The sequence below is a fragment of the Bacillus sp. D48C genome (assembly GCF_053345735.1).
Genome location: NZ_JBKFAQ010000001.1, coordinates 189,780 through 305,122 on the forward strand (window position 1 = coordinate 189,780; position 115,343 = coordinate 305,122).

Annotated in this window: 118 protein-coding genes, 6 pseudogenes and 3 other annotated features (1 of these 127 only partly in view); of the genes and pseudogenes, 90 read left to right on the forward strand and 34 right to left on the reverse strand. The window is 36.4% G+C overall.

The window, feature by feature from the left end:
* The 8 genes and pseudogenes from ACLBXA_RS01075 to ACLBXA_RS01110 all read left to right on the forward strand — a co-directional run.
* On the forward strand, positions 1-1,694 hold a 1,694-nt coding region (locus tag ACLBXA_RS01075; protein WP_044784098.1), incomplete at its 5' end, for a DNA translocase FtsK.
* A 61-nt stretch (positions 1,695-1,755) separates the two neighbouring features.
* A complete protein-coding gene (locus ACLBXA_RS01080; RefSeq protein WP_000658372.1) occupies positions 1,756-2,874 on the forward strand; it encodes a nicotinate phosphoribosyltransferase in 1,119 nt (372 codons plus the stop codon).
* A gap of 252 nt (positions 2,875-3,126) precedes the next feature.
* A complete protein-coding gene (gene murC, locus ACLBXA_RS01085) occupies positions 3,127-4,437 on the forward strand; it encodes a UDP-N-acetylmuramate--L-alanine ligase (protein ID WP_000219469.1) in 1,311 nt (436 codons plus the stop codon).
* Positions 4,438-4,608: 171 nt separating this feature from the next.
* A complete protein-coding gene (locus ACLBXA_RS01090; protein WP_447617082.1) occupies positions 4,609-5,022 on the forward strand; it encodes a MerR family transcriptional regulator in 414 nt (137 codons plus the stop codon).
* Positions 5,012-5,917, forward strand: coding sequence for a DMT family transporter (locus tag ACLBXA_RS01095; RefSeq protein WP_000792471.1), 906 nt, complete (start codon positions 5,012-5,014; stop codon positions 5,915-5,917). Before ACLBXA_RS01090 ends, ACLBXA_RS01095 begins: the two co-directional genes overlap by 11 nt.
* 57 nt (positions 5,918-5,974) lie before the next feature.
* Positions 5,975-6,523 (forward strand): annotated as a pseudogene (locus ACLBXA_RS01100) (GNAT family N-acetyltransferase).
* Positions 6,520-7,023 (forward strand): GNAT family N-acetyltransferase, encoded by a 504-nt coding sequence (locus tag ACLBXA_RS01105; RefSeq protein ID WP_303465501.1) that lies wholly within the window; start codon positions 6,520-6,522, stop codon positions 7,021-7,023. The pseudogene ACLBXA_RS01100 and the gene ACLBXA_RS01105 overlap by 4 nt, the downstream one beginning before the upstream one ends.
* A 64-nt stretch (positions 7,024-7,087) precedes the next feature.
* Positions 7,088-7,492 (forward strand): PH domain-containing protein, encoded by a 405-nt coding sequence (locus ACLBXA_RS01110; RefSeq protein WP_001010623.1) that lies wholly within the window; start codon positions 7,088-7,090, stop codon positions 7,490-7,492.
* Positions 7,493-7,528: 36 nt separating this feature from the next.
* On the opposite strand, the gene ACLBXA_RS01115 is transcribed toward ACLBXA_RS01110, so the two are convergent.
* Entirely contained in the window at positions 7,529-8,644 is a 1,116-nt protein-coding gene (locus ACLBXA_RS01115; RefSeq protein WP_000654720.1) for an aminopeptidase, read from the reverse strand.
* Between the two features lie 187 nt (positions 8,645-8,831).
* Between ACLBXA_RS01115 and ACLBXA_RS01120 the strand changes: the two genes are divergently transcribed.
* The 5 genes and pseudogenes from ACLBXA_RS01120 (at position 8,832) to ccpA (ending at position 13,153) form a co-directional block, all read left to right on the forward strand.
* Positions 8,832-9,344, forward strand: coding sequence for a DUF948 domain-containing protein (locus ACLBXA_RS01120; protein WP_001197721.1), 513 nt, complete (start codon positions 8,832-8,834; stop codon positions 9,342-9,344).
* Entirely contained in the window at positions 9,344-9,670 is a 327-nt protein-coding gene (gene ytxJ / locus ACLBXA_RS01125) for a bacillithiol system redox-active protein YtxJ (RefSeq protein WP_001057469.1), read from the forward strand. Before ACLBXA_RS01120 ends, ytxJ begins: the two co-directional genes overlap by 1 nt.
* A gap of 117 nt (positions 9,671-9,787) precedes the next feature.
* On the forward strand, positions 9,788-10,810 hold the full coding sequence (locus ACLBXA_RS01130) for a CamS family sex pheromone protein (protein WP_000738027.1): 1,023 nt from the start codon (positions 9,788-9,790) through the stop codon (positions 10,808-10,810).
* 164 nt (positions 10,811-10,974) lie between these two features.
* A pseudogene (aroA, locus tag ACLBXA_RS01135) lies at positions 10,975-11,672 on the forward strand (chorismate mutase).
* 482 nt (positions 11,673-12,154) lie between these two features.
* Positions 12,155-13,153, forward strand: a complete 999-nt coding sequence (ccpA, locus tag ACLBXA_RS01140; RefSeq protein ID WP_001103303.1) for a catabolite control protein A — start codon at positions 12,155-12,157, stop codon at positions 13,151-13,153.
* 34 nt (positions 13,154-13,187) lie between these two features.
* Here the strand turns inward: ccpA and ACLBXA_RS01145 are convergent, their stop codons facing one another.
* From ACLBXA_RS01145 to dhp61, 3 genes and pseudogenes are all read right to left on the reverse strand, one after another.
* A complete protein-coding gene (locus ACLBXA_RS01145; RefSeq protein WP_003309991.1) occupies positions 13,188-13,550 on the reverse strand; it encodes a DUF4288 domain-containing protein in 363 nt (120 codons plus the stop codon).
* Position 13,551: 1 nt separating this feature from the next.
* Positions 13,552-13,788 (reverse strand): DUF3949 domain-containing protein, encoded by a 237-nt coding sequence (locus ACLBXA_RS01150; protein WP_000637885.1) that lies wholly within the window; start codon positions 13,786-13,788, stop codon positions 13,552-13,554.
* 81 nt (positions 13,789-13,869) lie between these two features.
* Positions 13,870-14,166, reverse strand: a pseudogene (gene dhp61, locus ACLBXA_RS01155) (protein Dhp61).
* A 149-nt stretch (positions 14,167-14,315) separates the two neighbouring features.
* Between dhp61 and ACLBXA_RS01160 the strand changes: the two are divergent.
* On the forward strand, positions 14,316-14,588 hold the full coding sequence (locus ACLBXA_RS01160) for a DUF3917 domain-containing protein (RefSeq protein WP_000636586.1): 273 nt from the start codon (positions 14,316-14,318) through the stop codon (positions 14,586-14,588).
* A 48-nt stretch (positions 14,589-14,636) separates the two neighbouring features.
* On the opposite strand, the gene mscL is transcribed toward ACLBXA_RS01160, so the two are convergent.
* The 3 genes from mscL to ACLBXA_RS01175 form a co-directional block, all read right to left on the reverse strand.
* The gene (gene mscL, locus ACLBXA_RS01165) at positions 14,637-15,035 is read right to left on the reverse strand and encodes a large conductance mechanosensitive channel protein MscL (RefSeq protein WP_079246033.1); all 399 of its coding nucleotides are present in this window, start codon (positions 15,033-15,035) and stop codon (positions 14,637-14,639) included.
* Between the two features lie 128 nt (positions 15,036-15,163).
* On the reverse strand, positions 15,164-16,090 hold the full coding sequence (locus ACLBXA_RS01170) for a Gfo/Idh/MocA family protein (protein ID WP_001039702.1): 927 nt from the start codon (positions 16,088-16,090) through the stop codon (positions 15,164-15,166).
* 79 nt (positions 16,091-16,169) lie between these two features.
* Positions 16,170-16,850 carry an ankyrin repeat domain-containing protein gene (locus ACLBXA_RS01175; protein ID WP_000474099.1) on the reverse strand — a complete coding sequence of 227 codons (681 nt, stop codon included), beginning with the start codon at positions 16,848-16,850 and terminating at the stop codon, positions 16,170-16,172.
* A gap of 149 nt (positions 16,851-16,999) precedes the next feature.
* Here ACLBXA_RS01175 and ACLBXA_RS01180 point away from each other — a divergent pair, with 149 nt between their 5' ends.
* The 3 genes from ACLBXA_RS01180 (at position 17,000) to ACLBXA_RS01190 (ending at position 19,553) form a co-directional block, all read left to right on the forward strand.
* Positions 17,000-18,454: a HAMP domain-containing sensor histidine kinase gene (locus ACLBXA_RS01180; protein ID WP_000023861.1), complete on the forward strand. Its 1,455-nt coding sequence runs from the start codon at positions 17,000-17,002 to the stop codon at positions 18,452-18,454.
* Position 18,455: 1 nt separating this feature from the next.
* The gene (locus ACLBXA_RS01185) at positions 18,456-19,145 is read left to right on the forward strand and encodes a response regulator transcription factor (protein WP_003280338.1); all 690 of its coding nucleotides are present in this window, start codon (positions 18,456-18,458) and stop codon (positions 19,143-19,145) included.
* A 120-nt stretch (positions 19,146-19,265) separates the two neighbouring features.
* A complete protein-coding gene (locus tag ACLBXA_RS01190; protein WP_000502925.1) occupies positions 19,266-19,553 on the forward strand; it encodes a hypothetical protein in 288 nt (95 codons plus the stop codon).
* A 66-nt stretch (positions 19,554-19,619) separates the two neighbouring features.
* On the opposite strand, the gene ACLBXA_RS01195 is transcribed toward ACLBXA_RS01190, so the two are convergent.
* The 4 genes from ACLBXA_RS01195 to acuA all read right to left on the reverse strand — a co-directional run bounded on the left by ACLBXA_RS01195 (position 19,620) and on the right by acuA (position 23,074).
* On the reverse strand, positions 19,620-20,495 hold the full coding sequence (locus tag ACLBXA_RS01195; RefSeq protein WP_003280339.1) for an alpha/beta fold hydrolase: 876 nt from the start codon (positions 20,493-20,495) through the stop codon (positions 19,620-19,622).
* Between the two features lie 121 nt (positions 20,496-20,616).
* The gene (gene acuC, locus ACLBXA_RS01200) at positions 20,617-21,783 is read right to left on the reverse strand and encodes an acetoin utilization protein AcuC (protein ID WP_000092825.1); all 1,167 of its coding nucleotides are present in this window, start codon (positions 21,781-21,783) and stop codon (positions 20,617-20,619) included.
* Complete coding sequence (locus ACLBXA_RS01205) at positions 21,780-22,424, reverse strand: acetoin utilization AcuB family protein (protein ID WP_000634583.1); 645 nt, start codon at positions 22,422-22,424, stop codon at positions 21,780-21,782. Before ACLBXA_RS01205 ends, acuC begins: the two co-directional genes overlap by 4 nt.
* Positions 22,425-22,441: 17 nt before the next feature.
* Positions 22,442-23,074 carry an acetoin utilization protein acetyltransferase AcuA gene (acuA, locus tag ACLBXA_RS01210; RefSeq protein ID WP_000581392.1) on the reverse strand — a complete coding sequence of 211 codons (633 nt, stop codon included), beginning with the start codon at positions 23,072-23,074 and terminating at the stop codon, positions 22,442-22,444.
* A gap of 176 nt (positions 23,075-23,250) precedes the next feature.
* Here acuA and acsA point away from each other — a divergent pair, with 176 nt between their 5' ends.
* The 4 genes from acsA (at position 23,251) to ACLBXA_RS01230 (ending at position 27,598) form a co-directional block, all read left to right on the forward strand.
* Positions 23,251-24,969: an acetate--CoA ligase gene (gene acsA, locus ACLBXA_RS01215; protein ID WP_447617083.1), complete on the forward strand. Its 1,719-nt coding sequence runs from the start codon at positions 23,251-23,253 to the stop codon at positions 24,967-24,969.
* 80 nt (positions 24,970-25,049) lie between these two features.
* The gene (locus ACLBXA_RS01220; RefSeq protein ID WP_044783750.1) at positions 25,050-25,610 is read left to right on the forward strand and encodes a maltose acetyltransferase domain-containing protein; all 561 of its coding nucleotides are present in this window, start codon (positions 25,050-25,052) and stop codon (positions 25,608-25,610) included.
* Positions 25,611-25,786: 176 nt separating this feature from the next.
* Positions 25,787-26,014 (forward strand) — a binding site (T-box leader).
* A 70-nt stretch (positions 26,015-26,084) separates the two neighbouring features.
* The gene (tyrS, locus tag ACLBXA_RS01225) at positions 26,085-27,341 is read left to right on the forward strand and encodes a tyrosine--tRNA ligase (protein WP_000512092.1); all 1,257 of its coding nucleotides are present in this window, start codon (positions 26,085-26,087) and stop codon (positions 27,339-27,341) included.
* Positions 27,342-27,469: 128 nt separating this feature from the next.
* The gene (locus ACLBXA_RS01230; protein WP_000050940.1) at positions 27,470-27,598 is read left to right on the forward strand and encodes a hypothetical protein; all 129 of its coding nucleotides are present in this window, start codon (positions 27,470-27,472) and stop codon (positions 27,596-27,598) included.
* A 65-nt stretch (positions 27,599-27,663) separates the two neighbouring features.
* On the opposite strand, the gene ACLBXA_RS01235 is transcribed toward ACLBXA_RS01230, so the two are convergent.
* The 4 genes from ACLBXA_RS01235 to rpsD all read right to left on the reverse strand — a co-directional run bounded on the left by ACLBXA_RS01235 (position 27,664) and on the right by rpsD (position 31,719).
* Entirely contained in the window at positions 27,664-28,128 is a 465-nt protein-coding gene (locus ACLBXA_RS01235; protein ID WP_000312818.1) for a hypothetical protein, read from the reverse strand.
* A 563-nt stretch (positions 28,129-28,691) separates the two neighbouring features.
* The gene (locus ACLBXA_RS01240; RefSeq protein WP_000172895.1) at positions 28,692-28,910 is read right to left on the reverse strand and encodes a bacteriocin immunity protein; all 219 of its coding nucleotides are present in this window, start codon (positions 28,908-28,910) and stop codon (positions 28,692-28,694) included.
* A 22-nt stretch (positions 28,911-28,932) separates the two neighbouring features.
* Positions 28,933-30,618, reverse strand: coding sequence for a T7SS effector LXG polymorphic toxin (locus ACLBXA_RS01245; protein ID WP_000056154.1), 1,686 nt, complete (start codon positions 30,616-30,618; stop codon positions 28,933-28,935).
* A 498-nt stretch (positions 30,619-31,116) separates the two neighbouring features.
* Positions 31,117-31,719 (reverse strand): 30S ribosomal protein S4, encoded by a 603-nt coding sequence (rpsD, locus tag ACLBXA_RS01250; protein WP_000135320.1) that lies wholly within the window; start codon positions 31,717-31,719, stop codon positions 31,117-31,119.
* A gap of 398 nt (positions 31,720-32,117) precedes the next feature.
* Here rpsD and megL point away from each other — a divergent pair, with 398 nt between their 5' ends.
* Entirely contained in the window at positions 32,118-33,293 is a 1,176-nt protein-coding gene (gene megL / locus ACLBXA_RS01255) for a methionine gamma-lyase (RefSeq protein ID WP_000726567.1), read from the forward strand.
* 62 nt (positions 33,294-33,355) lie between these two features.
* Here megL and ACLBXA_RS01260 read toward each other — a convergent pair whose 3' ends face one another.
* Positions 33,356-33,835, reverse strand: a complete 480-nt coding sequence (locus ACLBXA_RS01260; RefSeq protein WP_000494339.1) for a GAF domain-containing protein — start codon at positions 33,833-33,835, stop codon at positions 33,356-33,358.
* 147 nt (positions 33,836-33,982) lie between these two features.
* Between ACLBXA_RS01260 and refZ the strand changes: the two genes are divergently transcribed.
* Complete coding sequence (gene refZ / locus ACLBXA_RS01265) at positions 33,983-34,621, forward strand: forespore capture DNA-binding protein RefZ (protein WP_000814913.1); 639 nt, start codon at positions 33,983-33,985, stop codon at positions 34,619-34,621.
* Between the two features lie 11 nt (positions 34,622-34,632).
* On the opposite strand, the gene ACLBXA_RS01270 is transcribed toward refZ, so the two are convergent.
* A complete protein-coding gene (locus tag ACLBXA_RS01270) occupies positions 34,633-35,577 on the reverse strand; it encodes a DMT family transporter (protein WP_001036055.1) in 945 nt (314 codons plus the stop codon).
* 124 nt (positions 35,578-35,701) lie between these two features.
* Here ACLBXA_RS01270 and ACLBXA_RS01275 point away from each other — a divergent pair, with 124 nt between their 5' ends.
* From ACLBXA_RS01275 to ACLBXA_RS01310, 8 genes are all read left to right on the forward strand, one after another.
* Positions 35,702-36,541 (forward strand): LysR family transcriptional regulator, encoded by an 840-nt coding sequence (locus tag ACLBXA_RS01275; protein ID WP_000362525.1) that lies wholly within the window; start codon positions 35,702-35,704, stop codon positions 36,539-36,541.
* A gap of 210 nt (positions 36,542-36,751) precedes the next feature.
* Positions 36,752-38,464, forward strand: coding sequence for a septation ring formation regulator EzrA (gene ezrA / locus ACLBXA_RS01280; protein ID WP_000377314.1), 1,713 nt, complete (start codon positions 36,752-36,754; stop codon positions 38,462-38,464).
* 229 nt (positions 38,465-38,693) lie between these two features.
* Entirely contained in the window at positions 38,694-39,836 is a 1,143-nt protein-coding gene (locus ACLBXA_RS01285; protein WP_447617084.1) for a cysteine desulfurase family protein, read from the forward strand.
* A gap of 6 nt (positions 39,837-39,842) precedes the next feature.
* A complete protein-coding gene (gene thiI / locus ACLBXA_RS01290; protein WP_000989272.1) occupies positions 39,843-41,057 on the forward strand; it encodes a tRNA uracil 4-sulfurtransferase ThiI in 1,215 nt (404 codons plus the stop codon).
* A gap of 80 nt (positions 41,058-41,137) precedes the next feature.
* Positions 41,138-41,335: an alpha/beta-type small acid-soluble spore protein gene (locus tag ACLBXA_RS01295; protein WP_000091640.1), complete on the forward strand. Its 198-nt coding sequence runs from the start codon at positions 41,138-41,140 to the stop codon at positions 41,333-41,335.
* A 173-nt stretch (positions 41,336-41,508) separates the two neighbouring features.
* The gene (mbcS, locus tag ACLBXA_RS01300; protein ID WP_000817728.1) at positions 41,509-43,095 is read left to right on the forward strand and encodes an acyl-CoA synthetase MbcS; all 1,587 of its coding nucleotides are present in this window, start codon (positions 41,509-41,511) and stop codon (positions 43,093-43,095) included.
* 102 nt (positions 43,096-43,197) lie between these two features.
* On the forward strand, positions 43,198-43,629 hold the full coding sequence (locus ACLBXA_RS01305) for a VOC family protein (protein WP_447617085.1): 432 nt from the start codon (positions 43,198-43,200) through the stop codon (positions 43,627-43,629).
* A 69-nt stretch (positions 43,630-43,698) separates the two neighbouring features.
* Positions 43,699-45,267: an amidohydrolase gene (locus ACLBXA_RS01310; RefSeq protein WP_001207088.1), complete on the forward strand. Its 1,569-nt coding sequence runs from the start codon at positions 43,699-43,701 to the stop codon at positions 45,265-45,267.
* A 117-nt stretch (positions 45,268-45,384) separates the two neighbouring features.
* Here ACLBXA_RS01310 and ACLBXA_RS01315 read toward each other — a convergent pair whose 3' ends face one another.
* The gene (locus tag ACLBXA_RS01315) at positions 45,385-46,188 is read right to left on the reverse strand and encodes an NAD kinase (protein ID WP_000785183.1); all 804 of its coding nucleotides are present in this window, start codon (positions 46,186-46,188) and stop codon (positions 45,385-45,387) included.
* 205 nt (positions 46,189-46,393) lie between these two features.
* Between ACLBXA_RS01315 and ACLBXA_RS01320 the strand changes: the two genes are divergently transcribed.
* The 5 genes from ACLBXA_RS01320 to ackA all read left to right on the forward strand — a co-directional run bounded on the left by ACLBXA_RS01320 (position 46,394) and on the right by ackA (position 50,754).
* Positions 46,394-47,032, forward strand: a complete 639-nt coding sequence (locus ACLBXA_RS01320; protein WP_000620652.1) for a DUF2953 domain-containing protein — start codon at positions 46,394-46,396, stop codon at positions 47,030-47,032.
* Positions 47,033-47,044: 12 nt separating this feature from the next.
* On the forward strand, positions 47,045-47,440 hold the full coding sequence (gene ytfJ / locus ACLBXA_RS01325; protein ID WP_447617086.1) for a GerW family sporulation protein: 396 nt from the start codon (positions 47,045-47,047) through the stop codon (positions 47,438-47,440).
* Between the two features lie 134 nt (positions 47,441-47,574).
* On the forward strand, positions 47,575-48,075 hold the full coding sequence (gene tpx, locus ACLBXA_RS01330; protein ID WP_000024531.1) for a thiol peroxidase: 501 nt from the start codon (positions 47,575-47,577) through the stop codon (positions 48,073-48,075).
* A 199-nt stretch (positions 48,076-48,274) separates the two neighbouring features.
* Positions 48,275-49,261: a class I SAM-dependent methyltransferase gene (locus ACLBXA_RS01335; protein WP_000084365.1), complete on the forward strand. Its 987-nt coding sequence runs from the start codon at positions 48,275-48,277 to the stop codon at positions 49,259-49,261.
* Between the two features lie 299 nt (positions 49,262-49,560).
* Positions 49,561-50,754: an acetate kinase gene (gene ackA, locus ACLBXA_RS01340; protein ID WP_000034583.1), complete on the forward strand. Its 1,194-nt coding sequence runs from the start codon at positions 49,561-49,563 to the stop codon at positions 50,752-50,754.
* Between the two features lie 23 nt (positions 50,755-50,777).
* Here ackA and ACLBXA_RS01345 read toward each other — a convergent pair whose 3' ends face one another.
* On the reverse strand, positions 50,778-51,212 hold the full coding sequence (locus tag ACLBXA_RS01345) for an NUDIX hydrolase (RefSeq protein ID WP_079246009.1): 435 nt from the start codon (positions 51,210-51,212) through the stop codon (positions 50,778-50,780).
* A gap of 71 nt (positions 51,213-51,283) precedes the next feature.
* Positions 51,284-51,919: pseudogene (locus tag ACLBXA_RS01350) on the reverse strand (DUF1796 family putative cysteine peptidase).
* 137 nt (positions 51,920-52,056) lie between these two features.
* On the opposite strand from ACLBXA_RS01350, the gene ACLBXA_RS01355 reads away from it, so the two are divergent.
* Complete coding sequence (locus tag ACLBXA_RS01355) at positions 52,057-52,890, forward strand: EcsC family protein (protein ID WP_001256853.1); 834 nt, start codon at positions 52,057-52,059, stop codon at positions 52,888-52,890.
* A gap of 31 nt (positions 52,891-52,921) precedes the next feature.
* Here the strand turns inward: ACLBXA_RS01355 and ACLBXA_RS01360 are convergent, their stop codons facing one another.
* Positions 52,922-53,584 (reverse strand): YitT family protein, encoded by a 663-nt coding sequence (locus ACLBXA_RS01360; RefSeq protein WP_001244514.1) that lies wholly within the window; start codon positions 53,582-53,584, stop codon positions 52,922-52,924.
* 854 nt (positions 53,585-54,438) lie between these two features.
* Between ACLBXA_RS01360 and ACLBXA_RS01365 the strand changes: the two genes are divergently transcribed.
* On the forward strand, positions 54,439-54,633 hold the full coding sequence (locus ACLBXA_RS01365; RefSeq protein ID WP_000910278.1) for a hypothetical protein: 195 nt from the start codon (positions 54,439-54,441) through the stop codon (positions 54,631-54,633).
* Positions 54,634-54,661: 28 nt separating this feature from the next.
* Here ACLBXA_RS01365 and ACLBXA_RS01370 read toward each other — a convergent pair whose 3' ends face one another.
* Positions 54,662-54,979, reverse strand: coding sequence for a hypothetical protein (locus tag ACLBXA_RS01370; RefSeq protein ID WP_000417222.1), 318 nt, complete (start codon positions 54,977-54,979; stop codon positions 54,662-54,664).
* A 166-nt stretch (positions 54,980-55,145) separates the two neighbouring features.
* Between ACLBXA_RS01370 and ACLBXA_RS01375 the strand changes: the two genes are divergently transcribed.
* The 3 genes from ACLBXA_RS01375 to ACLBXA_RS01385 all read left to right on the forward strand — a co-directional run bounded on the left by ACLBXA_RS01375 (position 55,146) and on the right by ACLBXA_RS01385 (position 58,188).
* Positions 55,146-56,351, forward strand: coding sequence for an argininosuccinate synthase (locus ACLBXA_RS01375; protein WP_000412339.1), 1,206 nt, complete (start codon positions 55,146-55,148; stop codon positions 56,349-56,351).
* Positions 56,348-57,736: an argininosuccinate lyase gene (argH, locus tag ACLBXA_RS01380; protein ID WP_079246008.1), complete on the forward strand. Its 1,389-nt coding sequence runs from the start codon at positions 56,348-56,350 to the stop codon at positions 57,734-57,736. The genes ACLBXA_RS01375 and argH overlap by 4 nt, the downstream gene beginning before the upstream one ends.
* 98 nt (positions 57,737-57,834) lie before the next feature.
* Positions 57,835-58,188 carry a DUF3139 domain-containing protein gene (locus ACLBXA_RS01385; RefSeq protein ID WP_079246007.1) on the forward strand — a complete coding sequence of 118 codons (354 nt, stop codon included), beginning with the start codon at positions 57,835-57,837 and terminating at the stop codon, positions 58,186-58,188.
* Positions 58,189-58,232: 44 nt separating this feature from the next.
* On the opposite strand, the gene ACLBXA_RS01390 is transcribed toward ACLBXA_RS01385, so the two are convergent.
* Positions 58,233-58,412: a hypothetical protein gene (locus ACLBXA_RS01390; protein WP_000342753.1), complete on the reverse strand. Its 180-nt coding sequence runs from the start codon at positions 58,410-58,412 to the stop codon at positions 58,233-58,235.
* 244 nt (positions 58,413-58,656) lie between these two features.
* Between ACLBXA_RS01390 and ACLBXA_RS01395 the strand changes: the two are divergent.
* Positions 58,657-59,355, forward strand: a pseudogene (locus ACLBXA_RS01395) (hypothetical protein).
* Positions 59,356-59,396: 41 nt separating this feature from the next.
* Here ACLBXA_RS01395 and ACLBXA_RS01400 read toward each other — a convergent pair.
* Positions 59,397-59,855: a universal stress protein gene (locus ACLBXA_RS01400; protein ID WP_001066672.1), complete on the reverse strand. Its 459-nt coding sequence runs from the start codon at positions 59,853-59,855 to the stop codon at positions 59,397-59,399.
* Positions 59,856-60,002: 147 nt separating this feature from the next.
* Here ACLBXA_RS01400 and ACLBXA_RS01405 point away from each other — a divergent pair, with 147 nt between their 5' ends.
* The 8 genes and pseudogenes from ACLBXA_RS01405 (at position 60,003) to ACLBXA_RS01440 (ending at position 65,011) form a co-directional block, all read left to right on the forward strand.
* Complete coding sequence (locus tag ACLBXA_RS01405; protein WP_033668923.1) at positions 60,003-60,794, forward strand: SDR family oxidoreductase; 792 nt, start codon at positions 60,003-60,005, stop codon at positions 60,792-60,794.
* A 213-nt stretch (positions 60,795-61,007) separates the two neighbouring features.
* Positions 61,008-62,141, forward strand: coding sequence for an alanine dehydrogenase (gene ald, locus ACLBXA_RS01410; protein ID WP_001219402.1), 1,134 nt, complete (start codon positions 61,008-61,010; stop codon positions 62,139-62,141).
* 248 nt (positions 62,142-62,389) lie between these two features.
* Positions 62,390-62,812, forward strand: a complete 423-nt coding sequence (locus ACLBXA_RS01415) for a hypothetical protein (protein ID WP_000534961.1) — start codon at positions 62,390-62,392, stop codon at positions 62,810-62,812.
* Positions 62,813-62,856: 44 nt separating this feature from the next.
* Entirely contained in the window at positions 62,857-63,189 is a 333-nt protein-coding gene (locus ACLBXA_RS01420; protein ID WP_000450936.1) for a cupin domain-containing protein, read from the forward strand.
* Positions 63,186-63,974 carry a GNAT family N-acetyltransferase gene (locus ACLBXA_RS01425; RefSeq protein ID WP_000736719.1) on the forward strand — a complete coding sequence of 263 codons (789 nt, stop codon included), beginning with the start codon at positions 63,186-63,188 and terminating at the stop codon, positions 63,972-63,974. Before ACLBXA_RS01420 ends, ACLBXA_RS01425 begins: the two co-directional genes overlap by 4 nt.
* A 2-nt stretch (positions 63,975-63,976) precedes the next feature.
* Positions 63,977-64,321, forward strand: a complete 345-nt coding sequence (locus ACLBXA_RS01430) for a DUF6176 family protein (RefSeq protein ID WP_001100212.1) — start codon at positions 63,977-63,979, stop codon at positions 64,319-64,321.
* Positions 64,322-64,600: 279 nt separating this feature from the next.
* Positions 64,601-64,741: pseudogene (locus ACLBXA_RS01435) on the forward strand (anti sigma factor C-terminal domain-containing protein); the annotation flags it as partial.
* Positions 64,742-64,804: 63 nt separating this feature from the next.
* A complete protein-coding gene (locus ACLBXA_RS01440) occupies positions 64,805-65,011 on the forward strand; it encodes a hypothetical protein (protein ID WP_001248905.1) in 207 nt (68 codons plus the stop codon).
* 13 nt (positions 65,012-65,024) lie between these two features.
* Here ACLBXA_RS01440 and ACLBXA_RS01445 read toward each other — a convergent pair whose 3' ends face one another.
* The gene (locus tag ACLBXA_RS01445) at positions 65,025-65,852 is read right to left on the reverse strand and encodes a DUF2785 domain-containing protein (RefSeq protein ID WP_000941472.1); all 828 of its coding nucleotides are present in this window, start codon (positions 65,850-65,852) and stop codon (positions 65,025-65,027) included.
* Positions 65,853-66,042: 190 nt separating this feature from the next.
* Between ACLBXA_RS01445 and ACLBXA_RS01450 the strand changes: the two genes are divergently transcribed.
* Positions 66,043-66,417, forward strand: a complete 375-nt coding sequence (locus ACLBXA_RS01450; protein WP_000816728.1) for a hypothetical protein — start codon at positions 66,043-66,045, stop codon at positions 66,415-66,417.
* A gap of 20 nt (positions 66,418-66,437) precedes the next feature.
* On the forward strand, positions 66,438-66,794 hold the full coding sequence (locus ACLBXA_RS01455; RefSeq protein ID WP_001079383.1) for a DUF3221 domain-containing protein: 357 nt from the start codon (positions 66,438-66,440) through the stop codon (positions 66,792-66,794).
* A 30-nt stretch (positions 66,795-66,824) separates the two neighbouring features.
* Here the strand turns inward: ACLBXA_RS01455 and pepQ are convergent, their stop codons facing one another.
* Positions 66,825-67,922, reverse strand: a complete 1,098-nt coding sequence (gene pepQ / locus ACLBXA_RS01460; RefSeq protein ID WP_000994039.1) for a Xaa-Pro dipeptidase — start codon at positions 67,920-67,922, stop codon at positions 66,825-66,827.
* Between the two features lie 149 nt (positions 67,923-68,071).
* Between pepQ and ACLBXA_RS01465 the strand changes: the two genes are divergently transcribed.
* Entirely contained in the window at positions 68,072-68,755 is a 684-nt protein-coding gene (locus ACLBXA_RS01465; protein WP_000868923.1) for a metal-dependent hydrolase, read from the forward strand.
* Between the two features lie 40 nt (positions 68,756-68,795).
* Here ACLBXA_RS01465 and ACLBXA_RS01470 read toward each other — a convergent pair whose 3' ends face one another.
* Complete coding sequence (locus ACLBXA_RS01470) at positions 68,796-68,957, reverse strand: hypothetical protein (protein ID WP_000976014.1); 162 nt, start codon at positions 68,955-68,957, stop codon at positions 68,796-68,798.
* 244 nt (positions 68,958-69,201) lie between these two features.
* Between ACLBXA_RS01470 and ACLBXA_RS01475 the strand changes: the two genes are divergently transcribed.
* Positions 69,202-70,515 carry a CBS domain-containing protein gene (locus ACLBXA_RS01475; RefSeq protein ID WP_000201579.1) on the forward strand — a complete coding sequence of 438 codons (1,314 nt, stop codon included), beginning with the start codon at positions 69,202-69,204 and terminating at the stop codon, positions 70,513-70,515.
* 210 nt (positions 70,516-70,725) lie between these two features.
* A complete protein-coding gene (locus ACLBXA_RS01480) occupies positions 70,726-70,989 on the forward strand; it encodes a DUF3949 domain-containing protein (RefSeq protein ID WP_000093045.1) in 264 nt (87 codons plus the stop codon).
* An 8-nt stretch (positions 70,990-70,997) separates the two neighbouring features.
* Here ACLBXA_RS01480 and ACLBXA_RS01485 read toward each other — a convergent pair whose 3' ends face one another.
* A complete protein-coding gene (locus ACLBXA_RS01485; protein WP_001144782.1) occupies positions 70,998-71,303 on the reverse strand; it encodes a YtpI family protein in 306 nt (101 codons plus the stop codon).
* A gap of 159 nt (positions 71,304-71,462) precedes the next feature.
* On the opposite strand from ACLBXA_RS01485, the gene ACLBXA_RS01490 reads away from it, so the two are divergent.
* Positions 71,463-72,395, forward strand: a complete 933-nt coding sequence (locus ACLBXA_RS01490) for a DHH family phosphoesterase (protein WP_000545134.1) — start codon at positions 71,463-71,465, stop codon at positions 72,393-72,395.
* Positions 72,396-72,446: 51 nt separating this feature from the next.
* On the opposite strand, the gene ytrI is transcribed toward ACLBXA_RS01490, so the two are convergent.
* Together ytrI and ACLBXA_RS01500 are read right to left on the reverse strand one after the other, a co-directional pair.
* Positions 72,447-72,950: a sporulation membrane protein YtrI gene (gene ytrI, locus ACLBXA_RS01495; protein WP_001265736.1), complete on the reverse strand. Its 504-nt coding sequence runs from the start codon at positions 72,948-72,950 to the stop codon at positions 72,447-72,449.
* Positions 72,947-73,360 (reverse strand): YtrH family sporulation protein, encoded by a 414-nt coding sequence (locus ACLBXA_RS01500; protein ID WP_002005839.1) that lies wholly within the window; start codon positions 73,358-73,360, stop codon positions 72,947-72,949. The genes ytrI and ACLBXA_RS01500 overlap by 4 nt, the downstream gene beginning before the upstream one ends.
* A 42-nt stretch (positions 73,361-73,402) precedes the next feature.
* Between ACLBXA_RS01500 and dnaE the strand changes: the two genes are divergently transcribed.
* The 8 genes from dnaE to ACLBXA_RS01540 all read left to right on the forward strand — a co-directional run bounded on the left by dnaE (position 73,403) and on the right by ACLBXA_RS01540 (position 84,231).
* Complete coding sequence (gene dnaE / locus ACLBXA_RS01505) at positions 73,403-76,729, forward strand: DNA polymerase III subunit alpha (RefSeq protein ID WP_000673723.1); 3,327 nt, start codon at positions 73,403-73,405, stop codon at positions 76,727-76,729.
* Positions 76,730-76,862: 133 nt separating this feature from the next.
* Entirely contained in the window at positions 76,863-78,071 is a 1,209-nt protein-coding gene (locus ACLBXA_RS01510; RefSeq protein WP_161635086.1) for an NAD(P)-dependent malic enzyme, read from the forward strand.
* 14 nt (positions 78,072-78,085) lie between these two features.
* Positions 78,086-78,730 (forward strand): FadR/GntR family transcriptional regulator, encoded by a 645-nt coding sequence (locus tag ACLBXA_RS01515; protein WP_000204446.1) that lies wholly within the window; start codon positions 78,086-78,088, stop codon positions 78,728-78,730.
* A gap of 185 nt (positions 78,731-78,915) precedes the next feature.
* Positions 78,916-79,785 (forward strand): acetyl-CoA carboxylase, carboxyltransferase subunit beta, encoded by an 870-nt coding sequence (gene accD / locus ACLBXA_RS01520; protein WP_000942858.1) that lies wholly within the window; start codon positions 78,916-78,918, stop codon positions 79,783-79,785.
* Positions 79,773-80,747, forward strand: a complete 975-nt coding sequence (accA, locus tag ACLBXA_RS01525; RefSeq protein WP_000818789.1) for an acetyl-CoA carboxylase carboxyl transferase subunit alpha — start codon at positions 79,773-79,775, stop codon at positions 80,745-80,747. The genes accD and accA overlap by 13 nt, the downstream gene beginning before the upstream one ends.
* Positions 80,748-80,875: 128 nt before the next feature.
* Complete coding sequence (gene pfkA, locus ACLBXA_RS01530; RefSeq protein WP_000821157.1) at positions 80,876-81,835, forward strand: 6-phosphofructokinase; 960 nt, start codon at positions 80,876-80,878, stop codon at positions 81,833-81,835.
* Between the two features lie 53 nt (positions 81,836-81,888).
* Positions 81,889-83,646: a pyruvate kinase gene (gene pyk / locus ACLBXA_RS01535; protein WP_001232667.1), complete on the forward strand. Its 1,758-nt coding sequence runs from the start codon at positions 81,889-81,891 to the stop codon at positions 83,644-83,646.
* 195 nt (positions 83,647-83,841) lie between these two features.
* Complete coding sequence (locus ACLBXA_RS01540) at positions 83,842-84,231, forward strand: FxsA family protein (protein WP_000871633.1); 390 nt, start codon at positions 83,842-83,844, stop codon at positions 84,229-84,231.
* Between the two features lie 590 nt (positions 84,232-84,821).
* On the opposite strand, the gene ytvI is transcribed toward ACLBXA_RS01540, so the two are convergent.
* Positions 84,822-85,940, reverse strand: coding sequence for a sporulation integral membrane protein YtvI (gene ytvI, locus ACLBXA_RS01545; protein ID WP_001081375.1), 1,119 nt, complete (start codon positions 85,938-85,940; stop codon positions 84,822-84,824).
* 497 nt (positions 85,941-86,437) lie between these two features.
* Between ytvI and ACLBXA_RS01550 the strand changes: the two genes are divergently transcribed.
* The 5 genes from ACLBXA_RS01550 to ACLBXA_RS01570 all read left to right on the forward strand — a co-directional run bounded on the left by ACLBXA_RS01550 (position 86,438) and on the right by ACLBXA_RS01570 (position 91,535).
* On the forward strand, positions 86,438-86,899 hold the full coding sequence (locus ACLBXA_RS01550) for a DUF441 domain-containing protein (RefSeq protein WP_000625507.1): 462 nt from the start codon (positions 86,438-86,440) through the stop codon (positions 86,897-86,899).
* 387 nt (positions 86,900-87,286) lie between these two features.
* Positions 87,287-88,435 (forward strand): citrate synthase, encoded by a 1,149-nt coding sequence (gene citZ, locus ACLBXA_RS01555; protein ID WP_000503651.1) that lies wholly within the window; start codon positions 87,287-87,289, stop codon positions 88,433-88,435.
* Between the two features lie 160 nt (positions 88,436-88,595).
* Positions 88,596-89,888 carry an NADP-dependent isocitrate dehydrogenase gene (gene icd / locus ACLBXA_RS01560; protein WP_000206893.1) on the forward strand — a complete coding sequence of 431 codons (1,293 nt, stop codon included), beginning with the start codon at positions 88,596-88,598 and terminating at the stop codon, positions 89,886-89,888.
* 19 nt (positions 89,889-89,907) lie between these two features.
* Positions 89,908-90,846: a malate dehydrogenase gene (gene mdh / locus ACLBXA_RS01565; RefSeq protein WP_000153232.1), complete on the forward strand. Its 939-nt coding sequence runs from the start codon at positions 89,908-89,910 to the stop codon at positions 90,844-90,846.
* A 215-nt stretch (positions 90,847-91,061) separates the two neighbouring features.
* Positions 91,062-91,535 carry a MaoC family dehydratase gene (locus tag ACLBXA_RS01570; protein WP_000914181.1) on the forward strand — a complete coding sequence of 158 codons (474 nt, stop codon included), beginning with the start codon at positions 91,062-91,064 and terminating at the stop codon, positions 91,533-91,535.
* Between the two features lie 56 nt (positions 91,536-91,591).
* Here the strand turns inward: ACLBXA_RS01570 and ACLBXA_RS01575 are convergent, their stop codons facing one another.
* A complete protein-coding gene (locus ACLBXA_RS01575; protein ID WP_001237011.1) occupies positions 91,592-91,723 on the reverse strand; it encodes a hypothetical protein in 132 nt (43 codons plus the stop codon).
* Between the two features lie 90 nt (positions 91,724-91,813).
* Between ACLBXA_RS01575 and ACLBXA_RS01580 the strand changes: the two genes are divergently transcribed.
* The 12 genes from ACLBXA_RS01580 to dnaI all read left to right on the forward strand — a co-directional run bounded on the left by ACLBXA_RS01580 (position 91,814) and on the right by dnaI (position 105,146).
* On the forward strand, positions 91,814-91,993 hold the full coding sequence (locus ACLBXA_RS01580; protein WP_001267361.1) for a hypothetical protein: 180 nt from the start codon (positions 91,814-91,816) through the stop codon (positions 91,991-91,993).
* Positions 91,994-92,361: 368 nt separating this feature from the next.
* Entirely contained in the window at positions 92,362-93,081 is a 720-nt protein-coding gene (phoP, locus tag ACLBXA_RS01585; RefSeq protein ID WP_001065220.1) for a two-component system response regulator PhoP, read from the forward strand.
* Positions 93,074-94,837, forward strand: a complete 1,764-nt coding sequence (gene phoR, locus ACLBXA_RS01590) for a sensory box histidine kinase PhoR (protein WP_001032097.1) — start codon at positions 93,074-93,076, stop codon at positions 94,835-94,837. Before phoP ends, phoR begins: the two co-directional genes overlap by 8 nt.
* A gap of 285 nt (positions 94,838-95,122) precedes the next feature.
* Positions 95,123-97,756 (forward strand): DNA polymerase I, encoded by a 2,634-nt coding sequence (polA, locus tag ACLBXA_RS01595; RefSeq protein ID WP_000412808.1) that lies wholly within the window; start codon positions 95,123-95,125, stop codon positions 97,754-97,756.
* Between the two features lie 12 nt (positions 97,757-97,768).
* Entirely contained in the window at positions 97,769-98,599 is an 831-nt protein-coding gene (gene mutM / locus ACLBXA_RS01600; RefSeq protein WP_001114475.1) for a DNA-formamidopyrimidine glycosylase, read from the forward strand.
* 72 nt (positions 98,600-98,671) lie between these two features.
* Positions 98,672-99,304: a sporulation membrane protein YtaF gene (gene ytaF / locus ACLBXA_RS01605; protein WP_000281729.1), complete on the forward strand. Its 633-nt coding sequence runs from the start codon at positions 98,672-98,674 to the stop codon at positions 99,302-99,304.
* Positions 99,305-99,355: 51 nt separating this feature from the next.
* Entirely contained in the window at positions 99,356-99,958 is a 603-nt protein-coding gene (coaE, locus tag ACLBXA_RS01610) for a dephospho-CoA kinase (protein ID WP_000219323.1), read from the forward strand.
* Between the two features lie 109 nt (positions 99,959-100,067).
* Complete coding sequence (locus ACLBXA_RS01615; protein ID WP_000198979.1) at positions 100,068-101,096, forward strand: glyceraldehyde-3-phosphate dehydrogenase; 1,029 nt, start codon at positions 100,068-100,070, stop codon at positions 101,094-101,096.
* Between the two features lie 387 nt (positions 101,097-101,483).
* Entirely contained in the window at positions 101,484-101,867 is a 384-nt protein-coding gene (speD, locus tag ACLBXA_RS01620; RefSeq protein ID WP_002003660.1) for an adenosylmethionine decarboxylase, read from the forward strand.
* 283 nt (positions 101,868-102,150) lie between these two features.
* On the forward strand, positions 102,151-102,612 hold the full coding sequence (gene nrdR / locus ACLBXA_RS01625) for a transcriptional regulator NrdR (protein ID WP_001203687.1): 462 nt from the start codon (positions 102,151-102,153) through the stop codon (positions 102,610-102,612).
* Between the two features lie 152 nt (positions 102,613-102,764).
* Positions 102,765-104,174, forward strand: coding sequence for a replication initiation and membrane attachment family protein (locus ACLBXA_RS01630; RefSeq protein WP_000415033.1), 1,410 nt, complete (start codon positions 102,765-102,767; stop codon positions 104,172-104,174).
* A 33-nt stretch (positions 104,175-104,207) separates the two neighbouring features.
* Positions 104,208-105,146, forward strand: a complete 939-nt coding sequence (gene dnaI / locus ACLBXA_RS01635) for a primosomal protein DnaI (RefSeq protein WP_000400117.1) — start codon at positions 104,208-104,210, stop codon at positions 105,144-105,146.
* Positions 105,147-105,177: 31 nt separating this feature from the next.
* Here dnaI and ACLBXA_RS01640 read toward each other — a convergent pair whose 3' ends face one another.
* Positions 105,178-105,375, reverse strand: a complete 198-nt coding sequence (locus tag ACLBXA_RS01640) for a DUF4177 domain-containing protein (RefSeq protein WP_000464454.1) — start codon at positions 105,373-105,375, stop codon at positions 105,178-105,180.
* A gap of 235 nt (positions 105,376-105,610) precedes the next feature.
* Between ACLBXA_RS01640 and ytxC the strand changes: the two genes are divergently transcribed.
* The 7 genes from ytxC (at position 105,611) to ACLBXA_RS01675 (ending at position 112,330) form a co-directional block, all read left to right on the forward strand.
* Positions 105,611-106,492: a putative sporulation protein YtxC gene (ytxC, locus tag ACLBXA_RS01645; protein WP_000569624.1), complete on the forward strand. Its 882-nt coding sequence runs from the start codon at positions 105,611-105,613 to the stop codon at positions 106,490-106,492.
* A gap of 31 nt (positions 106,493-106,523) precedes the next feature.
* Positions 106,524-106,752, forward strand: a binding site (T-box leader).
* Positions 106,753-106,799: 47 nt separating this feature from the next.
* Positions 106,800-108,737, forward strand: coding sequence for a threonine--tRNA ligase (thrS, locus tag ACLBXA_RS01650; RefSeq protein ID WP_000786077.1), 1,938 nt, complete (start codon positions 106,800-106,802; stop codon positions 108,735-108,737).
* A gap of 210 nt (positions 108,738-108,947) precedes the next feature.
* Positions 108,948-109,068 (forward strand) — a sequence feature (ribosomal protein L20 leader region).
* Positions 109,069-109,130: 62 nt separating this feature from the next.
* The gene (gene infC, locus ACLBXA_RS01655) at positions 109,131-109,634 is read left to right on the forward strand and encodes a translation initiation factor IF-3 (RefSeq protein ID WP_000973215.1); all 504 of its coding nucleotides are present in this window, start codon (positions 109,131-109,133) and stop codon (positions 109,632-109,634) included.
* Positions 109,635-109,655: 21 nt separating this feature from the next.
* Entirely contained in the window at positions 109,656-109,856 is a 201-nt protein-coding gene (rpmI, locus tag ACLBXA_RS01660) for a 50S ribosomal protein L35 (RefSeq protein WP_001125945.1), read from the forward strand.
* Positions 109,857-109,893: 37 nt separating this feature from the next.
* Positions 109,894-110,250: a 50S ribosomal protein L20 gene (gene rplT / locus ACLBXA_RS01665; RefSeq protein WP_001138362.1), complete on the forward strand. Its 357-nt coding sequence runs from the start codon at positions 109,894-109,896 to the stop codon at positions 110,248-110,250.
* 432 nt (positions 110,251-110,682) lie between these two features.
* Positions 110,683-111,174 (forward strand): dUTP diphosphatase, encoded by a 492-nt coding sequence (locus ACLBXA_RS01670; protein ID WP_000365052.1) that lies wholly within the window; start codon positions 110,683-110,685, stop codon positions 111,172-111,174.
* 70 nt (positions 111,175-111,244) lie between these two features.
* Positions 111,245-112,330 carry a M42 family metallopeptidase gene (locus ACLBXA_RS01675; protein WP_000163554.1) on the forward strand — a complete coding sequence of 362 codons (1,086 nt, stop codon included), beginning with the start codon at positions 111,245-111,247 and terminating at the stop codon, positions 112,328-112,330.
* A gap of 40 nt (positions 112,331-112,370) precedes the next feature.
* Here the strand turns inward: ACLBXA_RS01675 and ACLBXA_RS01680 are convergent, their stop codons facing one another.
* Positions 112,371-112,988 carry a TetR/AcrR family transcriptional regulator gene (locus tag ACLBXA_RS01680; RefSeq protein ID WP_000023661.1) on the reverse strand — a complete coding sequence of 206 codons (618 nt, stop codon included), beginning with the start codon at positions 112,986-112,988 and terminating at the stop codon, positions 112,371-112,373.
* Between the two features lie 296 nt (positions 112,989-113,284).
* Here ACLBXA_RS01680 and ACLBXA_RS01685 point away from each other — a divergent pair, with 296 nt between their 5' ends.
* Both ACLBXA_RS01685 and ACLBXA_RS01690 read left to right on the forward strand, forming a co-directional pair.
* Positions 113,285-113,938 (forward strand): HlyD family secretion protein, encoded by a 654-nt coding sequence (locus tag ACLBXA_RS01685; RefSeq protein ID WP_001071417.1) that lies wholly within the window; start codon positions 113,285-113,287, stop codon positions 113,936-113,938.
* Positions 113,939-113,950: 12 nt separating this feature from the next.
* Positions 113,951-115,343: the 5' portion of a DHA2 family efflux MFS transporter permease subunit gene (locus ACLBXA_RS01690; protein WP_000094778.1), read on the forward strand. 407 nt of this gene lie beyond the right edge of the window; 1,393 of the gene's 1,800 nt are visible here — the first part of the coding sequence; it begins with the start codon at positions 113,951-113,953; the stop codon falls past the right edge of the window.

The window sequence follows — 115,343 nt, forward strand, 5'->3', positions numbered from 1 at the left end:
CAGAACCACAAGTGGAAGAACAACCAATGCAGCAGGTGGTAGTAGAATCACAAGTGGAAGAACAACCAATGCAGCAGGTGGTAGTAGAATCACAAGTGGAAGAACAATCAGTGCAGCAAGTAGTAGCAGAGCCACAAATGGAAGAACGCCCAGTGCAGCAAGTAGTGGAAGAGCAAGTACAAAAGCCAATTTCAAGTACGGAAGTACAAGAGAAAGCATATGTTGTAAATCAAAGAGAGAACGATATGCGAAATGTATTGCACACACCACCGACATACACTGTTCCGCCATTAGCGCTGTTGTCGATTCCGCAGCAATCAGCGCTAGATAATACAGAATGGTTAGATGAGCAAAAAGAATTATTAGATACAACGTTTAATAATTTTCATGTTGGAGCACATGTTATTAATGTATCGCAAGGGCCAGCAGTAACTCGTTTTGAAGTGCAACCAGACCCAGGCGTGAAAGTAAATAAAATTACCAATTTAAGTGATGATATTAAGTTAAGTTTAGCTGCGAAAGATATTCGTATTGAAGCGCCGATTCCAGGGAAGAGTGCGATTGGAATTGAGGTTCCAAATAAAGAAAGTAAGCCAGTATTTCTTCGTGAAATTTTAAGAAGTCCTGTATTCACAAAGAGTGAATCACCGCTTACTGTTGCGCTTGGACTTGATATTTCAGGTGATCCAATTGTAACAGATATTCGAAAAATGCCGCACGGACTTATTGCGGGTGCAACGGGTTCAGGTAAAAGTGTGTGTATTAACGCGATTTTAACGAGTATTTTATATAAAGCGAAACCGCATGAAGTGAAGTTAATGTTAATTGATCCGAAGATGGTTGAGCTTGCACCATACAATTCTGTTCCACATCTTGTAGCACCTGTTATTACGGATGTAAAAGCAGCGACAGCGGCTTTAAAGTGGGCAGTCGAAGAGATGGAACGCCGTTATGAATTGTTTGCGCACGCTGGTGCTCGTGATTTAACTCGTTACAATACGATTGTAAGTGAGCGAGAAATTCCAGGAGAAACATTACCTTATATCGTTATTGTCATTGACGAGTTAGCCGACTTAATGATGGTAGCACCTGGTGATGTTGAGGAAGCGATTTGTCGTATTGCGCAAAAAGCACGTGCTTGTGGTATTCATTTATTAGTAGCGACGCAGCGTCCATCTGTAGATGTTATTACAGGTTTAATTAAGTCAAACATTCCAACGCGTATTGCGTTTACTGTATCATCTCAAGTTGATTCGCGTACGATTATTGATATTGGAGGCGCGGAGAAATTACTTGGCCGTGGTGATATGTTATTTTTAGGGAACGGTACATCTAAGCCAGTTCGTGTACAAGGTGTATATGTATCGGATGATGAGATTGAAAAGACAGTTGATCATGTGAGAAAGCAAATGAAGCCGAATTACTTATTTAAGCAAGAGGATTTATTAGCGAAAACAGAACAGGCTGAGTCGGAAGACGAATTGTTCTTTGAAGCATGTCAATTTGTTGTAGAACAAGGGGGAGCGTCCACATCTTCTGTACAGCGAAAATTCCGCATCGGTTATAATCGCGCGGCACGTCTCATTGAGGAGATGCAATCGCAAGGAATTATTTCTGAAGCAAGAGGGACGAAGCCAAGAGATGTCCTTATTTCTGAGGATGAATTCGCTGCTATGCAGGAAACGAATGTATAGTCCACGGTTTTGCTGTATACTAATAGAAAATGTTGGATAGTAAAGTAGGGAGTAAAGCGACATGAAAGAAATTGAATTAAAATTAAAAGGTGAAATAAATCGACTAACAAATAAAACATTTAAATTTGACGAACGAGTTGGAGAAGGTTGGTTCTCCGCGGTTTACTTTTTAAAAACTAGAGAAATTATTGAAGAATTTCGCCCGAAAAGTGTTGTAACGATGCAATTTTTCCAAAAAGAAAATGCAGTTCTTTGCGGAACAGATGAAGTAATTGCATTGCTACAAACATTCGCTAAAAATCCTGAGGAACTTGAAATTAACTCTTTAAAAGATGGCGATAAAATTAGTCCATTTGAAACAGTGTTAACAATTCATGGTCCTTATGAGAATTTCGGATTTTTAGAAGGTGTTATTGATGGGATTTTAGCTCGTCGTACATCGGTTGCAACAAACGTATATAATGTTGTCCAAGCTGCGCGTAGTGTAGATAAAGAAAAACCAGTTATTTTCATGGGAGATCGTGACGATCATTATACACAACAAGCTGGTGACGGTTATGCAGCATACATCGGAGGTATGAGCGCACAAGCGACGCATGCAATGAATGAATGGTGGGGCAGAAGTGGTATGGGAACAATGCCTCACGCATTAATTCAAATGTTTAATGGTGATGTTGTAGAAGCGGCAAAAGCATATCATAAGAAATTTCCAGAAGATGAATTAGTTGTACTAATTGATTACAATAATGATGTTATTACAGATGCACTTCGTGTAGCGCGTGAATTTGGATCAACATTAAAAGGTGTGCGTGTAGATACGTCTCGCACAATGATTGATCAATACTTTATTCGCCACCCAGAAGTACTTGGAACATTTGATCCACGTGGTGTAAATCCATCTCTTGTATTTGCACTTCGCAAGGCGCTTGATGAAGAAGGATTCCAGCATGTAGACATCGTTGTAACTGGTGGATTTGATGAAAAGCGTATTCGTGAATTTGAAGCTCAAAAGGTACCTGTTGACATATATGGGGTAGGGAGTAGCTTGTTAAAAATGAATATTGGTTTTACTGGTGATAATGTAGAATTAAATGGGAAACCAGAAGCAAAAGCTGGTCGTAAATATCGTCCAAACCCACGTTTAGAGCGTGTTCAATTAGAAAAAAGAGAAGATATGTAAAAGAGAGAAAAACTGATAGGTGATTGACCCTATCAGTTTTTCTGTTATCATAGTATAGCGGCTTCTTTTTTGCTATAATGGACTTGTTATGGACATATAAAGAAGTACGTACGAGTTTATCCTGATAAGTGAAGGGAAAGAATAACCTCACTACATCAAAAATGTATGATGATTACCAAAATAAGAAAAGATTCATATACTGTCTTATAGATAGGCCGTTGTATTAGTTCGAAATGTTGGAGGTTCTTTAAGATGACAGTTTACCATTTTGTAGGAATTAAAGGAACAGGAATGAGTTCATTAGCGCAAATTCTTCATGATATGAAGCATACTGTTCAAGGGTCTGATTATGAAAAGCGTTTCTTTACACAAACAGCGTTAGAAAAGCGTAGTATCTCGATCCTTCCTTTTGATAAGAATAATGTAGAAGAAGGACAAGTGATTATTGCAGGAAATGCATTTCCTGATACGCATGAAGAAATCGTAGCAGCAAAAGAATTAAACATCCCAGTACATCGTTACCATCACTTCTTAGGTGACCTTATGAGCCAATACACAAGTGTTGCTGTAACTGGTGCACACGGAAAGACATCAACAACAGGTTTGTTAGCCCATGTAATGCAAGGTGCACATCCTACATCTTACCTTATTGGAGATGGAACAGGGCATGGGGTAGAAAATAGTAAGTATTTTGTATTTGAAGCTTGTGAGTATCGTCGTCATTTCTTGTCTTACAATCCAGACTATGCAATTATGACGAATATTGATTTTGATCATCCAGATTATTTTGCAGACATCAATGATGTATTCAGTGCATTCCAAGAGATGGCATTGCAAGTGAAAAAAGGCATTATTGCATGTGGAGATGATGAAGAACTTCAAAAAATTCAAGCGAAAGTACCTGTTATTTTCTATGGATTTGGAGAAGATAATGATTTCCAAGCACGTAACATCCAAAAGAGAACAGATGGCACGATATTCGATGTATTCGTTCGTAATACGTACTATGACACGTTCAAAATTACAGGATACGGCAATCACAGCGTATTAAATGCGTTAGCAGTAATCGCACTTTGCCATTATGAAAACGTTGATGTAGAAGCAGTAAAACATCAATTAACAACTTTTGAAGGCGTAAAACGTCGCTTTAATGAAAAGCCGATGGGAGAGCAAGTTATTATCGATGACTACGCACACCATCCGACAGAAATTAATGCAACGATTGAAGCAGCTCGTCAAAAACATCCAGAGCGTGAAGTTGTCGCTGTATTCCAGCCGCATACATTCTCACGTACAGAAAAGTTCTTAGATGAGTTCGCTGAAAGCTTAAGCAAAGCTGATCAAGTATACTTATGTGATATTTTCGGATCAGCACGCGAAAACAAAGGTGAATTAACAATTGAAGATCTGCAAAAGCGTATTGATGGTGCAGAACTAATTACAGATACAACAACGGATGTATTAAAGAAACATAAAAACGGCGTTCTAATTTTCATGGGCGCAGGTGACATCCAAAAATTCGAAGCAGCTTACGTAAAAGAAGTTCAAGTTGCAGAGAAATAATAGAAAAGACGCATAGCTGTGGCTGTGCGTCTTTTTTTGTTGTGTTCAACTTTTATCCCGCATTAACGTGCAATAAGACCCCCACTGATTAAAGTTTCACTTTATTTATGTATTGACCTAGAGCTAACTCTAGGTTGTAAGATGAAAGTGTAAAAACAAGGGGGAGAGAACATGTATAAAATCGGCGAAGTAGCAGAATTAACAGGGATGAGCATTCACACTTTGCGCTACTATGAGAAATTAGGTTTATTACCACCACCAACGCGAAATAGCGGTATTCGTCAATATACAGAAGGCGATGTACGTTTATTAAAATTTTTATATTCATTAAAACAAACTGGGATGTCATTAGAAGAGATAGCTGAGTTTGCAAGTGATGGGTGCATTATAGAGGAAATTAGGCAGAAGAAAGAGGAAGTACCAGCGAAAGTAAAAAAGAGAATTTCCATTTTAACAACTCACTTGGAGCGATTAAAAGAACAGCAGGAACAATTGCAAAAAGTTGTTCAGCTAACGGAGGAGAAGTTAGAAATTTATTATGGTTTTCTAGAAGAAAAAGACTTGGAGGCCGGCAATAAAAAATAAAGTATATACGCAGTTATTAGGTTTTGCGATATTTACTGGTGGGACATTTAATGCTTCGAAATATGCGGTGCAGTATTTCGAAGCAATTCATATAGCAGCATGGCGTTTTGGGATTGCTGCATTTGTGATGTTATGTTTGTTAAAAATACGAAAAGATTTTGATTTGGAAGTATGGATGCAGAATAGGACCTATTATCTTTTGCTAGGTATTGTTGGTGTATTCGGCTTTAACTTCTTTTTCTTTTTAGGAATGAAATATACAGAAGCTGTTAATGGTGCACTTATTATGGCGACAAATCCTCTCGTTACGACGCTGTTAGCAAGTGTCATTTTACGAGAGAAAATTGTGAAGCGTCAAGCAATTGGAATGTTACTTGCACTAATTGGCGTTGTTTTTGTACTTACACAAGGTTCGTTTACAATACTACAACATTTATCATTTTCAAAAGGGGATTTTTATATTTTATTAGGGAATATTTGCTGGGCGTTATACGGCGTGCTAGGCAGAAGGTTTATTAAAACTGGTAATCCAATACAAACGACGACATATACGATGACTATTGGTGCACTTGCCTTTATTATCATATCTTCTACACAAAAAAGTATAGTACCAGTTTTAGAAATTCCTTGGTTGGCATGGGGAGCGATTCTCTTTATGGCAATTGGAATGAGTGTGCTTGGTTACTTATGGTGGAATAATGGAATTGCTCAAATTGGGGCAGCAAGGACATCTTTATTTTTTAATCTAGTGCCTGTTGTTACAATACTTATTTCTTTTATTGAAGGAGTCAATATAACATCTGCACAATCTGTAGGAATGATATTAGTTATTACGGGAATATTGTATTCTTCTGGTTTTATACAAAGAAAATCAAAAGAAAGTGTTAATATTTAACTTTTTATATCTAAAAATGTTAGAATAATAAGAAAAATAAAAAGGGGACTAAAAAACATGTTCACACTTCGAGTAGATGACGAAATTGAACTACAATTACTAGAAAAACATCATAAAGAAGAATTATATCAATTAATAGACCAAAACCGTAATCATTTACGAAAATGGCTTCCTTGGGTAGATGGGACATAATCTGCTGATGCTTATGATGAGATTTTTCCGATGTGGTTAAAGAAATTTGCAGAGGGAGACGGTTTTGAAAGTGGTATACGTTACAAAGGAAAGCTTGTTGGGATGGTAGGTATTCATCCAGTGAGCTGGGGGAAGAGAGCGGCGAGTCTTGGGTATTACCTTGCAGAAGATGCTGGAGGAAAAGGCGTTATGACACGTAGCGTAAAGGCTGTGCTTCACTATGCATTTGAGAATTTAAAATTAAATAAAATGGAAATTAGATGCGGTGTTGAAAATGTGAAAAGCCGCGCTATTCCAGAGCGTTTAGGGTTTAAATTAGATGGTATTTTAAGAGATGAAGAATGGTTATATGATCATTTTCATGATATCGCTGTATATAGTTTATTAGCTTCAGAATGGAAAGATATTCGATGAACGAGAAGATTCGTATTATTCCGTATGAAAGTACGTTTCAAGAGGAAGTAGTAGATCTTATCGTTCATATTCAGCAAAAAGAGTATAATGTTCCCATTACGAAAGAAGAGCAACCTGATTTACTTGAAATAGAAACATTCTATCAAAAGGATCACGGAAACTTTTGGGTAGCACTTTATGATGGGAAAGTAGTTGGAACAGTAGCTTTATTAGATATTGAGAATCATCAAGTAGCGCTAAGAAAAATGTTCGTACAAAAAGAGTTTCGTGGAAAAGAATGTGGCGCGTCATATATGTTGCTTCAAACAGCAATTTCATGGGCTGAGGATAAAAAGTTGAAAAATATTTATTTAGGAACAACAGTAAAATTTTTAGCGGCACATCGCTTTTATGAAAAGAATGGTTTTCAAAGTGTGAGTATAGATGAGTTGCCGAAAAACTTTCCAGTGTTACAGGTAGATAAGAAATTTTATAGGTACATTGTGAAAAAGGTCATCTAGAAATGGCCTTTTTCTATGAACCAAAATGGAAATAGTGGTATAATTTGGATTAGGGGGTGTAGGTATGAACTTTCCAATTCAAAGAAGTAAGTCAGTAGTCATTTTCGTTTGTCTTACGTTAGCTTTTATGTGTATATATCCAATTGTCATGCTTTTCACTAATAAAGCGCATTGGATGTCAGTGTTGATTGGGATGGGTTTATGCTTCATTGTAAATGTACCACTCGTTTGGGAAGTATTTATTAAAAAACATAAAGTAGAAAATGGCGTATTAAAGTACGGTATTCTAAATGATGATGTTGTATTAAAAGATATAAGAGTTGTTCGTCAAGTTGGAAAGTATCTTGAAATTACGACGAATGCATATAAAGTACATATGGTTGCGATGCCGCAAGATATGAATGAATTTTTGGCGCTTATCGAGAAAGAAAATCCACATGTGAAAATAGAAATGGTAGGGAAGAAATAAAAAAACGCTCGGAGAAAATTCCGAGCGTTTTTATTATTATTTTAAGTTCTCTGGATTTAAAGCTTCTAATTCAGGTACAACGAAGCGTCCGTCTTTACGGATTAGTACGTCGTCGAAGTAAATTTCACCGCCGCCGTATTCAGGGCGTTGGATGCATACTAAGTCCCAATGGATGTTCGAGTTGTTACCGTTCCATGCATCGTCGTAAGCTTGTCCAGGAGTGAAGTGGAAGCTGCCATCGATTTTTTCATCGAATAGGATGTCTCCCATTGGATGTAAGATGTATGGGTTTACGCCGATTGCGAACTCACCAACGTAGCGTGCGCCTTCGTCTGTATCGAAGATTTTGTTAATGCGTTCTGAATCGTTTGCAGTTGCTTCAACGATTTGACCGTTCTCGAACTTAAGTTGTACATTTTCAAATGTATAACCGTTGTAAGGAGATGGTGTGTTGTAAGAAACTGTACCGTTAACAGAATCACGAACTGGTGCAGAGTATACTTCACCGTCTGGAATATTTAAATGACCTGAGCATTTAATAGCTGGAATGTCTTTAATAGAGAATGTTAAGTCAGTTCCAGGACCAGTTAAACGAACTTTATCTGTTTTATTCATTAATGTAACAAGGCTATCCATCGCCTTATCCATTTTACCGTAGTCTAAGTTACAAACTTCGAAGTAGAAGTCTTCGAAAGCTTCTGTGCTCATTTTAGCAAGCTGTGCCATAGAAGCATTTGGGTAGCGAAGAACAACCCAACGTGTTTTTGGAACGCGAATATCTCTATGAACTTTTTTCCCAACTGTTTGGCCATGAACTTTCATGCGCTCACTTGGAACGTCAGCCTGTTCATTAATATTATCGCCAGAGCGAAGACCGATATAAGCGTCCATGTCTTTCATTACGCTTGCTTCATATGCAGCGATTTGTTCGAAATGTTCTTCAGTAGCACCCATTAATAAAGAGCGATCTACTTGATGATCTTTTAAAGAGACGAATGGGAAACCACCAGCTGCATATGCTTCTTTTACAAGTGCAGTTACAAGTTCTTTTTGTAAGCCAAAGTTTTCAATTAATACTTTTTCGCCTTTTTGTAAGCAAATAGAGTAGTTAATTAAATTGTATGCTAACTTTTCAATACGTGGATCTTTCATATGTAAAGCCTCCCTACTAATTATGTATCCTCTCCTATTGTAACCTACTTAGTGGAATTTGTTGAATGATTTATGTTACAGTTAACGAATAAGTATGAAAATTCTAATGATGAGATAGGGATTAGAATGAAACGGAAAATGATTGTATAATAGGGGAAAGTATGAAAAAGATAAAGGAAGTGATGAAATGCAAGTTCTTTTATATGTAAGTGCGGCTATTATCGCGGTTGCTTTCGCAGTATTAGTTGTGTATGTATGCAGAACGTTGTTATCGGTTCAGAAGACGTTAGAAAACGTTGCAAGCACGTTAGAAGGTTTAGAAAAACAAATGCAAGGAATTAGCGTAGAGACAGAGCAATTATTACATAAAACGAATGCGTTAGCTGATGATATTCAACAGAAGTCACAGTCATTAAATAAAGTGGTAGCGGGTGTAGATGGGATTGGAACGACAATCCAATCTTTAAATACGAAGCTTCGTAATGTATCAGACTCTGTAACGGACGAAATTGAAAATAACGCTGATAAAGTAGCGCAAGTTGTACAGTGGAGCAGTGCGGCGATTGAAGTATACAATCATTACCGTGCGTCGAGACAAGAGAAGAAGGTTGAAAAAGAAGAGCGTAAATTAGAAAGAATTGAGAAAAACGCTGAAAAGAAAGAGAAGCGCTCTAGATTTCGTATGAGAGGTGAATCGTGATGAATATGACAAAGCTTGAAACAATTGAAGAGCTTGAAGTCTTAGTAGAAAAGAATGAGCCGTATGTTCTTTTTAAACATAGTACGACATGCCCGATTAGTCACGGTGCATACACAGAATTTCAAGCGTATTGCAGTGAAGAAAGAGAAGTGCCAGCGTATTACTTATACGTACAAGATGCGAGAGATGTGTCAAATCGTGTTGCAGAACAATACAGTATTAGACATGAATCACCGCAAGTGTTATACATAAAAGATGGGATGGTAGTATGGAATACATCTCATTGGAATATTAAAAAAGATGCTTTAGAAGAGAATATAAAGTAAAAAGAAGCAAGCTAAAGGTGCTTGCTTCTTTTTTTTGTTTTTGTTGAAATATATTTAGTGGTACACTATTAATAGTTCAAACTAAATAACTAGATTGTTGAAAGTAGGTTTTAAGTAATGAAGAAAATGGCATTATCCTTCGCAGTCGTAAGTTTATTACTGGGAGCTTGTAGTAACAATAGTAATACGATTAGTAAGAAGGATGAAGTTATACAAAAAGATACAAAAGAAAAAAGTATGATTCCGAGAACTGCTGTTTCTAAAGATTATTATAGAACTGTTATTCCTTTAAAAGAACAAAAGGTTATTAATACAGCTAATATAAAAACAAATTCTAAATTAGATTTAGCAGAGTATGAAAATGGTTTAATAAATATTGCAACGCAGCAATTTGATACAGAGAGTCACGTACTGCAATTAAATCAGTATATTCCAGAGAAACTAGTTGATGAACTAGTTGCGAAAGTAGAAGCGCCAGTTTTGACGAATATTATAGAACAAGACTATTTTGGAAAACAGAATTCAAATGAATTAAGTTTATCTGGTGTTATGATTGGCTTAGCTATGTCTTCAAGTGTATCGAATGAAGAAGCTATGTCTAAAGGGTCTGAAGTTGCTAAACAACTTATTGAAGCTATTAACAAAAATGATAAATATAACAAATCTCCAATTACGTTTGCTATCTTTAAGCAAGAAAGTACAAGTTCTTTAAAAAATGGTACGTATATTGCTAGTGCTACTGTTCAAAAGAATGATATGAACCTTGGAAATTGGAGTACAATTGATGAAAAGTCGTATTCATATCCTTCTGATGAATTTACACAAGCACATGGAGAAGATAATACAAAAATAAATAACTTTGCTAAGGAAATAAAAGGTTTTTCTAATGGAGATTTTATTCCAGTCAATGCAAAAGTTTCTTATAAGAAAGATCAAATGGATACATTAAATATGAATATTGTTATTAAATATAACGGTAAAACAGAATTAATGGCTCTTACCCAATTGGCTGCTCAAGGTATGTTAGACAAATTGCCTAAAGATGCGAAAGTACAATTACAGATCAAGTCCGAGAGTAAAATTGAGGCCGTTATTATAAAAGAGAAAAACAGTGATAAACCGTTTGTTTCCTTCTTGTAAAAAAGACAGTATGTAAACTGTCTTTTTTTATTTTAAATGAAAATATAAAAGGTTTTTTGATGGTAATTCATTGCTGTATATCGTGTGACAATCGTATATGTATCAACTATAATAAGTTATCTTAAAAAAGTAATATATAGGGATTTGAAAGAGATGGCTTTCTTATGGCATCACAACAATTAGGTCGTTTACGTTCTGAAATTGATCAACTTAATTTACAAATATTAGAGTTACTAAACGAAAGAGGTCGTCTCGTACAAGAAGTTGGTAATTTAAAAGAAGTATAAGGTGTGAAACGTTTTGATCCTGTACGTGAAAGTAATATACTGGATTTAATTGCAGAGAATAATAATGGTCCATTTGAAACTTCGACTTTATAACATATTTTCAAACAAATTTTTCAAGTTGGTTTAAAGTTACAAGAAGAGGATCATCGTAAAGCACTACTTGTTTCTTGTAAGAAAAAAACAGAAGATACGATTGTTGAAATTAATGGTGAAAAAATTGGTAACGGAAATTAGTATTTTATTATGGGACCGTGTGCAGTGGAAAGTTATGAACAAGTACGTCAAGTTGCTGAAGCAATGAAAGAGCAACGCGTAATACGCTTGATATTTCCGCTGTACCGATTTTAAAGAAAGAGACACATTTACCTGTCGTTTTTGATGTAACGCATTCTACAGAGAGACGTGACCTTCTCTTACTAACTGCAAAAGCAGCGATGGCAATTGGTGCAAACGCAATTATGGCTGAAGTACATCCAAATCCAGCTGTAGCTTTATCAGATGCGGCGCAGCAAATGAATATCCCGCAGTTCAATGATTTTATGAATGAATTAAAATCATTTGGAAGTAAATTATAAAAACTTTTAATGAGCTGTTCCAAAAAGGCATTTTGGGACAGCTGTATAGCGACTGTCATTGTCGATTTTTGTTGGGAAGTTGGTATATTAAAAAAATCGCTGATATAATTAGAGTTGTGGTCGATATATTTGGGAAATCGCCGATATATTTCGAGTTACGGTTCATATATTCGAAAAATCGCCGATATAAATTTCATTTACTATCGTACTGCTTAAAATAAGATTTCTACTTAGGAAATATCTATTTTTTTACAAAAAATGCCCTTTTTTCATAAAAAATACGAAAATACGAGAAAAGAAGCGAATTTTTTCGAAACTTTTGCGGGAAAATATTGTATGAGCCTGCGTTTATATCGTATCATTAGTAAAAGGAAGAACTCGGGACGATTGGTGGCATCTGCAAATAGAGTTGATGTCTTTTTTTCATTCAAGTAACCGATACATAAAAATAGATAACAAAAATAGAAGGAGTGTGCGATGAGATGAACGTAACAATCTATGATGTAGCGCGCGAAGCGAACGTTTCAATGGCTACCGTATCACGCGTTGTGAACGGTAACCCAAATGTAAAGCCTACAACAAGAAAGAAAGTATTAGAAGCAATTGATCGTTTAGGATACCGTCCAAATGCGGTAGCACGTGGACTAGCAAGTAAGAAGACAACTACGGTAGGTGTTATTATTCCTGATATCTCAAATACGTTTTATGCAGAACTTGCACGTGGAATTGAAGATATCGCAACAATGTACAAATATAACATCATTTTAAGTAACTCTGATCAAAACAAAGAGAAAGAGTTCCATCTATTAAATACGATGCTTGGAAAACAAGTGGACGGAATTGTTTTCATGGGTGAAGATATTACAGACATTCACATTGAAGAATTTAAAAAATCTCCAGTACCAATTGTATTAGCAGCGTCATTTGATGAGCAAAATGAAACGCCATCAGTAAATATTGATTATACACAAGCAGCTTACGATGCAATGAAGCACTTTATCGAGCAAGGACATAAGCGTATCGGTTTCGTCTCTGGTCCATTCATTGATAAAGCGGGAAGCGCGAAGAAGTTACAAGGTTATAAAAAAGCTTTAGAAGAAGAAGGTATTTCATATGATGAAAATCTTGTAATCGATGGAGATTACACATATGACTCAGGTATCGAAGCATTCGAAAAGCTTTGGAGCAATGATGAAAAGCCAACAGCAATCTTCGTGTCTTCTGATGAAATGGCACTAGGTGTAATCCATGCAGCACAAGATGCTGGATTAAACGTACCAACTGACGTAGAAGTACTTGGTTTCGATAATACACGCCTTGCATTAATGGTTCGTCCGCAGCTTTCAACAGTTGTACAACCGATGTATGATATCGGTGCAGTAGCAATGCGTCTATTAACAAAGTATATGAACAAAGAAAAAGTGGAAGATCACACTGTTATCTTACCTCACCGTATCCAATTTAGAGATTCAACGAAATAAGTATAAAAAAGCTCACAGCGATTGCTGTGAGCTTTTATTCATATTCAGGATAATATTTTTCAATTACTGTATCTACAGTTTCATTTTTCTTAACGTGTAAAAATTTTGCGTACAATTCTTTTCCAGTTTCAAATGGCGTATCGTCTAATTCAAATACATGTAACACTTTTCGGAACGTCCATGTGATTTGCTCATCATACATATTATCGTATGTGTGCTCCGATTGTATAGCTATCTTTTCACCTAGTTCATGAGCTTCTTCTAAACTGTTTGCTTTAACAAGAATAATACTTTCTTCAAAAAGTGTATCGTGATTCTCTTCATAATGCTCATCCATTTTCATAGGATGAGGCTCACCAGAATGAACAGACTCAAACAATAATTTTACAGCGTACATATTATGCTGCATGTTTCACCTTATAAATAATACTTGCGACAAGCGAAGCAGGTATTGTAAATACGTTACTTTGATAATGGTAATGCACTTGGGATTCTTCATAAGACATGTTGTCATATAGTTCGTTTTGTGAGACACTCATTTTTTTCTGTTTTTCTTTGAGTATTTTAATGTAGTTGTACTGTATTGGGACGAGAATGATGAAATAAGCTAATACGATTAGTGAAATCCAAATCATTATGAACACTCCCTTACAAAGAATATTTGTATATGGTAATTATATCAATTTATATGAGGGATATCCATATTTTTCTAGTGGTCAATTTCTTTTCCAAAATGCAAAAAGTTCTTCAGCGCTTCGTAAATTATGTTCAAGGCATGTTTGTGCAGTGCGTTTAAAATTTTGTATTAAATGCTCTAGCCTAGAAGAATCATAGTGCTTTGCTTTTCCATCTACAATCGTTTTATCTTTTTTTTAAGTTAAGTGATATTTTTAGCAAAGTTACATTTGTTTCTATTTGTACAACTTCCATGTAAAAAAAATTTTGTCTAAGTCGATTGTAATATAATCAAATCGCTCTACTTGTTTAAAATATCCTACAATATCATCTTCCAATTGAAATCCTCCCTAGTATATAGCTTACCTGGAAGAGTTCTCTATAGATTGTATGATTCCTTGTTATATGTCACATAAGTGTAAAAATAACTATTATAGGGCAATGTCATGTATAATAGAAAGAAAAGGCTTGTGAGGGGGGAAAAGAGATGATCGTTCTTTGGATAATTACGCTTTGTATGACTGCTATTTTTGCATATATGACGTTAAAACAAAATGGTTTAAAGCGATTTGTTCCAGGAAGTATTCTTGCAGGAATTGCCCTTATCACGTATGTAATTTCTATTTTTATTGAAAGTGTATCAGTAGATATGAGCAAAAGTTTAATGTTTATTGGTATTACACTATTTGCAGGTAGCATTATGGTACTTATGGTTGCTGGTATTATTTTATTTATTCATATGAATTCGGAAACGTTATAGCATATAGAAAAGGCATGTCCCGAGGGACATGCCTTTTTATCCGTTCAATTATGCTCTATCTTTAGAAGAATTTTGTTGTTTTAATAAGTCGCGAATTTCCCCAAGAAGAACTTCTTCTTTTGTTGGTTCTGGAATTTTTTCCTCTTTTTCGTCTTCTTTTTTAGATGTTAGTTTGTTGAAAACTTTAATAAACATAAAGATAGAAGCTGCGATAATTAAGAAATCAAAAATTGTTTGGATGAAGTTACCATACATAACAGCTGATTTACCGTATCCAAAGTGCAAATCTGTAAAGTTAACGCCACCTAATACCATACCAAGTAATGGTGTAATAATGTCTTTTACTAAAGAACTAACGATTTTACCGAATGCAGCACCGATTACAACCCCGACAGCTAAATCAACGACATTCCCTTTGAAAGCGAACTTTTTAAACTCGTTCCACATGTGTCAATCCCATCCTTTCCACGATTCATTATGAAATTTATAATTCCTATCAACATATTTTATAGAAATTTACGAGAGAAATAAAGGGGAAATGGGAATGAAAGTAAATTCTGAAAAATGTATCCGTTTTAATTTTTGTTTACATCATCTAGTAAAGATTGTAGCATTTGCTGCGTTTTTAATCCTTCTAATCCATCTACAACAGGCTTTGTATCTCCGTGTACACATTCAATAAAATGATGAACAGCATCTTCAAAACCACGTTGTTTTAACGTCGTATCCCATGATGGAGAACCGCTTTGTGAAACTGAGTTTTCCTGTTCAATTTCAAATGTATTCATATTTTTTACGCGAATGATTTTCCCTGGCGTTACAAGTTCAATTTGTTCTAAATTTGTACCGGCATGGCGATGCATTGCAGTAGAAAGTAACAGTCCACTTGGAGTTGTATATGTATGATGTCCGTAAAGAAGTTCATTCTTTTCATTGATTTGCATCATATTGTGAACGACGTTAAGGTCATCATTAGCGAACCAGCGAGCAGTATCTACAATGTGTAAATAATCATCTAACATAGTGAAGTCGTACGTATATGGCCCGACTTTATTTGTGCGATGCTTTTCAATTCGAATCCATGAAATATCATGAGCCTGTTCTTTGGCAGCAACATACATAGGAACGAATCTGCGATTAAATCCGACCATTAACTTTCGGTTATACTTCTCGCTCAACTCGACTAGTTGCTCAGCTTGTTCCACAGTAGCTGCTAACGGCTTATCAACATAAACGTCGATTCCTTTTTTCAAAAGCTCAGAAACGATTTCATAATGCGATGCAGTTGAACTATGAACGAAGATTGCATCACATTCCGAAGCTAACGTTTCAATAGAATGAAAGTCTTGAATTCGGTATTGCTGGCAAACTTGTTTTCTTTTCTCTGCGTTAGGTGTAAACGCCCCGACAAAGTTCCAATCTGTTTCTTTTGTAAGTGTTGGAAGATAGGCCTTTTGCGCAATGCTACCAAGTCCAATCATCCCAATTTTAGGTTTATTCATATGTATTCCCACCCTATTAATATTGATGTAACGGCTTAAATGTAGCATAGGATGGGGGAGGAAGGCAAAGATAAGCTTTTTACTTATTTCCTTCTAACAAAATTTTCTCTATCTCTGCAAAATTATGAGCGCGAGCATGCTCTAACGGGGTAACACCATCATTATCTGGAATATTTACATCTGCACCGTGCTCAATAAGAAGGCGAATGACTTGTTGCTGTGTTTCGTTTCCGTTACTTAGTACGATAGCTTCCATTAAAGCTGTCCATCCTAGGTTATTTACATGATTTACATCAATATTTGTTCGAGTGAGGAGTTCTTTTATAACGTCAATATAGCCATGTTCTGAGGCTGGGATAAGAGCTGTTCCGCCGTAACGATTTGTAATCGTAGGATCTGCACCAGCATTAATTGTTAGCTTTAAAATGTCTAAGTAACCTTCCGCACCGGCGTATAGAAAGGGATTGTTTTTCATGTCATCTTGGATATTTACGTCAGCACCAGCTTCGATAAGTGCTTTTGCGGTTTTTACATCATTTTTGTATGTAGCAATCATAAGAGGGGTACGTCCTTGATTATCCGTCGCATTTATATTTGCACCTTGTTTTAGTAAAGATATAACAGTATTCGTTTCATTTTTTTCAGTAGCTGCTAGTAGTGCAGTCTCCATGTTTGTCATCTCCTTTTTGACTTCTTGTTCTTGCGAGCATCCTTGTAAAAAAATTACGCAACATATTATACTGAATGTTTTTTTGAACATGGAATTTCAACCTCCTAATTTCAACTGTAAAATAGGAACATTAAATTTTTATAAACTGACGCTAAAATTACTATAAAATCGCTTGAGTATTTGAACATATATTTTTATGCTTATGAATATGAAGGATGGGTAAAGTGAGGATGTAACATATGTCTATTAAAACAAGGTTTTTATTTTCTTATATTGCTGTAATTCTCGTTTCTATTACGCTCATATTAGTCGCGGGATTTTTAATTGTTTTTTCAATAACAGGTGATTTGGAAGCAGTGAAAAATTTCTATAAAAGTTCTTACATTCAAAAGCCGCTTACACCAGAAGAAGAAAATGCCTATCTTGAATTAAAATTAGCGGCAAAGCAACATCAATCTCAATTATTAGATAAATCGTTCGTTTCATCAATTGAAAAAGAAGGTGTGAAAATAATTGTAAGAAAGGGAGAAAACATTTCTTATGCTAATAAGGGATTTGAAAGTTCGACTTTAACAGAAGCCCTTCCGAAATTTGAAGCGGCAAATATTAATAGTCGTGGTACAACGGAACTAGGCGAGACATTTTATCGATATGTAAAGTTTGATTTTTATTTTCCAGAGAAAGAAGAAGGGAGTATATTTGTACTAAAAAAGCAAAGTTCATTTGTAGATCTTACACAAAAATTATTTCCAATCTTATTCGTATCGCTTTTACTATTAGCCATTTTACTCATTGGTTTATTAAGTTATCTTGTTTCAAGAAGTGTAATAAAACCAATTTTTGTATTGAAAGGTGCAACGGAGAAAATTAAAGAAGGAAATTTAGATTTTCAAATGCCAGTTACATCGCACGATGAAATAGGTCAATTAAATCAAGGATTTGAGGAAATGAGGAAGAAGTTAAAGGAATCGATTGAAGTACAAACGCAGTATGAAGAAAATCGAAAAGAACTTATTTCAAACATATCGCATGATTTAAAAACACCGATTACATCTATTATCGGATATGTAGAAGGAATAAAGGACGGGGTAGCAAATACGCCAGAAAAAATGGATAAGTATTTAACGACAATTCATACGAAGGCAAAACATATGGACACACTCATTGATGAACTCTTTTTGTTTTCGAAGCTCGATTTAAATCGAGTTCCATTCCAATTTGAGACAGTTGAATTAAATACGTTTATGCAAGAATTAATAGAAGAGATGCAGATGGATTTAAGTGAAGAAGGTATAGAAATTAACTTACAATTACATTCATCGCCATTATATGTAACGGCTGATTGCGAAAAGATAAATAGAGTTATATCAAATTTAATTCATAATAGTGTGAAGTACATGGATAAAGAAGAGAAGAAAATTACCGTAACAGTATCGAGTGATAACAATAAAGTTATTGTGAAGGTGATAGACAATGGATCAGGTATAGAATCTGATACGCTACCGTATATCTTTGAACGTTTTTATCGTGCAGAACAATCGCGAAATTCTAGCACAGGTGGAAGTGGACTTGGTTTAGCAATAGCGAAGCAAATTGTTGAAGAACATGGCGGGGAAATTTGGGCGGAAAGCGAGCTTGGTAAAGGCACAAGCATTTTCTTCTCATTGGAAAAAGTAGAGGAATGTGGTGAGTAAATTGAAAAGAATTTTACTAATAGAAGATGAAGTAAGTATTGCAGAATTACAGCGAGATTATTTAGAAATTAATGATTTCCAAGTTGATGTAGAGCATTCAGGAGAAACAGGTTTACAAATAGCCCTGCAAGAAGACTATGATTTAATTATTTTAGATATTATGCTTCCGAAAATGAACGGATTCGAAATTTGTAAACAAATACGTGCTGTAAAAGATATTCCGATTCTACTTGTTTCAGCAAAAAAAGAAGATATAGATAAAATTCGCGGGCTCGGATTAGGAGCGGATGATTATATAACGAAACCGTTTAGCCCAAGCGAATTAGTCGCAAGAGTAAAAGCGCATATTGCTCGTTATGAAAGATTATCAGGAAATGTAAGTAAGCAACGTGATACGCTATACATTCACGGAATTTCTATCGATCAACGAGCGAGGAAAGTTTTTATAAACAATGAAGAAGTGGCATTTACAACGAAGGAATTTGATTTATTAACATTCTTTGTCACACATCCAAACCAAGTATTAAATAAAGAACAGTTATTTGAACGCATTTGGGGATTAGATTCCGCTGGTGATTTAGCCACTGTTGTCGTCCACATTAGAAAGCTACGTGAAAAAATTGAAAGAGATCCTGCCCACCCGCAATATATTGAAACAGTATGGGGAGCTGGTTATCGTTTTAATGTGTAGGGAACCTGTCAAAGTTTTGGCAGGGTTTTTTGTATGTGATCAAAAGGGGGTAATAGGTAATTTATGTTAAAATATAAAGAGAGATAAAACATAGGAGAGTGTGAGAGGGCGTGCTACATTTTGGGGGATACATTAAAAGATAATAAATCAAACAAGGTTTTAAAGATTGGAACTAATATTGTACTTATCTTATTAATTATTGGTGCAATACAAATGTTTTATGATGAAGATTCTAAGAATGATCATTTGGGTTGGTTATTTATGATGGTCTTTTTTGCAATTAAAATAATTTCTAGTTTTATGATAAGTTTAAAAGAAGGAGATAAAAAGTCAGTATTTATTGATTTAGGTTTAATGATTTTTTCTGTTCTTCTTTTGGTTGTTACTAGTGTGAAATATTTCTTTTGAAAAACCTCATAGTCTTATAGAGGCTGTGAGGTTTTTGTTGGAAAATTAACTTGCGACCTTAATATGCTATTTTAGAGTTCCTTGTTGCAATGATTTATAAAATATTTGAGTAGTAGAAGTAAACTGAGCAGCTTCTTCTAAAAAAGGATAATGGTTGCTCTCCTCAAATGTCACAAAAGTAGAATCGCATATACCCTCATGTATCTCGATGGAATATTGAATAGGACACTGCACATCGTGTCTTCCACACATAATTAGTGTTTTTGTTTTTATAGAAGGTAAATACTCCCTTAAATCAAATGAAGGATATTCATTGGCGAAAGCATTCATCCGGCTAACGGACATTGTTTTTTTGATTGGTTTACAAAAATAAGAGTTGTAGTTTTCTGGTTTATACAATGATAATTTTGTTCTCTTAGTAGATAGTTCTTTCCGTTCTTCACTTGTAAGGTGAGGGCTTTTTAAGTTTTCGATGAGCTCTTGCATATAATGAAACTGTGAATGTTCTGGATGATAAATACAAAATGGTGTTTCGGTATAGTTACTTGCTGCAGCGCCTGCTACGACTAATGATTGTAAGGAATTTGGATATGTAATCGCATATAAAAGTCCAAGCATACCACCTGTTGAATGACCAGTGAAATGCCATGTTGGGAGTTGTAAAGCTTCTCGTATTGCTTCTAAATCGTGAACCGTTTCAATCATACTTAATTCGTTTTCTGACTGGGTGGTTACAGAGCTACCAGTATCTCGTAAATTAATGAGAAATACACGATGCGTAGCAGTGAAAACATCTGCAAAGTAATCACCAGTTTCATTAAATTGTGAATAGTGATGTGTAATACAAAGCGGTTCGCCATTTCCTTTTGTAAAGAGTTCAAATGTGCCGCGTTTTGTGGGGATCATTTGTTGTGTCCACATAATATCACGTCCTTTTTTCATAAAAGTTGGACCGGTTAATTATTAAATAAAATATATCGGCGCAACTCGAAACATATCGACTTACCGACAGTAGTCGACAATAAATAAAAGGAGGCTATTCAAAAACGAGCCTCCTTTTCGTTTAGTACAAAGATTTTGTCATATTATTCCGAATGATTTCAAGGGATTTCGCTACAGTTAATGCATTCTTTTCTTCAATTTCTGGTTTACGGGGGATAGGTTTATACATGTTGTCTGGATCTTCCCATGTGAGGGGAAGTTCTGTTTCGGCTTGTCCTTTCCAAGCGTCAATCCATTCTGGAGGGAGATAACCCGAGATGTTTTGGATGTTGTTCATTTCGAGCCAAATAAGTGCCCAAGCTCTTGGTACGACGCGCCAATGGTCATAGCCACCGCCGCCGACAGCGATCCAGCGACCGTCGCAATATTCATTAGCAATTTCACGAGCGAGCTTCGGTATTTCGCGGTAAATATTCATGGTTGCACAAAGGTGTGTAAGTGGGTCGTAGTAATGTGCGTCGGCACCATTTTGCGTTAAAATAATATCCGGTTTAAAGTACGCTGCAACTTCTTTTACAACTGTTCGATATGATTTTAGAAAGGATTCATCTTCTGTAAAAGCATCCAGTGGAACGTTAAAAGAATAACTATAACCATTACCTTGTCCACGTTCGTTTACAGCGCCAGTTCCAGGGAATAAATAGCGACCAGTTTCATGTAATGAAATGGTGCATACGTTAGGATCATCATAAAACGACCATTGCACGCCATCACCGTGATGAGCGTCTGTATCAATATATAAGACGCGTAAACCGTATTTCTTCTGAATATACTTCATTGCGATGGAGCTATCGTTATAAATACAAAAACCAGATGCCTTGCCACGGAAGCCGTGATGTAAGCCTCCACCTAAGTTAAGTGCGTGTTTTACTTTTCCGGAAAGAACAGCATCGACAGCTGTTAACGTACCGCCAACGAGCAATGCGCTTGCTTCGTGCATATTTGGGAACATCGGTGTATCTTCTGTTCCTAGTCCATATGTCATCGCAATTGATTTTTCTAACTTTCCTTCTCCAGCACGTTTTACCGCATTTATGTACTCCTCTGTATGAACGTAGGCAATCTCTTCATCTGTAGCCATCCGTGGTGAGATGATTTGAGAGGGAGAGATGAAACCACCCTTTTGTAATAAATCATACGTAAGTGTGACGCGCAGTTGGTTAAAAGGATGATCAGGGCTAAATGAATAGCCCCGAAAGTCATCCGAATAAATAAACGCGCTACTCATGCTTGCATCCCCATGATGTTCGGCCATAATACGCGATAGCCTTCTGCTTCAAGTGCATCAATCACTTTTAGAGGATTCATCGTTTGAATGCGGAAAACAAGTACTTTATCATTCTCATCTTTTGCTGGGTAGACGAGAACGCTCACGATATTTATTTGTAAATCACTAAAAATAGCAACGACTTTTCCAAGAATACCAGGTTCATTTTTTACTTGAATTTCAATTTGTGAACTCGGTTGATGTGCTCCTGTTAATTTTACTAACGTGTGCAGTACTGTAGATTCTGAGATTATTCCAACTAACTTCCCAGCTTTTGTAACAGGAAGACAGCCAATTTTATTTTCAAAAAATAAAGTAGCAATTTCCTCAACGAAATCGAGAGGGTGGCAAGTCATTACAGGATGTTTCATAATAAGTTCAAGCGGTTGCTGTAGCATATCGAGTGAAACTTGTTCATCTAGAATAGACGGACTTGCATCTCTTACATCCCGATCAGAAATAATGCCTACGACGTGATTATTTTGATCGACAATTGGAATGTGCCGAATTCCTTTCGTGCGAATCGTTCGGATTGCTGTTTCGATTGTATCGTTTGGATGTAGTGTAACTACATTTTGATTCATAATTTCTTCTACAATCATTCCAGTTGCCCCCTTTATTAATACATAAAACGATTGTGAAAACGTAGACGATCAAAAGCTTGAATAGAATCCGTATCAACGCGTTTACCGATGCGGACCATTAAACAGTTGGCGGGATGTGAACAAATTTCAGGATCGTCTGTAGCCATCCATTGTAACCCGCCGGCATTCATCATCTTTTCCATTACTTTTCGGTATTCCCAAACATTTAATCCTGTTTGTTTCAAATCCCAGTGCCAATAATATTCAGTCGTCAATATAATGTAATCTTCCATATAATCGTCCATCATAGAAACCTCTAGTAAGTTCTTTCCGACAGAACTCCCGCGGAAGGCTGGAACTACTTCAATTGCCCCAAGCTCAATTAAGTTTTCTATTTTTCCTTCTGACCATCGTTCAAGTGGATCAGGATATAAATATGTAACATATCCAACAATCATCTGGTCATGTCTAGCAATAATGAGTCGAGCTTCTGGTAATTTAGAAATTTCGACAATTGCTTTATATTGCTGTTCAGCAGGACGAAATGCAACTAAATCTGGATGAAATTCATACATTTCAAGATTATGTGTAGAGACAGGACCTTCAATAATTAAAGTGCCTTTCGCTGTTTTTAAGTTTCTAGCATTGTATATTTTTTTATGAATCAATGTATTGCTCACCACCTTGAGGGTTTGTGAATCTATTAATATCGTACTTTATAATATATGCGATGTGAATCGAATTTTGTCATTAAAAATTTGTCTAAAAATCAACAAATATACTGAAAATTTTAAATAATATCATTATAATAGATAATAGAATACATAGGAGGGGGATGTAAAGTATGAAAGTAGAAACGCTTCCTGTCATTAAAGGAGAAAATAATTTGCCGAATTATGATGAGGCATACGCGAATTTTAACTGGGAAGAGGTTAATAAAAACTTTACTTGGAATGAAACAGGCCGAGTAAATATGGCGTATGAGGCAATTGATAAGCATGCGAAATCCGATCGAAAGAATAAAGTAGCTCTTTATTATCAAGATGGATCGCGAAAAGAGAAATATACATTTAAGGAAATGAAGGATTTTTCTAATAAAGCAGGAAATGTCCTGAAAAATTATGGCGATGTAGAAAAAGGCGATCGCGTTTTTATTTTTATGCCACGTTCTCCAGAATTATATTTCGCACTTTTAGGTGCAGTGAAATTAGGAGCAATTGTTGGACCGTTATTTGAAGCATTTATGGAAGGTGCGGTTCGCGATCGTTTAGAAGATAGTGAAGCGAAGGTGTTAATTACAACGCCTGAGTTATTAGAGCGTGTACCATTAAATGATTTACCTGCTTTAAAAACAGTTTTTCTTGTTGGAGATAATGTAGAAGAAGGCGGTAAAGCGGTAGCGTTCAATCCTTTATTTGAACAAGCTTCAAAAGAATTACATATTGAATGGTTAGGCCGTGAAGATGGTTTAATTCTTCACTATACGTCTGGTTCTACTGGTAAGCCAAAAGGTGTGCTTCATGCGCAAAATGCAATGGTTCAGCACTATCAAACGGCGAAATGGGTATTAGATTTAAGAGAAGACGATGTATATTGGTGCACAGCTGATCCAGGCTGGGTAACGGGAACTGCTTACGGTATTTTCGCACCGTGGTTAGTTGGAGCGTCAAATGTTATTTTAGGTGGGCGATTTAGTCCGGAAGCTTGGTATGAAGCACTGCAAGATTACGGTGTAACAGTTTGGTATAGTGCACCGACAGCGTTCCGTATGTTAATGGGAGCTGGACAAGACGCAATTAAAAAATATGACTTATCACAAGTTCGTCACGTATTAAGCGTTGGTGAGCCGTTAAATCCAGAAGTAATTCGCTGGGGTATGAATGCATTTGGACTTCGTATTCATGATACGTGGTGGATGACAGAAACAGGTGGACAAGTTATTTGTAACTACCCTTGTATGGAAATCCGTCCAGGTTCAATGGGTAAACCCATTCCAGGTGTAAAAGCAGCGATTGTTGATAATGAAGGAAATGAAGTTCCTCCATACACAATGGGTAACTTAGCAATTGCGAAAGGTTGGCCATCTATGATGCGCGGGATCTGGAATAACCAGCAAAAGTATGAATCTTATTTCATGCCGGGAGATTGGTACGTATCAGGTGACTCTGCCTATATGGATGAAGATGGATACTTCTGGTTCCAAGGACGTATTGACGATGTAATTATGACGTCAGGTGAGCGCGTTGGTCCGTTTGAAGTAGAAAGTAAATTAATCGAGCATGCTGCTGTTGCAGAAGCAGGTGTAATTGGTATTCCTGATCCAGTGCGTGGCGAAATTATTAAAGCATTTATCGCACTTCGAGCAGGATACGAACCATCTGATGAATTAAAAGAAGAAATTCGTCAATTTGTAAAGAAAGGCCTAGCAGCTCATGCAGCGCCACGACAAATTGAATTTAGAGATAAATTACCGAAAACGAGAAGTGGTAAAATTATGCGCCGCGTATTAAAAGCGTGGGAGCTGAATTTACCAACAGGTGACTTATCAACGATGGAAGATTAAGAGAGGAAGGTCTGAACGAAAAAATGTTCAGGCCTTTTTTTATGTTATTATTAACTTATATATAAGTTAACGGGGGTAGTATGATGAAAACAGAAAAAGAAAAGATGATACTAGGAGAAATGTATATACCGGCTGATCCAGTTTTAGTACAAGAAAGAGAGCAAGCACGTATATTAACGAGAAAATTAAATGATACGCCAGAAGAGCAATTGAAAGAGCGTAGCGAAATCATAAAAGAATTATTCGGAACGACAGGAGATAATATTCATCTTGAATCTTCTTTTAGATGTGATTACGGCTATAACATTCATGTCGGTGAAAATTTTTACGCGAACTTTGACTGTACGATTTTAGACGTATGCCCGGTAACGATCGGAGTGAATTGTATGTTAGCTCCAGGTGTTCACATTTATACAGCAACGCACCCACTCAATCCAATTGAGCGTATAAGCGGATCAGAATACGGAAAACCAGTTACAATTGGCGATAACGTATGGATTGGCGGAAGAGCAATTATTAATCCAGGTGTAACAATTGGAGACAATGCGGTGATCGCATCTGGTGCTGTCGTAACGAAAGATGTGCCTAATAATGTAGTAGTTGGCGGGAATCCTGCAAAGATTATAAAAAAACTAAAATAATATTTGAACGAAGTGCCTTCCTCGTCTGTATACATTTATGAAAGAATAGATGAGGGAGGCTTTTTTATGTCTAATAAATTACTTCTTGCGACGTTGTAAAGGATTGACAAGAAGAGAAACCGGACCTCTATTTGACACGCCTATATAAATGATGGTATAAAGAAAAGTATATGAATAATTGAGCGTGGAAAGGGAGAAGTAGTGATCATTTCCCTGTTTTAGAGAGCTGATGGCCGGTGAAAATCAGCACATAGATGATCGCGAATTACGCCCCTAGAGCATCTTTTTTCGATTGAATTGTATTCAAAAGGGAAAAGACGGTGCTAAGCCGTTATGTAAATAAGGTGGTAGGCTTTTTTGCCTGCAACTAGGGTGGTAACGCGATAATCAAAATCGTCCCTTATTTGAAGGGGCGATTTTTTTATGTTTTCAACCTTCACGCCAGTAATGAACTTAAAGGAGAGTATGTAGGATATGGGTATTTTACAAGATCTTGAATTTCGCGGTCTAATTAATCAGCAAACAGATGCTGAGGGCCTTGAGCAATTATTAGAAAAAGAAAGCGTTAAATTATACTGTGGTTTCGACCCGACAGCGGATAGTTTACATATTGGTCATATGTTACCAGTATTAATGTTACGTCGTTTCCAATTAGCTGGCCACCAACCAATCGCACTTGTTGGCGGTGGTACTGGTATGATCGGTGACCCGAGTGGTAAAAAAGCAGAACGTACATTAAATACGAAAGATACAGTTGCTTACTACACAGAAAGCATTAAAAACCAACTTTCAAACTTCTTAGAGTTTGAAAACGTGGACAACCCAGCAACGATGGCTAACAACTATGACTGGCTTGGTAGCTTAGATGTAATTTCATTCTTACGCGATATCGGTAAAAACTTCGGTTTAAACTATATGTTAGCAAAAGATACAGTAGCATCTCGTTTAGAAACTGGTATTTCATTCACTGAGTTCAGTTACATGATTTTACAATCATACGACTTCTTAAACTTATACCAACAACATAATTGCCGTCTGCAAATCGGTGGTAGTGACCAATGGGGTAACATTACAGCTGGTCTTGAATTAATTCGTAAATCAGAGGAAGATGCGAAAGCATTCGGTTTAACAATTCCACTTGTTACAAAATCTGACGGTACGAAGTTTGGTAAAACAGAAGGCGGCGCAATTTGGTTAGACCCAGAGAAAACAACTCCTTACGAGTTCTACCAATTCTGGATTAACACAGATGACCGCGACGTTGTTAAATACTTAAAATACTTCACATTCTTATCTCATGAAGAAATTCTTGAGCTTGAAAAGCAAGTAGCTGAAGCACCAGAAAAACGTGCAGCACAAAAAGCATTAGGTTCTGAAATGACAAAACTTGTTCACGGCGAAGAAGCATTAGAGCAAGCGATTAAAATTTCAGCTGCACTATTCAGCGGTTCTGTAGCAGAACTAACTGCAAGCGAAATTGAACAAGGATTCAAAGACGTACCATCTGTAGAACGTACTGCAGAAGATACAGTATTAATCGACTTACTTGTAGAAAGCAAAATCTCTCCATCAAAACGTCAAGCACGTGAAGATGTAACGAACGGCGCAATCTACGTAAACGGTGAGCGTACACAAGCGTTAGACTACGTTGTAACAGAAAACGACCGCATCGAAGGTAAATTTACAATCATTCGCCGCGGTAAAAAGAAATATTTCTTAATTCGTTACTAATAAATAAAAAGCTTTGGGGAAATTCCTCAAAGCTTTTTTTGTTTTAATCTCCTTTTCGAGTTCATACGGAAATCACATGTAAGCGGTATGATAAACGTATAACAATTAGAAAGGAGTGGTAAAACGAAATGTCACTAGAAGCGTTGATTATTTTTTCTTTGCTAAACGCGGGTCAACTTGCAGAGAATTCGAAGGTTGATATACATAAAGAGCAGAAAGATGCTTATGTATATGTTCAAAAAGAGGAAAATAAATAACTTTAATATATATAAATAAAAGCTACTCGAAGTAACTGTTTTGGTGTCTTCGGTAGCTTTTTGAATTATGAATAAATAGGAATTAATTCTCGCTTAAAATCTTCGTACATTTCAAAGGCAATTTTCATGATTTCTTTGAGTTCATCGTAACTGTGGAAGCATACTGCCGGCAACCTTTCAGAACCATTGGATAATACTTTTACAAACATATCCCATGAATTCCCAACTCTAACTTCACCATTATACCTTGCAGACCAAATGAACTCAACAAGCCCATATTTTAAGCTGATATTGAATCTGAAAGTATAGAAATCCTTGTTCTTTACTTCACCAACAATAAAAAAGTTTTCCTTTTTCATAAAACGAGCTTTATAGCCAAGAGACTCAAATACTGCAATTACTTTTTCGTTTTCATAGTTTTCAAATGTGTTTTCTCTATCTGGAAATTGTTTTGATAATGCTTTATATCTCTGAATAAAATCAATTTTCTCAAGTACCTCTTTAATTTCGGGTTCTAAATCATACGCCATCAATTATTCCTCCCTAAATCTAATATCAATATCATATTTTTCTTTTGCTAGCTTGATATATTCATCTATTTTTTTGAATTTTTTATTAGATGTTGGAATCTCTAAAATATGTCTTCCTTCTAGTAACTTTCCCTCCCCTTACAAGAAAATAATACCAATTTAAGGAATGGGTTGTAAATTGAATATTCTAATAATTCTACGGTTAAAGAGATACTAGTTCATTAAGTTTTTTTAATCTTATTCAGATGCTCGGGTGATGAAGAGGTTTTTAAGATTGAATGTAAATAGAAAAAGGGAAGGTATAGAGAATGTACACATAAATACGTTGTAAAAATCATGTTAACAAAAAGAAAGTACAGCAAAGAAAAATGAGTTATGGGGTAGAATGTAGTGTTTTTAAGTGTTAGAAGAAGGTAAACTGGCTAAATTCAGAAATGATAATTCTAATGTTGTATTAGCATTGAAAAGAAATACTAACATTAGAACAAATAGGACAGTATAAAATGAATTAGATAATGAAGAAAGCCGCTCGTTTTTTCGGGGCGGCTTATTCTTTACATGTTTTAGTTTTCTTCTTCTTTGTAATTTAATGCAATCTCTACTATTTCTTCCGGTGTTAAATCCCTAAAATCCCAAAAGATTATATCACTTGGAGCGGGATGAGGTACACCGCTATTATTAAATTGGTTTACGTATTCATTAAGTTCTTCTTCAGGTAATTTAGGATTACAAATCTTTGTTACAAGTTCAATAAGTTCTTCTTTTGTCATTTTGAGTGTCATACTAACCATCCTTTCATAATCATTAACCTTTTTTACCGAAATGATATGAACGATCTAAAACATTTTGATGCATTTTAGGAGAAACAATTATTAAGTTATCGAGATTGTACACATCTCCACCCTGGTGAATTGGTTGTTTATGGTGCAAAATATATTGATTGTGCTGACCATACTTCTCAGATAATGGAGCGAATGGAGCTTTACCCTCTTTCATAAGGTTTATATTTCTTTGGTTAAATTCTGTCGCATAGTCTGAATCAGCAACTGTTTTCCAAAACTCTTTTCTAAAATCATCAAAGGAGTTGAAATTTTTTCCAATTAGCTTATTTCGAATTTCTTGTGGAATAACACCAATTGAACCTTTATTATACATTAGTTTCTTTTGAGTCCCTAAACTTCGTTCAAGATTAAAACTTGAAGTTACTGTTCCTGGAGAATTTCTTTTTTGTGCACTTGAAATCGTAGTCTTTGCAAAATTATAGTAGGCTTGATTCAATTCGCTTTGAGGTATCTTGGTTATGATAGTTCCACCAGAGAAAGCATAAGAAACATCTTTCTTAAAAGATTGTAAAATCTCAGATGCGTGCTTCATTTCTTTTATTAGTGTTACTCCTTTTGTTAATGTACTTGCTCCACTTGATGCTTTTACTCCTTTTATAACAAGTCCTGCTCTACCTAATCCCTTGTCGGCGATTAGACCAATACCTATTTGGGTTAATGCATAAGTAATCCATTGCGTACGGCTCTCTGCATCTCCATTTATCATATCTCGTTTCACGGTACTTGAAAATGTATGCCACATATTTTTCGCCGTTTCATCCAAATGTAAAATCGCATATGTAACATTAATAAAAGTTTCTATATCCATATTCCTTATATTCATATTACTTAAAGTTTCCATGGACTTGATTGCATCTTCAACAGATTTCCCTGTTCCGATTACAGTACCATTCCATATCTTTTTTACTGTTTCGAACATTTCAACTACACTGTCTACCTTATCGCCCCAAGCTTTTTTAATCGCAGATGTTTCTTCTAGCCTACCGCACATTTCTCCATCTTTAATTAAATGATCAGCTTTTCGTTTTTTTTCTTCTGTAATTGCTTGAATAGGACCCGTCCACTCCATATTCAACCCTTGCGTACTAAATGTACCACTTGCAGGACTAAAACCTTTTCCACTTTGAACTTCCGCCAAACCTGTCGCAATGCTAGCGGCTAGTTGGAGTGCAGTATCATAATTATTACTAGAAGTATAATTAAATTCATATAGATGTTCTAATTTTTCTTGCAGTTTTTGCCTCATGACAGTAAAAAGATTTACCATAGCGTCCATACCTGGGATCGGCATAGTTTGGTTGAGCGCTTCTGTACTTGCTATCATTCGATCGATTTCTCGAATTTGTTCTAATATCTCCTGTTCGATAACATCTGTAGAAGCTACCTGTGATTGAAAGTCTCTTGGAAAAGCATCATTTTGACGGATTAATTCTTCGCATAAGTAAATGATTCCTTGTGCTAACGGACGAAAGGTTTGTAAGAAATATGCTTTTGCACTGCTATATGTTTGTCCTTGTAGAACAGTATCCAATGCAAAAGCATTAATAGAATGAATAATTTGTTCCATTCCTTGAATAGTAGCGTTACAGAAAGCGTTCATACTTTCTGTTTGAGCTTTTACTTGACCGAGATACATATTTAAAGACATGAACTTTCCCTCCCCTTACAAGAAAAATAATACCAATTTAAGGAAGTGATTGTAAATGTAATATTCTAATTATTTAGCGAAAAAGGTACTCTTTCATTAAGTTTTATAATCTCATTCGGATGATCTGGTAATGAAGAGGTTTTTTAGTTGAATGTAAATAGAAAAAGGGAAGGTATAGATTATGTACAAATAAATACGTTGTAAAAATAATGTTAAGAAAAGGAGAGTACAGCAAAGAAAAATGAGTTATGGGATAGAATGTAGTGTTTTTAAGTGTTAGAAGAAGGGGGAGGTTTTTATTAATGTGGATAAAAAATGAATGGAATTCTAGAGAGGGGGTTAAGTTTTATTAACTATAGACTTGCAGTTCTTTTTTATTTTGTTACATTGGTCTGTTTCTATGCATATAATCGGGTTATATTCAATAAAAAAAGCCCAGGCTCCTTGATAAACAAGGTTCCTAAGGCTTTTAATACTACTCTTTGCAGAGTACCGAGATTAACGAGAGTAGAACTCTACGATTAATGCTTCGTTGATTTCAGCTGGTAACTCAGCACGCTCAGCGTGACGAGTGTAAGTAGCTTCTAATTTGTCAGCATCGAAAGTTAAGTATTCTGGTACGAAGTTGTTAACTTCGATCGCTTCTTTAACAACAACAAGGCTGTTAGATTTTTCGCGAACGCTGATAGTTTGGTTAGGTTTTACACGGTAAGATGGGATATCTACGCGAGCGCCATCAACCATGATGTGACCGTGGTTTACTAATTGGCGAGCTGCACGACGAGTGCGAGCTAAGCCCATACGGTAAACTAAGTTGTCAAGACGAGCTTCAAGAAGGATCATGAAGTTTTCGCCGTGCTTACCAGGCATTTTACCTGCTTGGTCAAATGTGCGACGGAATTGACGCTCAGTCATGCCGTACATGTGACGAAGTTTTTGTTTCTCTTGTAATTGTAAACCGTATTCTGAAAGTTTCTTACGTTGGTTAGGACCGTGAGGACCTGGTGCGTAAGGGCGTTTTTCTAATTCTTTTCCTGTGCCGCTTAGAGAGATTCCAAGACGACGAGACAGTTTCCAAGCTGGACCTGTATAACGAGCCATAGTTGACTCCTCCTTTAAAAATGTTTTTATTTACGTAAAATAAAAACAGACGTAATCGATATTTACGGGCATTTTGTTTTCATGTACCTTCGCTCCAGCAGCAGGGAGTTACGAGATACACCTCCGTAGAGGAACAAAATACAAACGATAAACTCAAATTACAAGGCTGCCTTTTTATTTTACACAAACGCTATTATATCTTTTACCCAGAGTTTCGTCAAGCGAGTACGTTTTTGTTTTATGCATATAAATTTTGGAAATTAATATAAGAAGGAATTTAAAACAATATAAAAGAAGAGATAGAAACACAAATAAAACGCTTACATAAAATGTAGTAAAAACGTTCATCAGTTTTTATTGGTGAATATGCGGGATAAAAACATAAAGGGGATGTTTTTATGAAAAAGAAGCATATGGAGACAGCGTTAATTCATCACGGTTATACACCTGAGGAACATAAAGGAAGTTTAACACCACCTTTATTTCAAACTTCTACATTTACATTTGAGACTGCGCAGCAAGGAGAGGCGAGTTTTGCGGGAGTGGATCCATCTTATATTTACTCACGGCTTGGAAATCCAACTGTGAAATTATTTGAAGAACGTATGGCGGTGTTAGAAGGAGGAGAAGAGGCACTTGCCTTCGGATCTGGTATGGCAGCTATTTCAGCAACTTTAATTGGTTTTTTAAAGGCTGGAGATCATATTATTTGTTCAAACGGATTATATGGGTGTACGTACGGTTTTTTAGAAGTGTTAGAAGAAAAATTTATGATTACGCATTCGTTTTGTGACATGGAGACAGAGGCTAATATTGAAAATAAAATTCGTTCGAATACAAAGCTTATTTTCGTTGAAACACCGATTAATCCAACAATGAAATTAATCGATTTAAAACAAGTGATTCAGGTTGCGAAGCAAAATGGCTTACTTGTCATTGTTGATAATACGTTTTGTTCGCCTTATTTACAAAGACCGCTTGAGCTTGGCTGTGACGCTGTTGTGCATAGTGCGACAAAATATATTGGTGGCCATGGTGACGTTGTAGCGGGTGTAACGATTTGTAAAACGAAAGCGTTAGCTGAAAAGATTCGCCCGATGCGAAAAGATATCGGCGGTATTATGGCGCCGTTTGATGCGTGGTTATTATTACGCGGGTTAAAGACGTTAGCAGTAAGAATGGATCGTCATTGTGATAATGCAGAAAAAATTGTATCGTTCTTAAGAAAACATGATGTGGTAGAAGATGTTTGGTATCCAGAAGGGGAGTTAGCATCTCGTCAAATGAAACGCGGGGGCGGTGTTATTTCTTTTTCAGTAAAAGGCGGAAAAGAAGAGACGCAAGCGTTTATTAATGATCTTCACTTTATTACAATTGCGGTAAGTTTAGGCGATACAGAAACATTAATTCAGCATCCAGCAACGATGACGCACGCTGCGATTCCGGCTGAACTAAGAAAAGAAATGGGCATTTTCGATAATTTAATACGCTTATCGGTCGGTTTAGAATCGTGGGAGGATATCGTTTCTGATTTAGAGCAGGCATTAAAGAAAATATCTACTGTTAATCAATAAAAAAAGAGTGAGCTATCGGTTTTGTACAGGACGTACTAAGTCGATAACTCGCTCTTTTCTTTTTACATATGTTTTAGGAGTGTCTCCACAAACTTTTCTAAATAGTGCTGATCTACTTCATCAAAACGATTTTTTTCAGGACTATCAATGTCAAGTACACCAATGACAGCTCCTTCTTTCACAATCGGTACAACGATTTCCGAATTAGAAGCACTATCGCAAGCGATGTGACCTGGGAATTGGTGAACGTCCGCTACAAGCTGAGTTGTTTTCGTTTCAGCTGCTACGCCGCAAACGCCTCGTCCAAATGGAATGCGTACGCAAGCAGGCATTCCTTGGAACGGTCCAAGGACAAGCTGATTTCCTTCTGTTACATAAAAGCCAACCCAATTAACGCGATCTAAAAATTGGTTTAATAATGCGGACGCATTTGATAAGTTTGCGACTACGTTTGATTCGCCAGTTAATAACGCATCCAGTTGTTTAATTACTGTCTCATATTGCTGCACGCGAGATCCTGCATAACTTTCTTTAGTAAACATGGAAACAGCTCCTTTTTTATCGAGATGTGTAAAATATTAGCAAAATACGATGTATTTCACATGACTTTGTCGATAGAAAATTAAAGGAATTTGTCTTAAAAGTCAAGAAATTTAAACTATAGCTGTTCATTGAGAGGAAGTGAGCGCATGAAGCAGACGAAACAAAAAGTAATTGATGCGGCAATATCGTTGTTTAATACGAAAGGTTATGATGGAACGTCGGTGCGAGACATTGCAAAGCGAGCGGATGTGAATGTAGCGAATATTTCATATTATTTTGCTGGGAAGCAAGGTTTATTAGAACAGCTTATTACTGATTTTTTAGAAGGGTATATTCATGTGATTGAAATTTCGTTTGAACAGAGAGAGTATTTGTCGGCTAAAGATGTGATGGTGCAAATGGTGCGTGGGATGTTACGATATCAATTTGAAAATAGAGAACTAACACGTTTCTTCTACCGAGAGCTTTCGCTTGATACGACATTAATTCGTGAAGTGATGACCGTTTATTTTTCTAAAGAAAGATATTATATAGAGCAAATTATTAGGCAAGGACAAATAAAACAAGAATTTCAGAAAGTATCATTTACAATGTTTATGACGCAATTAAAAGGCATGATAAATATGCCGTTTTTATATCCACAATATATATCAGAAGTACTGCATTCTTTCCCGTCTGAGACATTTTTCATAGAAATGTACACGAAAGAGATTGAGCAATGGATGGAACAAGCATTATGTAAAGCGAATATGTACCATGAATGGCCAAGAGCTGTTCATATGTGAAGAATCCCCACCTAACGAACTGAGGTGGGGAGTTTTATGTTTATTTTTCTTTGCCATAAATTGTTACATAATAGCGCGATAATTGTTAACGTTGCTCCAGCGATTTCAATTTTATCGACTGTATAACCTCGAAAGATAGAACCTATCAGTGCAAGAATAGGAACTAAATTCATAAATAATATGCCGTTAATAGATGAAATATAGCGATTTCCCATATTCCAGCAAAATACAGCGATAACTCCTGCGATAATCGACATATAAAAGAGCTCAAAACGAACGCTCACAACTTTACGCAGTGACGGCATAGTAACTATATTTGTGTACGTTAAGAAAGTAACAATAACGATGAGTGAAATGGAGCCAAATAAACAAGTTAATGTCGTGTACCTAAGTGGTGACCAGGATTGAAAACGAGCACCTCCGTTTGTATAAATGACCCAGCAAGTAACGCCGCATAGCATTAATATGTTTGTCGATAAGTGGCTTGCAGCTCCAAATAATAAGTGAATATTTCCTTTTGAAATGACAAGCATCACACCAAGTAATGCAACGAACATACAAAGAAATGTGTAGTTTTGTGGGCGACGATTTTTCGTTACCCATTGCAGTGATAAGGCGATCAGTGGCATAAGAGACTGAATCATAGCTGCATGAATTGCTCCGGAAGGTCCAGCAAGTTGTTGTCCGTAGAAAACGAGAAAACCATATCCTGCGAAACCGACTGTCCCGTAAAAGAACAGAGAAAGTGTTCTTTTTTCTAAGCGGAGTGAAGTCTTCCCTTCAGTAATTAATAGCAAAATAAGAAAAATAATAGCTGCTGATCCATAGCGAATCGTTGTGAAGAAGAACGGATCGATAAATTGCAGAGCATTTGCCATTACAGGAAACATAAATCCCCAGGCAGTGACGGCGAGTAAGCATAGAAAGGATCCGAGTAGCATTTGTTTTTTGTTCAAGAGTATCTTTCCCCTTTGCATTTCGTTATAGTAAGTTGATGAAATAAGTATAAAGAGTAATTGTTTATAGGAGGAAATATCGATTTCTTATAACGGTTATAACTTTTTGTTAGAGGTGTGTACGATGGATTTGGAGGCAGTACGATCGTTTATCGAAGTGAAGCATACGCGAAGTTTATCAAAGGCAAGTAAAATTTTACATATATCTCAACCAGCGCTTAGTAAGCAAATTCAAAAGTTAGAAGCGGATTTAGAGGTTACTTTACTTAAGCGTTCTGCGCAAGGAGTGGAGTTAACGGAGGCAGGAGAGTTATTTATAAAAAGAATGCTACCGATTTTGGAACAAATAAATGAAGTGAAAACAGAAATGAGGGGGTATCAAGAGAACCGAAAGTTTTCAATTGGTATACTACCGAGTTTAGCAGAGCATTACATATTAGAGTGTAAAGATGTATTAGGTGATGAGTTCGAAGTAGAGTGGCAAATCGGACATACGGAAGTATTAAGAGATTTATTTAAAGCGCGGGAGATCGACGCGATGTTCATCGATTCAGTAGTAGAAGGTGCTACGTATATAAAAGAAGTGCAACAAGAGAAAATTGTTTGTGTCATTTCAAATAATCATCCGTATAAAGAGAAGAAAGTCATTCAAATAGAAGAGCTGCAAAATGAAAAATTAATTGTATATCCAGAAATATGCGATGTAAGGAAAATGATTATGAACATGTTTCATGAGATAGGTGTAAAACCAACTATAGCTGTGGAAACATCTTACGCAGAACCGATGCTTGCAATGGTAAAAGCTGGCCTTGGCATTACTTTACTTCCAGAAAGGGCAGTAGAGCAGTCTGTAAGGCAGGGAAATGTACATGGAATTTCTGTTGAACCACCACTCATGCGGAAAATTTATTTCGTATCTCATACGAAAGATTGTTTGTTATTACAATCATTTGAGGATAGGTAGTGAGGTAGGCGGAATATTGAGAAAGATTACAATCGCATTGAAAGAAACATGAAATTTTAAAAAAAACTAGGTCAAAAACAAGCCATTACATGGTATGATTAGTACATTGTTAGTTGTTAAATATAGGGGAATTCCCTTTTTATACATAATGCCTTCCATTTCATAAACGGAACGGACAAAAAAAGAGATATAACTAGGAGGCTTTTTTGCATGGATTCTATCCTGACGATCGTTATCATTGTAGTAAGCTCTATTCTAGTGCTGCTCATGATAGAGCTTGTGATAAGAAATCGTTCATATAAAGATATTGAAGCACTGGAGCAGTGGAAACAAGAGATAAAAGATAAACCTGTGGCAGATGAACTAAAACGGGTAAAAGATTTAAACATGACGGGTCAAACAGAAGAACTGTTTGGTAAATGGCGTGAAGAATGGGATGAAATTGTATCAACAACCCTTCCGAAAGCTGACAAAGATTTAGCGCAAGCGCGAAAATTCGCCTCGCAATTCTCCTTCCGAAAAGCAAAGCATGCGATGAACGAATCCATAAGTGGTTTAGATGACGCTGATAATCGTATTACAGGTGTTTTAAATGAATTACAGCAATTGTTAGAAAGCCATGAGAAAAATAGCTCGGAAATTGAAGGGTTACGTGATACATATCGTAGTATGAAAAAGAGTGTTCTTGCTCATAGACATATGTATGGGGCAGCAGAGCAGAAAATCGAAGAGATGCTAGACGCTGAATCTAATAAATTTAAAAGTTTTGAAGAAGCAACAGATAATGGTGACTACTTAAAAGCGAGAGAAATTGTTATTAGTTTAGAAGAAGGTTTAGCTGGTTTAGAAATCATTATTCACCAAATTCCAGATTTATTAGTAGAGTGTCAAGCGACGCTACCAGTTCAACTGGAAGATTTATTACAGGGTCATAATGATATGGTAAGACAAGGTTATGTATTAGAGTATTTGGAAGTCCCTAAAGAAGTTCGTGATATGACGACACAACTAAACACATGTTTAATGGATATACAGGAGCTTCATATAACAGAAGCGGCTGAAAAAGTGGAAGACTTAAAAACTCGTTTAGATGGTTTCTATGATCAACTTGAGCAAGAGGTGCATGCGAGACATTATGTGGAGCAAAAAACACTTTCTGTTTATGAAGACTTAGAAGAAATACGTATCGAAACGATTGAAACGAAAACAGAAACACAACTTGTGAAACAAAGCTATCAATTGCAAGATAAGGATATTGAATCTCAAAAAGTAATTGAAAAGCAAATGCACATTTTAACGAAACGTTTTGAAATGCTACAATTACGCGTTGCTGAACAAGATATTGCCTTCTCTATTATTCGTGAGGAACTAGAAGAGGTTTATGAGCAATGTGAAACGTTAAAAATACTTCATGCAGAATATAAAGAGATGCTGCAAACGATGCGTAAAGAAGAATTTGAAGCGCGTGAGAAGTTACAAGAAATGCGAAATACTATTTTCGAAACGAAACGCTTTATGCAAAAGTCGAATTTGCCAGGTCTTCCAGAGAGTATTATGGAAGATTTAAAAAGAGGGCAAATGGCAATGCAAGCTGTATATGAACAATTAGAAGTGAAGCCGTTAAATATGAACGCTGTAAATAGCAGTTTAGAAGAAGCATACACAACTGTGAACGGTGTAGCTGAAATGACAGAAGAGTTAATTGGACAAGCGTATTTAGTTGAAAAATTAATTCAATACGGTAACCGTTACCGCAGTCATGATGAAAGCCTTGCAGAAAGCTTAAATTATGCGGAGAAATTATTCCGTGAATATCAATACGATGCAGCTTTAGAACAAGCAGCTTCTGTACTAGAGCAACTTGAACCTGGTGTTGTTCAAAAAATAGCTGAATATGTAGACAATGAACAAACCCTTTCATAAAGGGTTTGTTTTTTTGTGTAATTTTGCAGGCGATGTTGCTATAATGAATAGCGGAATACAGTAAGGTTATTCGTTTCAAAATAAAGTGAAACTGTAATCAGTGGGGGGATCTCACTAATTATTATTATTCACTAATCGGGATAAAACGGAACCTTTGCGTAGTCTTAGCGTAATGACACGTATTTATGATATGATTATATGATGTGATAGCGCTGAAAGGGGAAGAACGATGATCTATTTTGATAATAGTGCGACGACGAAGCCATATCCAGAAGCTCTTCAATCGTACGTGACGGTTGCTGGGAAATATTTTGGTAATCCTTCTTCTATTCATTCGCTTGGAGGAGAGGCAGAGCGTCTATTAACACAATCAAGAACGATTGCAGCGCAGCTTCTTCACGTTAAACCTTCTGAAATTATTTTCACATCAGGTGGAACGGAAGGAAACAACCTTGCGATTAAAGGGATAGCAATGAGGAATCGTTCGCGCGGTAAACATATCATTACAACAAATATTGAACACGCGTCTGTGTTTGAGGCATATAAGCAATTAGAAGAACTCGGATTTGATGTAACATATTTACCGGTTAACGAGCACGGTGTTGTATCGGTAGAGGATGTAAAACGAGCAATTCGTGAAGACACGATTCTTGTATCAATTATTCATGTGAACAACGAAACTGGAGCAATTCAGCCCGTTGCTGAAATTGGAACTTTATTATCGAATCATCCGAAAATAAGATTCCATGTAGATCATGTACAAGGGATAGGAAAAGTACCGCTTGATTTATATGCTTCTCATATTGATCTTTGCTCAATATCTGGACATAAATTCCACAGTGTAAAAGGAACGGGTCTTCTTTATATACGTGATGGCGTAAGATTAGATCCGATTTTATCAGGTGGTCAACAAGAGCTTAAGTATCGCTCTGGTACAGAGAATTTACCTGGCATTGTAGCGATGGTGAAAGCACTTCGCATGACAATGGAACAAGTGAAAGAAAAGGTAGCTCATTTGCAAGGTTTACAAGCGGAGCTTGTCAGCTTCTTTAAAGAGATGGAAGATGTGACGATTAATACATCGCTTGCATATGCAGCACCGCACATTTTAAATGTATCATTTGTTGGTTTAAAACCAGAAGTAGTCGTTCATGCTTTAGAAGAACACGGTGTATATGTGTCAACGAAATCAGCTTGTTCTTCAAAAGCAAATGAAGTAAGCAGAGTGTTAGTGTCGATGGGAGTGCCGCATGCAGCAGCTGCAAGCGCTATTCGTATTAGTTTGGCACCAGATAACAAGATGGAAGAAGTAAAACAATTTGAAGGTATTGTAAAAGAGACAATGCCAAAATTATATGAAGTGATGAGGTAAAGAAATATGATGACATATGAATATATTTTAGTGCGTTACGGAGAAATGACGACAAAAGGTAAGAACCGTTCTAAATTTGTAAGCACATTAAAAGATAACGTGAAGTTCAAACTGAAAAAGTTCCCAAACATTAAAATTGATGCAACGCATGACCGTATGTACATCCAGTTAAACGGTGAAGATCATGAGGCAATCTCTGAAAGATTGAAAGACGTATTTGGTATTCATAAGTTTAACTTAGCGATGAAAGTACCATCAGAATTAGAAGACATTAAAAAAGGTGCATTAGCAGCTTTCTTACAAGTAAAAGATGATGTGAAAACATTTAAAATTACAGTGCATCGTTCTGATAAGCGCTTCCCAATGAAGACGATGGAGTTACTTCCAGAAATCGGTGGGCACATTTTAGAAAATACAGAGGATATAACAGTAGATGTTCATAATCCAGATGTGAATGTACGTATAGAAATTCGCAGTGGTTATAGTTATATTATGTGTGGTGAGCACATGGGAGCTGGCGGTTTACCAGTTGGCGTTGGTGGAAAAGTAATGGTACTTCTTTCTGGTGGTATTGATAGCCCGGTAGCAGCGTACTTAACGATGAAACGCGGCGTATCTGTGGAAGCAGTTCACTTCCATAGCCCACCTTTCACAAGTGAGCGTGCAAAACAAAAAGTAATCGATTTAGCACAAGGGTTAACGAAATACTGTAAACGTGTAACGCTGCACCTTGTTCCGTTTACAGAAGTGCAAAAAACGATTAATAAAGAAATCCCATCTAGCTATTCAATGACGGTTATGCGCCGTATGATGATGCGTATTACAGAGCAGATTGCTGAGGAGCGTAACGCACTTGCAATTACGACTGGTGAAAGTCTTGGACAAGTAGCAAGCCAAACATTAGATAGCATGCATACGATTAACGAAGTAACAAACTACCCAGTTATTCGTCCGCTTATTACGATGGATAAATTAGAAATTATTAAAATTGCTGAAGAAATCGGCACGTATGATATTTCAATTCGTCCATACGAAGATTGCTGTACAGTATTCACACCAGCTAGCCCGGCGACGAAGCCGAAGCGTGAAAAAGCAAATCGATTTGAAGCGAAATACGATTTCACACCGTTAATCGAAGAAGCTGTAGCGAACAAAGAAACAATGGTATTACAAACGGTTGAAGTAGTGGCGGAAGAAGAAAAATTTGAAGAACTTTTCTAAAACCATAAATTACCATATCTAAAACGTGTATGAAGTCATGTTGTTTATCACACTCTATACTCACAAGGAGGTGATACAACATGTCACGTAGCACAAATAAATTAGCGGTTCCTGGTGCTGAATCAGCATTAGACCAAATGAAATACGAAATCGCTCAAGAGTTTGGTGTTCAACTTGGAGCTGATGCAACAGCTCGCGCTAACGGTTCTGTTGGTGGTGAAATCACTAAACGTCTAGTTTCACTAGCTGAGCAACAATTAGGCGGTTACCAAAAATAATCCCATATGATGGCTTAGAAAGAGCGGGTTCTCTCGCTCTTTCTTTTTGTTGTTCATATTAGTATAAATTCATTTCGACAAAAGCATAAAAAAATTGTCAAAAGAAGAGGGTTCAAAATTTACTGAAAATTCTTTATTATATAAGGGAGGCATAAAGAAAAAGGAGGATGTTTATGAAGAGAGAGGAATTGTTGGCACCACCATCTTATAATTTAGTTTCAGAAATAGAGAAATATACAGACGATAAAGAGAAGCTTGCTTTAATTTGGCAAGATGATAAAGGGAATAGACGAGAAGTTACATATTTTGAATTAATGCAAGGTGCAAATAAAATTGGAAACGCTTTTATAAAAAGTGGCTTACAAAAAGGGGACAAGCTCCTTATTATGATGCCGCGTTTAATTGAAGCGTACATGACGTATATCGCTGCGATTAAAGCAGGATTTGTCGTAATTCCAAGTTCGGAAATGTTGCGTAAAAAAGATATCGAATATCGAATTGGACATGGCGAAGTAAAAGCGATAGTAAGCTATGAGCCGTACATTGGACAGTTTGATGATATAGAAGCAATGGAATCTCTTCAAAAATTCGTCCTGAGCGAGCAGTCAGTAGACGGATGGATCAATTTAAAAACAGCATTAGAAACAGAAAGTGACATGTTAGAAATGGCGAAAACAGATAAAGAAGATATGGTCTTTTTATCTTACACGTCAGGGACGACAGGAAACCCGAAAGGTGTCGTTCATACTCACGCGTGGGCATACGCTCATTTACGTACAAGCGCCCCGAATTGGCTCGGAATTGAAGAGAATGATGTTGTATGGGCAACGGCTAGTCCAGGGTGGCAAAAGTGGATTTGGAGCCCGTTTTTAGCAACTCTCGGTTCAGGGGCAACAGGATTTGTGTACAACGGCAAGTTTGAACCGAAAACGTATTTAAATTTATTAGACGATAATAAGGTGAATGTGCTTTGTTGTACACCGACTGAGTATAGATTAATGGCAAAGGTAGAAGATTTAAGCCAGTACAATTTAGAGGCGTTACATAGCGCTGTATCCGCAGGTGAGCCGTTAAATAGAGAAGTTATTGGAACGTTCCAAAAGCACTTTGATATTACAGTAAGAGACGGCTATGGGCAAACGGAAAATACACTACTTGTTGGTGTAATGAAAGGGATGGATATTAGACCAGGATCAATGGGGAAACCAACGCCAGGTAACCACGTCGATATCGTAAATGAGGAAGGTATTCCAGTTAAAGTAGGCGAAGTTGGTGATATTGCAGTTCACATTGAAACGCCGGCACTCTTTAAACAATATTATAAAGACGATGAGCGTACAGCGATGCAATTCCGCGGTGATTATTATATTACAGGTGATAAAGCGAAGAAAGATGAAGATGGCTACTTCTGGTTTGAAGGGCGTGGTGATGATATCATTATTAGCTCTGGTTATACAATCGGGCCGTTTGAAGTAGAGGATGCGCTTGTAAAACATCCTTACGTAAGAGAATGTGCGGTTGTCGCAAGTCCTGATGAAATTCGCGGAAGTGTCGTGAAGGCATTTATCGTATTAAGAGAGAATATAGAAAAGAACGAAGAAACATTAATTCCAACACTCCAACAACACGTCAAAGAACTCACTGCACCATATAAATACCCTCGCAAAATTGAATTTGTAGATGAACTACCAAAAACGATTTCTGGAAAAATTCGCCGTATTGAACTTAGAAAACAAGAGATGGAGATTCCGTCAAAATAATTTTGAAAACAGTGAAGTAAATAGTTGAATGAAATGCAAAACAATGATAATATAAAAACGAACACAAGTTCGATTTTATAAACTTAAAAAAGAGGTGTCCGTATGATTTTAGGTATTAATCCGTACTTAGTTTTAGATGGTAGTGGGCAAGAAGCTGTACAGTTTTATAAAGAGGTTTTAGATGCAAAAGTAGAAGTCATGCAAACTTTTGGTGACATGCCTGAAAATCCAGAATACCCGATTCCAGCTGAAGCGAAAAAGCGCGTTTTACACGCTACTTTAAAAGTTGGTAATACGGATCTTATGATTTCTGATACATTCCCAGGTCAAGGGCATGCAATCGGATCTCAAGTAACAATCGCAATTCAAATTAGTAATGCAGAAAAAGCAAAAGAAGTATTCGATAAGTTACAAGAAGGTGGAGAGGTTATCATGCCACTTCAAGAAACATTCTGGAGCCCAGCATACGGACAAGTAAAAGATAAATTTAATATTGAATGGCAAGTTACAACGTCTACTACTGAACAAAAGTAATTTTTAGAAAAGCACCATGTTTTGAAATGGTGCTTTTTTTTATACAATAAAATAAAGGAGATGGGATATATGAGAGAAATTTGGTATGGCGGCACCATTTACACAATGCGAGAAAAGAATGAAAAAGTAGAAGCTATTTATGTTGAAAATGGCATAATCGTTGATGCTGGGAGTAAGGAAGAATTAGAAAGTAGATATTCAAACGTTAAGTTGCAGGACCTAAAAGGAAAAACAATGATTCCGGGTCTCGTTGATAGCCATATGCATCTTATTGGGCATGGGGAGAGATTACTCCGTCTAGATTTATCAAATTGTACATCTTATGGTGAAGTGCTTACTCTTGTTCAGAAGCGAGTGGAAGAAGCACCAAAGGGATCTTGGGTTATTGGAGAAGGGTGGAATGAAAATAACTTTACAGATACGAAAGATGTTCATGCGCGTGATTTAGATGAAATTTCGAAAGAACATCCCATTTTATTAAAGCGAGTTTGTCGTCACGTTACATGGGTGAATTCATACATATTGCAAGAAGCGAACATAACAGAAGCGACGCAAAATCCAAAAGGCGGGAAAATTGGCAGGGATTCATCAAATAAGTTAACAGGACTTTTATATGAACAAGGGCAAGAATTAATTAAACACGTTCAGCCAGAAATTGATGAAGCTTATTTACAAAGAGCTCTGCAAACAGCGATTAAAGATTGTTGGCAATATGGACTTGTTGGCGGGCATACGGAAGATTTAAATTACTATGGTGGCTTTAGAAAAACGCATAATGCGTTTTCTCACGTTATAAAAGAAATGCCATTTAAAGCACATTTGCTCGTTCATCATGAAGTAGCACAAGAACGAAAAGAATATGAAAATGAACATTATATTGAATTTGGGGCAATGAAAATTTTTTCTGACGGTTCTTTTGGCGGAAGAACAGCATTATTAAGTGAACCGTATGAAGATGCGAAGGAAACGAATGGGGTTGCAATTTTCTCACGTGAAGAACTTGCAGAATTAGTGAAGAAAGCACGAGACTTACATATGCCAGTTGCGATTCATACTATCGGTGACTTATCGCTTGAATATGTCATTAATGCACTCGAATTATATCCACCAGCAAAAGGGTTACGTGACCGTATTATTCATTGTCAGCTTGCTCGTGAAGAGTTGATTGAAAGAATGAAAAACTTGTCGGCTATTATCGATATACAGCCGGTCTTTCTTTCCTCAGATTTCCCGTCAGTCATTGAAAAACTAGGCGAGCGTCGTCTTCGTTATGCATACGCTTGGAAGACGTTACTGGAAGCAGGATTACGCTGCAACGGTGGGTCTGACGCACCAATTGAACAAGTGAATCCATTTTTAGGCATATATAGCGCTGTTACACGTAGAAGTTTTATTGACGATGTATGCTATATGCCTGAGGAAAGATTAACGGTATATGAGGCTGTTTCTCTATTTACAACAGGAAGTGCCTATGCAATCGGAAAAGAAGCGAAGCGAGGGCAAATTATAAAAGGATATGAAGCAGACTTTACGATATTAGACCGTAATATTTTTGAAATTGAGGCAGAAGAAATGAAAGAAGTACAAGCAGAAATGACCGTAATAGATGGCCAAGTTGTCTATAGAAAAGGTATGTAAAAATATATGAGCGATTATTGAAATATATCGACTTACCGACAAAAATAGCAACTAATAGTTAGAGAAATAAACAACCGCAGAATTATGGAATTCCATAATTCTGCGGTTATTTTAATTCTATAAAAACGTTCTTTGTACTTTTTCCCAGAAAGAGTTGTTTTTTAATTTAACTGTTTTAATTTGTTTATCGCTTAAGCGTACAACAGCTTTTTCCACTTGTTTAATGCTAAGCGCTTCGTTATCCATGCCGATAACAGGATAATCGTTACCGTCTGGTCTTAGTTTTAAAGTTAATGTACGTTCGTGATTTAAAATGAACGGTGAACCGAGCGTACGGTAAGTGTTGTTGTTTAAAGATGCTAGTTCGCTTACTTGGAAACATGGAATAAGTGGGTCAACAACTGCACCATGCAATGATTTATTGTAAGCTGTACTTCCTGTTGGGGTAGAAACTACTAAACCGTCCCCTCTAAATGTTTCGAAGTATAAATCATCAACGTGAACATCTACAACGAATGTTTTAATAATGCTAGAACGTAATGAGAACTCATTTAAACAATAGAAAGATGTACCATGATCTACATCTACCTGAATTGTTGGATATTTGCGCACTTCAATTTCATTTTTTGTAATTTCTTGAAGGGCTGTATCAATGTGATCAATGTGAAAATCGCAGTAGAACGAAGTTTCATCTTTCGTAGAAATCCCTGCGTATAAGCAATCTTCTCTAAAACCAGTTTTACGAACGGCTTGTAAGAAGGTTGCATCATCTCCAACACTGACGATAGCGTTTGCATTTTTTGGATGATCTAATATGGTAAATCCATTCTCTTCTAAAATACGATAGATTGGTTTCATTTTTTCAACGAGCGTTGCTTTGTCATCACCATAAAAGAAAAATAAATTGCGACGATCTGCCATTATGTATCCCTCCACTGCAGTTAAATTTTCTGTTTTTCGTGCTGCATATCATTAGAGTCCGTTCCCTGATGATATGTTCAAATAATATATTTCGATATAAATTGTCAAAATACCTTTTTATTTTTAGAAAAATTTTTATATTCAATCTTATAAAACTCTGTTTAACGATGAATAAACTTGTCGATAATGGGTATGGAGTGAAAGGATGATACGTATGAAGTGGCTCGTAATTGGAATAATAATTCTTCTCCTTTTTATTTTGCTTATACTATTGTCGAAAATATCGCTTAAGGTGACATTTTTATATTCAGAAATGGAAAAGCAATGTTTATTTCAAGTGAAAATATGGATGATTCGATATACATTTGATGTGTTGGAAAGAATTGAAAAACAGCAGAAAAAGACAGGACAGAAAATCGAAAAAGCTGAAGAGGACGGCGGACTAGATAATAAAATTATGGCGCAACTTGACAGTATTGGGGAACTGATAAAAAGGCTTCAAAAAGTTCATACTATCGTTAAAGATTTTCTCAAACGAGTGAAAATCAATGGTTGGAAATGGCATACGCAAATTGGAGCAGGCGACGCAGCTAGTACTGGAATTGTCACTGGATATGCATGGGGGACAAAAGGTATGGCTGCTGGAGTTGTCGGACAATATATGCATATTGTCGATGTACCAGAATTTGAAATTACTCCTGTTTTTCAAGGGAAGGGATTTGCATCAAGATGCGAGTTAACAGCATCTTTTCGTATATTCCGCACTATAAAAACAGCGATGAAATTGCTCATATTTATGAGGCAGCAAAAATCTGGTATGACAGAAAAATCTGTTCAAGCATAGGGGGGATATAGAATGGACCATCCAATTCAAGGTTTAATGACAACAGCAATGCAGCATTTAAAACAAATGACTGATGTAAATACAATTGTTGGTGACCCAATTAAAGCGGCAGATGGAAGTGTAATTCTTACTGTTTCGAAAGTAAGTTTCGGATTTGCTGCTGGTGGAAGTGAATTTGGTAGAGTAGAACATTCAGGCCGTCATCCATTTGGCGGGGGAAGTGGTGGAGGAGTTTCTATTAATCCTGTTGCCTTTCTTGTTATAAATGGAGATGGTGTGAAAGTATTGCACTTAGATAAACAAACACACGTCATCGATAAAATAATTGAATTAGCGCCACAAGCTGTTGATAAAATGAAAGAAATGATGGATAAACGAAAAGAAGATGATCCTGAATTTCAAATTTAACGAATAAAGAAGCTAATCAATAGGTTAGCTTCTTTTATTTTTTTGTAAATAAAGCGATTTTATTTGCATTATCGATAGGGACAAACTATCATTTACATTGTACATATTTTGTTTAAATAAGGGAGGATTTTCAAGTGGCAAACGTAACTTTTAAAGGTAATCCAATGACTTTAGTTGGAACAGAAGTTAAAGTTGGCGATCAAGCGCCAAACTTCCAAGTATTAGCAAACGACTTATCTCCAGTAAGTTTAGAAACATACAAAGGCGAAGTAAAATTAATTAGTGTTGTACCTTCAATCGACACAGGTGTGTGTGATGCACAAACACGTCGTTTTAACCAAGATGCAGCAGGTATTGAAAACGCGAGAGTATTAACAATTAGCGCTGATTTACCATTCGCTCAAAAACGCTGGTGTGCAGCAAACGGTTTAGAAAATGTTGTAACACTTTCTGACCACCGTGACCTTTCATTCGGTGAAGCTTACGGCTTAGTAATGAAAGAACTTCGTTTACTTGCTCGTGCAGTATTCGTAGTAGATAGCAATGACAAAGTAGTTTACGTAGAATACGTAGGCGAAGGTACAAGCCATCCAAACTATGAAGCAGCATTAGAAGCAGCTAAATCTGCAAAGTAATGTGAAGGAAATGACCTCTTATAAAGAGGTCGTTTTTTCTCATATATCGCTACGTAACGGTGCCGATATATGAGAAAAAACGTTATATCATATATAACTTGAGAGGGAGCTCTTTACAGGAGGTCGCTTTTTCTTTTTGGAAAAAATCACTTTGTGGTATGATATAAGTTATGTGTAAAAGAGAGAAGGAGGAATGTACGTGAGTCAGACAGTGGAAACATTATTTTCTATTTTTGATTCTTCTGCGGTAGTTTTACGTAAAGAATTAGATGTGACATATTTAGAGGCGCTTGTAGAAACAGGTGATAACTTGTTTGAGGGAGCGATTTTACAAGAGGAATTATCCGAATCAGCAATTGAAAGGCTGAATCGTGAATATAGTACGTTTAATGAAGAAACATATAAAGGTGAAGAAATTCGTAAAGCATTTCAGTTAGCCATCTTAAAAGGAATGAAAGAAGGCGTACAAGCGAATCATGAAATGACGCCTGATGCAGTTGGGATGTTCATGAGTTACTTATTCCATAAATTTATGCAAGGTCAAAACGAAATTACAGTTTTAGATCCTGCAATTGGAACAGGAAATTTAATGACTACAGTGTTTAATAGCGCCAAAGAAGGACTAACAATGAGTGGATTTGGTGTAGAAGTGGATGAAGTGCTAATTAAACTTGCTTTAGTAAATGCAAATTTACAGAAGCATGCAATCGAATTCTTCCATCAAGATGGACTAGCACCACTTTATATCGATCCAGTTGATGCAGTCGTTTCAGACTTACCGATTGGTTACTATCCAAACGAAATCGGTGCCAGTGAATATAAATTAAAAGCAGATGAAGGAATGTCGTATGCTCATCACTTATTTATTGAACAAAGTGTGAAACATACGAAAGAGGGCGGGTACTTATTCTTCTTAGTACCAAACTTCATTTTTGAAAGTGATCAGGCACCAAAATTACATGCATTTATTAAAGAAACATGCTTTATTCAAGGGTTATTACAGCTTCCTGTTTCCATGTTTAAAAACGAGAAAAATGCAAAAAGTATATTTGTTCTCCAAAAGAAAGGCTCTAATGTAACAATGCCAAAACAGGCGTTATTAGTGGAGTTGCCTAAATTCTCTAACATGAAGGCGATGGAGAACATTATGGATCAATTAAATACTTGGTTTGCAACACATAAATAAAGCTGGGTATATGTAACAGAGTTAGTGATTCATGTAGTACAGTTTTATATAATATGTCATATTTTTAAATATATACTAGATTTAACTGAATTTTTTTGAAATCTGTAATATATATTTTTTCTTGGTGTTACAATTTTTTCACTTGAAATATATGTCGGACGATGTTTAAATTAAAATCGTGAGTATAAAATTTGCTAATGATGAAACGTTTTCATATTTAGTAAATTTGATTAGATAAAATCGAGCGGTTTGTGGAAACATCCACACAACTACCAAGAGAAAAAGGGGCGAAAGACTAGATGTCAAAAATCATCGCGATTAACGCAGGAAGCTCTTCCTTAAAATTCCAATTATTTGAAATGCCAAGTGAAACAGTATTAACAAAAGGTTTAGTAGAACGTATCGGTTTAGAAGATAGTATCTTCACTATTACTGTAGATGGCGAAAAACAAAAAGAAATTACAAACATCCCAGATCACGCAGTAGCAGTTAATATGCTTCTTAAAAAATTAACTGAAAACGGAATCGTTAAATCTCTAGATGAGATTGGCGGTATCGGTCACCGTGTTGTTCACGGCGGCGAAAAATTTGCTGACTCTGTTTTAATTACTGATGAAGTATTAGCTGATATCGAAGAATTAAGCGATTTAGCACCACTTCATAACCCAGCAAACGTTGTTGGTATTAAAGCATTCCGAGAAGTATTACCAAACGTACCAGCAGTAGCAGTATTCGATACAGCATTCCACCAAACAATGCCGGAATCTGCATTCCTATACAGCTTACCATATGAGTACTATGAAAAATTCGGCATCCGTAAATACGGTTTCCACGGAACTTCTCATAAATATGTAACTGAGCGTGCGGCTGAATTATTAGGTCGTCCAATTGAAAGCTTAAGCTTACTTTCTTGTCACTTAGGTAACGGTGCAAGTATCGCAGCAGTAGAAGGCGGTAAATCTATCGATACTTCTATGGGCTTCACTCCACTTGCTGGTGTAACAATGGGTACACGTTCTGGTAACCTTGACCCTGCGTTAATTCCATACATCATGGAAAAAACAGGCCAAACAGTAGAAGAAGTAGTTAACGTATTAAACAAGAAGAGTGGTATGTTAGGTCTTACTGGTTACTCTAGTGACCTACGTGACATCATTGCGAAAGAAGAAGAAGGCGACCACCGTGCGAAAGTAGCACTTGATGTATTCGTAAGCCGTATCCACAAATACATCGGTTCTTACACAGCTCGTATGAAAGGTGTAGACGCAATCATCTTTACAGCTGGTGTAGGTGAAAACAGTGCGATTATTCGTGAGCGCGTATTAGAAGGCCTTGAGTACATGGGCGTATACTTCGATGTAAAACGTAATAACGTATTCGGTGAAGAAGCATTCATCAGCTTCCCACACTCTCCAGTAAAAATTATCGTAATTCCAACTGACGAAGAAGTTATGATTGCTCGTGACGTACTACGTCTTGGAGATATTGGTTAATATATAAAAAGAAAGACGAGATCCTATAGGATTTCGTCTTTTTTCTTTTGGATGTATTTTAAAACACCATCCGGATATAATATTTTTTCTTTCTGAATGAATGCCTTAATAGGAATCCATTTCGCATATGTTACTGCTTGCTTATCTTGTATATTTAATATTTCCATTTCATATAGTGAGGTGTCTAATAAACGCAAAGAATATAGTTGAATGATTTCATGACCAATGCCCCCATCTAGATGAAAGACATTTTCTAAGCAACCTAAATAATTGGTGATTTCTATCTCCGTATGAAGCTCTTCTTTAAACTCCCGAATAACAGTATGTGCTGATTTTTCACCAAGTTCAATGGAACCGCCAAGAGGACGATAATATGTTTCGCCTTCTGTATAATATTCTTGTACGAGAAGGCGATCTTGATGTACAGCAAGACCGAAAGCTTTTGCACGTGGATACATAATAGAATCACTCCTTATTTGTTTTGTATAAGGAAGATTATAATGTATGGTGTGATAAAAGTATTCTGTATTTAAGTGTGCGGTCTAACTGTAATTCCATCAAATAAGTCTTTCCAAAATGCTTCATTGTATTGGTATACATCCATAATCGGGCATTTCATAACGCAAGTATGTTGTAATCCCCAATCTTCTTGAGTGATAGTTGGTATATCGGCAGGAATTAGTAACAGGACAGAGAATGTATGTGTAATTATTTGAGATGAAATTTGTTCTAGGGAACATGCTTCTTCGTATGTTCCTCCAGTTCGAATAAATAATATGGATTCTGCCGTTTCAATTGTAGTTAGAAAACGATTAGTTCGATGTTCGTAGTTTAACTTAATTTCTGTATAAGAAGGCCAAGTAGTTGGTGTGTTTACATCTGTTTTAAAGTCATGACAGGAGTCAATTTCATAAAGGTTGCCCCTTCATCTTAATTTTGCATCATCATCCCAAAATGAGATGAAGGATAAATTTTCTTAATTTAAAAAGCGGTCAAATCGATTTTGGAATAATAAATTTACTTTCGCTAATGAAGGACTTAGCATAAAATCAATAACGCCAAAAAATGGTGATAATTCTAATTGATATAATGCCCAAGTAGGCCAGCAGTTTTTTCCTAAGCTGAATTCTGCGTTATAATTTTGTTTTAGATTGGATAGATTCATGTGAAGCATCTCATCCTTTTTGCTATTATTTTATGTCACTCATAAAGGGTATATAAAAAGAGATATACAAGCATATTTGTAAAGAATAAGCAGAAATATGTTACAATAGAAAAAAATCGAACGAGGTGGTTGTTACGATGCGATCGAAGCGAGAACAAGCCATTTTAGACAATATAAAAGAATGGGAAGCGCAATTAGTTGAGCAAGAAGCGACCGATTTTCAAAAAGTGTTTGATAAATGGTTACATACTACAGTTGCGAAATTACCTGAGAAAAAGCGAAAAGAATTCTTCACGAAAGCAGATGGATGGCTCTTTCATTTGCATGCATTTATTCAAAGTTCACAAGCACAGTTAGATGCACGTAATCGGATTTTAGGAACATCGAGATTATTTGATGAATCGATTGAACAGCTTGAAGATTTGAAAGCATTATCTATTGATCAGTTAACATACATAGCAGAGCAGCAAACAGCACGTCATCGTCTATATTCGTTTGTGCAAGGCGGGGCGACAGGTGCTGGAGGTTTATTATTATTAACGGCAGATTTTCCGGTTATGATCGCGTTAAATGTGAAGGCAGTCCAACTTATTGCAACATCATTTGGGCATGATGTGAACAAGCCTTATGAAATGATGCTTGCGTTAAAGGTGTTTCATGCGTCATTACTACCAGGAAGACTTCAGCAATACGCATGGTACAATTTATTGCAAGAGCTGGAGCAAGAAGATTCGTTCTTTTATGAAGGAGACGAAGCAGTGTTGCAAACAGCTTCTACTGAAGTTGTGTTAAAACAAATTTTGAAGACATTTTCGATTTATGCTCTTCGTCGTAAATTATTCCAAGGTATTCCGGTAATTGGAATGGCAATTGGATCTACAGTGAACTATCGTTTAACAAGAAACGTTACTGAATTTGCAAATAGATTTTATCAAGTGCGCCATATAGTCGAGAAAGAAAAAAGAGCATAAAAAAAGCGAGAGGCCGAAGCCTTTCGCTTTTTTAATTTGTTGCATGTTTTTTGGACATTGGAACAGATACTGGCTGCTTTTCTGCTGTTTTTTCTGTTTTTGGATAATAAATTAAATCCAATGTTTTTGCCTGTACGGCAATCGAAAGAATAGTAAAAGCAATTTCTGTCCAATTTAAATAATATAATGAAAGCGCAAGAACAATCGCGTCAAAGACGAAGAAAATTTGCCCAATTGTAAAACGAGTTCGTTTACTTAATACAATTGTTAAAATATCGTCTCCACCGGTTGCACCGCCAAATCGCAATATAAAACCGAGTCCAATACCAGCTAACGCACCGCCAACTATTGCAGCTATAAATAAATTATTTGATAAATCTACCGTAAATGGAGAATAATTTTCCATTAAGGAATAAAATAATCCGAATGAAATAGAACCTAAGAATGAATAGCCAACCATTTTTCTACCCAAAAATGAAGCACACAGTAAAATAATTGGGATATCCATTAATACAGTTGAAATAGATGGTGAAATATCATAAAAGTTTTGAATGAATAGTGCAATTCCTACAAAGCCACCTTCTGTTAAGTGGTTTTGGAAGTGAATGTGATATAGCGCTGCTGCTAAAATAAATGAACCGATTAAAACCATAAAAATTTCTTTAATAATTTGCCGACTTTGGATGTTCCTCATCGTTATTCCTTCTTTCCGTAGTTAGTAGTCCTTTTTGTGTTGTAAACTAACTACGAGCTCACATGTAGCTTTCAGTTAGTTTACGAAAAAACTAACTACGCTATATGTCGCTGAAGAAATAACGAATAATCCTCTCGTCCATCAATTCTCCCTACCTTCGTTTTAGTTTAAGTCTTAAAACGACTAAACAAAACGTGGAGTAGGATTCGTCATTTAGCAATCCTGCTCTTCTTTGTTTTGTTTAGTTAGTAACAATTAAGTCCTAAACAAAACGCTATGTGTAAGAAGAGTCTTTTTTTTGCCAAATTATCCTTCGGGCAATCATAATTTCCCCACTCTCGTATTTTTTTCGCTAGACTAAAGTATCTGAGCTGAAAAATACGCTACGTGTATGATTCGTCAATACGATGCCACATGCTCCTTCGAGCGATCATGATATCAAAATCCCTTCCTTCAAGATTTATACTATTATATCATACTTTTAAAAAATGTATGCGGATGGAAACCGACAATAAACGGAGGGAATCTACAAAAAATGTTATGTTTAAATATTTTTGTAGCAAAGCCTAAGTTATTTCAGAGGATTGGACAGTTTGTAACGGTTTGTCCAATAAGCAAGAAAAAAAGGGTTTTATTCCGTTGTGTTCTTTTCATCACTTTTATCTTTAAAAAACGCATCCCAACTAATTACACTTAAAAAAGTTAAAGCGATAATAACGAAAGCACGCATAAGCTTTAGACCTCCTTTTGTACATAGTATATGAATCATTCGATTCGAAATGTGTCATTTTTTTACAACTCTTAACTATTATGAGAGTATATTAATATAGATAGATGAAGGGGAGAGTGAAGATATGCTAAAAGACATGTTCAAAAGAAAAGAATTAATATGCGTTTCATGTCAGAAAAAAATTCAATATGAAGAAGAACTTGTTGCTTTTGTAAAGTTGCCGAAAGAAAGAAGTATATTAGTTGGTCCATTTGATGTGTGTTTGGCGAAAACAGCACAAGAGATATATTGTAAATCATGTTACGACAAAAAAGCATGACCCAAAGTAATTGAGGGGCATGCTTTTTTCATTGGTGTGCTTTCCCCTCAGATACATTTTGAGTGAGTCGATACCAAAGCCAAAGGTCATTAATGATGGAAGCAAGATCGGCAATTTCTGAATTTAGTTTACAAGAAACTTCGAAGTCTTCTTCGTTATTTAAATGATGTTGTTTTGTATTAATATAGTGCTCAAGTTCTTTTATACGATCAGGAATTTTCCCGCGAATTTGTTCCCATTTTAGTAAAATAGCATGCTGCATTTTTTCGGGGATATCTTCCCAATCTTCTTGTAAATGCGGAATTTCAATTCCTAGATGATTATCGTATAAGAAATACTTTTCCATAAGTTCACCCCCGTTTTCCTGCTTATATTGTACAGAAAAACAGAAAAAAGTTCGACGAAATTGTTTGAAAAAATTTGAAAATGACTCTTGATACATTTTGTAAAAGGTGTTAAAGTTTGAATTATTATAAAAGAAAATGAATATTTATTCTTTAGGGGGATGCAAAATGGAGAAGAAAAAAGTTGTATTAGCATATTCCGGAGGTCTTGATACTTCCGTTGCAATTAAATGGTTACAAGAGAAGAATTATGATGTTATCGCACTTTGTTTAGATTTAGGGGAAGGAAAAGACTTAGGGTTTGTGAAAGAAAAGGCACTTTCAGTTGGTGCAATTAAATCATATATGGTGGATGTCCAAGAAGAATTTGCGAATGAATATGCATTGATGGCGATGCAAGCACACACATTATACGAAGGGAAATACCCTCTTGTCTCTGCATTATCTCGTCCGCTTATTGCGAAGAAATTAGTAGAAATCGCAGAACAAGAAGGTGCAACTGCAGTTGCACATGGATGTACAGGAAAGGGAAATGACCAAGTTCGTTTTGAAGTTTCTATCCAAGCATTAAATCCTTACTTAGAAGTGATTGCGCCTGTACGTGAATGGAAGTGGTCACGTGAAGAAGAAATTGCATATGCAAAAGAAAACGATGTACCAATTCCGATTCATTTAGATAGCCCGTTTTCAATCGATCAAAACTTATGGGGACGCAGCAACGAATGTGGAATTTTAGAAGATCCATGGGCAGCACCACCAGAAGAGGCATATGAGATGACATTAGCATTAGAAGATACACCGAATAAACCAGAGTTTGTAGAAATCGGATTTGAAGCAGGTGTACCGACGACTTTGAATGGTACTGCATATTCACTTGCAGAATTAATTAAAACGTTAAATGCACTTGCTGGAAAACATGGCGTTGGACGTATCGATCACGTAGAAAATCGTCTTGTCGGTATTAAATCTCGTGAAGTATACGAATGCCCAGCAGCAATGACGTTAATCACTGCACATAAAGAGTTGGAAGATTTAACACACGTAAAAGAAGTAGCACATTTTAAACCAGTGATTGAACAGAAAATAACAGAACTTATTTATAACGGTTTATGGTTCTCTCCTTTAAAACAAGCGCTTCATGCATTTTTACAAGAAACGCAAAAGAATGTAACAGGTACAGTGCGTGTAAAATTATTTAAAGGTCATGCGATTGTAGAAGGACGTAAATCTGAATACTCTTTATACGATGAAAAATTAGCAACATATACTGCTCAAGATGAATTTAATCATGATGCAGCAGTTGGATTTATTTCATTATTTGGTTTACCGACGAAAGTATACAGCCAAGTGAATCAAAAGAAGGTGGAAGCGTGAGCAAACTTTGGGGCGGACGTTTTACGGAAGAAGCGGAAGCGTGGGTTGAAGAGTTTGGAGCATCCATCTCCTTCGATCAACAATTAGTAAATCAAGATATAAAAGGGAGTATTGCACACGTAACGATGCTAGCAAAGCAAGGCATCGTTACGAAAGAAGAGGCAGAGAAAATAAAGATAGGTCTTCAATATTTATTAGAAGAAGCGAAACAAAATAAATTACATTTTTCGATTGAAGCTGAAGATATTCATTTAAATATTGAAAAGATGTTAATTGAAAAAATCGGTGAAGTAGGAGGGAAACTTCATACAGGCCGAAGTCGTAACGATCAAGTGGCGACAGATATGCATTTGTATTTAAAAGAAAAGGTAGAACATATTATAAAAGCTACAAAACAATTGCAAACTGTTCTTGTTCACCAAGCAGAAAATAATATTGAAACCATTATGCCGGGCTATACGCATTTGCAGCGTGCTCAGCCGATTTCATTTGCTCATCATATTCTCGCTTATTTTTGGATGTTAGAGCGTGATGTGAATCGTTATGAAGATTCGTTAAAGCGTATTAACATTTCGCCGTTAGGGGCAGGAGCGCTAGCTGGGACGACATTCCCGATCGACCGAGAATATAGTGCGGAACTTCTTGGGTTTAATGGAATCTATGAAAATAGTTTAGATGCAGTAAGTGATCGTGATTTCATACTGGAGTTTTTAAGTAATTCATCTATGCTCATGATGCACTTATCACGTTTTTGTGAGGAACTTATTTTATGGAGTAGCCAAGAGTTTCAATTTATTGAAATGAGCGATCAATATGCGACAGGTAGCAGCATTATGCCGCAAAAGAAAAATCCGGATATGGCGGAACTAATCCGTGGTAAAACAGGCAGAGTATACGGTAATTTATTCAGTTTACTTACAGTAATGAAAGGATTACCACTCGCTTACAATAAAGACTTACAAGAAGATAAAGAAGGAATGTTTGATACAGTCAAAACAGTAGAAGGATGCCTTCATATTATGGCGGGCATGCTTGAAACGATGACTGTAAACAAAGAAAAAATGGGGCAAGCTGTGACGCAAGATTTCTCCAACGCAACAGAAATTGCCGACTACTTAGCAAACAAAGGACTACCATTCCGTCAAGCTCATGAAATTGTTGGGAAGTTAGTGCTACATTGCACACAAAAAGGAATTTATTTATTAGATGTCCCGCTTGAAACATATCAAGAAATGAGCTCTTTATTTGAAGAAGATTTGTATGAAGTTCTTTCACCATATGCGGCTGTAAAGCGTCGTAATAGTGCTGGTGGGACAGGGTTTGAACAAATCAAAAACGCTTTGGAGAAGGCGAAGGGGTTAACGAAAGAATTTATTAAGAATTGAGTTGGGAAGTACGCCAGTCTAGTAAAGTCTGGCGTACTTTATTTTTTACTAGCATTTAAGTTACAATGTAGTAAAAAATAACAATTTAGGGGAAGTCTATGAAAAAAATAGTGTTTATCATTGTACTGGTAATTAGTTTAATTGCAAATGCTAAAGTGTTTCTTTTGGACAAATATATGTATGTTGGTGAAAAAGAAAAGCGAGAAGAAGCGATTATCGCAACGATGTGGCATTTGCAAGATAAAGGATATAAAGAAAGTGATATTTTATATATAAAACCGGCCTTTTATAGCAAAATGGATTCATATGGTATGAATGTACAGTTTAAAGATGAACCAAATGAATCATATACATATAGAGTTTTAAAAGATACGAAAACAAATAAACTAACTGTACACCAAGATAGCAATGAGCCTGGTGGTATGGGCGGGAAACATCAAGAGCTTAAATAAAGAAAGAAAACGACTGATGGCATTCGCCTGCAGTCGTTTTTCTTTTAATCATACTTATGTCGATCTTCCGTAATTCGAATATACTCAATATCCATCAAATCACGAAGCAATGCACCATTACTTAGTTCAACGCCATGTTTCTCTTTAAAATGAGTGCGAATCTTATCTAGCATTTCAATTTCTTTTCCGTTCACGTCTAAAATAATGCGTTCAGAATCATCCATATAGCATCCTCCTTTTTTACACATATATATTTTGTCCGTCTATTTCTAAAAAATGTATGTTAACGTAATGTTAGGAAATAAGAAAGGGATGAAAAATGAGACGTATTTATCCCGCATTAACGGGCAGTAAGACCCCCACCTCAAAATTTAGCGAGAGCAAAGAAGTTAGGTGGGGATCAACTGCCCGTAAAAGCCCGATTGGTTCAACTAATAATCAGTGGGGGATGAACAAAACCCCCCACTGATTAAAGTTTCACTTTATTTTATAGGGCTAATTTTGTACACGTTAATTGTATTGTATGTTGCATTCCCAAACGTATTTTCATTTGGAAATGTAGAAACAGTACACGTTGCGATATTTATTTTTTCTCTATTTCTAGTAGATTGCTGTATTTCAATATGGCTTTCGAAAAGAAAACATGTACAAGATAAAAAAGAAATGGAACGGAAAAAGAGAAAACGTTCATTTTGGATGATGACGTACTGTTTGTCTTTAGTGCTTACTGCTGCTTTTTTTAGTGAGCATATTCCATTAGAAAGATTAAATATTGGATTTGGAGCGTTCGTATGCGCATACTATTTTTTTATGCACTTTCTTCCTTATATGAAAGAAAAGCGAGGAGAAGAGGAAAATCCGCTTGTAGAAGAAGCGAGAGAACAAGAGCATAAGAGAATAGAAGGGGATATAAAGAAACTTGGAGAACAAAAATGGTATTTAAAATCAAAAATCATATATGTTCTTTGCTTCATTACGCCGCCAATTGGCTATTTGTACGTCTTCTTACTTCGTAAAAAAATGACAGAAGATGCAAAGTAAGCATACTTAACGGTTGCGACGATTATGATGGCATTATGGTCTTTGAAGTTTCTTCCTCCCTATGTATTAGCAATTACTGTTGTTATTGTGGCTTGTCTTGTATTTATAGTGAAATATGTGAAATGAAAAACACCAAGCCCATGTGGACTTGGTGTTTTATCTATAAATTAAAGATCACCTTGCTCCTCATCACCACGAACAACAAGGACATCGCATTTCGCATAGCGAATAATATGTTCAGAGACGCTACCGATTAGGAAGCGTTCAACAGCATTTAAACCAGTCGCACCACACATAATTAAATCTACTTTATGGTTTGGAGCGATTTCTTTTGAAATTTTAGATTTAGGGTTACCAAATTCTAATACAGTTTCAATTTTTTCAAGACCAGCTTCAAGCGCAGTTTTTTTGTAGTCTTCTAATAAGTCTTCTGCAAATAGATTTGCACGTTCAGCAATTGCACGGCTATAAGCCTCTACTGCTGAGTACGCTTTTACATCAACGATATGAGCGATTGTTAATGTTGCATTGTTGCGCTTTGCGACTTGAATTGCTTTTTTAAAGGCTTTTTCTGCTTCTTTAGAACCATCCACCGCGATTAAAATATTTGTATATGTATTATTCATAGTAAATTCCTCCCAATCTGTTTTATAACTGTTTACAACTTAATTATAAAACAAATTTTGGTAACGTGCTTGCCAGAAACGTTACAGAATTTTGAAAACTCTGTTTCAATTCATTTTAGTTGTAATTGGAGCGAGAACTTGTTACATATGAAGTATAGCAATTTAAAAGGAGGCATGTTTGTGAGACACGCGCTCATTACAGCCGGTACGAAAGGTTTAGGAAAGCAAGTAACAGAAAAGTTATTGGCTAAAGGATATTCAGTAACAGTAACGTATCATAGCGATATCACGGCTATGGAAAAGTTGAAAGAAACATATAAAAATATGGAAGAGCGTCTACAATTCGTGCAAGCGGATGTCACGAAAAAGGAAGATTTACATAAAATGGTAGAAGAAGCGATAAGCCGTTTTGGCAAAATTGATTTCTTAATTAATAATGCTGGTCCATATGTATTTGAACGAAAAAAGTTAGTTGATTATGAAGAAGATGAATGGAATGAAATGATTCAGGGAAATTTAACAGCGGTATTTCATTTATTAAAACTTGTCGTTCCGGTCATGAGAAAACAGAGCTTTGGCCGTATTATTAATTACGGATTTCAAGGGGCGGATAGTGCACCGGGATGGATTTATCGTTCAGCTTTTGCAGCGGCCAAAGTAGGACTTGTTTCATTAACGAAAACAGTTGCTTATGAAGAAGCGGAGTATGGTATTACTGCGAACATGGTATGTCCTGGTGATATTATAGGCGATATGAAAGAGGCAACTATTCAAGAAGCACGTCAGCTGAAAGAGCATAACACACCGATTGGTAGATCTGGAACAGGTGAAGATATTGCAAGAACCATTTCGTTTTTATGTGAGGACGATTCCGATATGATTACCGGTACAATTATTGAAGTGACTGGTGCAGTGGATGTTATTCATAGACATCGATAGAATAAAATAAGATGAAGTTTCAAATAATTGGACAGTTTATCCATTGTGCTGAGAGGTGCGGATAATACTGTCTTTTAATATAAAATTAAATCTATCGGAAAACTTGTATTATTTTTTGTCAAATATTGAGATATTATGTTAAAATATAAGAGCGTAGAAAGCGCTTTAAAAAATGATTCAGGGGTCATTTCATAACTCAAGGGGGAACTAATCATGCGTATCGGTATTCCAACAGAAATTAAAAACAATGAAAACCGTGTGGCAATGACGCCAGCGGGAGCAGTACATTTAGTACAAAATGGTCATGAAGTTTTTGTTCAAAAAGGAGCAGGTTTAGGATCTGGTTTTACGGATGAAGAATACGTACAAGCTGGTGCGAAACTTGTAGAAACTGCTGAAGAAGCATGGAATCAAGATATGGTTATGAAGGTAAAAGAGCCAGTAGCAAGTGAATACGGCTATTTCCGTGAAGGTTTAATTTTATTCACATACTTACACTTAGCTCCAGAACCAGAATTAACGAAAGCATTAATCGATAACAAAGTTGCATCAATCGCATACGAAACAGTACAATTAGACAATCGTTCTTTACCATTACTTGCACCTATGAGTGAAGTAGCTGGTCGTATGTCCGCACAAATCGGTGCACAATTCCTTGAGAAAAACAAAGGCGGTAAAGGTATTTTACTTGCAGGCGTTCCAGGGGTAAAACGCGGCAAAGTAACAATCATCGGCGGTGGTCAAGCTGGTACAAACGCAGCTAAGATTGCAGTAGGTTTAGGTGCGGATGTAACAATCATCGACTTAAGTGCAGAACGTCTTCGTCAACTAGATGACATTTTCGGTAACCAAGTAAAAACGTTAATGTCTAATCCATACAACATTGCAGAAGCTGTAAAAGAATCTGACCTTGTGATTGGTGCGGTATTAATTCCAGGTGCAAAAGCGCCAAAACTTGTAACAGAAGAAATGATTCAATCAATGGAACCAGGTTCTGTCGTTGTAGATATCGCGATTGACCAAGGTGGTATTTTCGAAACAACTGATCGTATTACAACTCACGACAACCCAACTTACGAAAAACATGGCGTTGTTCATTATGCAGTTGCTAATATGCCAGGTGCGGTTCCACGTACGTCAACTCTTGCATTAACAAACGTTACAGTACCATATGCAGTACAAATTGCGAACAAAGGCTATAAAGATGCTTGCCTAGGCAACACTGCACTATTAAAAGGTATTAACACATTAGATGGTTATGTAACATTCGAAGCAGTTGCAGAAGCTCATGGCTTACAATACGCTGATGCGAAAGAGCTACTTGAAAAAGCTCCTGCTTTATCATAATAGAAATACATTTGAGACCTTCCTTTTCGTGAGGAGGGTCTTTTTTATATGGGGAAATAACATGTGAATAATTGTTATTTATCCCGCATTAACGGGCAGTAAGACCCCCCACCCAAAAATTCAGCGGAAGCAAAGAAGTTAGGTGGGGGATGAATAAAACCCCCACTGATCAAAGTTTCACTTTATTGGTGTAAATCGATTTTTATTATGATAATTTAGAATTGTATAATAAAAAAAGAGGGAATTCTATGGGGAGCAAAAAGAGAAAGCGAAAGCAAGCTAAAAGACAAAAGTACATAAAGAAAAAACAGGAGCAGAACATACCTTTTTCACAAAAAGTAGTCATTACGATAGAGAAATCATTTCGGTATATTTGTATGGCTCTGTATGTAATTTTGTGTATGTATTCATTTGGAGTGTTTTACAGTTTTGAGATAAATCCTAATATTATTGAGAGTATTTTAGTATTTATCCTTGTTGCAATAGAATTAGTCTTATTCGTTATATTTTTTGATACAGTATGGCCTAGTCATGAAAGTAAAAAAGATAGAAAAAGAAGTAAAAAATCTTCATACGCTTCAAGCTCATCAAGTGGATTCGGTGACTACAGTAGCAGTGATTGTAGTAGCTCAAGTGATGGTGGAGGAGATTGCGGAGGGGGTGGAGATTAAGTTAATTTTTCAGAAGAACGACTAATGAAAGGATGAGACGAAAGATGGAAACTGTGAACTTAATAGAATTAACAAAGGACATTCAAGATCAACATAAAAACTTCGTCGTTTCAAATATAAACAGTCATTGCTTACGAATCGCTGTATTTACTGGTGAATATGATTGGCACTATCATTCTAATTCGGATGAATTATTTATTGTGCTAGAGGGAGAATTACTTATTGATTTTGAAAATGGAGAAACAGCGGTTTTAAAGCCAAATGATTCTATTTTAATTCCAGCATGTACGATTCATAGAACGAGAGCATTAAAGAGAACGGTAAATCTTTGTTTTGAACATATAGAGGCTGATACGATTAAGGTGGAGCAATTATGAAAAAATTATCTGTAGCTGAGTATGGAAAAGTTCTTCCGGTTTTAGAAGGTAATACAAGAACGACGACGTTTGCTTATGCCGTATGTGATCGAATGATAGATGGTGAGGTTTTTGTAAACGGGCAATTAACAGCAGGATTAATTATTACAGCTAACGGTATCTATTATTTATTTGGTGATACGGATGATCACAAGTATAACGAAGATTTATTTTCGTATATCAAAAAGGCTATTGAAAAAACAGAGAAGAGATTTACACTGTTCACTTCGAGCGAAGAATGGGAAATGATGATAGAAGAGCGTTTTAGTAATGTACTTCGGAACATCCCGCGAATGAAATTTCAAAGCGTAACCTTTGAAGAGAAACAACGAGATTTTAACAAAAATACATATGAAGTGAAGCGTATTGATATAAGAGATATAGAGCGAAGCAGTGAATTTAAAGAGGAGTACTACAAAGAGTATTGGGGATCAAAAGAAACGTTTTTGAACAGTGGTTTTGGATTTTGTATAGAACAAGATGGGATAATTGTAGCTGAATGTGTCTCAATATTTAACGGGAATGGTTTTGCTGAAATAGATATTGCAACACATGAAGCGCATCAAGGGAAAGGATTAGCTCAAGCTGTTGCGACAAGGTTCATTGAACATTGCATGCAAAATGATATTATACCGAGTTGGGATTGTTATGTAGACAATATTCCTTCGGTAAAATTAGCTAGTAAATTAAATTTTTATCATCCAATAGAATATAGTTTGTTTGTACGTAAGAAAACGGGGGAATAAAAATGAATGTAGAATTAACGAGATTTAAAGTTAAGCCTGGTAAGAGTCATCGAGTAGATGAATGGATGCAGCTTCTTAATGATAATATGAAAGAAGTACTTTTGACATTAAATGACGAAAAGATGTACGTTGAGACAATTTTCCGGGAAATAAGAGATGGAGAAGAGTACTTATATTGGTATTCTGTGCAAGGAAAAGGTGGGACTCATGTCGAAAATTCTCATCATGAAATTGATAAAAAGCACTTAGCATTTTGGTATGAATGTATCGATGAAGAAGCACCGTCTATTGATATGAAAACAGAAGTTGTTATGATTCAAGATGTTGTGAAGGAAGCGATGAAATAATAGAATAGTATTTCAGAGAGAAGCGCATCAAAATGGATGTGCTTTTTATTATGAAACAATTTATAAAAGCTGCATTTGGATATCTTTAAGTGAAAATAAAGAGGGATATCGAGAATATTTTAGGATAAACTATAAAGTGAAACTTTAATCAGTGGGGGTCATCCCCCACTGATTATCAGCCCTCACCAATCGGGCTTTTACGGGCAGTCCGCCCCCCACCTAATTTCTTTGCTTCCGCTGAATTTTGATGTGAGGTCTTACTGCCCGTTAATGCGGGATAAAGAAATAAAAAACACCAAACCAAAAGACTTACCAATATACGGTATAGTCGTAACAGGAAAAACAGAGGATTTACAAAGTTTACAAGGGTCACCGTATATTAAGGCTGCTGTAAGAGGTGTAACAGTTGAGAAATATTGATTACAAGTAATTAATGTGAATAATCAGAAAATTTATGTTATAATATGGGAAAAGGAGGTTTATATGAGGCAAATACATGGAGCAATTTATATTTACATAACAATGTTTTTCGTGGCGATATCCTATGGATTGGGGCACGTGTATTCGCATCCTATACTAACTTTTTTAAGTGGAGCATGTATGGCGTTTGCGCTTCTTGTCCACCTTTTCTCAGTTTGGATCGTGAAATTTCAATTAAATATTAGTGAAATAGAAGAAGGCACTTTTTGAGTGGCCTTCTTTTTTAATAATATTTTGGAAGCTCTTGTAGCAATTTTTCAATTTCGTATTCAGTTTCTTTACATATAGACATTGTACGTAATCTGAAAAATAAGCTACGTAAGAAAGATTTTGTATTTCCATATAGAAACTCGTACGATTCAATAGGTAGTACTTGTTTTTGGACCGGTAATTGAGCTGCTAAGTCACGAAGGGCTAATATGAGTATTTCTTCTTTTAGGTCATTTTGCAGCATTGCGACAATCGGATAAACGAGACGCTCGTCTTCTTCATATTTGTAGTAGATAGAATGGACAAAAACTTTGTTTAACAAAGTTTTTAATATCTCTTCGTAATGTAAAGTTTCTAGTTTAGGATTATGAACAAGCGCCTCAAATGTATCGGAAGCATGAGCGATACTATGTGCCCAGCCGTGGTCTGGAACATATCCGCGGAAATCATGTTCATTGTTCATATATAGAATTAATTGATCTTTTACATTTGAAATATCAGTTTGTGATAAGAAATTATGATTTGTATCTGCATCTATAATGAGCGCAATTAATAAGGTGGTAAATGCGCGAGTAAATACAGCATCTTCGTCATCTGAATGAATTTTATACAATAAATATTTTTCACCGATGCTTTCTAATAATAGTTTCTGTAATTGTGTGTGTGAAAGGTAGCGATTTTTGATGAGATGATAAAAAGTAGAGTAGATGAGTTTGTCCCTTAAATAGCTATCAGTATCGCCAATATGTTCAAGCATATTAGAACTTAAAGAATCAATGTTAAGTGTGTTATCCAGTATGTAATTATTATTACGAATTTCTTCTAATTGTTGTTGTAACATATAAATCCTCCTATTTTAGAAAATTCTGTATTTAAATAGTATAATAAAAGGAAGGAATAGGCAATGAAGTGAAACTTTAATCAGTGGGGGATTCCCCACCTAACTTCTTTGCTTTCACGGAATTTTGATGTGGGGATCTTACTGTCCGTTAATACGGGATAAATAAGTGTTTTTGAATGGAGGGGGCATTATGAAGAGAGCATTATTCTTTTTCATTAGTATTTTCTTTTTAGGGAGTTGTTCGATTTGGTATGTTACTTTTTCTAGCGAGAGCAAAAGTTGGACGGGACAATATAAGGGCCATATTAAGGACGACAGTGAAGATGGAGTGTTTACGTTTCAGTACAAAGGCGGAGATGGGAATACAGAATTTAAAAATTTAGAGATTGCTATTAATGGAGCCTTTAGCACAATGACACAAACGTCAGAAAATCATAAAGGAGCAAAGATTGAAATGAAATTATCTTGTGTAAGTTGTGCGCCTTTATCTAAAGATGAACCGATAGAGGTTTTGATTAAATGGGATGATAAGTATGAGGAGAAGATGGTGTTAAATTTGAAATAGCCTAGAGTAAGGAGTTAAAAATGAATAGGCATATGAAAAAATTAATGTTTATAAGTGTATTTCTAATCATATTATCAGCGTGCACTACAAAACAAGTAGAGGTAAAAAAAGTACCTAAAGAAGGGTATATCATATTAAGAAATGACACGGTGTTTTTTGCCGATGATAAAACGTTTGAAACAAAAGTAGAGTTGCAACATTATATAGAACAACAAATGAATAAAGAGCATCCATCACATATAGTCTTGAGCTTTAAGGACAAAGACGCATATAAACAGTTAAAAACAGGGGATAAAATAAAAGTATGGTTTTCTCAAATACTTGAAAGTTATCCAGCAAAAATGATTGTAGAGAAATTTGAAATAGTAGAGAAATAGAAAAAGGCAGCAACCAAGCTGCCTTTTTTGTTATTTTACAAATTGTAATTCTTTCGGGAACTTCGTTAAAATTTCTGATCCGTCTTTTGTGATGTAAATATCATCTTCAATACGAACGCCACCTACGTTTGGTACGTAAATACCTGGCTCGATTGTGAAGACCATACCTTCTTTTAATGGAGACTCGTTGCCAGCTTTTACATCTGGATATTCGTGTACGCTAATTCCAAGTCCGTGACCAAGGCGGTGCGGGAAGAAGTCACCGTAACCTGCATCTGCGATAACAGAACGAGCAGCGTTGTCGATTGCGCCAAGTGTAACACCTGGTTTACATGCTTCAACTGCTTGTAGTTGTCCAGCAAGTACAGTGTTGTAAATGCGAGTTTGTTCTTCAGAAATCTCGCCGAATGTTACTGTACGTGTAATATCAGAGCAATAACCTTCAATGATTACACCTAAATCAAATAGTACGAAATCACCGCGCTTCATTTTGTTTGCGCCAGGAATACCGTGTGGAAGAGCAGAGTTTGCACCCGCTAATACCATCGTATCAAATGACATTTTATGTATGCCTTTTGTTTTTAATTCGTGTTCAATAATTGCTAATACTTCTAGCTCGCTACGGTTTTCTTTAATTGCATTTACACCAACTTCAACAGCGTAGTCCGCCATTTTAGCTGCTTCGCGTAAAATAGAAAGTTCTTTTTCATCTTTAATTAAACGAAGTTCGCGAACTTTTTCCTCAGCTGATTTGAAAGCTGCATTTGGGAATAATTTCGTTAATTCTTCGTAGCGCTCTACGTTTAAATGTTCTTTTTCAATTGCAACTGCATTTGCATTGATGCCGCGGTCTTTAATTGCTTTTGCAATCATATCCCATGGTCTGTCAGTATCAGTAAATCCGATAATTTCATGTGCCCAGCCAGCGTTACGTGCTTGACCTTCTTCCATTTTAGGACAAATTAAAATAGGTTCTTTTTCTTGGAATACAAACATACCAAGTAATCTTTCATGCGGTTCACAGTGGAAGTTCGTCATGTAGAAGACGTTCGGTGTAGAAGTTAAGAACGCAGCTTCTACGTTTTTTTCTTTTAGCCATTGCATTAAATTTTCTAATCTAGCATTCATCGATTGGCACCCCCGAGATATTTAATTACAAATATAACTTTAACTCGGAAGAAAGCGTTATGACAAGTAAATAGATGTTAGAAAAGACAGGGAATAGAGAAATCATGTAGAATAAAAAGTGAGAATGTGAATAGGGGAGGAATGTAATAATGAAAGTATCTTATCATGGACATTCAGTTGTGAAAATTGAGGCGAATGGAAAAGTTATTTTAATTGACCCGTTTTTAACAGGTAATCCGAAAACAGATTTAAAAGCTGAAGATGTAAAAGTGGATGCAATCCTTTTATCGCATGGACACGGTGATCATGTTGGAGATACAGTAGAACTTGCGAAGAAAAATAATGCAGTTGTTGTAGCGCCATTTGAACTAGCAACATTTTTAAGTTGGCAAGGTGTAAATACACATCCGATGCATATTGGTGGTTCACATGAATTTGACTTTGGAAAAGTGAAGTTTACACAAGCATTCCACGGCTCTAGTTATATTGATGAAGCAAATAAGACGATTACATATACAGGTATGCCAGCAGGTATTTTATTTACAGCAGAAGAGAAAACAGTGTACCACGCAGGAGATACTGCACTATTCTCTGATATGAAGTTAATTGGGGAATTAAATAAAGTTGATCTAGCATTTTTACCAATTGGTGATAATTTCACAATGGGACCAGAAGATGCTGTACTAGCGGCAAAATGGATTAATTCGAAAACTGTTGTACCGATGCATTACAATACGTTCCCAGTTATTGAACAAGATCCATATCAATTTGTAGAAAAGCTACAAAATTGTACAGGGAAAGTATTAGAAGCTGGAGAAAGTATTACACTATAGAAAAGAAACCCTTCATTTGAAAAGAAAAGTGAAGGGTTTTTTACGTGTGTAGGACAGCTTTTAATGCTTGTATTTGTTTTGGTGATTCTTTTCTTTTTGTACGTGGTTGTTCAGGTGTTTCATTCAATTCCATTGCAACTTTTTTCCCATCTACGAAAGCTAAAAATATAGCACCTACAACCTCTAAAAATTTTTTCATCATGTGTACGCTCCTTTGTTTTATTTCTTGTCTTCATTGTATAGGGAATCAAGTGGGCGAACTATCGAATGAGATGACAATAGCATTACATTGTTGTAATAGAATGACTGGTGGAATGTAAGGGTCATTTTGTTATAAAAAAAATAGTACAGGTATGCAAAGAGAGAGTGTAACAGTTTTGAAAATATAGTATACTGAAAGTACAACACATGAAGAATTTAGGGAAAAGAAAGTATGGTGAAACCATTTGGCTACCAAGCATAACCAAATTTTAGAACATATTAATAGCCTGCCAGTAGGCCATAAAATTTCTGTAAGACAAATTGCGAAAGATTTGAGTGTAAGTGAAGGGACAGCTTACCGTGCAATTAAAGATGCAGAAAATAAAGGATATGTTAGTACAATTGAACGTGTCGGAACAATTCGAATTGAACAAAAGAAGAAAGAAAATATCGAAAAACTGACATATGCAGAAGTCGTTAACATTGTCGACGGTCAAGTACTTGGAGGCAGAGAAGGACTACATAAAACATTAAATAAATTTGTAATCGGAGCTATGAAATTAGAAGCGATGATGCGCTATACAGAAGCTGGGAATTTACTCATTATTGGTAACCGTACGAATGCACATCAATTAGCGCTAGAAACTGGAGCCGCTGTATTAATTACGGGTGGATTTGATACGGAAGATCATGTGAAGAAATTAGCAGACGAATTAAAGCTGCCGATTATTTCAAGTAGCTACGATACATTTACGGTCGCAACGTTAATTAACCGTGCGATTTATGATCAACTGATTAAGAAAGAAATTGTACTTGTTGAGGATATTTTAACACCAATTGAAGAAACGTTATATTTAAAGCCACATGATACAGTACAGCAATGGCATGCATATAACGAAGAGACAATGCACGGAAGATATCCAATTGTCGATGAAAATAAAAAAGTGCTAGGAATCGTAACTTCAAAAGACATGATCGGTGTAGCGAAAGAAACACCAATTGATAAAGTAATGACAAAACACCCAATTACAGTGAATGGTAAAATGTCTGTCGCAGCTGCGGCACGTATGATGGTGTGGGAAGGAATTGAATTACTTCCTGTCGTTGAGGAAGGAAATAAACTGCAAGGTATCATTAGCCGTCAAGATGTACTTCAGGCACTGCAAATGATTCAACGTCAGCCACAAGTTGGAGAAACAATTGATGATATCGTAACGAATCAATTTATGACGCCAAAAGAAGCGAAAAATGAGCATCTATATCAATTTTCGGTGACGCCGCAAATGACGAATTCAATCGGAACGTTATCGTACGGTGTATTTGCAACAATTGTGACAGAAGCGACAAATCGCGTCATTCGTGCGCAAAAGAAAAGCGATTTAATTGTTGAAAACTTAACAATTTATTTCGTGAAGCCGGTTCAAATTGATAATGTTGTATCCGTTCATCCGAAAGTATTAGAAATCGGGCGTAAATTTGGTAAGGTCGATGTAGAGGTGCATCATGAAGGTAATGTCGTTGGAAAAGCATTACTTATGGTTCAGTTAATTGATAAATAAAAAGATGGAACAAATCGTTTTGATTTGTTCCATTTTTTTTTGTTGTTTTAAATTTGAAAGACATGATTTTAGATGAGAGTTTTAGTGAAATATGTATGGGATGGAGTGGAAAAGTAACACGATAAAAGACAGAATAGTAATTTAATTTTGGTATATATTGTGTTATGATTATATTGTAAGAAAATGGATTTCTGGAAGGTGGTATACATTATGTCGTCAGCCGTACTCTTTTTTGGTAGTATCGCACTATTTTACTTTCTTGTAATGATACCGATCCAATATTTATATTTACAAGGTTTACATGAAAAAAAGGAAAAGACAGGATTATCTCAGCGAGAGCTATATGAAAAAATGTCTTTTGGAGAAGAACAATTACATTTTCACGTACAAGGTAACCCATTTAATATACCATCTGCGTTTGTTGCATATATGATTTTGAAAGTTAAGGGTCGTAAAAAAGCATCACAATATTGATGCTTTTTTTATGTTGCTTCATAGACTTCGGCTTCTTTAACTGCTAATGGTAAGAAGTGTTTGTATTGGCGAAACCCATTAAATACACTTGCACTACCAAATAGAACGAATAAAATACCAACGATAATACGAGCGGTTGAAAGTTCTAAAAAGAATTGGTTTACCCCGAAAAATAAAACGAATGAACCGAGTGCCATTGCGGATTTTCCTGAGAGCCAACCTTTTTCCATTGGGCGGTTTGTACGAAAGTATTTTGTTTTGTAAAAGAGGTACAACATAAATGAGACGATAATACAGAAGACTAATACTGGCATAATGAACACTCCCATCGCTTTGTGAAAAATAATAGAAAAGAAAAAGAAATATCTAAACTTTCTAACTTCTATTATAAAGCAATTGTTCGCATGTATGAAATACTTTCCGTTATAATGGAGGATAAAGCGAAGAAGTTGATTAAAAAGGAGATTATACATATGCATGAGCAAATTTTAGGAGCAATTAAAGAGTTTGATACAATTATTATTCATCGCCACGTGCGTCCGGACCCAGATGCATTAGGTTCACAGGGTGGCCTTGGTACAATTCTACAAGAATCGTTTCCAGAGAAAAATATTTATACGGTTGGGTACAATGAACCGTCGTTAGCGTACTTAAGAGTAATGGATGATATTGAAGATAGTGTATACGAAAATGCGCTTGTTATCGTTTGTGATACTGCGAATCAAGAACGTGTTGACGATCAACGCTATACAAAAGGGAAGATGTTAATTAAAATTGATCATCATCCAAATGAAGATCCATATGGAGATATTACGTGGGTAGATACGGCAGCGAGTTCTACAAGTGAAATGATTTATGAGTTTTACACGTATGGAAAAGATAAAGGATTAAAAATAACAAAAGAAGCAGCTCGCCTTATTTTAGCTGGAATTGTTGGGGACACAGGTCGTTTCTTATTCCCGAATACAACAGCAAAAACACTTCGTTACGTAAGTGAGCTTGTTGATATGGGTGTGAAATTCACAGATTTATACAATGAAATGTATAAGACAAAAGAAAAAATTGCTCGTTTAAACGGTTATATTTTACAAAACTTTACGATGGTAGAAGAAGGAGCAGCTTACATTAAATTAACGAAAGAAGTATTAGAAGAGTTTGATGTACTTTCTTCTGAAGCATCTGGTGTTGTTGGAGCACTTGGCAATATTGATGGATTAAAGGCGTGGGTTCTATTTTTAGAGGAAGACGACGTAATTCGTGTTCGTCTTCGTTCAAAAGGACCAGTTATAAACAAATTAGCAATGCAATATAACGGCGGAGGACACCCGATGGCTTCTGGTGCGAAGGCATCTTCTTGGGAAGAAGCGGATCGTCTTTTTGCTGATTTACGTGAGATTTGTAAATAAGAGAGTATATGTTAGAACGAAAAGAAGGAGCGGCGCTAAAGCCCTCCTTCTTTATTTTTCTTTCTCTATAGTAATGCTAATTTCAAGCACTGTATCAAAAGATATTGTATCGACTTTAAAACGGTATAGCCGATCGTAATGTTTGTACGTCTTGTTTTCGATTACCTTTTTGAGTAGGTCTTTATTTTTTGCGATACTTTGAATGTTTTTCGTTAAAAGATGCTGGAGATCATTATGGATAGATGTAGTCATATTTTCGAGTGTAAGATTGTCTAAATCGTATTTTTCTCGATTGATAAGTTTTATTTTAATCTCTTGAATGGTTAAGAGCCGTTTATTTTCAGTGTTCAATTTTTCTTGATCTTCGAGAAGGACGTGGAGTTTTGCTTCTTGTTTTTCTATAATTTCTCTTTGTTCTGCTATTTTACTAGCTTGTTCTTCTTGAAAAACACCGTATATGTACAAAAAAATAAACCAGCTCAACACGCCTCCAACAGCAGCACCAGCTAATACTAAGTACCATCTTTTTGCTGTATTGGCACTTGGTACTCTCATACATGTTCCTGCGTTAGCCATTTAATAATAATGAGACCTGTTTGCATACCACCAGTTGCGAAAAAAATAAGGAGAATTTGTTTTACGATATCTTTCATATCTCCGCCAAAGAAACTTCTTTCAAAGCTATAAAAGGTATCGAATGTTCCGCCGATTGCTGCAACGAGTGCCCAAATTCTTAAATTTTGGGCGAATTGATTAATGTAAGTTAGAGCTGGTTTTCCGATAAGAAACGCACCAAATCCACCAATTAATGAACCGCCAAGTATAACCCCAAAGGCAATAAAATAACTAATAATAAGCAGAGAGAAAAAAGTATGTTCTCTTACATCCATCGTCATTCCCCTTTCTTCTTCATATATATGGACAAAGTATAAGAAGTATGTTTTGATTTCCGCTTTCCTCATCACCTATAATAAAAGTAGTCAAATAGGTAAAGAGAGGGTACAACAGTGAAGTTTGTGCATTTACAATGTCAAACCGTTTTTAGTTTATTAAAAAGTGCTTGTAAAATTGATGAGCTTGTAGTCAGGGCGAAAGAACTTGGTTTCTCATCGCTGGCTATTACGGATGAAAATGTTATGTATGGCGTTATTCCGTTTTATAAAGCATGTAAGAAACATGGTATACAGCCTGTTATTGGATTAACCGCTTCTATTTTTAGTGAAGAAGAAGAAAGGTCTTATCCGCTTGTATTACTTGCTGAGAATGAAATAGGCTACCAAAATTTATTAAAGATTTCTAGCAGTATTATGACAAAGTCCAAAGAAGGTATCCCTAAGAAGTGGCTTGCGCATTATGCGAAAGGATTAATTGCTATTTCACCAGGTAAAGATGGCGAAATTGAGCAATTATTACTAGAAGACAATGAGAGTCAGGCTGAAGAAGTAGCTCGAACATATCAAAATATGTTCGGCCATTTTTATATGAGTTTGCAGCATCATGCAATTCAAGATGAGTTGCTTTTACAAGAGAAGCTACCTGAATTTATTAGTAGGGTTAATATTCCAGTCGTTGCAACAAACGATGTGCGTTATATCAATCAAAGTGACGCACTTGTTCACGAATGTTTACTATCTGTTGAAAGTGGAACGAAAATGACTGATCCAGATAGGCCGAGGCTGAAAACAGATCAATATTATTTAAAATCATCGGATGAAATGGAAGCACTATTTTCCCATGCGCCGGAAGCAATCCAAAATACAATAAAAATTGCAGAGCGTTGCCAAGTAGAAATACCGTTCCATGTAAATCAACTTCCGAAGTTTCCTGTTCCGTCTAACGAAACGAGTGATATATACTTGCGTCGTGTTTGTGAAGAAGGTTTGCGGAAACGATATGGTGCGCCGAAAGAAGTGCATATAAAGCGTTTAAATCATGAATTAAATGTTATTTCTCGTATGGGATTTAGTGATTATTTCCTCATCGTATGGGATTTTATGAAGTATGCACATGAAAATCATATTTTAACAGGACCAGGTCGTGGATCGGCAGCTGGTTCACTCGTCTCATACGTATTAGAAATTACAGATATTGATCCGATTGAATACGATCTATTATTTGAAAGGTTTTTAAATCCTGAACGTGTGACGCTTCCCGATATTGATATTGATTTTCCAGACATAAGACGTGATGAGATGATTCGCTATGTGAAAGATAAATACGGTCAGCTTCGTGTTGCGCAAATTGTAACGTTTGGTACGCTTGCAGCAAAAGCAGCAATTAGAGACATTGCCCGCGTAATGGGGCTTCCGCCACGAGATATTGATATATTTTCAAAACTTATCCCATCAAAGCTCGGTATAACGTTAAAAGATGCATATGAAGAATCACAATCACTTCGTGAGTTTATACAAGGGAATCTTCTGCATGAGCGTGTGTTTGAAATCGCAAAACGTGTAGAAGGTTTACCACGTCATACGTCTATTCATGCGGCTGGCGTTATTATGAGTCAAGAACCGTTAACAGGCAGTGTAGCAATTCAAGAAGGACATAACGATGTTTATGTTACGCAATATCCAGCTGATGCGCTAGAAGAACTTGGGTTGCTTAAGATGGACTTTTTAGGGTTACGTAATTTAACGTTACTTGAAAATATTATAAAATTTATCGCGAACAAAACAGGGAAAGAAATCGATATAAGAAACTTACCTCTTCAAGATGAAAAGACGTTCCAATTATTAGGGAGAGGGGATACAACAGGTGTATTCCAGCTTGAGTCAGGTGGTATGCGAAATGTACTTCGCGGGTTAAAACCGAATGAGTTTGAAGATATCGTAGCTGTTAACTCGTTATACAGACCGGGGCCGATGGAACAGATACCAACCTTTATTGAATCGAAACATGGAAAAAGAAAAATTGAATATTTACATCCGGATTTAAAGCCAATTTTAGAAAGAACATACGGCGTCATTGTATACCAAGAACAAATTATGCAAATTGCATCGAAGTTAGCAGGGTTTTCGCTCGGAGAAGCAGATTTACTGCGCCGTGCAGTGAGTAAAAAAAATCGTGATATTTTAGATCAGGAACGTAAGCATTTTGTTCAAGGGTGTTTGCAAAATGGTTATGATGAGACGTCTGCTGAGAAAATTTATGATTTAATTGTAAGATTTGCGAATTACGGTTTTAACCGAAGTCACGCTGTAGCTTACAGTATGATCGGATATCAGCTTGCCTATTTGAAAGCGAACTATACGCTGGAATTTATGACGGCATTATTATCAAGTGCAATTGGAAATGAAGATAAAATTGTACAGTATATACGAGAAACGAAGCGGAAAGGCTTTCACGTTTTGCCGCCGTCTCTTCAGAGAAGTGGTTACAACTTCCAAATAGAAGGGAATGCGATACGTTACAGTTTACTTTCGATCCGAAATATTGGAATGGCTACAGTGACGGCATTATTAGAAGAACGAAAGAAAAAAATGTTCGAAGATTTGTTTGAATTTTGTCTCCGTATGCCGTCAAAGTTTGTGACGGAGCGCAATTTAGAAGCTTTCGTCTGGTCCGGATGTTTTGATGATTTTGGTGTTTCGAGAACGAATTTATGGAAAAGTATTAAAGGGGCATTAGAGTACGCGAATCTCGCACGTGATTTAGGAGATGCTGTTCCAAAATCAAAATACGTACAAGGAGAAGAGCTATCTTTTATTGAACAACTAAATAAAGAGAAGGAAGCACTTGGCTTTTATTTATCAAGTTATCCGACAGCGCAGTATGTAAAGTTAGCAAAAGAATTAGAAATTCCATCTCTCGCTCAGGCGATGCGACACAAGAAAAAAGTACAAAGAGCTATTGTGTATATAACAAGTGTGAGAGTGATTCGTACGAAAAAGTTTCAAAAGATGGCATTTATTACATTCTGTGATCAAAATGATGAAATGGAAGCAGTCCTCTTCCCGGAAACGTATATACATTTCTCGGACAAGTTACAAGAAGGAGCAATTGTTTTAGTTGACGGTACGATTGAGCTAAGAAATCATAAGCTGCAATGGATTGTAAATGGTCTATATCCGCTAGAGGAAATGGATGTTTATGAAGAAAAGAAAGACGCATCTGTTTACGTGAAATTGCCGTCTCAGTATGAGAAAAAGCTTTTAAATCAGGTTACGAAAATATTGTTCGACTATTCAGGTTTTGCGAAAGTACTAATTTATTATGAAAAGGAACATAAAATGGTACAATTATCTCGGAGTTTATCGATTCATCCAAGTGAAGAATGTTTAGGAGCACTTCGTGAAATTGTCGGGGAAGAAAATGTAGTTGTGAAAATATAATGGACAATTTCCCTACACTTCGATTATTATAGTAGTAGTGTTCGTGGTCAGACCACTTGGAGAAATTGATATCAGCAAGAATAATTTGAGGAGAGTGGATAGTTTGTCAACACTTCGTGAAGAAGCACTTCACATGCATAAAGTGCATCAAGGAAAATTAGAAACTGTATCAAAAGTAAAAGTAGAAAATGCAAAAGATTTAAGTCTTGCATATTCTCCAGGGGTTGCAGAACCTTGTAAAGAAATTTATGACGATAAAAGTAAGGTATATGAATATACGATGAAGGGAAATATGGTAGCAGTTGTGACAGACGGAACAGCTGTACTTGGTCTTGGTAACATTGGACCTGAAGCATCTCTTCCAGTAATGGAAGGTAAAGCTGTATTATTCAAGAGCTTTGCTGGTGTAGATGCATTCCCGATTGCCTTAAATACAAACGATGTAGATAAAATTGTTGAAACTGTAAAATTAATGGAGCCAACTTTTGGCGGCGTTAACTTAGAAGATATCGCAGCACCAAACTGCTTCATTATTGAAGAGCGTTTGAAAAAAGAAACAAATATTCCTATCTTCCATGATGATCAACACGGAACAGCTATCGTAACAGTAGCAGGTCTTGTAAATGCACTGAAATTAGTTGGAAAGAAAATGTCTGACATTAAAGTTGTCGCAAATGGCGCAGGTGCAGCAGGTATTGCAATTATTAAACTTTTATATCGCTATGGTGTACGCGACATTATTATGTGTGACCGTAAAGGGGCAATCTATGATGGTCGTCCTACAGGTATGAATCCGGTGAAGGATGAAGTTGCAAAATATACAAATAAGAATCGTATAGAAGGTTCTTTAGCTGATGTTGTACATGGTGCGGACGTATTCATTGGTGTATCTGCAGAAGGTGCATTAACAGAAGAGATGGTTCGTACAATGAATGACGATGCGATTATTTTTGCAATGGCGAATCCGGTTCCAGAAATTATGCCAGAATTGGCAAAAGCAGCGGGCGCAGCTGTTGTTGGAACAGGTCGTTCTGACTTCCCGAACCAAGTAAATAATGTACTGGCGTTCCCTGGTATTTTCCGCGGTGCACTTGACGTACATGCGACACAAATTAACGAAGAAATGAAGATGGCAGCTGTACAGGCTATTGCTGAGCTTGTAGCAGAAGATGAGTTGAATGCAGACTATATCATTCCGGCACCATTTGACGCGCGTGTAGCGCCTCAAGTAGCGGCTTACGTTGCAAAAGCAGCAATGGAAACAGGAGTAGCTCGCCGTCAAGTAGATCCAAATGAGATCGCTGAAAAAACAAAACAATTAGCGCTGATTGGTAAAGAATAAGCGAGGAATTTCCATTGACATCATCAAATACAAAAGTATATCTCGAAATTGTAAAAAAAATCCGTTCCATTATGGAAGAGGATGGATTGGTAGCGGGGGATCGTTTGCCGTCTGAGCGTGAGTTAAGTTCACGCTTAAACGTAGGACGTTCCTCTGTAAGAGAAGCATTGCGTGCTTTAGAACTGGTAGGATTGATTGAAACGAGACGTGGTGAAGGGACATTTATTCGAAACTTTTATGATAACGGCCTTGTACAATTAATTGCTCCGTTCTTACTGCAAGATGAGAAAACAATTCGTGATTTATTACAAACGAAACGATTGCTTGAGAAAGATATGATTCGAATTGTATGTAATTTACCGAAAGAAACGTTTTCTAAAGTACTAAGTAGATTACACCAAGTACTTGAAGGAAATGAAAACTCAATCCCAACGCTTCATCAAACGTTCTTTAAAACACTTATTGAACAAGTCGATAATTATTTACTATATCGCATTTGGATGATCGTAAATGATTACGTAGCAACTCTTTCTTGTAAAGTTTCAAGAAATTCTATCGATATGTATAGAAAGCTTTATGCTACTTTGGAAGAAAAACAAGAAAATGATGCACTAAAAATTTACGATGAATTAGTAGAGAATATACAGTTTCACTCGTAATGTATAAAATTTGTCGAAATGACCATGACACGTTATGACAAACATTCTACCGCTTAGCGGTTAAAGTTAAACGTAAAGAGTGAGGTTATTAGACAGATTGAGAAGATAAGGCTAACATCAAACTTTGGTGTTAGCCCCATTTTCTTCTTACGCTAACCTTAGCTCTCAACGAAGGGGGTCAAATTGTGCTAAGAGATTTATTCGTGAAAAAGAAAAAGTACGCTGCAATACCTTCAGAACAAGTACGAAAAGATGTACCAGATGGCGTTATGACAAAATGTCCGGAATGTAAAAAAATCATGTATACGAAAGAACTTCTAAAAAATTTAAAAGTATGTGTGAATTGTGGATATCATCATCCTATGAATGCATGGGAACGTCTTGATAGTATATTGGACGAAGGGTCATTCCGTGAGTATGACAAAGAAATGGTTTCATTAAATCCACTCGAGTTTCCAGGTTATGAAGAGAAACTAGAGAGCGATCGTAAGAAGACTGAATTAAACGAAGCGGTTGTAACTGGTGAAGGAACAATTGATGACATGCTTGTTGTTGTTGCAGTAATGGATTCTCGTTTTCGAATGGGGAGCATGGGCTCTGTGGTAGGAGAAAAAATCGCCCGTGCGGTTGAAAAGGCGTACGACTTACAAGTTCCATTTATTATCTTTACTGCTTCGGGTGGTGCCCGTATGCAAGAAGGGATATTAAGTTTAATGCAAATGGCAAAAACAAGCGTAGCTTTGAAAAAGCATAGTAATGCAGGAGGATTATTTATTTCTGTTATGACTCACCCAACGACGGGCGGGGTTTCAGCGAGTTTCGCTTCACTTGGTGATTATAATCTTGCAGAACCAGGTGCACTTATCGGATTTGCTGGTAGACGTGTAATTGAACAAACGGTGCGTGAGAAACTACCGGAAGATTTCCAAACGGCAGAATTCTTACTAGATCATGGTCAATTAGATGCGGTGGTGCATCGTGATGATATGAGAGAATCGCTTCGCAAGATTTTAGAAGTTCATCAAGGAGGGGGAATGGCTGTATGGCAGAGCTAGAATTTGAAAAACCAGTTGTTGAGCTAAGAAATAAGATTCGTGAACTGAAAGACTATACGAAAAACAGCCAGATGGACTTCAGTGAGGAGATTCGTATTTTGGAAGACAAGCTAGAAAATTTAGAGGAAGATATATACGGTAATCTGAAAGTATGGGACCGTGTTCAAATTGCTCGTCATGCAGAACGACCGACAACGCTCGATTATATTGAGCACTTATTTACTGATTTTTTCGAATGTCATGGAGATCGTCTATTTGGCGATGATGCAGCGATTGTCGGCGGCATTGCGAAATATAAAGGGATGCCTGTAACTGTAATTGGGCATCAGCGCGGAAAAGATACGAAAGAAAATATTCGCCGTAACTTTGGAATGCCTCATCCAGAAGGATATCGAAAAGCATTACGCTTAATGAAGCAGGCGGAAAAGTTCAATCGTCCTATTATTTGTTTCATTGATACGAAAGGGGCTTATCCTGGTAAAGCTGCTGAAGAACGTGGTCAAAGTGAAGCTATCGCCCGCAATTTATTTGAAATGGCAGGTTTAACTGTACCTGTTATTTGTATCGTTATCGGTGAAGGTGGTAGTGGCGGTGCGCTAGGCCTTGGAGTGGGAGATTACATTCATATGCTAGAAAATTCCACTTATTCTGTTATTACACCAGAGGGTGCAGCGGCAATTCTTTGGAAAGATGCAGGAAAAGCAAAGGAAGCTGCAGAGGCAATGAAAATTACAGCAGCAGATTTGAAAGAATTAGGTGTAATTGATGAAATTATTCCAGAGGCAAAAGGTGGAGCTCACCGTAATCTTTCGAAACAGTCAGAAAATATAGATTTAATGATTAGAAAAACTTTTGAACAATTAAACGGAATTTCGAAAGATGAATTAATCGAAAAACGTTATGAAAAATATATGAAAATTGGGCAAGTTTCGTTTTCAAACGCTTCCATTGGGATAAAATAAGAAAAGCGTGCGTTCCTCTTCGCGAATGCACGTTTTTATTATGAAAAGACACATCTTCTCCATTGTGTTTTTATATTTTTTCGTGTTATTTTATTATAAGGCAAATAATCTTTATGAGGTGAGTACAAATGAAACGTATTGGTGTATTAACAAGTGGTGGAGATTCACCTGGTATGAATGCTGCCATTCGTGCAGTTGTTCGTAAAGCGATTTTCCATGATATTGAAGTATATGGTATTTACCATGGATACGCTGGATTAATTTCTGGTCACATTGAAAAATTAGAACTTGGTTCTGTTGGCGATATTATCCACCGCGGTGGTACGAAATTATATACAGCAAGATGTCCTGAGTTTAAAGACCCAGAAGTACGACTAAAAGGTATCGAGCAATTAAAGAAACATGGTATCGAAGGACTTGTTGTTATTGGTGGAGATGGTTCTTACCAAGGCGCTAAAAAATTAACTGAACAAGGATTCCCGTGTGTTGGTGTACCAGGTACAATCGACAATGATATCCCTGGAACAGACTTCACAATTGGTTTCGATACAGCTTTAAACACTGTTATTGATGCAATTGATAAAATCCGTGACACAGCTACATCTCATGAACGTACATATGTTATCGAAGTAATGGGACGTCACGCTGGTGATATCGCATTATGGGCTGGTTTAGCTGATGGTGCAGAAACAATCTTAATTCCAGAAGAAGAGTATGACATGGATGATGTTATCGCTCGTCTGAAGCGTGGTAGTGAACGTGGTAAAAAACACAGTATTATCGTTGTAGCTGAAGGTGTTGGAAGTGCAATTGACATCGGTAAGCACATTGAAGAAGCAACAAACTTTGATACTCGTGTAACTGTATTAGGTCACGTACAACGTGGTGGATCACCAAGTGCACAAGACCGTGTATTAGCAAGTCGTCTTGGCGCAAGAGCAGTTGAATTATTAATTGCTGGTAAAGGTGGACGTTGTGTAGGTATTCAAGATAACAAACTTGTTGATCATGATATTATCGAAGCGTTAGCTCAAAAGCATACAATCGATAAAGATATGTATCAATTATCTAAAGAATTATCCATCTAATTGACGTAATGTCAGATATTTGGGAACGGTTTCATAATTTTCGGAGGTGCAATATGCGTAAAACTAAAATTGTATGTACTATAGGTCCTGCTAGTGAAAGTATTGAAAAATTAGAGCAATTAATCGAAGCAGGTATGAACGTTGCTCGTTTAAACTTCTCTCATGGTAGCCATGAAGAGCACGGAGCTCGTATTAAAAACATTCGTGAAGCTTCAAAGAAAACTGGTAAAACAGTTGGTATCTTACTTGATACAAAAGGTCCAGAAATCCGTACTCACGACTTCGTAGACGGACAAGCTGAGCTTGTAACAGGTGCAGAAGTAGTTCTTTCTACTGAGCAAGTATTAGGTACTGCAGAGAAGTTCTCTGTATCTTATGCTGGTCTTTATGACGATGTAGACCCAGGTTCTCGCATTCTAATCGATGACGGTCTTATCGAACTAGAAGTAATCGAAAAAGCTGATGGAAACATCCGTACAAAAGTTCTTAACAGCGGAACTGTAAAAAATAAAAAAGGTGTTAACGTACCAAACGTAAGCATTAAGCTTCCTGGTATCACTGAAAAAGACGTAAAAGATATCATCTTCGGTATCGAGCAAAAAGTTGATTTCATCGCAGCTTCATTCGTACGTAAAGCGTCTGACGTATTAGAAATCCGTGAATTATTAGAAGAGCATGGTGCTCAATACATCCAAATCGTACCGAAAATCGAAAACCAAGAAGGTATCGACAACATCGATTCAATCTTAGAAGTTTCTGACGGTTTAATGGTAGCTCGTGGTGATATGGGTGTAGAAATTCCACCAGAAGAAGTACCATTAGTACAAAAACGTCTAATCAAAAAATGTAACGTGTTAGGTAAACCAGTTATTACTGCGACACAAATGTTAGACTCTATGCAACGTAACCCACGTCCAACTCGTGCGGAAGCAAGTGACGTAGCTAACGCAATCTTCGATGGTACAGATGCAATCATGCTTTCAGGTGAAACAGCTGCTGGTCAATATCCGGTAGAAGCAGTAACAATGATGGCTAACATTGCAGTACGTGTTGAAAAATCATTACAATACGAAGATATGTTCAAAAAACGTATTAAAGAGTTCACTCCAACAATTACAGATGCAATTAGCCAATCTGTTGCGCATACAGCACTTGCTCTTGATGTAGCTGCAATCGTAGCTCCAACAGAAAGTGGACATACTGCGAAAATGATCTCTAAATACCGTCCAAAATCTCCAATTGTAGCTGTAACATCTGACGAGCAAGTAGGACGTCGTCTTGCGCTTGTTTGGGGTGTACAAGCGTTTATGGCTGAGAAGCGCGCAGCTTCAACTGACGAAATGTTAGATACAGCAATTCAAACAGGTATGGATGCAGGTCTAATCGGACTTGGAGATACTGTAGTAATTACTGCTGGTGTTCCAGTTGCTGAAACTGGAACAACAAACTTAATGAAAATCCACGTTGTTGGTGAAGAAGTTGCTAAAGGACAAGGAATCGGTCGTAAAGCTGCAAAAGGTAAAGTAGTTGTAGCAAAAACAGCTGCTGAAGCTGTAGCGAACGTAAACGAAGGTGATATCCTTGTTACAACAAGTACTGATAAAGATATGATTCCTGCAATCGAAAAAGCTGCTGCTTTAGTTGTAGAAGAAGGTGGCTTAACAAGCCATGCGGCTGTTGTAGGCGTATCAATCGGTATTCCTGTTATCGTTGGTGTAAACGGCGTAACAGCAACTTTAAAAAATGGCCAAGAAGTAACAGTTGATGCAGCACGCGGAATTGTTTATAATGGACATGCGGAAGTGCTATAAGTAATACGGAGAGAAGGATCGGAGTCCTTCTCTTTTTTTTACACAAAAACGAGATAGAATTAGTTTAAAGCGCCTAGAATTGCTTTTAAAAGCGGTTTGTTATGAGTTTTAGTATGAAAGGGTATCTATATTTCGTATGATGTATATAGGCGTTGTGAGGGTGTTAAAAGTGAGTTGTGAGAGGGGTGTAGAACTATGAAGTGGTTACTATTCTTGTTTATTTTAATACCGGCGATTGAGATTACGGTCTTAATTGGATCAAGTCATGTAATAGGTTTATGGTCTACGTTCGCTATGATTGTATTTACAGGTGTTGTAGGTGTGTATTTGGCGAAAAGACAAGGATTTAAAGTGCTTGGAGAGATTCAATCTAAGTTGAATAGAGGGGAAATGCCAGGTGAGACAGTACTAGATGGTATTTTTGTATTTGTAGGAGGTATTCTCTTGGTGCTTCCTGGGTATGTGACAGATGTGCTAGGGTTTATCTGCGTGATCCCTATTACGAGAGCTTTATTGAAGCCGCTTGTTATGAAGTGGATGGAATGGAAATTTAGAAAGAACTCTACTATTATCATTCAGAAGTAGCACTTAGATTATAACGATCTAAGTGCTATTTTTTTGTCTTGTAAGAGGAGAGGGGTTTTCTGATTGAGGCTTCGCTTTACTGCGCTATTTGTGGGGGATTTCTATCTCAAAGTTGGGTTGCTCGTAAGTGTCTGATGTGGGGGCGAATGATGAGTGGGGATGAACAAAACGTCCACTTATTATATTTGCTATATAATTTTCGTTTGAACTCTTGTTGTGCTTCGATTAAACGTGTAATTTTTAAATGCTATTAATTTGGATGAATAAGATGGAGAGAAATGCAGCTAAATTAAAGTTTTGCTTTCATATAAAAGGTGGGGATTGTTAGTTGAAGCCTTATTCTATGTAGTTTTGTATATTTATTCATTTACATAAAAAGTAATAAATGTAAGTAATAAATATATATAAAATAGAATAAAAATGTATTTTTGATTAGAAAATGTGTTTTTTATGCAAAAAAACAAGAGGATTATCCTTTTTCTGGGTAATGCTCTTGTTACATGTGAGTAGTGTGAAAAAATAAGTGAAAGGAATAATCAGTGGGAAATTCCCACTGATTACAGCTTGTTTTTTATATGAATTAGAAACTTTTATTTTGAAGGTGAACCTTTAATATATTTCCACAAGTCATGGAAGACATTAGCTTTGTGTAATGTATTAAGTAGTACTAAGGTGACTGGACCGATGATTAATCCTAAAAAGCCAAAAAGCTTAAAGCCGACAAATAGAGCGACGAGTGTTGCTAATGGATCGAGACCGATGTTAGATGAAAGTACTTTCGGTTCCATAATTTGTCTTTGGACAATCACGACGATGTATAAAATGAGAAGACCAATGGCGAATGCGGTATCGCCAGTGAAAAATACGTATATAACCCATGGAACGAAGACTGCGCCTGTTCCTAAATATGGTAGTAAATCTACAACTCCTGTAATAATCGCAATAGTAATGGCGTATGGTACGCGTAATATTAAAAGTCCGATCAGTACAATGACGGTTGTCATAGATACGAGTGTAAGTTGTGCTTTCACAAAACCAAATAAAGCTTTTTTTAAGTCGACAAAAATAGTTTTTCCGTAGCCATGTACACGATTTGGTAGTAATTTTCTTGTTTTTTGAGCAAGACGGTGCCAATCGTAACTAATGAAGAAAGTAGCTAATAAAATGAATACAAGGACAGTTAACGTTGTTGGCAGTGCACTAATGAAATTTGTTAATCCGCTTATAATGGCGGTTAAAAGTTCTTTCATTTGTGTTGTTGCTTCTGTTCCTAAGTTTTGAATGTTTTGTGTAATTGTATAGCGCTGTGGTTCTCCAAGATGATTAAATTTAGAGATTAAATCATCGTAGAGAGGCATAATATGATTAAGTGCAAATTGCTGAGCGAATGTAACGATATCCGGAAACTTTACTGTAACAAGTTGGAGTAAGTATGTTGTGGCAGATATTGCTTCAGTCACAAGATATGTAACAAGTCCAACGATAGCTCCAAATACGAGAATTAAGCTAACGAGTACTGCTAGTGCGCGAGGAAATTGTAGTTTTTGATTAAGGAAATTGACGACAGGATTAATCAAATAAGCAAATGCAAAAGCGATAATAAAAGGATAGATAAGCCCTGACATGTATAGTAATACATAGAACCCAGCTATCGTTGCTACAATGACAAATATGAGTCGCAATATCATATATAGTAAGTTTCGGTTCAAAGATGTATACCTCCCATTCCGATTTGGATTATCCTAATTCGTTCAACTTATAACTAGCGTGCTCTGCTGATTAAAGTCTTACTTTAGCGGCAGTAAATCTCCCGCCAAAGCCCAATTGATGAAGGCCAATAATCAGTGGAAGATGCCCAACTGATTAAAGTGTTACTTTATGTTATAGTGGAATGATGGATTTAGCCTGCTTTTTTCGGTATATGAATGGCTGTGAAAGCCTATTCGTGATGCTACTACTATATGGTAAAAACTTCATTTTCTCTTCTTTTTATTTTACCTGTTTCTTATTAGAAAAGAAAGAAGAGACGACTGTTTTCAAAAATGTATACATGCTTAAATTTTTTTGGTGAAAGTCTCTTTTTAGAATGTATAAAAAATTGAAGGTGTTATCGATAAATAGGCATCTGTATAGCATGTATAACGATAGGTTTAAAGGTATTTTTGTTTGGAAATGAGTTCATTATTTTCAGAAAGGAAGTGTAAACATGATTAGTCAGTCAACGTTATTTTTATTCATACTACTTATTATAGGACTTATTGCTAAAAACCAATCGCTTACTGTAGCTATTGGGGTGTTATTTCTATTAAAATTTACGTTTTTAGGAGATAAGGTCTTTCCTTATTTACAAACGAAAGGAATTAACCTAGGTGTAACGGTCATTACAATAGCGGTGCTAGTACCGATTGCGACGGGGGAAATAGGTTTTAAACAACTTGGAGAAGCGGCGAAATCGTATTATGCGTGGATTGCTTTAGCTTCAGGTGTAGCAGTCGCTTTGTTAGCGAAAGGCGGCGTGCAATTGTTGACAACGGATCCTCATATTACAACTGCGCTTGTTTTTGGGACAATTATAGCGGTTGCGTTATTTAATGGGGTTGCTGTTGGTCCGTTAATTGGGGCTGGAATTGCCTATGCGGTTATGAGTATTATACAAATGTTTAAATAAGGAATTTTATAGTAATATAAAATTTTTGAATTCTTTCTGTTCACAAAAGTCAGATAATTGTTTATAATAGGATTAGAAACTTTGAAAAGTTACATAACAGCAGAGACTTTACACCAGATAAAATAAAAACAACATAAAACAATTTTATAATGATATTGTTTTATGTTGTTTTTATCATAAAACTCTTCGGAATGTATTTTCCTCACTAACTTGTTGTTTTGAGCGTGAGGATTCGGGGAGACATTCACGCTCATGCTTTCCATGTAAACCATGGACAATAAGAGGGGAACATCGCAACAAATTTGCATGATCGTGCATTTTGCTTGCCTAAAGAGTGAACGGGCGTTCATAATTCATAAGGGGAGCAAATAGATATAAGGAGCAAGGTTGGGAGAATTTTCAGGAAAAGGAGAGAATGTCATGACTGTTATTCGAGGTTTAGAAGGGGTAGTAGCAACAACATCATCTGTGAGCTCTATTATTGATGATACATTAACTTATGTTGGGTATAATATTGATGATTTAGCTGAGAATGCTACGTTTGAAGAAGTAGTGTACTTATTATGGCACCGCAAGCTTCCTAATGAAAAAGAACTAGCGGAATTTAATGAAATTGTATCTGAATACTATAAAGTTCCAGGTGAGATTTTAACATATTTGAAACAAGTAGATTTAAAAATTGCACATCCGATGTCTGTTTTACGAACTGCAATTTCCATGCTATCATTATACGATGAGAGCGCTGAAATTATGGATGAAAAGTCTAATTATTTGAAAGCGGTTAAATTACAGGCTCAAGTGGGAACTTTAGTTGCTGCTTACGCGAGAATCCGTAAAGGTTTAGATATTGTTGAGCCAAGAAAGGATTTATCATTAGCTGCAAACTTCTTGTACATGTTAAATGATCGCGAGCCAAATGAAGTTGAAATTGAAGCTTTTGATAAGGCACTTGTACTTCATGCAGATCATGAGTTAAACGCTTCTACATTTACTGCACGTGTTTGCGTAGCTACACTTTCAGATGTATATTCTGGTATTACAGCAGCAATTGGTGCATTAAAAGGTCCTCTTCACGGTGGGGCAAATGAAAATGTAATGAAGATGTTAACTGAAATTGGCGAAGAAGAAAATGTAGAATCATATATTCATAATGCTCTTCAAAATAAAGTGAAAATCATGGGCTTTGGCCACCGTGTGTATGAGCAGGGTGATCCACGTGCAAAACACTTACGTGAAATGTCTAAGAGATTATGCGTGCTTTTAGGAGAAGACAAATGGTATAATATGTCTATCAAAATTGAAGACATTGTAACAAAAGAAAAAGGTCTTCCACCAAATGTTGATTTCTATTCAGCTTCTGTATACCATTGTTTAGGAATTGACCATGACTTATTTACACCTATTTTTGCAATTAGCCGTATGTCAGGCTGGTTAGCTCATATTCTAGAACAATATGAAAATAACCGTTTAATCCGTCCACGTGCTGATTATAATGGACCAACGCATCAAGTGTATGTTCCAATCGCACAAAGATAAGCAAAAAACACTATTTTGATAGTGAAAATACGCTTTCAAAAGTCTGATTTTTTCGGAAAGATGTAATGATTAGAATATTTTAATTTGACTAACGGTTTGAACTGAGGGGTTATTCCCTCAGTTTCATACATATGAAATTTCAAACATGGGGGTTATCACATTGACGACAGGTGAAAAAATTACTGTAACTAATGGTGTTATGAATGTACCAAACAATCCGATTATTCCATTTATTGAAGGAGATGGAATTGGTCCTGATATTTGGGCAGCTGCATCTCGCGTAATAGAAGCAGCAGTTGAAAAAGCTTATGATGGTGAGAAGAAAATCGTTTGGAAAGAAGTGCTTGCAGGGGAAAAAGCATTCAACCAAACAGGCGAGTGGTTACCAGAAGAGACTTTAAATTTAATCCGCGAATATTTAATCGCAATTAAAGGTCCACTTACAACTCCAGTTGGCGGTGGTATTCGTTCTCTAAACGTAGCACTTCGTCAAGAATTAGATCTATATGTATGTCTACGTCCAGTTCGTTATTTTGAAGGTGTTCCTTCACCTGTAAAACGTCCGGAAGATACTGATATGGTTATTTTCCGTGAAAATACAGAAGACATTTATGCTGGAATTGAATATGCACAAGGATCTCCAGAAGCAGAAAAAGTTCTTGCTTTCTTAAAAGAAGCAATGGGTGTTAATAAAATCCGCTTCCCAGAAACATCTGGTATTGGTATTAAACCAATCTCAGAAGAAGGGACAAAGCGTCTTGTTCGTGCTGCAATTCAATATGCAATTAACGAAAAACGCTCTTCTGTTACATTAGTTCATAAAGGAAACATTATGAAATTTACAGAAGGTGCTTTCAAAAACTGGGGTTACGAAGTAGCGGAACAAGAATTCGGCGACAAAGTATTTACTTGGGCTGAATATGATCGCATTGTTGAAAAAGATGGTAAAGATGCAGCGAATAAAGCGATGGCAGACGCTGAAGTGGCTGGAAAAATCATCGTAAAAGATTCTATTGCAGACATCTTCTTACAACAAATTTTAACTCGTCCACGTGAGTTCGATGTTGTTGCAACAATGAACTTAAATGGTGACTATATCTCTGATGCACTTGCTGCACAAGTAGGTGGAATTGGTATTGCACCTGGTGCAAACATTAACTATGTGACTGGACATGCTATCTTTGAAGCTACACATGGTACAGCTCCAAAATATGCAGGTTTAGATAAAGTAAACCCATCTTCAGTTCTTCTTTCAGGTGTATTATTATTAGAACACTTAGGATGGAACGAAGCTGCGAAATTAGTAACAGATTCAGTTGAGAAAACAATTGCATCAAAAGTAGTAACATATGACTTCGCTCGCCTAATGGAAGGTGCAACAGAAGTGAAATGTTCTGAGTTTGCTAATGAGCTTATTAAAAACATGGATGTAGCGATAATCAAAAACGCATAATTAAAGCGGGGGGTAAATTATGACAATCAAACGCAAGAAGGTTTCAGTCATCGGTGCAGGATTTACAGGAGCAACAACGGCATTCTTATTAGCACAAAAAGAACTTGCAGATGTTGTATTAGTGGACATTCCACAACTGGAAAATCCAACAAAAGGGAAAGCGTTAGATATGTTAGAAGCGAGCCCAGTACAAGGTTTTGATGCTAACATTATTGGAACATCTGATTACGCAGATACTGCTGATTCTGACGTTGTCGTTATTACAGCAGGTATTGCACGTAAGCCTGGTATGAGCCGTGATGACTTAGTAGCAACGAACTCTAAAATTATGAAAAGTATTACGCGCGACATTGCAAAACATTCACCAAATGCAATTATTGTTGTGTTAACAAATCCAGTTGATGCAATGACATATTCTGTATTTAAAGAAGCAGGATTCCCGAAAGAGCGTGTAATTGGCCAATCGGGCGTATTAGATACAGCTCGTTTCCGTACATTCATCGCACAAGAATTAAATCTTTCTGTAAAAGACATTACAGGATTTGTTCTTGGTGGACATGGTGACGACATGGTACCTCTTGTGCGTTATTCTTATGCAGGCGGTATTCCGTTAGAAACGTTAATTCCGAAAGAGCGTTTAGAAGCAATCGTAGAACGTACACGTAAAGGTGGCGGTGAGATTGTAGGCTTATTAGGAAACGGTAGTGCATATTACGCACCAGCAGCTTCTTTAGTTGAAATGACAGAAGCAATCTTAAAAGATCAACGCCGTGTATTACCAGCTATTGCGTACCTTGAAGGTGAGTATGGTTATAGTGACCTTTACTTAGGGGTACCAGTAATTCTAGGTGGTAACGGAATTGAAAAAATTATTGAATTAGAACTTCTTGCAGATGAAAAAGAAGCGTTAGATCGCTCTGTAGAATCTGTACGTAACGTAATGAAAGTTCTTGTTTAATAATTGAATAGTAGTGAAAAAGATTCGGGATTCCGAATCTTTTTCTACTATTTACCGAATTGTTTTTTTGAAATAATATGAAAACGCTATCATTTGTAATATCCTATAATGAAACTGTAGATTTATACTATACATTGCCCTCATCATAGTAAATTTCGGATAAGGTATCGCTTTTAGTAGGATAATAAGGTGAAAAAATCGGAGGGGGTTGTAACATGTTAAAGAAAAAAGTTCAAATTGGTCGTAAAATGGATGAAATTACAGTAGGAGAGAAATTATCTATCACTGAAAAAATTGAGGATAAAGATTTGTTATTGTACTTAGGGTTAACGAATGATGCCAATCCATTATATATTCAGCATGATTACGCATCCCAAACTCCGTATGAAAAGCCGATTGTACCAAGCATTATGCTAACGGGAATGATTACAACGGCAGTTACGAAATATTTACCGGGTCCAGGAAGTCATATTACTAGGAAGGACCTTACGTTCGTGAAGCATGTTCACCATTATGAAACGTTACAAATCCACTTTGAAGTTGTGGCTGTTTCTGAGGAGGAACATACAATTGATATGCTTGTATCTGCTCATGATGAAAAAGGAGAAACTGTTGTAAAGGGTTCATTAACAGTAACGCCACCTTATAAATCTGTTTCCATTATGGAAAAAGCATTAGATAATTTTTAAAAGATGAAAATATGAATAGCGCTAGCATACCTTGAATAAGGATGCTAGCGCTATTTTTAGTTGAAGAATCCTTCTTTGAACCCTTCAGCAAATTCTGAGCAACCCGTTTTAATCGTATCCCAGCTCGGAGCGTTGAAAGCAAGGATACATGTGACTGCTAAAGATAGAATGGGTAGTATTAGTCGCATAATAGACCTCCTGATTGTATTAATTTATATATTAAGATTAATGATATAAATATCGGTAATTGAAGTCAATGAAAGGAGTGATTCTTTTAAGTGAGGTGGAAAAAAGAAGAAGTTATCTTTGAAACGATACGAGAAACTGAAGTGTGGGGCGATTTGATCGCGAATGAAATGTACGGGAGATTATTTGATGGATATGAAACGCTAGATTATAAAATAGCGTATGCTCTTTCGTTTTTCCTAGCACAAAATCAAGATTTTATCCCGCATTAACGGGCAGTAAGATCCCACCTCAAAATTCAGCGAAAGCAAAGAAGTTAGGTCGGGAATCAACTGCCCGTAAAAGCCCGATTGATTCAACTAATAATCAGTGGGGAATGAACAACCCCCACTGATTAAAGTTTCACTTTATAGTTCATACGGAAGTGAGCTTTAAAGAAGAGAGAGCAATCTATAAAGTTTGGCAAAATCCTGTGTAGTTGCAGGTGAAGCGTAATTACGTCTACTTTCTCAATTCTACACAAACGATCTCCATGAATAGACAATTATATTGAGAGGGACCTTGTTTTCTAGTATGATGAGAATAACGGGGGAAATACTAGGATGAAGAAGGTTTCAAGTCTATAACTTGGAGGAAAAGAATGAACAATCGTATTTTAGTAGTTGATGATGAGGAATTTATCTTAACTTTAATTGAATTTAATTTACAACAAGCTGGGTTTGAAGTTATAACAGCGATGGATGGAGAAATGGCGCTTCAAAAAGCGACAACAGAACGCCCAGATTTAATTATATTAGATTTAATGCTTCCGAAAATGGATGGTATGGAAGTGTGTAAAGAATTACGATTGCAGCGCGTTATGACGCCGATTTTAATGTTAACGGCAAAAGATGATGAGTTTGATAAGGTGCTAGGTCTTGAACTTGGGGCAGATGATTATATGACGAAGCCATTTAGTCCAAGAGAAGTTGTTGCTCGTGTGAAGGCAATTTTGCGCCGCACGAAATTACAACAAGAAGAACAAGTTGCAGAAGCGCCAGATGAAGATAGCATTACAATTGCAGAACTTAAAATTTTACCGGAGTTTTATGAGGCTTATTTCCAAGGAAGAAAGCTTGAATTAACACCAAAAGAATTTGAACTACTTGTGTATCTCGCGAAAAATAAAAGTCGCGTGTTGACGCGTGATCAATTATTAAGTGCTGTATGGAATTACGATTTTGCTGGTGATACACGAATTGTTGATGTTCATATTAGCCATTTGCGCGATAAAATTGAACAAAATACGAAAAAACCGACGTACATTAAAACGATACGTGGTTTAGGATATAAATTAGAGGAGCCAAAAGGGAATGAATAAATTTCGTTCCAGGCTTCTTTTTACATTTGTTTCTCTTATTGTATTTATTTTAGTTGGACTAGGCTTATTGCTAGAAACTGTGTTTGAAAACTACTATATAGATCATGCTAAAGAGAGAATGGTAAAAGAGACGGAGTATGTTGCGGCGTTAGCAGAAGAGCAAGGTTTTGATAAGGTCCTAAAAAATCCATACGTATTTGAAAAGTTAGAAGAAAAAATACCAGCTTCTATCGTATTTGTGAATGAAAAAAAGAAAGTTCAATATAGAAAAGGACAAGAATTGGCATTTAGTCCAGAGACGATTCAAGAACTTTCTTCGGAAGTGGCAAAACAACGAAGTAAAGTGATTACGAAAGAGACAGATCGAAAGAATCAATTTTATCATACGGTGTTCGTTCAAGATGTAGAAGGAAAACAAGGATACATTTTGGTGAAAAGTACAATCGATCCTTTAAGAGACGTACATCAAAAAACGTGGGGATTATTAATTATCGGATTTGTCATTGCTTGTCTCGTAGTTGTATTTTTAGGTATGAAAATTACAGGGCAATATATTAGGCCGATTGAATCAGTTACGAAAGTTGCAATTGAATTGGCGAAGGGTAATTATAAAGCACGTGCATACGAAAGTCATTCGGACGAAACAGGAATGCTGAGTAAAGCAATTAATATTTTAGCTCGTAACTTACAAGAGATGACACTGGAACAAGAAATGCAGCAAGATCGTCTGCATACGTTAATTGAAAATATGGGAAGCGGAATGATTTTAATTGATAGCCGCGGATATATAAACCTTGTAAACCGCTCTTATAAGGAAACTTTTCACGTAACAGATGAAGAATATTTAGATCGCTTATATTATGAATCGTTTCATCATACAGAAATTATTGAGCTTGTAGAAGAAATCTTTATGACAGAAGTGAAAGTGCGTAAACAAATGTTATTGCCACTTGGAATTGAGCGGAAGCACTTTGAAGTATATGGAGCACCGATTATCGGGACAAACCATGAATGGAAAGGGATTGTTCTCGTATTCCATGACATAACAGAGTTAAAGAAATTAGAACAAATGAGAAAAGACTTTTTAGCGAATGTTTCTCATGAATTAAAGACACCGATTACTTCTATTAAAGGTTTTTCAGAAACACTCTTAGACGGAGCGATGGATAATAAAAAATTCTGCGAACATTTCTTGCACATTATTTTAAAAGAAAGTGAGCGCATGCAAGGGTTAATTGAAGATTTATTAGATTTGTCGAAGATCGAACAACAAGGATTTAAATTAAATATGGGAACCGTTGATATGAAGGGGCTGCTTGAAGATATTCATATGGTGCTTGATAATAAAGCAGGAGAAAAAGAAATCTCTTTACAAGTGAATGTATTAAAACGTGCCTCTGTTATTGGAGATCCAAGTCGTCTGAAACAAATCTTTATTAATTTAATTAATAACGCGATCGTATATACACCGGCTGGAGGCGTTGTTTCAGTAGAGTTAGCGGAAGATAAATATAATGCTTATATAAAAGTATCGGATACTGGAATTGGTATTAGTAAAGAGGAAATTCCGCGTATTTTTGAACGCTTTTACCGAGTGGATAAAGCGAGAAGTAGAAATACTGGTGGTACAGGCCTTGGATTATCAATTGTAAAGCATTTAGTAGAGGCGCATCAAGGTACGATTACAGTAGATAGTGAAGTTGGAGAAGGGACAACGTTTACAGTTGTTTTACCGAAATCAGCAACTGAAAAATAGGATGAAGGATGTTTACAATATATTAACAATGTCTTAATTAAATATTAATAAAGCTCTGTTAATATAATACATGAAAACCCCTTCATCCAAGGAGTAATTTTGGACGAGAATAGTTAAACTGTTCTCGTCACTTCCCTTTATGCCAATATAAGTCTGTTTTATATATGAAAGAAAAGAACCGTTATTTTTCTTCTCTCTATTAGTCATGTTAATATAGAGAGAGGAAAGGAACGGTTTTTTTCTGTGAAAAAAATCATTTCAAATTTGCATGGGGAGGTTTCTGATTTGGAAAAAAAGGTCGTATTAGTAGATGGTAATAATATCGCGTATCGTGCTTTCTTTGCACTACCGCTTTTAAATAACGACAAAGGTATACATACGAACGCAATTTACGGTTTTACAATGATGTTAATGAGAATATTAGAGGAAGAAAAACCGACGCATATGTTAGTAGCATTTGATGCGGGTAAAACGACATTCCGTCATAAAACATATAGTGAGTATAAAGGCGGACGTCAAAAGACCCCACCTGAATTATCAGAACAATTCCCGTTTATTCGTGAGATGCTTGATGCATTCAACGTACCGCGTTATGAATTGGAAAATTATGAAGCGGATGATATTATGGGAACGCTAGCAAAAGAAGCAAGCGAACAAGGAGCAAGTGTAAAAGTTATTTCAGGAGATAAAGATTTACTTCAACTTGTTTCTGATAACACGCTTGTATGTATTCCGCGAAAAGGGATTACGGAAGTAGATGAATATACGAAAGAAGCTTTATTTGAGAAATATAGCTTATCACCAAAGCAAATTATCGATATGAAAGGTTTAATGGGAGACCAATCAGATAATATTCCGGGTGTACCAGGAGTTGGTGAAAAAACTGCGATTAAATTGTTAACACAGTTTGGAACGGTTGAAGAAGTGTATGACAATCTAGATCAAGTAAGCGGGAAGAAATTAAAAGAAAAACTGGAAGCAAATAAAGACCAAGCTCTTATGAGTAAAGATCTTGCAACTATCATTACAGATGCGCCGATTACAGTGCATGTGGATGATATGGAATATAAAGGATATGAAGCAAGTGATGTCGTTCCAATGTTCGAGAGTTTAGGATTTACATCTCTTTTAAATAAATTAGGTGTTACGCCAGAAGAAACGGCTCCAGCTGAATTAGATGATATTACATTTGATATTGTGGAAGAAGTTACCGAAGAAATGCTTCAGCAAGATAGTGCGCTTATTGTTGAAGTACAAGAAGATAACTATCATAAAGCAGATATTCAAGGTTTTGGTATTCAAAATGAAAATGGTTGCTACTTTATTCAAAAGGACATTGCTCTTAAGTCAGATGCATTTAAAGACTGGCTTGCAGATGGAGAGATGAGAAAGCATACATTTGATGCGAAGCGTGCAATCGTTGCACTGAAATGGAACGGTATAGATATACAAGGGGTTGACTTTGATCTATTAATCGCTGCTTATTTACTTGATCCGGCTGATACAGATAAAGATTTCCGTACTGTAGCGAAAATGAAAGAAACGCATGCTGTGAAATCTGACGAAGAAGTTTATGGAAAAGGCGCGAAGCGTGCTGTTCCAGAGTTAAAAGTAGTAGCGGAGCATGTAGCTCGTAAAGTGCATGTATTATATGATGTAAAGCAAACATTCGTTGAAGAGTTAGAGAAGAATGAGCAATATGAACTGTTTACAGAGTTAGAATTACCACTTGCGCGTGTATTAGCTGATATGGAAGTAAAAGGTGTAAAAGTTGATACAGAGCGTCTTCGTAATATGGGAGAAGAACTTGCAGGCAGATTAAAGGAAATGGAACAGGAAATTTATAAGCTTGCGGGAACAGAATTTAATATTAATTCACCGAAGCAGCTAGGTGTTATTCTGTTTGAGAATTTAAACTTACCGGTTATTAAAAAGACGAAAACAGGTTATTCTACGTCAGCTGATGTACTAGATAAGCTTATGGATCACCATGAAATTATTCCAAACATTTTACATTATCGTCAATTAGGGAAACTAAATTCAACTTACATTGAAGGTTTACTGAAAGTTGTACATGAAGATTCATCTAAAATTCATACTCGTTTTAATCAAGTGTTAACACAAACAGGTCGATTAAGTTCGACGGATCCGAACTTGCAAAATATCCCGATTCGATTAGAAGAAGGAAGAAAGATTCGTCAGGCATTTGTTCCATCAGAAGAAGGTTGGATTATGTATGCGGCTGATTATTCACAAATCGAGCTGCGTGTATTAGCTCATATTGCAAATGATAAAGGGCTAGTTGAAGCATTCCAACATGACATGGATATTCATACGAAAACAGCTATGGATGTATTTGGCGTTGAAAAAGATGAAGTAACTTCAAATATGAGACGACAAGCGAAAGCTGTTAACTTCGGAATTGTGTATGGTATTAGTGATTATGGTCTTTCGCAAAACTTAGGGATTACAAGAAAAGCAGCAGCGGAATTTATTGAAAAGTATTTAGAAAGTTTCCCTGGTGTACAAGAATACATGGAGGACATCGTAAAAGATGCGAAACAAAAAGGATATGTGGCCACATTATTAAATCGTCGCCGTTATATTCCAGAAATTACGAGTCGTAATTTCAATTTACGTAGCTTTGCTGAGCGTACAGCGATGAATACACCAATTCAAGGTACTGCAGCAGATATTATTAAAAAAGCGATGATTATTATGGCAGATCGTTTAGAAGAAGAAGGCTTACAAGCGCGTCTTCTTCTACAAGTACACGATGAATTAATATTTGAAGCACCAAAAGAAGAAATTGAAAAATTAGAGCAGCTTGTACCTGAAGTAATGGAGCATGCAATTGAACTCGCAGTTCCGCTGAAAGTTGATTATTCTTACGGTCCAACTTGGTACGACGCAAAATAAGGAAGTGATGAAATGCCTGAATTACCAGAGGTTGAAAACGTCAGACGGACACTTGAAAATCTTGTAACAGGAAAAACGATTGAAGATGTTATTGTTACTTATCCAAAAATAGTGAAACGACCGGATGATGCAGAAATCTTTAAAGAAATGCTAAAAGGCGAGAAGATTGAAAATATAAAGCGAAGAGGAAAGTTTTTGCTTCTATATGTAACAAATTATGTTATTGTTTCACATTTGCGTATGGAAGGTAAGTTTTTACTACATCAAGAGGATGAGCCGATTGATAAACATACGCACGTCCGTTTCTTATTTACAGATGGAACTGAATTACATTATAAAGATGTGAGAAAGTTTGGTACGATGCATCTCTTTAAGAAAGGTGAAGAGATGAATCAAATGCCTCTTGCTGACTTAGGTCCGGAGCCGTTTGATGCTGAATTGACACCGCAGTATTTACAAGAAAGATTGCAAAAGACAAATCGTAAAATAAAAGTTGTGCTATTGGACCAGCGTCTTTTAGTAGGGCTTGGAAATATATATGTTGATGAAGTTTTATTCCGTTCTCAAATTCATCCGGAACGGGAAGCTTCTTCTTTAACAGTAGAAGAAATTGAGCGGATTTATGAGGCTACCGTTACAACGTTAGGTGAAGCGGTAAAACGTGGCGGAAGTACAATTCGGACGTATATCAACTCACAAGGGCAAATTGGTTCATTCCAAGAACTCCTAAATGTATATGGAAAAAAAGGAGAGCCGTGTGTAACTTGTGGTACGATATTAGAAAAAACAGTAGTTGGCGGGCGAGGAACGCATTACTGCCCAATTTGTCAGCCTAGAATATAGAAAAGAGATAACATCGGATAGGCATTTGTCATATACATACAGCAGAGCTATGTATAAGGGAGGAGCTTACCGATGTACCTTTATTTATCTCTTATTTTATTAGCTTTTACATTAAGCTTAGATAGCTGTAGTGTAGGGCTAACATATGGGTTAAGAAGCGTAAGAATTCCACTAAAATCAATTATAATTATCGGAATCTGTTCAGCGGCTGTTATGCTTGTTTCAATGGGAATTGGACATATGATCGCGAAAATATTTTCACCTGTTATCGCAACGCGTATCGGTGGGCTTGTTCTTATTGGAATAGGGATTTGGGTGTTATATCAATTTTTTCGAAGTGAGAAAAAAGAAGAACCGAAGCAAGAGGAGAAGGTCTGGAAATTAGAGATTGCCTCGCTAGGGCTAGTAATTCAAATTTTACGGAAACCGACTGTAGCAGATTTTGATAAATCAGGCACCATTTCTGCAGGAGAAGCATTACTTCTTGGTATCGCTCTTTCTGTAGATTCATTTGGTGCCGGAATTGGTGCATCTTTATTAGGGTATGCACCCGCTATGATGGCGATATTAGTTGCAGTTATGAGTTCTTTGTTTTTGTTTATTGGAATGAAACTTGGGACGGTTTTATCGAATATGAAGTGGTTACAAAAATTTACATTCCTGCCTGGAGTATTACTCATTATTATTGGAATTTGGAAAATGTAAGTATGGGCGTGGAACATTAGTTTCGCGCCTTTTATTATGAGGAGGATTATGATGACAGTAGTAATTGGATTAACAGGAGGCATTGCAAGTGGAAAAAGTACAGTGTCTCAAATGTTTCGTGAATTGAGCATACCAGTTATTGATGCAGATATTATTGCGCGAGAAGTTGTAGAGCGAGGAAAACCAGCATATAACAAAATAGTAGAAGTATTTGGAACGGAAGTGTTGCAAAAAGACGGAGAACTGGATCGGCCGAAATTAGGGAGTGTCGTTTTCTATAATGAAGAAAAACGATTGCAGTTAAACAAAATTGTTCATCCTGCAGTACGTGAGGAAATGAATAGACAAAAGGAAATGTACATAAAAGAAAGTATGCAAGCGATTGTGTTAGATATCCCTCTTTTATTTGAAAGTAAATTAACAAGTCTCGTTGACCGTGTTTTAGTTGTAGCAGTTACTCCTGATACACAATTAGAACGTTTGATGAAACGAAATGGTTTTTCCGAAGAAGAAGCAACGGCGCGTATTCAATCTCAAATGCCGTTAGCGGAAAAAGTGAAAAATGCAGATGAAGTGATAAATAATGATGGCACAATTATGGGAACGAAAACACAATTGCAGGTGATTTTAAAGAAATGGAACATTATTGACTAAAAAATTGTGAAATTAATGAAAATGCTTAGTGACATATCTCCTTTTTGTGTTATACTATTATTGGGATTGGAGATAAATAGTATAACGCATTCAAGGGGGATAACATATTATGACTCGTGTGGCAATTAATGGATTTGGACGTATTGGGAGAATGGTATTTCGTCAAGCAATAAAAGAAAGCGCATTCGAAATTGTAGCAATCAATGCAAGCTATCCATCTGAAACGTTAGCACACTTAATTAAATATGATACAGTTCATGGTAAGTTTGACGGAACAGTAGAAGCATTTGAAGATCACTTATTAGTTGATGGAAAAATGATTCGCCTTTTAAACAACCGCGATCCAAAGGAATTGCCTTGGACAGATTTAGGTGTTGAAGTTGTAATTGAAGCAACTGGTAAATTTAATTCAAAAGAAAAAGCAATTCTTCACGTTGAAGCTGGAGCGAAAAAGGTTATTTTAACAGCGCCTGGTAAAAATGAAGATGTAACAATTGTAGTTGGTGTGAATGAAGACCAATTAGATATTACAAAACATACTGTTATTTCAAATGCATCTTGTACAACAAACTGTTTAGCGCCTGTTGTAAAGGTGTTAGATGAGCAGTTCGGAATTGAAAACGGTTTAATGACGACTGTTCACGCTTATACAAATGACCAAAAAAATATTGATAACCCACATAAAGATTTAAGAAGAGCGCGTGCTTGCGGACAATCAATCATTCCGACAACGACAGGTGCCGCGAAAGCGCTAGCAAAAGTTCTTCCGCACTTGAACGGAAAACTTCATGGTATGGCACTTCGTGTACCAACGCCAAACGTGTCTCTTGTTGACTTAGTAGTAGACGTAAAACGTGATGTGACAGTTGAAGCTATTAATGAAGCTTTCAAAACGGTTGCAAACGGTGCGTTAAAAGGTATTGTAGAATTCAGCGAAGAGCCTTTAGTATCTATCGACTTTAATACAAATACACACTCAGCTATCATTGATGGTTTATCTACAATGGTAATGGGTGATCGTAAAGTGAAAGTACTTGCTTGGTATGATAACGAGTGGGGCTACTCTCGTCGTGTTGTAGATCTTGTAACGTTAGTTGTTGAAGAGTTAGCGAAACAAGAAAATGTGCAACACATTTAAGTGAATAAGGGGGAGGGCAAGGCAATATTTGCCCTCTTTTTTTATTTTTTTCTGAAAAGGAAAAAAATTATATGAGTATATTTTAAAAAGTGGACATACCACGAAACGTTGTGATTACTGCATTTGTGAATCGTTTATTTTTTTTAGGGAAAAGTAAAGAGGAAAATATGACAGAAAATCGAAAAAACTGTTGTTGCAAAATGAAAATAAACAAAGTATACTAACACTCGTAAACTTAAGAGCTGAGGTACGTAGTCACTACTTAAAGGGTTAGGACCTCTCTGGACTAACTTTCCCCCGTGGTAGTGGAGCAAGCCAAATTGCAAATTAGTTTTCAATTCGAACAGTTAGAATAAATTTACAAGGGGGAACTGTAGAATGGATACTATGGATACGATGGGTCGTCACGTGATCGCTGAACTTTGGGATTGCGATTTCGACAAGCTTAATGACATGCCGTATATTGAACAATTATTTGTGGATGCAGCACTAAGAGCTGGTGCTGAAGTGCGTGAGGTTGCTTTCCATAAATTTGCACCACAAGGTGTAAGTGGAGTAGTAATTATCTCGGAATCACATTTAACAATTCATAGCTTTCCGGAGCACGGTTACGCGAGTATTGATGTTTATACTTGTGGGGATCGTATTGATCCAAATGTTGCTGCAGAATATATTGCAGAAGGTTTAAACGCGAAAACGCGTGAGAGCATCGAGCTTCCTCGAGGCACTGGTAGCTTCGAAATTAAGCAGAGAGAAACAAAAGCTCTTTAAAAAAGAACATAATTGATTTAAAATGTAAAGAGGTGTATAATGCACCTCTTTTTTAGTTTATAAAAAAGAGGTAATATAACGTACTGGTTAGTTGAATAAATTGTACTCTTGCAAATGAGGTAGTGCCCTATATACCATCTTATTTTTAAGGATGAGATGATAAAGTGATGCGCTGAAACTTAAAGTGGTAAGAGAGTTAGAATGAGTTATATAATATTGTATATATATTTTAGGTGAAGTGAGTAGAGAAAAATAAAGAGTATAGTGTAAAGGAGTGAATGAATTGCGTTGTCCATCCTGTTCTCATAATGGTACAAGAGTGTTAGATTCGCGTCCGGTAGACGAGGGGCGCTCTATTCGAAGAAGGAGAGAGTGTGAAAGTTGCTTAAGTCGCTTTACGACCTTTGAAAGGGTAGAAGAGTCACCTCTTATCGTTGTAAAAAAAGAAGGCACACGAGAAGAGTTTAATAAAGAAAAGATTTTACGTGGTTTAATTAAAGCGTGTGAAAAAAGACCAGTATCTTTAAGACAATTAGAAGAAGTAACACAAAGCGTGGAACGTGAACTGCGTAATTTAGGTATATCAGAAGTGAAAAGTGATATGATTGGTGAAATTGTTATGGAAGAACTTCGCGATATTGATGATGTTGCTTACGTACGCTTTGCTTCTGTATATCGTCAATTTAAAGATTTAAATGTATTTATTGAAGAATTAAAAGATATACTGCAAAAAGAAAGAGAGTAGAAGTTGTATTTTATTCTCTTTACATACCGTAAGTAATAGGATAAGAGAGCTAGAAGCGTAAGCTAATAGCTCTTTTTCACTAAGAATTTATATAATGAAGATAGAACGAATGAAGTAGAGGATAGATTGGATGAGAGAAAGGAAAAGCAATAATGGAAAAACAGTCATGGATGGAGCTATTGCCGATTGATCGTTATAAAGTAAGTGCGAAAGGGCTACTGCATAATTACGACCGAAAAGTATTAACGATGTTGTATCAGCCGTTAATAGGTAGTAGAGCTTTTAGCTTATACATGACACTATGGGGGGAGCTAGAGCAAGATCGTGTATTTGGAAAAGAGAATACACATCATTCCCTTATGGTGACTATGCAAATGCAACTTCCTGAAATATATGAGGAACGAGTAAAGTTAGAGGCAATTGGGCTTTTGAAGGTATATATTAAGAAAGAAAAAGATATTCGAATGTTCATATATGAGTTGCAACCACCTTTATCTCCAAAGCAGTTTTTTGATGATATTGTTTTAAGTATCTTTTTATACAATCGATTGAGTCGGACAAAATATAATCAAGTAAAGCAATATTTCTTAGAAGAAGAATTTGATTTTGCTTCTTATGAAAATGTTACGCGCTCTTTCAATGATGTGTTTGGTTCGTTTAATCCAGGACAGCTTGAGCATGCGCAAGAAGATCTTCGTATCCCAAAAACGACAACTATGCCAAGTAACGAGAAGGGAGACGCTCCGAAAGTTTGGAATGATTTCTTTGATTTCTCTTTATTTGTAGATGGATTGTCCGCTCTTGTTCCTAAAAAGTCGATTACAGGTCAAGTAAGAGACTGCGTTATAACACTTGCTTACGTGTATGGTGTAGATGTGTTATCGATGCAAAATATCGTTCTTGGTGCGGTGACAGAGATGCAAACAATTGATATGGAAAGGCTTAGAAAAGGAGCTCGCGATTGGTATCAATTTGAAAATGGTCAAGCATTACCGGTATTAAGTGAAAGAGTACAGCCTCATGCTGCACGTACGATGAAAGAGAAAGAGCCTTCATCGCAAGAGGAGATGCTAATAAAGCAGCTAGAGGAAATCTCGCCAAAACAATTATTGAAAGAGATTTCTGGTGGTGCAGAGGCAACGAAAGCGGACTTGCAAATCGTTGAAGATGTCATGATTAATCAAAAATTGACACCAGGAGTTGTGAATGTACTTATTTATTACGTTATGCTACGCTCAGATATGAAACTTGCGAAAACGTATGTCGAGAAGATTGCTGGGCATTGGGCACGTAAAAAGGTTGGTACAGTAGCGGACGCGATGGCGTTAGCGAAAGAAGAGAACCGTCAATATCAAGAGTGGGCTGAGACGAAGAAAAAAGGCCGTACGGCGAAGAAAACGGTACGGAAAGAAATGGTACCAGATTGGCTTAAGGAAGAAGAGCCGAAGGAACAAGAGAAAGAAACGGCGAAGAAAGATGTAAGTGTAGAAAAAGATGCAAGTACGTTAGAAGATGAACGAAAACGATTAGAAGAAGTGTTAAAAAAATATAAGCGTGATTAATAGAAGAGAATGAACGCTCTTTGAGGTGAGAAAATGGAGCATATTCAAAATTCATTTGCAAAATTAATGGGAAATGAAAAATTTAAAAATAGATATGAAGTATTAAAGGCAGAAGTAATGGCGCATCCGCGTGTGAAAGAATTTATAGACGAACATAAAGGTGAAGTAACGACTTCTATGATTGAGCGCAGTCTTGTGAAGCTATATGAATATATTGGACAAAGTGTAGGTTGCGTGGATTGTCCGGATTTAGGTTCATGTAAAAATATGCTGCAAGGGTACGAGCCAAAGCTTGTTATTCAAGGGAAAATGATTGATATTCAATATGATCGCTGCGTTAGAAAAGTAGCACATGACGAGAGAAAGAAATATGAAAAACTCGTTCAAAGTGTATATATGCCAACGGATATTTTACAGGCAACTATGGAAAACTTAGACCCTTCTGATTTAAATGCACGTATCGATGCAATTGGTGCAGCGAATGAATTTTTAAGTACATATGAACCAGGTAAAAAAGCACAAGGTTTATATTTGTACGGTAAATTTGGTGTAGGAAAAACGTACCTTTTAGGAGCAATTGCGAACGAGCTTGCTCGAAAGAAAATAAGTTCGATGCTCGTATACTTCCCAGAATTTTTACGTGAAATCAAAAGTTCGATTCAAGATAATTCGATTGGTGAAAAGATTGATGCGGTTAAACGCGTACAAGTTTTAATGTTAGATGATATCGGGGCAGAAGCAATGTCAAGCTTTGTGCGTGACGATGTGCTTGGTGCAATCTTGCAATTCCGTATGTTAGAAAACTTACCGACGTTCTTTACGTCTAATTTTGATTTTAAACAACTGGAACACCATTTAACGTATACACAGCGTGGTGAGGCTGAAGAAATGAAGGCAGCACGTATTATGGAACGAATTAAATATTTAGCGAAACCAATTCCGATTGGTGGGAAAAATCGTCGTCATAAGTAAAAGAGCAAGCTGAGAAGCTTGCTCTTTTGTATTATAGTGATATTTTCTTTTCAAATATGAGGTCGAAATATTCAGGTTGTCCAGAACTGCCAATCGTAGGGGCGACAATCTGTACGAACCTCCAGTCATCTCTAGCATGTTCTTGAATAATTTCTTGGTAGTCTTCAGCTAGTTTTGAGCGAGTGAGCCCCCAATGGAATTCGACTTTTACGAATTTATATTCGAACATTCACATACCCCCTTTTAGTGATAAATAAAGTATACAATAAAAAATTCATAGTAGCTTGTATCATTTTTTTCTCCCTCCCTTAATATATATAAAATTAGCAAGCCAGATTGAGTGGATTTTCTAACGATAGGAAATGTAATTCTACTAAGAGTGAACTTCACGCGGAAAGGACTCTTATAGGATTTGTAACGTATAGATACAGTCCTTTAGAGCAGGGATAAAAGGGGGGACAAAAGTGATTGAAATTTGCTTCGAAGAAAAAAATGATGCTATGCACGTATATAGACAATTGCTGAAAAGAGCGGAAGTGTTATATAAGGAAACGAGTGTGTATTTACAGGAGCAAAAAGTGGTGATTCACATACCAGTACATGAATCGAATTATATTGAAAAGATCTTATTGCCAGTAATGGTGTATTTCATTGTGAATGTGAAACAAAATGAGTGGATTTATACGATCTTAAAAGAAAAGTTTTTTTATGAAGAACAAGAAGAGTGTCATCAAATATTGCACATGGCACATGAGATTTTAAAGGGAAGAAGAAAAGGTGTAGCTCAGGATTTAACTCGTAACGCATTTGAGTCATATATTAAGTCTTCTTTAAATAATTGGCTTTGTGATCCGCTCTCATTCTCGTTTTCATCATATATCCGTTTTCGTCTTCGTACATATAGGGAAATGGTGGCTAAACTTGCGGAAGTGGCAATTGATGAGTATAAGATGGAGCAAGAATACCAAATGTTCATTGAAACGCTTCGGCAACAAGTGAGTAGCCGTAAATCACGCTTGTCCTGTGTGCATCTTATTTTTGATGAAAGCTTTATCTTTTATGATGATAAAGGTAGACGTTTAAAACAGGAGAAGTTGGTCCAATATATAGATGAAGAATTATTAAAGCAAAATGATGTATATATTGATACAAAAGTAATTGCGCCGCTTCTTTCTATTTCGCCAAAAAAGATTTATTTATATACGAAGGAACAAGACCATAATATGATTATTACTTTGCGAAATGTGTTTCAAGAACGGGTCCAATTACATGGATTACATGATTTTGAGCGCAATGTGAAAAATTTAAAAAATAAAGGTAACGCCCTTGATTTTCTAAGTTTTTGAGCATATAATTACCTACATAAATGAAATATATCGAAATGTCATGATGAGGACATGAGTAGTTTTCTACGATTTTCAGAGAGGGAAGCCTTAGGGTGTGAGCTTCCTAGTACGGGATTATTACTTACCACCTCTAAACTTTAGCAGTGAACGATTCTTTTAGTAATTGCTAACGGACAACACCGTTATGTTGAACTTGAGCAATTAACGATCATGTTAATTGGAACAAGGGTGGAACCACGAATTCAACACTCGTCCCTTTTTATGGGATGAGTGTTTTTTATTTTGAGAAAAAGAGGAGTGACCAGTGATGGCAGATGTAGTTAAAATTACTTTCCCTGATGGAGCTGTGAAGGAGTTTCCAAAAGGCGTAACAACTGAAGAAATCGCAGCTTCTATTAGCCCAGGCTTAAAGAAAAAAGCTGTAGCTGGAAAATTAAACGATGAGATGATCGATCTTGTTACACCAATCGAAGAAGATGGTGCAGTTTCTATTATTACATTAGATTCTGAAGATGGCTTATATATTTTACGCCATTCAACAGCCCACCTTTTAGCACAAGCGTTAAAACGTTTATATAAAGATGTTAAGCTTGAGCTTGGCATTGGCCCAGTAATTGAAAATGGCTTCTATTACGATATCGATATGGAAGAAGCAATTACAGTTGAAGACTTCAAGAAAATCGAAAAAGAAATGCAAAAAATCGTGAACGAGAACTTAGAAATCGTTCGTCATGAAGTACCACGTGCAGAAGCACTTCGTCGCTTTGAAGAAATTGGCGATGAGTTAAAATTAGATTTAATTAACGACCTTCCAGAAGATGCAGTTATTTCAATCTATGAGCAAGGCGAATTCTTCGACCTTTGCCGTGGTGTTCACCTTCCATCTACAGGGAAAATTAAAGTGTTTAAATTATTAAGCGTTGCAGGTGCTTACTGGCGCGGCGATAGCAATAATAAAATGTTACAACGTATTTACGGTACTGCATTCGTTAAGAAAGCAGAACTAGATGAGCACTTACGTATGCTTGAAGAAGCGAAAGAGCGCGATCACCGTAAATTAGGTAAAGAATTAAAACTATTTACTAATAGCCAAAAAGTAGGACAAGGTTTACCACTTTGGTTACCAAAAGGTGCAACAATTCGTCGTATTATCGAGCGTTACATCGTTGATAAAGAAGCAAGCTTAGGTTATGATCACGTATACACTCCAGTATTAGGAAGCAGAGAGTTATATGAAACTTCTGGTCACTGGAACCACTACCGTGATGGCATGTTCCCATCAATGGAAATGGATAATGAAGAATTAGTTCTTCGTCCAATGAACTGTCCTCACCATATGATGGTTTATAAAAATGATATTCACAGCTACCGTGAATTACCAATCCGTATTGCGGAACTTGGAACAATGCATCGTTATGAAATGTCAGGTGCGTTATCTGGATTACAACGTGTACGCGGAATGACTTTAAACGATGCGCACATTTTCGTTCGTCCAGATCAAATTAAAGAAGAGTTAAAACGTGTTGTAAACTTAACTCTAGAAGTGTACAAAGATTTCGGTTTAGAGAACTACTCATTCCGTCTATCTTATCGTGACCCAGCAGATACTAAAAAGTATTATGCGGATGATGAGATGTGGGAAAAAGCACAAGGTATGTTAAAAGAAGCTATGGATGAAATGGGTCTTGATTACTATGAAGCTGAAGGTGAAGCGGCATTCTACGGTCCAAAACTGGATGTTCAAGTTCGTACTGCTCTTGGAAAAGACGAAACACTTTCAACTGTACAATTAGACTTCTTACTTCCAGAACGCTTTGAATTAACTTATGTTGGTGAAGACGGTAAGCAACATCGTCCAGTTGTAATTCACCGTGGTGTTGTATCAACTATGGAACGCTTCGTAGCCTTCTTAATTGAAGAATACAAAGGTGCATTCCCAACTTGGTTAGCTCCAGTTCAAGTACAAGTAATTCCAGTTTCTCCGCAAGTACATTTAGACTATGCGAAGAAAGTACAAGACGAATTGCGTCGTGCTGGTATCCGTGTTGAATTAGACACTCGTGAAGAGAAGATTGGTTACAAAATCCGTGAAGCACAAATGCAAAAAATTCCGTACATGCTTGTAGTAGGTGACAATGAAGTAACTGAAAACGGCGTAAACGTACGTAAATATGGTGAACAAAAATCAGAAACAATCGCATTAGATGCTTTTGTTGACATGATTAAAGTAGAAGGAAAACGATAAGAAAAAGCCGCGGTATACCGCGGCTTTTTTATGTAATATACTTGAGGGGAATTAGAAAAAATACCCATGTAACACTTATCGTAAAAAAGTATTGCAAGTATGTTAGTTGTTTGTTACAATATTTCTTGTTGTTAGTAAAACACATCGCGTCTTCTTGACAGACGTCATGTCCTATGATAAACTCATCAAGGATAATAGAATATTGTTTTGTGGAACAAGTAGAAGCACCCGCTTCTCACCTGATGGACGCATTCGCAGTTAGCAGGTAAATGTATTTCTTACTTAAGATTTTACAAGTGTGGGTGTCGTATGCCCGCACTTTTTTTGTCGGGTTCTATGACTACAAAATATGTTCTGAGAAAACCTTGGAGGTGGCTTACTATTAGCAAGGATATGATGATTAACGAGCAAATTCGTGCACGTGAAGTACGTTTAGTTGGCGCAAATGGCGATCAACTTGGAATCAAGTCTCGTAATGACGCTTTAGACTTAGCTGCAAATCTTAATCTTGATTTAGTATTAGTTGCTCCAAATGCGAAACCGCCAGTATGCCGCATTATGGACTACGGTAAATTCCGCTTTGAGCAACAGAAGAAAGAAAAAGAGCAGCGCAAAAATCAAAAAGTAATTAGCATGAAAGAAGTTCGTTTAAGTCCAACAATTGATGAACACGACTTTAACACAAAACTTCGTAATGCTATCAAGTTTTTAGAGAAAGGCGACAAGGTTAAAGCGTCAATTCGCTTTAAAGGACGTGCCATTACTCATAAAGAAATCGGTCAACGTGTTTTAGATCGCTTCTCAGAAGCTTGTGCTGAAGTTAGTACAGTTGAATCTAAGCCTAAAATGGAAGGACGCAGTATGTTCTTAGTTTTAGCACCGAAAAACGATAAGTAATAGATAGAGGAGGAAATACCTATGCCTAAACAAAAAACTCATCGCGGCGCTGCAAAGCGTTTCAAAAAGACTGGATCAGGTAAACTGAAACGTTCTCACGCTTACACAAGCCATTTATTCGCTAACAAATCTACAAAAGCTAAACGTAAACTACGTAAAGCTGGTGTAGTAAGCGCTGGTGACTTCAAACGCATTCGTCAAATGCTTGACAACTTAAAATAAGTTCGGCTGATATATAGAACAATTAGGAGGTAATATTATGCCAAGAGTAAAAGGTGGTACAGTTACTCGTCAACGTCGTAAAAAAGTTATAAAATTAGCAAAAGGTTACTACGGTTCAAAAAATACATTATTCAAGGTTGCTAACCAACAGGTTATGAAATCTCTAATGTATGCATTCCGTGACCGCCGTCAAAAGAAACGTGACTTCCGTAAATTATGGATTACACGTATCAACGCAGCAGCTCGTATGAATGGTCTTTCTTACAGCCGCTTAATGCACGGTCTTAAAAATGCTGGCATCGAAGTTAACCGCAAGATGCTTGCTGACTTAGCTGTTCATGACGAAAAAGCTTTCGCTGAATTAGCAACAGTTGCAAAAAACAACATTAACTAATTAATTAGTTGAAACCTTAGAAGAATTTTCTTCTAAGGTTTTTTGTTTGTATTCAGAGAGAAGTTTGAAGTTCTAAAGATTAACGGATGTGCTGTTATCGATATGACAAAATTAATATAAAAACTATAGCGGTATAGAAGAATATATATGTGAAGTCAGGAGAATCCTCCTGGCTTTTTTTAATTCTGCTCTTTTGGAAAGAAGAGTATCTTTCCTAGCCGAAACGACACTGCTATAATGGAAAGATGATATGGAACTTTCATCAGATGAACAATTTAAGAGCGATGACTGAAACGTATTTGTAAATTAAGGACAAGCTATTTTATAAAGAGGTAGATAGCTGACTTATTCATAAGAACTGAAACATAATAATGAACTTTGAGATGAAACAACATTGTTGCGTAAAATGCGATGTTGGAGGAGGACAATAGAATGGACTTACTACAACTATTTAAATTACAAAAAGAATTAGATGACCGTATTGCAAAAGAACATGACTTACAACCGAAAAAATTGTTAAAAGAAAAAATGTTAGCTCTTCTTGTAGAAATTGGAGAACTTGCAAATGAAACACGTTGTTTTAAATATTGGAGCAACAAACCAGCTTCGGAACGTGGAGTAATATTAGAAGAATACGTAGATGGTTTGCATTTTATTTTATCAATCGGAATTGATTTAGGGATTGATAAAAACTTCCTATTCTATAAATGTGCACAAACGAATAAAACACAAGTGGAAATTTTCTTAGACACATACGCGAAAGTAATTCGTTTTACAGATCAACCATCTATTACAAACTATATTGAATTATTTACGAGCTATCTTCGACTTGGACAAGCGCTTGAATTTGAGCAAGAAGAGATTGAAAAAGCGTATTTAGATAAAAATGAAGTAAATCATCAGCGTCAAACACAAGGATACTAATTTAATTTTTGAATATTTCAATTTAATTATTGTATAATGAATTGACTGAAGAAAAAGGAGGGTGTTGGCAATGACAAAATTAGACGCGACATTGACAATGCTAAAAGAATTAACAGATGCACGTGGTATTGCCGGTAACGAGCGTGAACCACGCGAAGTAATGAAGAAATATATCGAGCCATTTGCAGACGAGCTTTCTACTGATAATTTAGGAAGTTTAGTTGCGAAAAAAGTAGGGGAAGAAAACGGCCCGAAAATTATGGTTGCAGGTCATTTAGATGAAGTTGGCTTTATGATTACGCAAATTGATGACAAAGGTTTCCTACGCTTCCAAACGGTGGGTGGCTGGTGGTCACAAGTTATGCTTGCACAGCGCGTGACGATTGTAACGCGTAAAGGAGATGTAACAGGTGTAATTGGTTCAAAACCACCGCACATCTTACCTCCAGAAGCACGTAAAAAGCCAGTTGAAATTAAAGACATGTTCATCGATATCGGTGCTTCTAGCCAAGAAGAAGCAATGGAGTGGGGCGTACGACCAGGAGATCAAGTTGTACCTTACTTTGAATTCCAAGTGATGAAGAATGAAAAAATGTTACTTGCAAAAGCATGGGATAACCGAATCGGTTGTGCGATTGCAATTGACGTATTAAAACAATTAAAAGATGAAAAGCATCCAAACGTTGTATACGGCGTTGGAACTGTACAAGAAGAAGTTGGTCTTCGTGGTGCAAAAACATCTGCGAATTATATTAAACCAGATATCGCGTTCGCAGTAGATGTTGGTATCGCTGGAGATACACCGGGTGTAACGTCAAAAGAAGCGCAAAGTAAAATGGGCGATGGACCACAAATCATTTTGTATGATGCTTCTGTTATTGGACATACAGGTTTACGTGATTTCGTAGTTGATGTTGCTGACGAATTACAAATCCCATACCAATATGATTCAGTAGCGGGCGGGGGAACTGATGCGGGTGCGATTCATATTGCTGTAAACGGTATTCCTTCTATGGCAATTACAATTGCAACGCGCTATATTCATTCTCATGCAGCAATGTTACACCGTGATGATTATGAAAATGCAGTAAAGTTAATTGTAGAAGTTATTAAACGTCTTGATAAGGATGCTGTACATAACATTACATTTAATTAATAGAAAAAGCGAAGGAGATTTTCCTTCGCTTTTTTATGTTTTAAAAAGGTCGTTCTAATCCTGCTGCAGTATGAGCGCCTAAAATAATTAAACGAGTTAATTGCATCGCCATAAAATGCGGGGTATATATCATTCCTCTTTTTAACCATGACATAATCATTCCGATGTGAGCCCCTGTCACATAACTAATCAAAATATCACGAGGAACCATAAGATCTTCGTCATCTGGTTGGGAAATAGACAAGCTTAATGTTAAATGCACTTGTATCGTTTTCATCATTTTATAAGAGTAGTTTCCGGCAGCTTTATCCCCAAGCATAACGTTATAAAAGTTTACATTTTCTGCGATATGTTCGAATAAAGCCAAAAATGTAGGATGAGGTGAATCGAATGTAAGTTGAAAATCTTCTTTATTTCTATTTTTCGGTTTAATTACTTCTGCTAGCTTCTCTAACATTTCTTCAATACTTTTGTCTAATAGGTCATATTTATCATGGTAATGGCTATAAAATGTAGCGCGATTTACAGGAGCACGTTCTGCGATATGTTGCACAGTTACATTTTCAAAGCCTTTTTCGCCTACTAAAGCGACAAAAGCATCCTGAATGAGTTGTCTCGTTCGCTTTACACGTGGATCATTTGTATTTTTAATAGACATTTTACTTCTCCTCGTTTAATTTTCTATACTTAAACAACATATTGGTATTATATTGTTGTTTAAGCAACATTTCATACGTAAATTGTCGGTTGTAGATTCAAAATAATTATTTATAATTATAAACGATAGTCCTTCAGAAATCAGCACCGCTCGCAGGTAGATAAGTTTCGATTTACGCTGCAGATGGTGTGATTTTTTCGTTAAAAGGTTAATATAATTAACAATTAAACAATCTAAACAATAAGGACATAAATAGTTTAGAAAAAAATTATATGCGATATAAGGAGAGGAATGCAATGAATCAGTTTCGAAGAATGGTAATTATCAACATTATCACATTAATTGTACTAGTTGGCGGCGGTATTGGCGGTTATTACTATTACAACCAAACGGAAAATTACTTAAAAACAGACAATGCAAAGATCGATGGAAAGGTAATTCCGGTTGCTTCACCAGTAGCAGGGAAACTAACTGACTGGAAAGCTGAAGTTGGAAAAAATTACAATGAGAACGATAAATTAGGAGCTGTTACTGTAGCAGCAGCTAATGGAGAACAAACAGTAGATGTAACAATTCCACAAAATGCAACGGTTGTACAATCAAACGCAACAACAAATGCTTTCGTTGGAGCAGGTAGCCCGATTGCTTACGCATTTGATATGAACAATTTATGGGTAACAGCAAACATTGAAGAAACAGATGTTGATGATGTTCAGAAAGGTCAAGACGTAGACGTGTATGTAGATGCATACCCAGATACAACGTTAACTGGGAAAGTAGAACAAGTTGGTTTAACAACAGCAAATACATTCTCGATGTTACCATCAAGTAATTCAACAGCGAACTATACGAAAGTAACACAAGTAGTGCCAGTTAAAATTTCATTAGATCATAGCAAATCAGTAAATATTGTTCCTGGAATGAATGTGTCAGTTCGTATTCATAAGTAAGGGGGAGATGAGATGTCCTCAATTGCAATTGTAGGATATGCACTATTTTGTATAATCGTCTTCTTCCTTGTAAATCGTCTTTTACGAAAGAAAAAAACGAACGTGGGAGAAGAACAAGTCCCAGCCGTAAGTAAAATAGAAGTAAGTAAGCTAGAAGCAGTAGAGAAAGAAAGTGAACAAAAGCAAGAAGCCGAAATTTCTAATGTAGTTGAATTAGAAACAGGCAAGCAAGAAGAAGTAAAACAAGAAAAAGAAATGCCGAAAAAACAAACGTCTATGCCTATAGAGGATGTAAATGTAAAAGCAGTTGTAACAGTATTAATTCTCGGCATGTTCGTTTCTATTTTGAACCAAACAATCATTAACGTTGCATTGCCTCCGTTAATGAATGAATTTAACGTATCAACTTCAACGGCGCAATGGTTAATTACAGGGTTTATGCTTGTAAATGGTATTTTAGTGCCGATTAGTGCCTTTTTAGTTTCACGATTTACGTATCGTAAATTATTTGTAGCGGCAATGTTATTCTTCACAGTAGGATCTATCATTTGCGCTACTTCAGGAAACTTTACAATGATGATGACAGGCCGCGTAATTCAAGCAGTTGGTGCGGGTATTTTAATGCCGGTTGGTATGAATATCTTTATGACATTGTTCCCGCCTCATAAGCGCGGAGCGGCGATGGGATTACTAGGTGTTGCAATGATTTTAGCACCAGCTATCGGACCAACTGTAACAGGTTGGGTGATTGAAAACTATAGCTGGAACTTAATGTTCTATGCGATGTTTATTATCGGTTTAATTATTACGTTCCTATCTTTAAAATTCTTTACACTAGCTCAGCCAGTGTCTAAAACGAAATTAGATATATTCGGTGTTGTTAGTTCAAGTATTGGACTAGGAAGCTTATTGTACGGATTTAGTGAAGCTGGAAATAATAGTTGGACTAGTGCAGAAGTCATTATTTCACTTGTTATCGGTGTAATTGGTTTAGCGTTATTTATTTGGAGAGAGTTAACAACGGACAATAAAATGCTTGATTTACAAGTATTTAAATATCCAGTATTTACTTTTACTTTAGTAATTAACGCAATCGTTACGATGGCATTATTCGGGGGTATGTTATTGCTTCCAGTATATCTGCAAAACATTCGTGGCTTTACGCCAATTGAATCTGGTTTACTACTTCTTCCAGGATCATTAATTATGGGGATCATGGGACCAGTAGCGGGTAAATTATTCGATAAATATGGCATTCGTCCATTAGCGATAATTGGATTGGCAATTACGACGTATGCGACATATGAATTTACAAAATTATCGATGGATACACCGTATAGCGTTATTATGACGGATTATATTATACGTTCAATTGGTATGTCATTCATTATGATGCCAATTATGA

Bases quoted from the DNA above. Each gene is read 5' to 3' on its own strand.
- ACLBXA_RS01540 (WP_000871633.1), top strand. From the start codon at position 83,842: ATGAAGTGGTTACTATTCTTGTTTATTTTAATACCGGCGATTGAGATT.
- ACLBXA_RS01640 (WP_000464454.1), bottom strand. From the start codon at position 105,375: ATGTTCGAATATAAATTCGTAAAAGTCGAATTCCATTGGGGGCTCACT.
- ACLBXA_RS01575 (WP_001237011.1), bottom strand. From the start codon at position 91,723: ATGCGACTAATACTACCCATTCTATCTTTAGCAGTCACATGTATCCTT.
- ACLBXA_RS01345 (WP_079246009.1), bottom strand. From the start codon at position 51,212: ATGTATCCACGTGCAAAAGCTTTCGGTCTTGCTGTACATCAAGATCGC.
- ccpA (WP_001103303.1), top strand. From the start codon at position 12,155: ATGAACGTAACAATCTATGATGTAGCGCGCGAAGCGAACGTTTCAATG.
- ACLBXA_RS01630 (WP_000415033.1), top strand. From the start codon at position 102,765: ATGGAAAAACAGTCATGGATGGAGCTATTGCCGATTGATCGTTATAAA.
- ACLBXA_RS01480 (WP_000093045.1), top strand. From the start codon at position 70,726: ATGTCGTCAGCCGTACTCTTTTTTGGTAGTATCGCACTATTTTACTTT.
- ACLBXA_RS01295 (WP_000091640.1), top strand. From the start codon at position 41,138: ATGTCACGTAGCACAAATAAATTAGCGGTTCCTGGTGCTGAATCAGCA.
- ACLBXA_RS01080 (WP_000658372.1), top strand. From the start codon at position 1,756: ATGAAAGAAATTGAATTAAAATTAAAAGGTGAAATAAATCGACTAACA.
- ACLBXA_RS01170 (WP_001039702.1), bottom strand. From the start codon at position 16,090: ATGAATAAACCTAAAATTGGGATGATTGGACTTGGTAGCATTGCGCAA.
- ACLBXA_RS01175 (WP_000474099.1), bottom strand. From the start codon at position 16,850: ATGTTCAAAAAAACATTCAGTATAATATGTTGCGTAATTTTTTTACAA.
- ACLBXA_RS01400 (WP_001066672.1), bottom strand. From the start codon at position 59,855: ATGAATAATACATATACAAATATTTTAATCGCGGTGGATGGTTCTAAA.
- ACLBXA_RS01220 (WP_044783750.1), top strand. From the start codon at position 25,050: ATGATGAAAACAGAAAAAGAAAAGATGATACTAGGAGAAATGTATATA.
- ACLBXA_RS01160 (WP_000636586.1), top strand. From the start codon at position 14,316: ATGATCGTTCTTTGGATAATTACGCTTTGTATGACTGCTATTTTTGCA.
- ACLBXA_RS01420 (WP_000450936.1), top strand. From the start codon at position 62,857: ATGGAAACTGTGAACTTAATAGAATTAACAAAGGACATTCAAGATCAA.
- ACLBXA_RS01230 (WP_000050940.1), top strand. From the start codon at position 27,470: ATGTCACTAGAAGCGTTGATTATTTTTTCTTTGCTAAACGCGGGTCAA.
- ald (WP_001219402.1), top strand. From the start codon at position 61,008: ATGCGTATCGGTATTCCAACAGAAATTAAAAACAATGAAAACCGTGTG.
- ACLBXA_RS01320 (WP_000620652.1), top strand. From the start codon at position 46,394: ATGATACGTATGAAGTGGCTCGTAATTGGAATAATAATTCTTCTCCTT.
- refZ (WP_000814913.1), top strand. From the start codon at position 33,983: ATGAAGCAGACGAAACAAAAAGTAATTGATGCGGCAATATCGTTGTTT.
- ACLBXA_RS01235 (WP_000312818.1), bottom strand. From the start codon at position 28,128: ATGGCGTATGATTTAGAACCCGAAATTAAAGAGGTACTTGAGAAAATT.
- ACLBXA_RS01670 (WP_000365052.1), top strand. From the start codon at position 110,683: ATGGACTTACTACAACTATTTAAATTACAAAAAGAATTAGATGACCGT.
- rpmI (WP_001125945.1), top strand. From the start codon at position 109,656: ATGCCTAAACAAAAAACTCATCGCGGCGCTGCAAAGCGTTTCAAAAAG.
- ACLBXA_RS01685 (WP_001071417.1), top strand. From the start codon at position 113,285: ATGAATCAGTTTCGAAGAATGGTAATTATCAACATTATCACATTAATT.
- ACLBXA_RS01385 (WP_079246007.1), top strand. From the start codon at position 57,835: ATGAAAAAAATAGTGTTTATCATTGTACTGGTAATTAGTTTAATTGCA.
- ACLBXA_RS01365 (WP_000910278.1), top strand. From the start codon at position 54,439: ATGCTAAAAGACATGTTCAAAAGAAAAGAATTAATATGCGTTTCATGT.
- ACLBXA_RS01120 (WP_001197721.1), top strand. From the start codon at position 8,832: ATGCAAGTTCTTTTATATGTAAGTGCGGCTATTATCGCGGTTGCTTTC.
- ACLBXA_RS01430 (WP_001100212.1), top strand. From the start codon at position 63,977: ATGAATGTAGAATTAACGAGATTTAAAGTTAAGCCTGGTAAGAGTCAT.
- ACLBXA_RS01450 (WP_000816728.1), top strand. From the start codon at position 66,043: ATGAAGAGAGCATTATTCTTTTTCATTAGTATTTTCTTTTTAGGGAGT.
- ACLBXA_RS01465 (WP_000868923.1), top strand. From the start codon at position 68,072: ATGAAAGTATCTTATCATGGACATTCAGTTGTGAAAATTGAGGCGAAT.
- rplT (WP_001138362.1), top strand. From the start codon at position 109,894: ATGCCAAGAGTAAAAGGTGGTACAGTTACTCGTCAACGTCGTAAAAAA.
- ACLBXA_RS01145 (WP_003309991.1), bottom strand. From the start codon at position 13,550: ATGTACGCTGTAAAATTATTGTTTGAGTCTGTTCATTCTGGTGAGCCT.
- thrS (WP_000786077.1), top strand. From the start codon at position 106,800: ATGGCAGATGTAGTTAAAATTACTTTCCCTGATGGAGCTGTGAAGGAG.
- ACLBXA_RS01510 (WP_161635086.1), top strand. From the start codon at position 76,863: ATGCATAAAGTGCATCAAGGAAAATTAGAAACTGTATCAAAAGTAAAA.
- ACLBXA_RS01195 (WP_003280339.1), bottom strand. From the start codon at position 20,495: ATGAAAAAAGGACGTGATATTATGTGGACACAACAAATGATCCCCACA.
- ACLBXA_RS01355 (WP_001256853.1), top strand. From the start codon at position 52,057: ATGCGATCGAAGCGAGAACAAGCCATTTTAGACAATATAAAAGAATGG.
- acsA (WP_447617083.1), top strand. From the start codon at position 23,251: ATGAAAGTAGAAACGCTTCCTGTCATTAAAGGAGAAAATAATTTGCCG.
- ACLBXA_RS01615 (WP_000198979.1), top strand. From the start codon at position 100,068: ATGACTCGTGTGGCAATTAATGGATTTGGACGTATTGGGAGAATGGTA.
- ACLBXA_RS01390 (WP_000342753.1), bottom strand. From the start codon at position 58,412: ATGGATGATTCTGAACGCATTATTTTAGACGTGAACGGAAAAGAAATT.
- pyk (WP_001232667.1), top strand. From the start codon at position 81,889: ATGCGTAAAACTAAAATTGTATGTACTATAGGTCCTGCTAGTGAAAGT.
- ACLBXA_RS01130 (WP_000738027.1), top strand. From the start codon at position 9,788: ATGAAGAAAATGGCATTATCCTTCGCAGTCGTAAGTTTATTACTGGGA.
- tyrS (WP_000512092.1), top strand. From the start codon at position 26,085: ATGGGTATTTTACAAGATCTTGAATTTCGCGGTCTAATTAATCAGCAA.
- ytxJ (WP_001057469.1), top strand. From the start codon at position 9,344: ATGAATATGACAAAGCTTGAAACAATTGAAGAGCTTGAAGTCTTAGTA.
- mutM (WP_001114475.1), top strand. From the start codon at position 97,769: ATGCCTGAATTACCAGAGGTTGAAAACGTCAGACGGACACTTGAAAAT.
- ytfJ (WP_447617086.1), top strand. From the start codon at position 47,045: ATGGACCATCCAATTCAAGGTTTAATGACAACAGCAATGCAGCATTTA.
- ACLBXA_RS01105 (WP_303465501.1), top strand. From the start codon at position 6,520: ATGAACGAGAAGATTCGTATTATTCCGTATGAAAGTACGTTTCAAGAG.
- ACLBXA_RS01110 (WP_001010623.1), top strand. From the start codon at position 7,088: ATGAACTTTCCAATTCAAAGAAGTAAGTCAGTAGTCATTTTCGTTTGT.
- ackA (WP_000034583.1), top strand. From the start codon at position 49,561: ATGTCAAAAATCATCGCGATTAACGCAGGAAGCTCTTCCTTAAAATTC.
- ACLBXA_RS01675 (WP_000163554.1), top strand. From the start codon at position 111,245: ATGACAAAATTAGACGCGACATTGACAATGCTAAAAGAATTAACAGAT.
- ACLBXA_RS01205 (WP_000634583.1), bottom strand. From the start codon at position 22,424: ATGATTGTAGAAGAAATTATGAATCAAAATGTAGTTACACTACATCCA.
- ACLBXA_RS01090 (WP_447617082.1), top strand. From the start codon at position 4,609: ATGTATAAAATCGGCGAAGTAGCAGAATTAACAGGGATGAGCATTCAC.
- megL (WP_000726567.1), top strand. From the start codon at position 32,118: ATGAAAAAGAAGCATATGGAGACAGCGTTAATTCATCACGGTTATACA.
- speD (WP_002003660.1), top strand. From the start codon at position 101,484: ATGGATACGATGGGTCGTCACGTGATCGCTGAACTTTGGGATTGCGAT.
- ACLBXA_RS01180 (WP_000023861.1), top strand. From the start codon at position 17,000: ATGTCTATTAAAACAAGGTTTTTATTTTCTTATATTGCTGTAATTCTC.
- ACLBXA_RS01570 (WP_000914181.1), top strand. From the start codon at position 91,062: ATGTTAAAGAAAAAAGTTCAAATTGGTCGTAAAATGGATGAAATTACA.
- ACLBXA_RS01490 (WP_000545134.1), top strand. From the start codon at position 71,463: ATGCATGAGCAAATTTTAGGAGCAATTAAAGAGTTTGATACAATTATT.
- murC (WP_000219469.1), top strand. From the start codon at position 3,127: ATGACAGTTTACCATTTTGTAGGAATTAAAGGAACAGGAATGAGTTCA.
- ACLBXA_RS01550 (WP_000625507.1), top strand. From the start codon at position 86,438: ATGATTAGTCAGTCAACGTTATTTTTATTCATACTACTTATTATAGGA.
- ACLBXA_RS01375 (WP_000412339.1), top strand. From the start codon at position 55,146: ATGGAGAAGAAAAAAGTTGTATTAGCATATTCCGGAGGTCTTGATACT.
- acuC (WP_000092825.1), bottom strand. From the start codon at position 21,783: ATGAGTAGCGCGTTTATTTATTCGGATGACTTTCGGGGCTATTCATTT.
- ACLBXA_RS01455 (WP_001079383.1), top strand. From the start codon at position 66,438: ATGAATAGGCATATGAAAAAATTAATGTTTATAAGTGTATTTCTAATC.
- thiI (WP_000989272.1), top strand. From the start codon at position 39,843: ATGATGACATATGAATATATTTTAGTGCGTTACGGAGAAATGACGACA.
- ACLBXA_RS01315 (WP_000785183.1), bottom strand. From the start codon at position 46,188: ATGGCAGATCGTCGCAATTTATTTTTCTTTTATGGTGATGACAAAGCA.
- ACLBXA_RS01485 (WP_001144782.1), bottom strand. From the start codon at position 71,303: ATGCCAGTATTAGTCTTCTGTATTATCGTCTCATTTATGTTGTACCTC.
- ezrA (WP_000377314.1), top strand. From the start codon at position 36,752: ATGGATTCTATCCTGACGATCGTTATCATTGTAGTAAGCTCTATTCTA.
- mbcS (WP_000817728.1), top strand. From the start codon at position 41,509: ATGAAGAGAGAGGAATTGTTGGCACCACCATCTTATAATTTAGTTTCA.
- ACLBXA_RS01440 (WP_001248905.1), top strand. From the start codon at position 64,805: ATGAGGCAAATACATGGAGCAATTTATATTTACATAACAATGTTTTTC.
- ACLBXA_RS01285 (WP_447617084.1), top strand. From the start codon at position 38,694: ATGATCTATTTTGATAATAGTGCGACGACGAAGCCATATCCAGAAGCT.
- ACLBXA_RS01150 (WP_000637885.1), bottom strand. From the start codon at position 13,788: ATGATTTGGATTTCACTAATCGTATTAGCTTATTTCATCATTCTCGTC.
- ACLBXA_RS01360 (WP_001244514.1), bottom strand. From the start codon at position 53,584: ATGAGGAACATCCAAAGTCGGCAAATTATTAAAGAAATTTTTATGGTT.
- ACLBXA_RS01405 (WP_033668923.1), top strand. From the start codon at position 60,003: ATGAAGTATAGCAATTTAAAAGGAGGCATGTTTGTGAGACACGCGCTC.
- ACLBXA_RS01415 (WP_000534961.1), top strand. From the start codon at position 62,390: ATGGGGAGCAAAAAGAGAAAGCGAAAGCAAGCTAAAAGACAAAAGTAC.
- ACLBXA_RS01305 (WP_447617085.1), top strand. From the start codon at position 43,198: ATGATTTTAGGTATTAATCCGTACTTAGTTTTAGATGGTAGTGGGCAA.
- ACLBXA_RS01680 (WP_000023661.1), bottom strand. From the start codon at position 112,988: ATGTCTATTAAAAATACAAATGATCCACGTGTAAAGCGAACGAGACAA.
- ACLBXA_RS01445 (WP_000941472.1), bottom strand. From the start codon at position 65,852: ATGTTACAACAACAATTAGAAGAAATTCGTAATAATAATTACATACTG.
- rpsD (WP_000135320.1), bottom strand. From the start codon at position 31,719: ATGGCTCGTTATACAGGTCCAGCTTGGAAACTGTCTCGTCGTCTTGGA.
- pfkA (WP_000821157.1), top strand. From the start codon at position 80,876: ATGAAACGTATTGGTGTATTAACAAGTGGTGGAGATTCACCTGGTATG.
- ACLBXA_RS01470 (WP_000976014.1), bottom strand. From the start codon at position 68,957: ATGATGAAAAAATTTTTAGAGGTTGTAGGTGCTATATTTTTAGCTTTC.
- dnaI (WP_000400117.1), top strand. From the start codon at position 104,208: ATGGAGCATATTCAAAATTCATTTGCAAAATTAATGGGAAATGAAAAA.
- ACLBXA_RS01275 (WP_000362525.1), top strand. From the start codon at position 35,702: ATGGATTTGGAGGCAGTACGATCGTTTATCGAAGTGAAGCATACGCGA.
- ACLBXA_RS01245 (WP_000056154.1), bottom strand. From the start codon at position 30,618: ATGTCTTTAAATATGTATCTCGGTCAAGTAAAAGCTCAAACAGAAAGT.
- coaE (WP_000219323.1), top strand. From the start codon at position 99,356: ATGACAGTAGTAATTGGATTAACAGGAGGCATTGCAAGTGGAAAAAGT.
- ACLBXA_RS01260 (WP_000494339.1), bottom strand. From the start codon at position 33,835: ATGTTTACTAAAGAAAGTTATGCAGGATCTCGCGTGCAGCAATATGAG.
- phoP (WP_001065220.1), top strand. From the start codon at position 92,362: ATGAACAATCGTATTTTAGTAGTTGATGATGAGGAATTTATCTTAACT.
- ACLBXA_RS01425 (WP_000736719.1), top strand. From the start codon at position 63,186: ATGAAAAAATTATCTGTAGCTGAGTATGGAAAAGTTCTTCCGGTTTTA.
- pepQ (WP_000994039.1), bottom strand. From the start codon at position 67,922: ATGAATGCTAGATTAGAAAATTTAATGCAATGGCTAAAAGAAAAAAAC.
- infC (WP_000973215.1), top strand. From the start codon at position 109,131: ATGATGATTAACGAGCAAATTCGTGCACGTGAAGTACGTTTAGTTGGC.
- ytaF (WP_000281729.1), top strand. From the start codon at position 98,672: ATGTACCTTTATTTATCTCTTATTTTATTAGCTTTTACATTAAGCTTA.
- phoR (WP_001032097.1), top strand. From the start codon at position 93,074: ATGAATAAATTTCGTTCCAGGCTTCTTTTTACATTTGTTTCTCTTATT.
- ACLBXA_RS01115 (WP_000654720.1), bottom strand. From the start codon at position 8,644: ATGAAAGATCCACGTATTGAAAAGTTAGCATACAATTTAATTAACTAC.
- mdh (WP_000153232.1), top strand. From the start codon at position 89,908: ATGACAATCAAACGCAAGAAGGTTTCAGTCATCGGTGCAGGATTTACA.
- accA (WP_000818789.1), top strand. From the start codon at position 79,773: ATGGCAGAGCTAGAATTTGAAAAACCAGTTGTTGAGCTAAGAAATAAG.
- ACLBXA_RS01240 (WP_000172895.1), bottom strand. From the start codon at position 28,910: ATGACACTCAAAATGACAAAAGAAGAACTTATTGAACTTGTAACAAAG.
- ytrI (WP_001265736.1), bottom strand. From the start codon at position 72,950: ATGAGAGTACCAAGTGCCAATACAGCAAAAAGATGGTACTTAGTATTA.
- ACLBXA_RS01310 (WP_001207088.1), top strand. From the start codon at position 43,699: ATGAGAGAAATTTGGTATGGCGGCACCATTTACACAATGCGAGAAAAG.
- mscL (WP_079246033.1), bottom strand. From the start codon at position 15,035: ATGTGGAACGAGTTTAAAAAGTTCGCTTTCAAAGGGAATGTCGTTGAT.
- ACLBXA_RS01370 (WP_000417222.1), bottom strand. From the start codon at position 54,979: ATGGAAAAGTATTTCTTATACGATAATCATCTAGGAATTGAAATTCCG.